A 111,265-nucleotide genomic window follows, 5' to 3' on the forward strand; every position below is an offset into this window, starting at 1 on the left:
ATGCCGGGTGTGCCGATAAGGCTTTCATTGCGCACCTCGGACAATCCGTTCGCAGGCCGCGCGAAGAAAAAGAAATAAGCTGACACACAAAAAGCCCGGAGCGATCCGGGCTTTTTGCTTTTCGATTCTCACGAGACGCTGTTTGCGGCCTCGGCGATCAATCCGGCGACCTCGTCGGGTCTTGATGCAAGCGAGGCATGACTTGCATCCAGTGTGATGGTCTTGCGCGGGTTCATGCGTTCGGCCATTCGCTTCTGGTTTTCCGGCGCGATCATGTGGTCCTGGCTCGATATCTGATACCAGGTTGGCTTCTTCTTCCAGGCCGGTGCTGTGATCGTGTCACCAAATGTATTGGCGATGGGCGCCTTCTGCGTGATTGCCATGACCAGAGCTTCGTCGGCGCTCAAATCCTGGCAGAAGCTTTCGTGAAACTTATCGTATTTGATCCAGAGATATCCATCGCTGTCGGGAGCCAGATTGGGGAATGCCGCAGGTGGATGTTCCTGACTGATGCCGCCGGGGCTTTCGCCTGCATCTGGTGCAAAGGCAGCAATGTAAACCAGCCCCACCACATTTGGCAGATCACCTGCCTGTGTGATGACCGCACCACCATAGGAATGCCCGACCAGAAGTACCGGCCCCTCCTGCTGTACGGTCATCTTGCGCAAACGCTCGGCATCGTCGGCAAGCGACGTCAGAGGCATCTCCACGTCTCTTATCTTGTCATGTCCCATTCGGGAAAGTGCGAGGATGGCCTTGCTCCAATGGGCTGCCCCTCCCCAGAAACCATGCGCAAGTACGATAGTTGGTTTTGTGCTCATGAGACGGTTTCCTAATTGACGTTGATGCCAAGTCCGGCAATCGAGAATTAGGGCGTCAGTCCTGCATGAAAATAAGCTATTACTAATATATTTGGAGGCAGAGATTGCAGACTTCCGGCGTGATGCCGGAAGTTGCGTTTGGTATAGGTTCTGCCCTTAGGTTTTTGGCAGCACAAATTCGACACGCCGGTTCTGTGCCCGTCCGTCGGGATTGTCCTTGCCCTTGATTTCATTGGGTGCGACAGGTTCGCTTTCGCCATGCCCTTCCGGTTTCAGTCGTGCCGATTGAACGCCATTATTGACGAGAAATTTGGTGACCGCATCGGCGCGGCTTTTTGACAGCTTATCGTTGTAGCTGTCGGCCCCTTTGGAATCCGTATGGCCCACCACACGGACTGCGGAATCCGGCATGCTTTCCAATATTTTGGCAATATCGGTCAGCGTCGCCTTGGCCTTGCTGGTCAGTTTGGCGCTGTCGAAATCGAACAGAATATCGCTTGTCACGGAAAGAACGATGCTGTCCTCGGTTTCCCGCATGGTGATATTGCCGCTCTTCTCGACAATTTCCTGTGCCGCACCGGACAGGCCACGCGCCTTGCCATCGGTGCTGCCCGATGCCGAAACCAGATCGCGGATTTCGGGCACAAGATCACGAATATAAGCGCTGTTGTCTGCGCTTGTATTCTGCGCGGTCGCGACGGATGGCAGGCAAAGCACGGCGAGGCCGAGAGCGATGCAGCCTTTGATCTGATTGGTCATGGCCAGCCCCTATTCGGCGGGAACAGCAAAAGGCCCGAGCGGCTCGACCCCCTTGATATAGAGCGTCACCTTCTGGCCCTTCGGTGGCGCGGGAAAGACGCCATGCCAGACGCCCACAACATGGCCATTGCCGAAAAGAGAAACCGATGCCGGAGCAAGCGGCTTGCCTTCGGAGTCTTTCAGAAGAAGATATTTCTTGTCGCCTGCGAGAAGATAATAGTCATTCTCGTAATCTTTGTCCGACAACGCGGTATAAAGCGTTGTCGAAACGCTGCCGCCTTCCTTGGCATTGATGAAACGGACCTTGACGGTCAGCTTGTCGCCATCTGCCACGACGCCGCTCACCTCTGCGGTGGCTTGACCGCTGCTGTGATAGCCACTTGCTATCGGCTGATTGGCTGTCTCCTGAGCATTTGCAGCGTGGGGCAGCGCACTGGTCGAAAGGAGGACCGTGGCAAGAACCGTACGTGAGAGAAACGCCATGAGTATCGCTTTCATTTGTTGGGTAACCTTGAGCATAGCGAAGCCGGATCGAAAACATCCGGGCATTGCGAAGGCGGTGAAAACAAATAAGCGGAGCAATTCAGGGGATATGAGTGAAAGACGAACCACTCCAGATGCGGCGGTGAAACCTAACAGGCAGAAGAAGGAGGTCATGTAAACTTTGGAAACACGCATTAACATTTGCGCGACCGGAAATTTTTCTCATCTGGACCGCGATGATCGCGATCGTGATCATAACCAGCATTTAATTTGGTAATTTCAGGTTGAGCTTGGCTTGCGCGGCTGCTAATTCGCCCGCTCTCCGGTTTTCTCCAAAGAAGGTGTAGTGATGACGAAGGCTGATCAGAGCCGTTTTGACGGCGTGACATTGGGCATCGGCTTCGGCACGACGAACACCGTTCTGTCCGTGGCTGCACCCGATGGAACCACGGTCGTCCTGAGCGTGCCGAAGGATGGCGTGGATATTACCGGCTACCGCTCGATCCTTTGCTTCTGGCAAGATCGCGAAACCGGCGAGCGCACCGTTGAAAGCGGACCTTGGGCGATGGACGCGTTCGTCAACGCGCCGCATTCCACGCGCATGCTGCAATCGTTCAAGACATTCGCGGCATCGAAATCCTTCACCGATACGCCGGTTTTCGGCAAGCGGTTCAAGTTCGAGGATATTCTGGCGACCTTCCTCGAAACGGTCGCCGCGCGGCTTGGCGATCGCCTGCCACCAAAGGGCAATCGCGTGGTTATTGGCAGGCCGGTGATCTTTGCGGGCGCTTCGCCGGATGAAGCGCTGGCCATGCAGCGCTATGAGAAGGCGTTCCGGGCGTTCGGCTTCACCGATATTCACTACGTCTATGAGCCGGTTGCCGCGGCTTATTTCTATGCGCAGGAACTGAATGCAGCATCCACCGTTCTGGTGGCCGACTTCGGCGGCGGTACGAGCGACTTTTCCATCGTGCGCTTCGAAGTGGGCAAGAATGGCCTCAGCTTCACGCCGCTCAGCCAGACAGGTCTGGGCATTGCAGGCGATACATTCGACTATCGCATCATCGACAATGCCGTTTCGCCGCTGCTTGGAAAGGGTACGGAATACCAGTCCTTCGGCAAAAGGCTGACCATACCGAACCATTATTATGCAAATTTTGCGCGCTGGAACACGCTGTTCCTGATGAACTCTCCAGCGACCATTCGCGATCTGGACGAACTGGCCCGGCAAGCGGTCGATCCAAAGCCCCTCGAACATTTCATCAACCTGATCGAGAACGATTACGGCTATGAAATCTATCGCGCCGTTTCAGACCTGAAGGTAAGGCTTTCATCGCAGCGCATGTCGGAACTGCACTTTAAAGCCGACGATTTCGAAATCCGCTCCGACATCACGCGCAACGATTTCGAAAACTGGATCGCTGACGATGTGCGCCAGATTGAACAGTCGGTGCAGCAGGCGGTGGATAAAGCGGAGCTGGAAACCTCGTCTATCGACCGTGTTTTCCTGACCGGCGGCACATCTTTCGTACCGGTCATCCGCACGGTGTTTGAAAACCACTTTCCCGACGCCGTGGTGACGAGCTCGAACCAGTTCGATTCCATCGCCAACGGCCTGGCATTGATCGGGCAGAGCGCGGATATCGAACGCTGGTCAGTAAAATAGTAAGCATTGCCCGAATAGGTTTCCGTTCAAAACATGGAGATCATCGTGTCAATCAGCACTTTTGAAACTTTCTCTGAACGCTTGCGTCAGAACAGCCAGCCATTCTGGTCGCAAGCCGTCGGCCATCGGCTCGTCGGTGAAATCTATACGGGCACGGTCGCACCTGATGTCATGACGCGCTATCTGGTGCAGGATCATCGCTTCATCGACTGCTTTCTGTCACTGCTGGGTGGAACGCTGGTCAATTGCGACAGGATGGAAGCCAAGCTGACATTGGGCCGTTTCATCGGCATGATCAGCAGCGATGAAAACTCCTATTTCGAACGCTCCTTTGCGAAACTCGCAGTCGCTGACGCCGAGCGTTTCGATACACCTGATGCGACGCCAACCGCTGCATTCAAGGAACTGATGCTGGAAGCTGCGCGTTCAGGCTCCTATGCGGTCTGCCTGTCGGTGCTGACCGTTGCCGAATGGCTTTATCTCGACTGGGCTGAAAAAGCGCCAAAGCCTCTGCCTGACGATTTTGTTTTCGCGGAATGGATCGTGCTGCATGACAATCCATACTTCGTGGAATTTGTCGGTTTCCTGCGCTCGGAACTCGATAGAGTCGGCCCGGCAGCGGCAGAACAATGCCAGCAGTTCTTCCGGCGAGCGGTCGAACTGGAAAAGGCATTCTTCGATGCCGCCTATGAGAGCCGGAACTGATCAGTTGCTGGCGGCGGGGAAGGGGCAGTTGCTGTCGCCTTCCTCGCATTTGAGATATTTCTTGAGGTCGCTGACGCGCTCCGCCGTCAGGTCGGACAGGCAGATCGAATAGGCCATGCCGGAAATACTGCCGCCGCCAACCGTCTGCATGTCGCATTCGGCGTCGCGAAAGGCGATCCATGTCCGTTGCGACTGAACCAGTTTTTTCTTCAGGTCCGCATCGTCGGCGCGGCGCTGCAAGGTCTTGAAGATCTTGTTCAGCTCGCCATCCGATTTCTTGTAGGCTTTGCCATAGCATTCATTGAGTGCGGACTGCGAACTGGCGTTCTGGCAGTCGTCGGCTTGCGCTGTGGCAATGATTGCAAAAGCACTGAACGCCACCCCGATAACCCCGATTTTCAAAACCTGCATAAATTTCCTCCCCGAAAATTTGACGATACTATCTTCATCACAAATAGAACGTTTGTCATTAAAGAAAAGATGACGCCAGGAGCATTTCCACTTTAAATAAAATGGAAGTGTCGGGAGTGCTATATTGTATTTGTTTTTCACGCATCTTGGTCTGATCGAAGCAGGATCAGAAATCAATCCACTGGACTGATTTCCCTGTGCAGCCAGGCGTTTCACATTTTTCGGGACGCACTCTAATCCTCGAAGCGGCTAGACCCATCGCGGTCGCGCCCATAACCCTTCATGTCCGGGAATGACGGCAGCCAGGATTCGCGGCGAATGGTCCAGAGTTCATAGGTCGGCTTGAACTGGTCCGGTGCGTCGAGTGAGCCGAGATTGATTTCGACTTCATCCGCGCTGCGCCCGAAAACAGGCGACCCGCAACGCGGACAGAAAAATCGTCCCGCATAGTCACGGGTCTCTCCCTCGACCGTAACCGCAGCTTCGGGAAATATCGCTGAAGCGTGAAACAGGGCTCCATGGTGCTTGCGACAGTCGAGGCAGTGACAGATACCGACCCGATATGGTTGTCCCGTTGCTTCAAAGCGGACATTGCCGCACAGGCATCCACCCGTAACCTTGTCCATGATGCACCTCCTCACTACAGCAATTCGGTTTTCGCAAAGCTGAAACTGCTTAAACCCGGCATTAACCATATTCGTTCATGGTTAACGCGCTGCTGATAATGACTGTATTCGCCAGAGCTGCAAGCGTGTCCTGCACCCAGTGGGCAAGGTTAATACTTCGTTATCACCGCATCAGTTTAGTCAGTGTGAGTGGAGTGTGCGGTGCGTCTTGTATCTTTACGAGCGCTGTTTGGTCGAAGGAAGGCCGTTGCCGAGCCGGTGTGGCATTACCCTGTCACGGGCTATTGCCCGGAAGAGGGGCGCTATTACGCCGTAAGGGCAAAGCCACGCCAGACAGTTCATAAACCGCACCGTCTGGTGCCGCTGGTTCTGGCGGCCATGACTTATCTTTTCAATTCCAATGCGATTGCCTTTCAGGATATGGCGAGCCTGGTGCCGTCGGCCGATCTGGGATCGCATCGCTGGACTGCCTTTGTTGCCAAGGCACCGGTCGGCTCCGTACATCAGGCCGAAATGCCGTTCGTGGATGCAACGACGGTAACGGGCAGCATCGCAACCAACGGCATCGAAGTGCCGGGCATCGGTCGTGTTGCGCTGTCCGGGGGTAAAAAGACGGCCAAGCTCGGCCCGGACGATCCGAACCCGGACGAAAACCGCATCAATCGCTCCGACAAGACGGGCCGCCTCGTCTCGGTGAAGCCTAAGGCGCCCGCCAAGGCCTTCACTGCCGGCAGCATGTTCGACAAGATCAGCATGATCACGCGTCCGCCGGAAAAGACGGACGCGAAAATGGCCTTCTCTAACAAATTGGAGGGCAAGGAAGTCGCCATCACCATGGCGTTCCATGCGGTCAAACCGCCGAAGCCGCGCTCCGAAATGCCGACCCAGCTCGCCAAGCTCATTACCAATGACCAGCCGGATGCGCTGGCCCTTGGTTATGCGCCTGCGACGCCGGACTATGGCAAGACATCGCCCTTTGAAAGCATTTTGAAGCCCCAGCCGGACGAAGGCCGCTTCGTGCCACCGATCGGTGAGAAGGACCACGAATGGGCGGCTACGCCACTGCCGCCTTCTGCTTTCAGCAAGAGCGAACAGAAGTGCCTTGCCGAGGCTGTCTATTATGAAGCGCGCGGCGAAACGGTGAAGGGGCAGGTTGCCGTCGCCCAGGTCGTCCTCAACCGCGTGCGCAACCCGGCCTATCCGGGATCGATCTGCGGTGTGGTCTACCAGAATCGCGACTGGCTCAATGCCTGCCAGTTTTCCTTTGCCTGCGACGGCCAGAAGCACCGCGTGACCGAAATGCCGCAATGGCGCATGGCGCAGCAGGTGGCAAAGACCGTCTCTGCCGGTCAGATATGGCTGCCGGAAGTTGGCTCCGCCACCCATTATCATGCGACCTATGTTCGTCCGTTCTGGGCCCCAACCATGAAGAAGGTCGCCAAGATCGGTCTCCACATCTTCTATCGCACCTATGGCGGCGGATGGAGCTGATTGCTCCTTCTCGCAGCAATAGAGGGATTGGCCGATTTCAAGTCACGTTTTTGTTAGCGGACTAAAAGGTCGAACAGGCGCATAAGGCCGACTTTCCTCCTGTCTTGAATACGGCATGACCATCCGAAATCGATTCCGTTTTTTTAGCCAATAATGTGGCCAATCTGATCCTTTGGTCGGAAAATGAGTCGCACTAATATCTAAGTAATTGAGATTGCTTGATAAAAAACCTTTTGGAGCAATGCCTGCACCGCCTTGACTAGCGGGCGGTGTGTCAATATGTTGCGCGCAACTTGGAAATGGGATTGAAATCCTCGTATTTCTTGAAAAAAGGAGCTGCCAATGGCGCGCGGGACTGAACCCGGAAAGCCATCCGGTGCGATCAAGAATGCGAAGAACGAACCCGGTTCCGGGGAGCTGGATCAGCGTTTGAACCGCCTGGAGGCCGAACTGGCCAAGAAGGGTGTGCTCAAGCAGCCGGCTTCCGAGGATGAGCGATCGGCGACTGCAAGCTCGGTCGCGCAGGCCATGAAGATTTCCAGCGAGTTTATCGCAGGGGTTCTGGTCGGTGCGCTGATTGGCTGGTTCATCGATCGTGTCGCTGGCACGTCGCCCTGGGGATTGATCGTATTTCTCCTTCTGGGCTTCGGTGCGGGCGTCCTCAACGTGCTTCGTTCCGCTGGATATGTTGCCGAACAGGCTAACATTAAATCTAGCGCGGAAAAGAACGACAAGAAATAGGACTTGACGGGCTTCACGGTAAAGTTCGTTCAAGTGTAAGTGAACAAGTGGGCCTTCTGGTCCGAGACTGAAACGCCTTCGGGCAGACCAAATCGCCTTCGGGCAGGCCAAATTGCCTTCGGGCAGGGAAGACAGACGAGGTTAAGGTGGCGAACGATCCGATCCATCAGTTTCAGGTTTCCCGGTGGATTCCCATCGATGTAGGCGGTGTGGACCTTTCGTTCACGAACGTTTCGGCCTTCATGGTCGCAACCGTCGTGGTCGCTTCGGGCTTCCTTTATCTGACGTCTTCGGGCCGCGGCCTGATCCCGACCCGTCTTCAATCGGTGTCGGAAATGGCTTACGAATTCGTGGCCACCAGCCTGCGGGATTCAGCAGGATCGAAGGGCATGAAGTTCTTCCCCTTCGTCTTCTCGCTCTTCATGTTCGTTCTGGTCGCAAATTTCCTCGGTCTCTTCCCGTATTTCTATACGGTTACGAGCCAGATCATCGTGACCTTCGCGCTTGCGGTTCTGGTCATCGGTACGGTCATTGTCTACGGTTTCTTCAAGCACGGTCTCGGCTTCCTCAAGCTGTTCGTGCCGAGCGGTGTTCCCGGCATCATCGTACCGCTGGTTGTCGCCATCGAAATCATCTCGTTCCTGTCGCGTCCGATCAGCCTCTCGGTTCGTCTCTTTGCGAACATGCTTGCTGGCCATATCACGCTCAAGGTTTTTGCGGGCTTCGTTGTCTCGCTGGCCGCACTTGGGCCCATCGGTATCGGCGGCGCTGTCCTGCCGCTGATCATGACGGTGGCGATCACCGCACTCGAATTCCTCGTAGCCTTCCTGCAGGCTTACGTGTTTACCGTTCTCACCTGCATGTACATCAACGACGCAGTACATCCGGGACACTGAGTTCAAGCCGGCGGGCGACCGCCAGAACTGAAATCCGCGCTTATATTCAATCCAGAAGGAGCTTAACATGGAAGCGGAAGCAGCAAAGTACATCGGCGCCGGTCTCGCCTGTTTCGGTATGGCCGGTACGGCTCTCGGCCTCGGCAATATCTTTGGCCAATACCTCTCCGGCGCTCTGCGCAACCCGTCCGCTGCTGACAGCCAGTTCGGCCGTCTGGTGTTCGGTTTCGCCGTTACGGAAGCTCTGGGCATCTTCTCGCTGCTCATCGCGCTTCTGCTCCTCTTCGCCGTCTAATCAACGGTTGCAAGGAACTGGCTGGCCGCGATCTGTATCTTGAAATGCAGCGCGGCTGGCCTTTGCATATGACGTCTGAGTAAGGCATGATCCCTCTCCATCTGGATCAGATCGTGCTGGATTAAAGGGGAAATCTGGATGTTCGTGTCCACGGCGTTTGCCCAAACCGCCACCGAATCGCAACCGGCACCTGCTGCTGGCGAGCACGGCGCAGCCGATGCTGTGCACACCGAAACCGGGGTCGCCAACGATGCCGGACACGGCAGCGGCGTATTCCCGCCGTTTGATTCCACCCATTACGCATCGCAGATCCTTTGGCTCGCGATCACCTTCGGGCTTTTCTATCTGTTCATGTCGCGCGTGGTTCTGCCGCGCATCGGCGGCGTGATCGAAACCCGTCGCGACCGTATCGCTCAGGATCTCGAGCAGGCAGCCCGCCTCAAGCAGGATGCCGACAATGCTATTGCTGCTTACGAGCAGGAACTGACCCAGGCCCGCACCAAGGCTGCTTCGATCGCCGAAGCTGCTCGTGAAAAGGGCAAGGGCGAAGCCGACGCAGAACGCGCTACGGCCGAAGCAGCACTTGAACGCAAGCTCAAGGAAGCTGAAGAACGTATCGCCGCGATCAAGGCGAAGGCCATGAACGACGTCGGCAACATTGCCGAGGAAACCACGGCAGAGATCGTCGAACAGCTTCTGGGCACCAAGGCCGACAAGGCTTCGGTAACAGCAGCCGTCAAGGCTTCGAACGCCTGAGGAGAGGACAATGGACGCTACATTTTGGGCACTGATTGGCCTCATTATCTTTCTGGCAATCCTGGCTTACCTGAAGGTTCCGGGCATGGTCGGTCGTTCGCTCGATGAGCGCGCTGACCGCATCAAAAACGAACTGGAAGAAGCCCGCACGCTTCGTGAAGAGGCCCAGCAGCTGCTGGCCGAATATCATCGCAAGCGCAAGGAAGCCGAAAAGGAAGCAGGCGACATCGTTGCTTCCGCCGAGCGTGAAGCCAAGGCACTTCTCGAAGACGCCAAGCGCGCGACGGAAGAATATGTTGCACGCCGCAACAAGCTTGCCGAGCAGAAGATCGCAACGGCTGAAGTCGATGCCATCAACGCAGTTCGCGCTTCGGCTGTCGATCTGGCAGTTGCTGCAGCTGGCAAGATCGTTGCCGACAAGGTCGACACGAAGGTCGCAGGCAACCTGTTCAAGGATGCTCTGTCGCAGGTCAAGTCGAACCTGAACTAATCCCGGCTTATACAGTTTTCTAGAAAACGCCGCCTCGAAAGGGCGGCGTTTTTGTTTTCCGGGTTGAGAAATCGATTTCGATACAGTCCGATCAGCGGCTGGCTGCCATGCCACCCAATTTGTGAAACAACGGTCGATATTCCTCCAAAGCAAGGTCATCCAGTGCGCAGGCTTCCTCTGGCATGAACCACCGCAGTTCCGTGTGTTCCCGGTCGCGAATGGCAGGGCGACCGTCCCAGGCGCTGACAGTAAAGAGGTGGAATGACGCTGCCGGATTTGCGACCTCTATAGAGGTGAAGAACGAAAACGAGTGAAGCGTTAGTCCGAGCTCCTCTTGGATTTCCCGTTGGAGTGCGCGTTCAAAACTCTCTCCTGCTTCAACATGACCGCCCGGAAAGCTCCAACGGTTTGGATAGGCACGGCGATCCGGACTGCGACGGCCCAGAAGAACGCCCTGAGAGCCGACAAGAACTGCATTGACAATATCCGGCATGATGGTCCTTCGATGGTGCGAGGTGAGGTCAATCCTTGAGGCCCGTGAGATGGGCGAGCGGCAGCTCTCCCTGTGACTTGACCGTCTGGATGGCGAAGTTGCTCCGAATGTCGATCACGCCGGGAAGTCGCAGCAGCGTGCCGGTTAGAAAGCGCTCATAGGCTGCGAGATCAGGCACCACCACCTGTAGCAGAAAGTCGGATTCTCCCGACACGAGATGGCATGAAAAGACCTCCGGCAGATTCTGCACGGAGGTGCGAAACGCCGTCGCGGTTTCCTCGTGATGGCGCTCTACCCGGATGCCCACGAAAACAGTCAATCCAAGCCCGACCGCGTTTCGATCCAGCGCTGCATGATAGCCTTGAATGACGCCTGCCTTTTCGAGCATCTTGACGCGCCGCAGGCACGGAGAGGGCGACAGACCAATTTTCTCCGCCAATTGCACATTGGAGAGCCGCGCATCGTCCTGGAGTGCGGTCAGTATTTTGCGGTCGATAGCGTCCAGTTTCAGTGTTGGCATAATCCGACAATCATAATTGTTATGTTGGCAGAATGTACCACAAAGCCGTAACATTGCGCCACAAATCGCAAGGACATGCGCATCCATCTCCGCATAGTTTCGACCATGCAGCTGCTTCGCATAGCGGACAGGCTGGCACTCTCTTTTTTCGCATTAGCCTACGCAAAACTGCTTCGCGCTTTTGCTGGAAATGCTCTGGTGGACGATATCGATGAGCGAGATGTGGTTATATGCAGGCGCACTGGCTGCTGCATTTCTTATTCCGGGACCGGATATGCTTCTGCTCCTCCAGACTGGTGCAGCACAGGGCAGGACACATGCGCTTGCAGCGGCAGCAGGGCTTGCAATCGCGCGCGCTTGTCACGTCGCTCTTGCCGCACTTGGTGTGGCTGCACTTCTTCATGCATTTCCTGTCGCGTTTCAGTTCGTCCGGATCATTGGTGCCTGCTATCTGGTCTGGATTGCCATCGGCATTCTGCGCAACCCCTTGCCGACAGTGGATGCATCTGGCGGCGTGCGCGAACGCCGGTCCTATCTGGCTTCGGCGCGCAAGGGTCTCCTCACCAATCTGCTCAACCCGAAAGCGTTGCTTTTCTGTTCGGTCCTGCTGCCGCAGTTCGTTCATCCCGAAAATGGCAGCATTACGCTCCAGTTCGCGTTGCTGGGGACCGTGATGACGATCGTGGGATTGTCGTTCGACACAATCTACGCCTTTACAGGTTCGTCGCTCGGAAGCCTGTTTAAACGTTATCCTGCCATACAGTCGGTACAGCGCTGGGGCTTTGCAGCGCTGCTTTTCGGCTTCGCGGCCAAGCTTGCAACTGTTTAAACGCTGTAACGGCCTTTGATGGGCGCGAAAGTATAGCGGTGGATACCGGGAACGGGGCCAGTCGTTTCGATGGCGGCACGATGTTTCACAGTCGCGTAGCCCGCATGGATTTCCAGTCCGTAAGGTGGATGCGCCGCTCCGGCACGGATCATCATACGGTCGCGCGTTACCTTGGCGACGATAGACGCAGCGGCGATGGAGACGGAACGCTGATCGCCTTTGACCAGAGCCGAGCCAGGGCAGGGAAGTCCGGGCGGAACATCGCGTCCGTCAATCAGCGCATGGCATGGCTGCAAGGTCAGGCCGACAGAAGCGCGACGCATGGCTTCAAGCGCGGCTTTCCTGATATCGCTTGCATCGATGCTGCGCGCGCTGAGGCTTGCCACCGAAACGGTGATGGCTTTTTCCAGAATGGTTTCGTAGAGCGCTTCGCGCTTTACAGCCGTGAGACGCTTGGAATCGTCCAGACCGTTTGGAAGGTTGTCGATATCGAGCACCACGGCAGCAGCCACGACAGGACCGGCCAAAGGTCCACGTCCCGCTTCATCTATGCCGACGATGTGTTTCAGTCCGCGCGCAAGCAATCTTTTCTCTTCAGAAAAGTCAGGCGCGAGTGGGATATCAAAGAGAAGCGGAGAATCAGAAGCCGAGCGTTTCATTTGGCGGCGATGCTCGCATTGCTTCCGATTCTCCGCAAGGGCCCTGCTCGAGGATGGTGGCGTGAAAGCAGGTAGCCCCTCCGTCCGAAAAGAGATCAGACGGGAATTGAACTGACGACTGATAGGATATGCAGTTTGAAAAGCGGCACCAGCCCAAGGTGAAGTTCGCCTTTTGGAGCCCCTTTGTGTGCCTCGCCTAAAACAGTGAAAGCTGTTTGCCTCCCTTTTCGACCGGTTCGAACAGATCGGTGCGCAACTGAAGGCGGCGCGCATTGAAACCGAGCTTGCGTGCGGTGATCTCGAAACGACGTCCGATCTGCCATGCATAGGGACCTGTGCCGCGCATGCGCTTGCCCCATTCGGCATCGTAATCCTTGCCGTCGCGCATGGAGCGCACCAGCGACATGACATGACGATAGCGATCCGGGTAATTGCGCAACAGCCAGTCCTTGAACAAAGGGGCTACTTCGAGCGGCAGGCGCAGCAGAACATAACCCGCCTCGCGCGCGCCCTGCGCATAGGCTGCATCCAGAATGCGCTCGATCTCGTGATCGTTGATACCCGGAATGACCGGCCCCATCATGACGGACGCTGGAATACCCGCATCGGCCAGCTTACGGATGGCCTGAAGCCGCAGTGTCGGCGTCGAGGCGCGCGGCTCCATCGTGCGAGACAGATGAGCATCGAGCGTCGTGACTGACAAGGCGACCTTGGCCAGCCCCTTCTCGGCCATGCGGCTTAGAATATCGATGTCACGCACCACCAGGGCGGATTTCGTCACGATGCCGACCGGATGATTGGCAGCCTCCAGCACTTCGAGAATTTCGCGCATGATGCGCCATTTCTTCTCGACCGGCTGATAGGGATCTGTATTGGTGCCGATGGCGATGGTCCTCGGCTGATAATTGGGCTTGGCGAGCTCGCGCTCCAGAAGGCGCGCTGCATCCGGCTTCGCGAACAGGCGGGATTCGAAATCGAGACCGGCAGAAAGCCCCATGTAACTATGGGTCGGACGGGCAAAGCAATAGATGCAACCGTGCTCGCAACCGCGATAGGGATTGATCGAGCGGTCGAAATTGATGTCGGGTGAATCATTGCGGGTGATGATCGTGCGCGGCTTTTCGATCTGCACGTCGGTCTTGAACGGCGGCAGTTCCTCAAGCGTGGTCCAGCCGTCATCGAAATCATGCCGCGTCGTCGGCTCGAAGCGTCCGGTCGGGTTGATGCCCGCGCCGCGTCCGCGCCTGCGAGCATGGTCGATGCGCAGGCCTGCCTCACCGATCATCGCATTGGCGTGATCCGCGCGTCCACTACCGAAGGCAGCCATGTCGGCCTGCTTGATGATATCTGCCTGCTGGATCACTTCCATTTTCGTCTCCCTGAGTGGAAACATCTGGCGTTGTGCAGCCACGACGAAAGCAAACCGGGAACAGGATACCCCTTCAGGGCTGAGAACTGTTCTGTTGCGCGTGCCGTGCTGCCATGCGACTCTGTTCTGATGAATCTATTCCTATCGCAAGATTTAGAACAAAGCAAGAACATATGTACGGCAGCTTTCCGTTCACACGTTCTTGATATATGAAGCGCGCATGTTGTCCGTCGTCATCGAAACCCTGAATTCAGAAAGAGCGCTGGCCCACACGCTTTCGGCTTTGGTGCCGGCTGTTGTGGAGGGGTTGCTGCGCCGTGTTACGGTCATCGACCGGGGGTCATCGGACGAAACCGCTCTCGTCGCGCTCGGTGCCGGCTGTAGCTTTTATGCCGAAATGGATATTGAGGCGGCGCTCGCAGAAATCCGCACGCCGTGGGTACTGTTGCTGAAACCGGGTGCTATTCCGCAGGAAGGGTGGGAGGAAGTCCTCCGCCGCCACATGGATAATGATGGGGGTACCGCGCGCTTTTCACTGCCGGAAGATAGCGGCTTCGGCACGGTCCGTAGAATCTTCGGCCACAAGGCGACGCTCGATGCCGGGCTTCTGGTTCGGTTGGATATTTTGAAGCCGCTGTTGCTCGACGGCGTGGCGTTTGATCTGCTTCCACAGCACTTGCGGCCGGTCCGTCTCAAACACCCCATTCTGCCGCCCGACGAAGACTGAACAAAACAAAAAGGCGAAGCTGGAAGCTTCGCCTTTTTCATCAGACATGCTGACCGGATTAGTTCTGACCGGATTAGTTCTGGCCGGATTAGTTCTGGTAAGAGGAAGGCGAAGCATCGCCAAAGCGATGAGCCGAACCGTCCTGATAGACCGGAGCCTTGATCGAGGCAGGAGCCGTGTAGTCGAGCTTCTGGCTCTGCGTTGCAACCGGCGTACGGTCGTTTGCATAGAGATCGGCAGGTTCGCCGACATGCGGGTTCTCGGCGAAAGCAGCACCGGCGCTAAGGGCAACGGCAACAGCAGCAAGAGCAAACTTTTTCATTTTCGTAATCCTTAAAATCGCCCCTTCGGATGGCATAGAAGCCTTTCCGGGGCTCCCGGGTGGCACCATGCCATCCATCGGGGAGATAACTGGGGAAGCTGAATGATTGGGAGGAATATCCAGCTTAGGAATTCATCGGGGCGTCATCCGCTGGGAGGCTTTTGACGACGCCCTGCGCCTAAGTTTTCGGAAAACTTAGTTCTGGTAGCTCGAAGGCGATGCGTCACCGAAGCGATGAGCCGAACCGTCCTGGAATGAGGACTGGCTGATCGAAGCGGGAGCGGTGTAGTCGACCTTCTGGGAAGCAACCGGGGTGCGGTCGTTTGCATAAAGATCGGCAGGTTCGCCAACGCGTGGGTTTTCAGCAAAGGCAGCACCGGCGCTAAGAGCGAGGGCAGCGGCAGCAAGAACAATCTTTTTCATTTTCCTATCTCTTTGGAAAGTGGAGCGGCGTTTTGTTCGTCGTTCTGATGTAGCTGAAATGGGTGACAGTGGGTAAAAGTTCCAATCACGAAAATGTTTTCTTAATAACACATTCGTGCAGCCAATTTTATGGAATGTAGATAATTTCTGAGAAATAACTAAATATAATCAATAAGTTATACTATATATCAGTATTCACGAAACTGTTGTAAAAGGCATTTTGTTCAAAAAGAGCGAACAGTCTGTCCCAATATATTGTCCAATGAGAGTGAACAATAGGGCGATTTTTCAGACTTTCGGTTGGGAGGCCGCTCAGAAACTACTTTTGGGAGGGAGCCGTTTGGGTTGCGATGACGAACCAGTCGGGTCTTTCGGCCAAGAGAAGTGCTGCTGCCCGCTCTGTGGCGGCCATATCTTTGTAGATCGCATAACAGGTTGCACCTGAGCCTGACATCTGTGCGTAAAGCGATCCGCTTGCGCGAAGCAGGTCAAGTTTATCACCGATCTGGGGGGCAAGTTTTAGGGCCGGAGGCAGAAGATCATTGCGGGTTGTCTGCAGATAGGCGCAAAGGGGGGCGATATCTGCATGGGAGCCAAGGTTCAGCGCTGGATGGTCGCGTTTGTCGAGTGCGCGAAAGACATCCGGCGTTGCAACAGCGGTTCCATCATTGACGAGGAGCATCGGCAGGGCTGGAAATCCGACAACCAGGCTCAGGTCTTCACCGATGCCGCGCGCGGCAAGCGGTGTGCCCTTGGATGCGCCATGCAGGCACATGGGCAGATCGGCGCCAAGGGTAAGCCCCATCGCGGCGAGTTGCTCTAAACCGAGATCGAGCCCCCACAATTCATCGAGCGCGAGCAGCGTTGCTGCGGCATCGCTCGATCCGCCGCCTATACCCGACGCAATCGGAAGGTTCTTTTCCAAATGAACGGCGACGGGCGGCAATGCCCTTTGCGTATGATCACGCAAGGCCTCGCGTGCCTTGAGAACCAGATTGCCACCATCGAGCGGTATGCCTTTTGCGAAAGGGCCGCTGACCGTGAAGCTATCCTTTTCGCCGTGCTCGATACGGATGATGTCGCCATAGCGCGCAAAGACCACCAGCATATCGAGCAGATGATAGCCATCGTCACGACGCCCTGTAACATGCAGTGCGAGATTGATCTTGGCCGGTGCCAGACGCGTCACCGCATGTGCGGCCCCGGCATTCGCGGGCGTTTTGGTTGTCGGAGAAAGGGTCATTTCTGGCTACGGACCGGGAATAGCGCATTTCCAGCAAAAGTGTGAAACGGTTTTGCGTGAGGCAAATGCTATGAAACAAATAGTTGGAGCGGCTCCGACGACATTGTTAAAATTGGAACCGCTCTTGAGAAAACATGGCATCCGGCTGCGGCGAGCAACCGCACCACTTCGTTGGCAACCTCTCTTACAAGACAGGTCAGTCCTTCTTGACGTAATATTCGCCGGTTTTAGGGTCCTGCACCAACGTGCCTTGAGCCCGGTTCTGCGCTTCCTTTTCTGCCTGACGCACACGCTGGGACACGCGCGAGGCTTCACGCTTGAACGAGCGATAGCCGTACCAGGCGGCGGCGATGATCAGCAGCAGAAAGATGAGCTGGGGCATGACCTCAAGTCCTTAAGGGTCGCATTTCGGATCGCCGGATCGCAACGCCGAAATGCCGAATGTTCATGAAGGGGCGGGAAGCAGCCCACCCCGCTTTCTGACACCATATCATGGTGAAACGAGGGAATTCAAAGCTTTGGTTCGAAAATCGACGCTGATTTTCGACTTCGCTTTGTTTTTACAGGCCATAACGGCCCCAAAGTGCCTTTTCTTCGGCTACTGAAAGCAGCCCGTCGCCGAGATGCGCGGCAATGGAAGCCGGTTCAAGATTACCGAGTGCCATATCAATGCCGGGCATCTTGCGCCCCAGAAGGCCGCGTTTCTGTTCCACGAGCTTGAGCTTAACCTTGTCGCCGTAGGTTTTGCGCAGGAAGCTGCGCATATCGCCAAGCCCGTCAATCAGGCCAAGCTCATGCCCCTTGATGCCGGTCCAGAACAGCCCGGTAAACAGGTCCTTGTCTTCTGCAAGTTTCGTACCGCGCCGTTCCTTCACCATGTCGATGAAGGTCTCGTGGATTTCGAGCTGCAGTGATTTCAGCCGCTCGATGTCGGCCTTCTTCTCCGGCTGGAACGGGTCGAGCGTCACCTTGTTGGAGCCTGCCGTATAGACGCGGCGCTCCACACCGATCTTTTTCAGAAGTTCGGGGAAGCCGAACGAGGCCGACACCACGCCGATAGAACCCACGATGGATGACGGATCGGCGATGATTTCGTCACCAGCCAGCGCGATCATGTAGCCACCCGAGGCGGCAACATCTTCGACGAAGATAAAAACCTTCTTCTGGTGTTCGGCGGCAAGGTCGCGGATACGCCGGTAGATCAGTCGGGACTGAACCGGTGATCCGCCGGGCGAGTTGAGCGAAATGGCGACGGCGGGCGTCTCCTTGTCGGTGAACGCCTTTTCAAGGACTGCTGCGGTCGACGCCAGTGAAAGCATCGGACGGAATGCAGATCCACCGGACATGATGGCACCATGCAGCCGCACGACAGGTATCTCGATGGAAACCGGGCGGAAGCGGCGTGGAACAAGGCGCGTCAATAAACCGGGCAAGGCAAACTCCTGCTAACTGAAATCATTCAGGCTCTCAGCCGGAATGTAGGAAGCCATTTGGGAAACACAAAGAAAACCGCCCGGAAATTTTGTTTTCCGGGCGGTGATGTCGTTTCTGTCAGGTGTTTTTCGGCTTTGTGACCAACCGCAGCAGGATATAGCCGCAAATGGCCGACAGGCCCGAACCGGCCAGAACACCGATCTTCGTTTCCGCCTGCATGAGATCGGACGGGAAGGAGAGGAGGCCGATGAAGATGCTCATTGTAAAGCCGATCCCGCACAGGACCGCCACGCCGTAAAGCTGGATCCACGTGGCCCCGAGCGGCTTTTGTGCGAGACCTGTCTTGATCGCAAGCCAGGCGGCTCCGAAAACGCCGAGCTGTTTGCCGATGAAGAGGCCAAGCATAATGCCAAGCGTGAGTGTATCCCGCATCACCGAGGCATCGAGACCGGCAAACGATATGCCCGCATTGGCGAAGCCGAAAATCGGCACGATGATGAAGGCAACAGGCTTGGCCAGCGCGTGTTCCAGCACATGCAGCGGCGAGGTCATGTCGTCAGGCCTGCCGGGCGCGGCCTTCAGCGGAATCATAAGTGCTGTCACCACGCCTGCAACCGTTGCATGAACACCGGAATTCAACACGAAGAACCAGAGCGCTGCTCCGCCGATCAGGTAGGGCAGGAGCTTCATCACGCCCATCCGGTTCATGACGAAAAGAACGATAGCGGCGGCGAAAGCTCCGCCAAGATATGGCATGGAGATTTCAGCCGTATAGAAAATGGCGATGATGACGACGGCTGCGAGATCGTCCAGGATAGCAAGTGTCGCCAGAAACACCTTGAGGCTGGAAGGAACCCGTGAACCCAGAAGCGACAGAACGCCGAGCGCGAAGGCGATGTCGGTGGCAGATGGCACAGCCCAGCCGCGTACCTTGGCAGGGTCGTGCCAGTTGAAAGCGGTGAAGATGATGGCTGGCAGGATGACGCCGCCCGCAGCGGCGATACCGGGCAGCATTCGGTTTGGCCAGCTTGCCAGTTGACCGTCGAGAAATTCGCGTTTGATCTCCAGCCCCACAAGCAGGAAGAACACCGCCATCAAGGCATCGTTGATCCAGTCTGTCAGACTCAGCGGACCGATATGAGTGTGCAGTATATCGAAATAGGCCTGCGAGAACGGAGAATTCGCCACGATCAGCGCAAGCGCTGCCGCCACCATGAGGCTTACACCCCCTGCAGATTCGCTATCCAGAAAGCGCCGCATGATGGATACGGGGCGGCTTTGGTTTGGGCTATGGTTCATTGGTTCCCGTTGCCTGTTCTTGTCGTTTTGCTGTTTGCGCTTTTTCGGAAAAGGGCGGCGGGGAGCCGCAGAACGAAAATTGCGGTTTTAGGAATATTGGCTCGAATATAGGGTTTCAACCAAAATCACCCGCTCGGACCGAAATCGGCAGGTCTGGACTATCGGAACTTCCGGAATGCTACCGTGTTATCCGATCCGGGAGGACACCACGATGGTGCTCACTGCTATTTTCGCCCAGCTCAATTGCTCCGACCTCGAACGCAGCACGGAATGGTTTGCCACGATCTTCGATCGCAATCCCGATGCGCGACCGATGCAGGGACTGGCTGAATGGCATCACGGGTTGAGTGCGGGCTTCCAGCTTTACCAGAACCCGGCGGAAGCAGGGCACGGCACACTGACACTCATCGTCCACGACGTACGAGCCGAACATGCGCGTCTTTCATTCGATGGGATTCGCCCCGGAAATGTCGAGATAGCTGACTATACGACGATTCTGAGATTGCACGACCCGGACCGCAATCTGGTCGTGCTGGCACAGCCGCGTTTCTAGATCAGAGCGTCGAGCCCGTTATTGATGCCGTTGGCGCGTGGGGTGAAGCCGTGGCCGTCGCTGCCGTGGAGAACAAGCGCCGGCATCAGCGAAAGACCGGCGCGGCTCCCGCGTGTGCCTGTCACGACAATACGGATCGCCGCCGCTTCGGGGCGGGGCTGAACGGGAATGATTCTCAGCCCGCCAAATCGTCCCGACAGTGCTTCGAGGATGGAAGAAATCGAACCGGGTCGGGCAATAATGGCAATGCCTCCGCCAGGCTTCACAATGGCCGCCGCAGTGCGCACCCATTGCTCGAACATACCTTCGGGCATGACATGCGCTTCCGCCTTCAGCGGATCGGGTGTGCTGCGATCGCGCGCTTCGTTGAAGGGCGGATTCATGATGACGAAGTCGAAACTGTTGTCGACAAGCCCTGCGGCGATGCGCGCCTTGCCTCTCAGGCCGACGTCGGCTTCGATCACACTGATACGGCCTGCAAGAGCGGCGTTCAGCGGATGCGCAACACTTCTGCGGGCAAAGCCCGCCATGAAAGCGGAACGTTCGACGAGGGTGATATTGGCGTCAGGGCAGCGCGACGCAACAGCAAGCCCTGCAGCGCCCGCACCGCTGCCAAGATCGGCAACGCGCCCGGCAAAGCCGTTTGGAACGGAGCTTGCCAGAATCATCGCATCCACACCGGAACGATGGCCTTTCAATGCGGGCTGGATGAGGTGAAACGCCCCACGATGAAACACATCGAGCGTTTCTCCAGCCTCATCTTCAGTTTCAAAACTTGCTTCCGAAGTCATCGATCGCGCAGTTCGTGTTCAATCTCGGCATCGATCAGAATCTGCCTTGCTTCTTCAAGCTGCTCTTCGCTGACCAGAAGGCGGCGCGGCAATACGCCCAAAGAGCCTTCGATGATGCTCATATTCGTGTCGGCAATGAAATAGGCGATCCCGGCCTCTTTCATCAAGGCCTCGGCAAAGGACAGCAGAACGGAATCATTCGTACGGATAAGTTCGATCATTTGAACAGTTTGTAGCGAATGCACCGCATTGACAACAGCTTCCTTCAATGGTGAACAGGCGCTGGAATAGTATCGCTTTGAGGGCGCTTTGGGGGCAGTTGCGTCTTGAGCAATCCGGTCCGTTTCAATAATGTGGCCGGGCAGCTAGGAGAAATGGCATTGGGTGTGGTTCTAAATCTGGACGGTAAAAAGAAACAGGAAGGATCGGTTCAACCGCTTGTCGATCTGACAAAGGCCGATATGGCGCGGGTGAACGAGATGATCCTTTCCCGGGCCGGGTCCGATGTTGAAATGATACCGGAAGTCGCCAATCATCTGATTTCCTCAGGCGGCAAGCGCCTGCGTCCCATGATGACGCTCGCGGCAGCTCGCATGTTCGGCTACGAAGGCGACGGTCATGTGCGTCTCGCGACTGCTGTGGAATTCATGCACACTGCGACGCTTCTGCACGACGATGTGGTTGATGAAAGCGATCTGCGGCGCGGAAAAAGCACGGCGCGCATGATCTGGGGCAACCAGGCCAGCGTTCTCGTTGGCGATTTCCTTCTGGGGCAGGCCTTCAAGATGATGGTTGATGTCGGTTCGCTCGACGCGCTCGACGTTCTGGCGACCTCGGCTTCGGTGATCGCCGAAGGCGAAGTAATGCAGCTTGCCGCTGCCAAGAACATGGAAACCACCGAAGACGAATATCTGGCGGTCATCAAGGCCAAGACTGCGGCGCTGTTCTCGGCTGCCGGTGAAGTCGGCCCGATCATCGCCGGCGCGCAGCGTTCGGATCGTGCGGCGCTGCGCGATTATGGCCTCAATCTCGGTCTTGCCTTCCAGCTGGTCGATGACGCGCTCGATTATGGCGGCTCGGCAGCCGATCTCGGCAAGAATACCGGTGACGATTTCCGCGAAGGCAAGATCACGCTCCCGGTGATTCTGAGCTATCGCCGCGGCACCGACGATGAGCGCGCTTTCTGGAAACACGCAATCGAAGACGGTGCGAGCGATGACGCCTCGCTTGAAAAGGCCATCGGCCTGATGACGAAGCACGGCGCGATTGCCGACACGGTGCAGCGCGCGCGGCATTTCGGCGAAATTGCCCGAGATGCTCTGGCACCTCTGAAAGCGACGCCTCAAAAGGACGCGCTGATCGAAGTCATTGATTTCTGCATCAGCCGCGTGAACTGACAGGCAACAGCTGCAAGCTACCGCCAGCATTTCTTGCGGGTGAAGAATACTCAGGAAAAGCGTCCCATCACGGATGCTTTTCTTGCCCCGCCATCCCAAAAAGGCCATGCTTGGGGTGCCTTTTCCGGCAAAGAGACAGCGTGCCCCGGCTTTTGAGCCACTTGAGGGTTTGCTTGCCGGTATCTGTCACAGGGATTTGAGAAGAGGATAGGGCTTTATGCGGCAAGGATCGAAATACCGCCCGCTTTATGGTTTGCTGCTCTCGCTTCTGGCGGGAATCGCGATCCCGACAAGCGGCGCTTTGGCCAAGGCGACAAATGATCCTGCACCGCCTCCTGTCCGCGCCGGTTCGTTTGCCGGGGCCTATCTTGCCGGACGTACCGCCGAATCCGACAATAATCTCGCGACCGCCGTCGATTTCTATCGTCAGGCTATGGCCTTCGATCCGGGCAATGCGCAGATCAAGCAGGATCTGCTACTGGTTTTGCTGACGGAGGGCCGTTTCAAGGATGCGCTGCCTCTGGCGGAAGAACTGAAGAACGTCCCGGACATCGAGCGTTTTTCGCGCGTGGCGCTGGCCATCGACGCCATTGACCGCAAGCAATATCGCAAGGTCGGGCCGCTTCTGATGCTGTCGCTGCAATCCGATATGGATCGCCTTGCGACCGGCTTCATGAGCGCGTGGGTGAAGGTCGGGCAGGGCAACCCCAAACAGGCGCTCGCCGATATCCAGAAAATGCAGGGACCGGAATGGTATGGTCTGTTCCGCACCTATAATTCCGCACTGATAGCCGATCTCGCCGGCCAGAAGCAGGAAGCGCGTGATTTCTACCAGCAGGCCATCGACGACCGGCCCGGCGGGAGCGCTGCCCCTGACACTTACGAACGCATCGTGATGGCCTATGCCTCCTTCAAGCTTCGTCAGGGTGACAAGGAAGGTGCTATCAAGACGTTGAATGATGCAGCCGAGCTTTTGAACGGTCGCATGACGATCACCGAAATGCGTGAAAAGATCGAGGCTGGCGAGAAATATGGCCGCCTGATCAAAACCGCTCAGGAAGGGACTGCCGAAGCGCTCTATACTCTTGGCACTGCGATCAACCGCAGCGGCGCGGAAGCCTTTGCAAAGCTTTATCTGCAGATGTCGTTGCCGCTGCGTCCGGACAATGACGCAACGCTTTATCAGCTGGGCGATATTTCCGCCAAGTTGCGCCAGCCGGAAAAGGCCATCGACTACTATGGTCGCGTGCCGGAGAAGTCGCCTTATCGTCGTGATGCGGAAATGCAGCGTGCACTCAATCTGGCGGAAAACGACCAGTCTGCCGACGCCGTCAAGCAGCTGAGAGTTCTGCTCGACCGTGACAAGACCGACATGCGCACTTATCTGGCGCTCGGTGGTGTCTATGCACAGGACAAGAATTTCGCCGATGCGGCGAAGATTTATGATGCTGCGGTGGAACAGATCAAGACGCCGGAACGCAAGGACTGGCCGGTCTTCTACCAGCGCGGCATCGCCTATGAACGCCTGAAGCAATGGGACAAGGCGGAGCCCAATTTCCGCAAGGCGCTGGAGCTTTATCCCGATCAGCCACAGGTGCTGAACTATCTTGGTTATTCATGGGTCGACCGGGGTGAAAATCTCGATGAAGCGCTGGGCATGATCAAGAAGGCGGTCGAGCTGCGTCCGCAGGACGGCTATATCGTCGACTCGCTGGGCTGGGCCTATTACATGCTGGGCCGGTATGACGAGGCGGTGGTCGAACTGGAAAAGGCGGTCAAGCTTCGTCCGGAAGACCCGACGATCAACGACCATATGGGCGATGCCTACTGGCGTGTCGGGCGTCTTCTGGAAGCGACATTCCAGTGGAACCATGCCATTGCAGGCAAGCCCGAGCCGGAAGATCTGGTGAAGATCGAGGCGAAGCTGAAGAAGGGTTTGCCGGATATCCCGGGGCAATCTTCTGCCGATGCTGCAAAGCCCGACGAGAAAAAGCCTGTCGAGCAGAAGCCGGAAGCTCCTGCACAATCGCCTGCGCCTGCCGCACCGTCCGACAAGGCTCCAGAAAAACCGGCAACTGACTAAGAGCTTCAGGCTGCCGGTTTCAAGATGGTGTGACACCGAAACTGGCAGCCTGTGCTTGACCCTGCGTTACGGACAAATTAGACCGGGCCATCATTTCAATTACAAGGCCCGACCCCGTGTCCAGTACGTTGCCAGCACATATGCATCCCACCCGTTCCTTTCAGGGTCTGATCCTGACGCTCCATAACTATTGGGCGGAGCACGGTTGCGCTATCTTGCAGCCCTATGACATGGAAGTGGGTGCGGGTACGTTCCACCCGGCAACGACGCTGCGTTCGCTGGGGCCGAAGCCGTGGAAGGCTGCCTATGTGCAGCCATCGCGTCGTCCAAAGGATGGCCGTTACGGTGAAAACCCGAACCGTCTCCAGCACTATTACCAGTATCAGGTGATCATCAAGCCATCGCCACCGAACCTTCAGGATCTCTATCTCGGTTCGCTGCGCGCCATCGGTCTCGATCCGACGCTGCATGACGTGCGCTTCGTGGAAGATGACTGGGAAAGCCCGACGCTCGGCGCATGGGGTCTCGGCTGGGAATGCTGGTGCGACGGCATGGAAGTGTCGCAGTTCACCTATTTCCAGCAGGTCTGCGGCATCGAATGCTCGCCGGTTTCCGGTGAGCTGACCTATGGTCTCGAACGCCTCGCCATGTATGTGCAGGGTGTGGACAATGTTTACGACCTCAACTTCAACGGTCTCGAAGGTGATGAAAAGGTCACCTATGGCGAGGTGTTCCTGCAGGCTGAGCAGGAGTATTCTCGCTACAACTTTGAAATGGCCAATACCGAGGCTTTGCATCAGCATTTCATCGATGCCGAGCGCGAGTGCGAGGCCATTCTGAAGGCTGGTGCGCCTGGTCCGAACGCCAATCATCAAATGCATAAGAGTGTCTTCCCGGCCTATGACCAGTGCATCAAGGCATCCCACGTGTTCAATCTGATGGATGCGCGCGGCGTGATCTCGGTTACCGAGCGTCAGAGCTATATTCTGCGCGTGCGCAATCTTGCGCGTCAGTGCGGCGAGGCATTCCTTTTGACGGATGCCGGTGGTTTCAATTTCAAGCGTGAGGGCGAGTAAAGAACATGCCTGATTTGTTGCTCGAACTCTTTTCCGAAGAAATCCCCGCCCGCATGCAACGCAAGGCTGCTGGTGATCTGAAGAAGATGATTACCGATGGTCTGGTGGAAGCCGGTCTTACCTATGAAGCTGCGACCCCTTATTGGACGCCACGTCGTCTGACGCTCGATATTCGCGGCCTCACCGTGCGTTCCAAGGACGTGCACGAAGACATTAAGGGCCCGTCGGTCACAGCACCGGAACAGGCCATTCAGGGTTTTCTGCGCAAGGCCGGTCTGACGGATGTCGCCCAAGCCCATGTCCACTCCGATCCGAAGAAGGGTGATTTCTATGTCGCCCATCTGACGAAGCCGGGCCGCGCAGCGGAAGAGATCGTCGCCGAACTGGTGCCGCAGACGATCCGCAATTTCCCATGGCCGAAATCCATGCGCTGGGGTGCGGCTTCGGCCAGGCCGGGTTCGCTTCGTTGGGTGCGTCCGCTGCAGTCGATCCTCTGCACCTTCGGTCCCGAAACCGAGGAAACCGTGGTCATCGATTTCGATGTCGATGGCATCAAGTCGGGTAATGTCACCTATGGCCATCGTTTCCTGAGCGACGGTCAGCCAATCAAGGTACGTCGCTTCGAGGATTATGTCGAAAAACTCGAAAAGGCTTTCGTGGTTCTCGACGCCGAGCGCCGCAAGGAAATCATTTCGCAGGACGCGCATAATCTCGCCTTCGCTTCCGGTCTTGAGCTGGTCGAAGACGATGGGCTTCTGGAAGAAGTGTCCGGTCTGGTCGAATGGCCGGTCGTGCTGATGGGCGAATTCGAGGAAGAATTCCTGGCCATTCCGCCGGAAGTCATCCGCCTCACCATCCGCGCCAACCAGAAGTGCTTCGTCACTCGCAAGCAGGGCGAAGCCGAAGCGCTTTCCAACAAGTTCATTCTGGTGTCGAACATCGCTGCCCGCGATGGCGGCACGGAAATCGCTTACGGTAACGGCAAGGTCGTGCGCGCACGCCTGTCGGATGCACTCTATTTCTGGCACACAGATCAGCATGATCTGCCCGACCTCGACAAGCTGGCCGCTTCGGCGGAAAAGTTCGGTCTTGATCTGAAGAAGCCGCTCGATCAGCGCATGGCGCGTCTGGATGCATTGAATGTGACCTTCCATGCCAAGCTTGGCACGCAAGGCGCACGCGTTGAACGCATTCGCGAACTGGCTGCGCAGATTGCGCCGCTGGTGGGTGCCGATCCGAAACTTGCAGCGCGTGCGGCAGTTCTGGCAAAGGCTGACCTCACCACGGAAGTTGTCGGCGAATTCCCTGAACTTCAGGGCGCAATGGGTCGCAAATATGCGTTGCTTCAGGGCGAAGATGAAGCCGTCGCTGCTGCGATTGAAGAACACTACAAGCCGCAAGGCCCGTCCGATGTTGTGCCGAAGAACCCGGTTTCGGTTGCCGTCGCGCTTGCCGACAAGCTCGACACGTTGGTCGGATTCTGGGCGATCGATGAAAAGCCGACCGGCTCGAAGGACCCGTTTGCTCTGCGTCGTGCGGCATTGGGTGTGATCCGTCTCCTGCTGTCGCAGGAATGGAAGTTCCCGCTGCTGCCGCTCTTCCGCTCGGCCTTTGCCGCGCTGAAAGAAGGTCAGGTCCAGCGCAAGTTGCGCGAGTTTGAAACCAAGCTTGCTGGGGAAAACTCCGGTGATATCGACGGCGAACAGGACGTTGACAACGCATTGGCCAGCTATGAAAAGCAGGTTCGCGCCGAGGCGGAAGCATCGTCCGAGCCGGTGCTGGCTGATCTCTTGTCGTTCCTCCATGACCGTTTCAAGGTGCATCTGAAAGAAGAAGGTGCACGCTACGACGCCATTGATGCCGTGTTGTCGCCGGAAGCCGACAATCTGCTGCTGGTCGCGCGTCGACTGGAAGCGCTGATCGTCTTCATCAACGAAGAAGACGGCAAGAACCTTCTGGCTGGCACCAAGCGCGCCGCCAACATTCTCGCTGCCGAAGAGAAGAAGGGTACGAAGGTTGCAGACAGCGTAAGCGCGTCTCTTCTCCACGAAGCGGAAGAAAAGGCGCTGTTCGAAGCCGTCACTCTGGCTTCGCAAGATGCCGAGGCTGCCATTGCCCGTGAAGATTTCAACGGTGCGATGCTGGCGCTCGCCAAGCTGCGTGGTCCGGTCGATACGTTCTTCGAAAAGGTGCTGGTGAACGACGAGGACGAGAATGTCCGCGCCAATCGTCTGGCCTTGCTCGACCAGATTCGTGCGGCAACTGGAAAAGTGGCGGATTTCTCGAAAATCGCGGGCTGACTATTGGCAGTACGATAAAAAATATGGCGCTTTCGGGCGCCATTTTTGTTTATTTCAGGCTGGGTCTGAGTTCGAGCGAACTGAGATCGATTTCTTCCGATGCGCCGGCCCAGGGATCGCCAACGACGCGCACCGGCTTTGTGGGGTCAAAGTCTTCTGCTGGTGCGGCGGCTGGCTCAAGCAGATCGTCCGGAACGGGCTGACCCTGCATGCGCGCCATATAGGCACGGGCGCGCTTGCGGCGGGCCTCGATTTCCTTCTGTGCGTCCAGTTCGGCTGCCTGCTTTTGCGCACAGGTGCCGCAAACCGGCAGGCCGTTGGCACCGATCTTGTCATAGCCGATATAATCGATGGAGCCGACCTGATAGGTCAATGCCGCGCGCTCGCCTCCGTTTGCGGAAGCGATTGCGGGCAGTCCGATGGCCGTCAGCGAAATAGCGATAAATCGGGATAACATTATTCACCTCACGCATGAATAATATCACCATACCCTGAAAAACCTAACAAAACGCAATTTTTCATGCGCAATCATGATCGTCTTGCCGTGATTGTGCCCGGATAGAGTCCGAGCTTGCTTGCACATCACTTGCACCGGGGCCAGAGCTTGTGTAGGCAGAACGGGCTTGGAGCGCATTTCGATCTGATAGTGTCAGACCGGCGCTCTAACTGTCTGTTTTGATGCGCATCTTATCCGAAAACCGTTTCACATTTTTCGGGATGCGCTCCAACTTGGGACGCTCGAGAGGCGGAAAACCAGTGTCCGATATAGTCAAATTCGATGATGAGGCAGTCCAGCGCGCGGTGGAAGTGCTGCGGCGCGGCGGTCTCGTCGCCATTCCGACCGAAACCGTTTATGGCCTTGCCGCCGACGCTGCGAACGGCGAGGGTGTGGCGGGTATTTTCGCGGCCAAAGGGCGGCCTCAGTTCAATCCGCTGATCGCGCATGTGAGCGGTATTGCGATGGCCGAGCGCTATGTCACTTTCGACGCTCTTTCGCGCAAGCTTGCCGAGATGTTCTGGCCCGGCCCGCTGACCATCGTGCTGCCGCTGAAGGACAGGCAGGATACGGATCGCCCGATCCATCCGCTTGTAACCGCCGGGCTTTCGACCCTTGCCATCCGCATGCCGCTTGGCCGCGTGCGCGATATCATCGAGGGGCTCGACAGTCCGGTTGCAGCGCCAAGCGCCAACACGTCAGGCCGCATCAGCCCAACAAGCGCTCGTGCCGTTGCCGACGACCTCGGCAACAAGCTTGATCTGATCCTCGATGCCGGTCCCTGCGGCGTTGGGGTTGAATCCACCATCGTCAAGGTTGACGGTAATAAAGTGCATCTGCTCCGGCCGGGCGGACTGGCTGCGGAAGAAATCGAAGCCGTGATTGGTGAGAAGCTCGTGCGCGCCGACCACACATCGGCAATTCAGGCGCCGGGCATGATGGCCTCGCATTATGCGCCTGATGCTGCGATGCGGCTCGGTGTCGGCTCGGTGCAGCCGGGCGAAGCCCTGCTTGCCTTTGGCCCGCAGCGCGTGGCCGGGGCCGATACGGCAAAGGTGATCATGAACTTGAGCGCTGATGGCAATTTGCGCGAAGCCGCGGCCAATCTGTTCGATTTCATGCGCAGGCTGGACGCGACAGGTGCCACCACCATTGCCGTCGAGCCTATCCCCTTTGAAGGCCTCGGCGAGGCCATCAACGACCGTTTGAAACGCGCGGCGGCCCCGCGTTAACATCCTCCTATGTAAGAGGCAGACTATGCTGGACACCGCTCTGATCGAACGTTTCTCCGCCATCGTGGGCGAAAAGAATGCGCTCACCGCGCCGGAAGATCTCGCCGCTTATCTCGTCGAGCAGCGCGATCTCTATCACGGTCGCACACCTCTCGTCCTTCGTCCGGGTTCGACGGAAGAAGTCGCGGCGATCATGAAACTTGCCAGCGAGACGAAAACGCCGGTGGTGCCGCAGGGTGGCAATACGGGCCTCGTTGGTGGCCAGCAGCCCGATGAAAGCGGCGCAGCCATCATTCTGTCGCTCGGTCGTATGAACCGTATCCGTAACCTCGATACGGTCGGCAATCTGGTAACGCTTGAAGCCGGTGTCATCCTGAAGAACCTTCAGGAAGCTGCTGAAAAAGCCGGTCGCCTGTTTCCGCTGTCGCTGGGTGCCGAAGGTTCATGCCAGATCGGTGGCAATCTTGGTTCCAACGCTGGCGGCACGGCAGTGCTTGCCTATGGCAACATGCGCGAGCTTTGCCTCGGCCTTGAGGTTGTGCTGCCGACCGGCGAGATTCTCAACGATCTTCGCTATGTGAAGAAGGACAATACTGGTTACGACCTGAAAGACCTTTTCATCGGTTCGGAAGGCACGCTTGGTGTCATCACGGCTGCGGTGCTGAAAATCTTCCCGCAGCCGAAGGGCAAGGGCGTGGCTTATGCAGGACTGCGCAATCCGGAAGACGTGCTGCGCCTGTTCCAGCTTGCAACGGAACATGCAGGCCCGTCGCTGACCGGCTTCGAATTGATGCCGCGCGTGGGGGTTGAGTTTACGGTGCGCCATGTCGATGGCGTGCGCGATCCGCTCGAAAGCCCGCATGACTGGTATGTACTGATCGATATTTCTTCTACCCGCTCAGAAGAAGATGCGCGCACGACGCTGGAAACGATCCTGACCGAAGCCTTCGAGAACGATATTATTCAGGATGCGGCCATCGGCGAAAGCGTTGCGCAGGCGCAGTCCTTCTGGAAAATGCGCGAGGAAATGTCCTGGGCGCAGAAGCCGGAAGGTGGCTCGATCAAGCACGATATATCTGTGCCGGTCGCATCCATCCCCGCCTTCATCCACGAAGCCAATGCCGCGACGCTGGAAATGATTCCCGGTGCGCGCATCGTTTGCTTCGGCCATATCGGCGACGGCAACCTGCATTACAACGTTTCGCAGCCGGTAGGCGCTGACAAGGAAGCCTTTCTTGCGCGTTGGCACGAGCTGAACCACCGTATCCACACGATCGTCGCGAGCTATACGGGTTCGATTTCGGCAGAACACGGCATTGGTCAGCTCAAGCGCGAAGAACTGGCTTTCTTCAAGCAGGATGTCGCGCTTGACCTGATGCGCCGCATCAAGTCAGCTTTCGATCCGGCGGGCATTATGAACCCCGGCAAGGTTCTATAAAGTATCACTATTTAATCGAGTAAGGCGGGCGGTATTAACCGCCCGCTTGTTTTAGTAAACACTTCTTCAGAAGAATTTCCGAATTCTTACACCTGGTTGCAATCTGCTAACCAAAGGAAAAGGCAGGAAAAAGTTAACTTAACTCATTAAGCCCGTCGGTAATAAACCGCGCCTATTCTCCATCTCAACGAAGAGCAAAAAGCTCGACAAAGGGAAGTCGGAATAACCGGCTCTCAAAAATAAAAAACAGAGAGACAGAGGCGTCGAAAATGATGAGCAAGGGACTGAAGCCCGACTGGGCAGGACGGGAATTGCGGCTCGATCCGTTTCACTTTCCGCAGGTTGTGAGCTATGCGACCCATGACGGGAGCAGCGACGTTACCTTCACCATCAACGAGCGCGGTGCAGTGATCCGGCAGGTTCTGCCTTCAAGCGGCCTGCCGATGTCGATCGCTCTCCCGGCCAACGCATTTGTCGGCGTTGCCGCCCGTGCGGTGGAAGACGAGTTCGGCGAAATCACGGTGACGCTGGAGCTGATGCATGAAGACCCGCAACTCTCCGTTCCCTTGCTTGTCGCACATGATCTGACTGACGTTGCCGCCGACTGGCGCGCCTGGGCGGCAAGCTTCAATCTGCCGATGATGCTGGTCGAGGAAGACGGCGTCGCCCGCCCGCTTTATGAAAGCACCGGTGCGGTCCGCACCAGCCAGCCGCAGGCTCGCCGTCAGGGGCAGGAGCCGCGCCGTCGCCGTCCGCGTTTTCTCGCTCGCCGCAAGACCGGTACGCTTGGCGTCCGTCTGGTGATCTCCGGCAAGGAAATCATTGCTCGAAATTGAATTGGAACGCATCCCGAAAAGTGTGAAGCGGTTTTCGGACGAGATGCGCTCTAGAAAGGGTAAAGGGTCGCCTGAGATAAGGCGACCCCTTCAAAAAAACCTTGGCTGACCTCCAAAAAGCCCCCGAACGTTCACAACGTTCGGGTTTATTTTTTTCGGCTGAGAAATGCCATGACGGCCTCGCGGGCTTCATCCGAGGTAAGCCGTTCAGCAAAATGTTTGGCCTCACGTGCAATACGTTCGGAAACTTTTTCAGCTGGCATGCGCATCAGCGCACGGGCGATCTGCATGGCCTGCGGAGGCTTGACAGCGATTTCTTCTGCGGCCTTCATCACTTCCGTTTCCAGCGCATCTTCGGCAACGATCTGATAGACGATCCCGGCTTCCTGTGCGGCTTCCGCGGTAAATCCATGACCGAGCGCCAGCAGGGCAAATGCCTTCTGATGTCCCATCAGCGGTGGTGCCAGCAGACTGGAAGCTGCTTCCGGCACAAGGCCAAGATCGACGAAAGGCGTGCGGAACAAGGCCCGCGATGTTGCAAATGTCAGGTCGCAATGCAGGTGGATGGTCGTGCCGATGCCGATGGCAAGGCCATCGACACCGGAAACGATCGGCTTTTTTGCGCTGGAAAGAGCACCCAGAAAATCCAGAATGTCGTTGCCGAGATCGCCGCCCATCGCAGCCGCCATGAAATCCTGCATGTCGTTGCCGGATGAGAATGCACCTGGAACCCCGAGAAACACATGCACACGCACCGCGTCATCGGCATCGCCGTCCTTGAGCGCCTTTGCCATGGTGGCATACATGGCGCGGGTAATGGCGTTTTTCTTGTCGGTCCGGTTAAGACGGATGATCTGGATCGCGCCTTTGCGCTCGATCAGGATGTGTTCGCTCATGCTTATGCCTCCAGCGCGGATTTGGCGGCGGCAAGGCTGGCAGCGCCGGTGATGACTGTGTCTTTCAGGGACGATACTTCGGCAAGCATATTTTCCGCAAAGAAGCGGCTCAGCACTGCGCGGCCGCTATCGTCATCCGCGAGCGCCGCACGCGCGAGATAGGCGCCGCCGGAAACGAGCGACAAAAGCCGCTGATAAGGCGTGGCTCCGGCAAGTGCTGCCTCAAGCTGTCCTTCGGCAACTGCCTTTTGCAGCCAGTCCGTGGCTTCGCGGGCCTCATTGATGGCCTTGGAAAGGCGAGCGCCGGTTTCGCCGAGTTCCGGACGATTGGATGCGGCGGCCTTGTCGGCGTCGTCCTGCAATTCTGCAAGGAAGCCCTTGATATGCTCGCCATGTCCAAGCGGCAGCTTGCGCGCCACGAGGTCGATGGCCTGAATGCCGTTGGTGCCTTCGTAGATCGGGGTGATCCGGGCATCGCGCAGCAATTGCGCTGCACCTGTCTCTTCGATGAAGCCCATACCGCCGTGAATCTGGATGCCCAGCGAAGCGACATCCACGCCTGCATCGGTCGCAAAGCTCTTGGCGAGCGGCGTCAGCAGACCGGCGCGATCTGACCAGAACTGCTGGTCCGTGCCCTCCGTTGCATGGCTCATGTCGATGGCATGTGCGCAGGAATAGGTGATCGAACGGGCAACCTGCGTTAGCGCCTTCATGGTCAGCAACATGCGCTGTACATCGGGATGCTCGATAATCGGGCTCATGCCTTGCTTAGGATCAGCACCGATGGCGCGGCCCTGCTTGCGCTCCTTGGCATAGGCAAGGGCCTGTTGATAAGCGGCCTCGGCAACGCCGACACCCTGAATGCCGACCAGAAGACGCGCATTGTTCATCATGGTGAACATGCAGGCCAGCCCACGATTTTCCTCGCCGATCAGGTAGCCGACGGCGCCCTGTTCTTCACCCTTCACGAAACCATCACCATAGATCATGGTGCAGGTTGGCGAGGCATGGATGCCCATCTTGTGCTCAAGGCCGGAGCAGAACAGATCGTTCCTGCGGCCAAGCGAGCCATCATCGTTGACGAGGAATTTGGGTACGAGGAAAAGCGAAATGCCCTTCGTCCCGGCCGGGGCATCGGGCAGGCGCGCCAGCACCAGATGCACGATATTGTCGGTCAGGTCATGCTCGCCATAGGTGATGAAAATCTTCTGGCCGAAGATGCGGTAGCTGCCGTCACCGGCGCGTTCCGCACGGGTACGCAGTACACCAAGATCGGAACCGGCGTGCGGTTCAGTCAGATTCATCGTGCCCATCCACTCGCCGCTGATGAGCTTTTCGAGATAGATGTCCTTCAACTCCTTGGAGGCGTGCTTTTCGACCGCTTCGACTGCGCCCATGGTCAGTGTCGGCGCGATGGCGAAGGCAAGCGTCCCGGAGTTCCACATTTCGCTCACTGCCACCGACATCATCGTGGGCAGGCCCTGACCGCCATATTCCGGCGTGCCGGTCAGCGAGTTCCAGCCGCCTTCGATCCAGTCGCGATATAGCTCTTTCCAGCCCGGCGCGGTGGTGACAACGCCGTCCTTGACGGTCGCGCCATGCTTGTCGCCGGTGATGCGCAGAGGCTCGACGCGCTCTGAGGCAAACTTGCCGGCTTCTTCCAGAATGGCAGCGGCAAGATCGGCGGAAAAATCGGGGAAGCGGTTGTCATCGAGGGCTTTCTCCAGCCCTGCAACCTTCATCAGCGTATGGGAAATTTCAGAAACCGGCGCGCGATACATCTTTCCTCCGAGTATGTTTGGCGGACTTCTCCTCGGAAGCCCGCCCTGCGCCGGTGCTTCATGCAATCCGGCAGGAGCCATTTTGGCTGTTCAATACAAGAGCTATCGGCTTATTACGTAAACGTCAATATTGTGCTGCGGCTTCACAGCCATTTGTACGGAGGTGAACAATCTCGTGGATTTTTCGAATTTGACGTTTGAAACGGGATTAATATCGGACGGATATCAAACGTCAAATGCAATCCACTAGGCATTGTCCGCCTGTGAGGCCGAAACTCGGCGGTTACAGATAATGCTGTCGAGGCTATTTCTTGTCGGCTTGGGTTTCCCGCTCGACAGCGCGCCAGCCGATATCGGAGCGATAGAAGCCTTCCGGCCAGTCGATGAGCTTTACGGCTTCATAGGCGCGCGCCTGTGCTTCGGCGACCGTGTCGGCAATGGCAGTGATGTTGAGCACGCGGCCTCCGCTGGCAACGATGCTGCCGTCCTTCTCCGCCGTTCCCGCGTGGAAGAGTTTGACGCCATCAATGCCTTCGAGCTTGTCGAGATCGCGGATGACGCTGCCCTTCTTCACATTGGACGGATAGCCCTCCGCAGCCATCACAACCGTCAGCGCAGGCTGGTTTTTCCAGTCGAGCGAGACTTCATCAAGTTTGCCGTCCACGGCAGCATTGATGAGCGCGAGCAGGTCGCTGTTGAGGCGCATCATAAGCACCTGGCATTCCGGGTCACCGAAACGGGTGTTGTATTCGATGAGCTTCGGGCCGTCCTTGCCGATCATCAGGCCGAGGAACAAAATGCCGGAGAAGGGCGCGCCGATTTCCGCCATGCCGCGCATGGTCGGTTCGATCAGTTCGCGCATGGTGCGTTCGACGATTTCCGGCGTCATGACCGGAGCTGGAGCATAGGCACCCATGCCGCCTGTATTCGGGCCGGTGTCGCCGTCGCCGACACGCTTGTGATCTTGCGCCGAGCCGAGCGGCAAGGCGGTCTTGCCATCGCATATGCAGAAGAAGCTTGCTTCTTCGCCGTCCAGAAATTCCTCAACCACCACTTCGGCACCGGCGGAACCGAATGCACCTTCGAAACAGGCATCCACGGCGCCGAGCGCTTCATCGAGCGTCATCGCAACGATCACGCCCTTGCCTGCTGCAAGCCCGTCGGCCTTGACGACGATGGGCGCACCCTGCTGGCGGATATAGGCCTTGGCCTTGGGCGCATTGTTGAAGCGGCCATAAGCGCCTGTCGGAATATCGAAGCGCGCGCAGAGATCCTTGGTGAAACCCTTCGACCCTTCAAGCTGTGCCGCAGCCTTGGAGGGGCCGAACACACGGATACCCTCGGCACGCATTTCATCGGAAAGGCCAGCCACCAGTGGTGCTTCAGGCCCGACCACCACGAGATCGATCTTCTTGTCCTTGGCGAAAGCAATCAGAGCCTGATGGTCATCGACACCGATGTCGACGAGTTCCGCGATCGTCGCAATGCCCGGATTGCCGGGAGCGCAATAGAGTTTTGTCAGTGACGGAGAAGCGGACAGTTTCCAGGCCAGAGCATGTTCACGACCGCCAGAACCGATTAAAAGAACTCTCATTGCTTGCTCCGTCTTCGTCGGGGTTATAGTGATGGCTGCATATATCAAGGATTTCGCCATGTCACAGCCCGAACTACACGGATCGATTCAGTCACGCAATGCGCAAGGGCGTGTAAAGGATGCTCCATCGGGCCATTGGGTCTATAAGCTGCTGCCGCACTGGCTCTGGCCCTATGCGCAGCTCGCCCGCTGGGATCGTCCCATCGGATGGCAGCTCCTGCTCTGGCCATGCTGGTGGTCGGCAGCGTTGGTGGCAGGCGCGGGCGCCAAGCCGGGCGATGGCGCCTGGGCCGTCATGCCTTCGATCTGGCATCTCGTTCTGTTCCTGATCGGCGCCATTGCCATGCGTGGCTCCGGCTGCACCTATAACGATCTTGTCGATCAGGATATTGACGACAAGGTGGATCGCACGCGTTCAAGGCCACTGCCGTCGGGGCAGGTGACACGTGGTCAGGCCAAGATTTTTCTGGTTCTGCAGGCGCTGGTTGGTCTTGTGGTGGTGCTGCAGTTCAACTGGTTCTCGATCGGGCTTGGCATTTTCTCGCTTCTGATCGTCGCCGCTTATCCTTTCATGAAGCGCATTACCAACTGGCCGCAATTCGTGCTTGGTCTTGCGTTCTCATGGGGCGCATTCATGGGCTGGGCTGCGGTGGAGGGTTCACTCAGCCTTGCGCCGGTGCTTCTCTATATCGGCGCGATCCTGTGGACGATCGGCTATGACACGATCTACGCGCATCAGGACAAGGAAGACGACGCGCTGGTGGGCGTGCGCTCCACGGCGCGTCTGTTCGGCAAGCACACCAAGACGGCGCTGATGATCCTGTATGGTGGTGCTATCGGCTTCTTTGCCGCCGCTTTTGCCGTGGCACAGGTGCCGATGCCAGCACTGGCCGGATTGCTCGCAGCAGGCGTGCATCTCTATCGCCAGATCATCGTGCTCGATATCGACAATCCCGACCAGTGCCTGAAACTGTTCAAATCCAACAATATTGTTGGCTGGCTGATTTTCCTCGGGCTCGTTCTCGGAAGTCTCTGGGTGGCGGTCAAGCCGCTGGTATAAATAAGAAGGCCACCGTGTCCCGTGGCCTTCTTATTATGGGATCATGGATAAAGCCGTTCCTTGTTCCAGTCGCCCTCAGGTGCGGGACGTGTGAACAGAACGCGGTCATGCAGGCGGAAGGCCCTGTCATGCCAGAATTCAATCGAGACCGGACGAATACGGAAACCCGACCAGTAGGACGGGCGTGGAATGTCGCCGATGGCATATTTTGCGGTATATTCCGCAACGGCCTTTTCCAGCGCGAAACGGCTTTCCAGCGGGCGTGACTGCTTGGATGCCCAGGCGCCGATGCGGCTGCCGCGCGGGCGTGAAGCGTAATAGGCATCGGCCTCGGCATCGCTGACTTTCTCCACCGCGCCGCGCACGCGCACCTGACGGCGCAGCGTCTTCCAATGGAAGCACATCGCAGCCTTTTCCGCTGACAGGATTTCCTTGCCCTTGGTGCTTTCATAATTGGTGTAGAAGACGAATCCCTGTTCGTCGAAATCCTTCAACAGCACCATGCGCACATTGGGCAGGCCGTCGGGATCGACTGTTGCCAGCGCGACCGCATTCGGATCGTTCGGTTCGCTCGCTTTGGCGTCGGTCAGCCAGTCTGCAAAAAGTTTGAACGGCTGGGAGGATTCGGTGAAGTCGTCGCTTGCGTTTGTCATTTTGGATATTTCAAAAGCCTGTCGGAATTTGCGGATCATCCTGCAAGGGAATCCCCGCCAAAGAAACCCCAATGGGGCGGGTCGGGAGGGAGCTTCTTCCATAACCGGCATTTTGTCCATAGTCTTGCCGGGATGTGTCGTCGCAGGGTTCGACATGGCTTTACTTAGCGGGCAACTTCTTGTAGGGCGCCGGTCAAGGTGGGGGCTATGCCAAAACTCGACTTTTTGACGCTTTATATTGTAATTCTCTTAAATTCGCTGACGGTCTGCATCATCTGGACCGCTATCGCCTTCTCTTATCGCAAATTCCGGCCTGCCAGAATCTGGCTTCTTTCGACGACGCTTCTGTTGGTCGGAGGCTTCGTGCTTTCGCTGCAGGGTAATGAGGGCGCGTTCTGGCCTGCGGTCACCGGTAATACCATCATCATTTACGGTTTCTGCCTTGCCTGGGTCGGTGCGCGTTATTTCTATGGCCACAAAGGCGGCTGGCGGCTGGCGATGGGAATATCGCTCGCAAGTTTCGCCGTCATGGCGGCGTTTCATTCGAGCTGGCAGGGGCGCAACATAGCTTATGCCGTGGGGCAGTCAGTGCCCATGGGGATGACGGTTTTCTATCTGGCCCGGCAGAAGGGCATCGGTCTCGGCGGTCAGATTGCGATCATGGCCTTTTTGCTCGGTATCATTGGGCACGCCATTGAGACCTCGCTGAACATCGCCGCATGGGTGGGTGAGTTCGATCAGTCGCTCTATTTTACCATCGAAAGCTATGCGCTTGTCTGTGTGATCTATAGCGGCATGATCTGGAATTTCGGCTTTATCGTCATGGCGATGAACCGCTTGCATGGCGATATGGCCAAGGTAGCAGAAACGGACGAGCTGACCGGGCTTCCGAACCGCCGTCATTTCATGAAAAGACTCGCAAGGGCGGAGTTGGCGTTCAGCGAGGACGGTACAGCCTATAGCGTCATGCTGATCGACATCGATAATTTCAAACAATGGAACGACACCTATGGTCATGGGCTGGGCGATCAGGCGCTCGTGCATTTTGCCGATGTGGCGGTCGACGTCCTTAATCGGCGCGGTGTGCTGGCACGTCTCGGCGGTGATGAGTTTTCCATTCTGCTGACAAAGATGGACGAGCAGGAAGCGACGGAAATCGCACGCGACATCGTCAGGGCGATCAACGATGCCCCGCTTGCCTTCAATGGACAGAAACTCGCCATGACTGTCAGTATCGGCATTGCCAGTGAGGAACGCGACAACGAAACGAGTGACCTTGACGTTTTTGCCCGGGCCGATCTTGCGCTTTACAAGGTAAAGCAGGCTGGCCGGAACGGCTACGCAACACGCACGGCGACGGTGAACGCGCCGTGCTCTTCATTTTCGGACGGGCAACGAGCTGCCGGTTGATTGACCTTTCTCGAACCGGATGCAGAAAGCCGGGCACATCGTTTGATGGCTGAATAAAGTGCGGAGTTGGGCGTTGTGCTCCGATTCCGATTTGTTTACCTTTCCGGCACACTGCTTGTTAACTCAAGTTCACTCATAATCCCTGCATCTTTAGCGTGTAAAAATAAGGGAATAGCGTTGGCTGTCGAGACGCTTCGCCACAAGGACAATCTCTGGAGCCTGAGCTGCCGCGCAAATGCGCTGCGCAAGGCCGTGATTGGCATATGCATTCTCTCGCTTGCCGGTTGCGCCATGGGTGGCGTGAGCATTGAAAAGGCCGTTCCCGATTCTTCCACGATCACCGGATCGGTGAAACAGCCGCAGCCGGTTGAGACCGATACTGGCAAGCTTTCCGACCAATCCGCGATCAGGAACGTTGTTTCAGCGCTCAATTTCACGGAATGGGGCAAGAAGCCCGTACCGTGGGCCAATCCCGATACGGGCAGCCAGGGCACGATCACCACCATTGCCGAGAACAGCAAGAACAACCAGCTTTGCCGCGAATTCGAAACCTCGCGTGAAGCTTTTGACGGTGTTTCCATCTATCGCGGCGAAACCTGCATGCAGCGTGGTGGTCAATGGACGGTGACTTCGTTCGCGCCCATTTGAAAAGAAAAGCCCGGCCTGACTGGAACTTTTCCGACCATATGCGCATATTATGGGCAACGAGTCTTACTCATCTCATAGTTATTTTCCTGAAAGAGGAACTATATGCGCGATCCCTATAGCGTGCTGGGCGTCGCCAAAACGGCGAAGCCCGAGGAAATAAAATCGGCTTTTCGCAAACTGGCCAAAAAGCACCATCCGGATCAGAACAAGGATGATCCGAAAGCGCAGGAGCGCTTTGCAGAACTGAACCAGGCCTATGAAATTGTGGGCGACAAGGACAAGCGTGGTCAGTTTGACCGGGGCGAGATAGATGCCGAAGGCAAGCCTGCCTTTCAGGGTTTCACCGGCGGACAGGGCTTCGGCGGCGCTCATGGCGACCCGTTTGCCGGTTTCCGGCAAGGTGGCGACGGCAACAGTCACTTTGAATTCCGTTCTGGTCCCGGCGGCTTTCAGCAAGGCGGCGGTTTCGGCGGCGCGGATGATATTCTGAACGACCTTTTCGGCGGCGCTTTCGGTGGAGGCGCCCGTGCTGGTGGTGGTGCGCGTCAGCGCGGCCCGGCCAAGGGAGCTGACCTTTCCGCGTCTATTAATATTACGCTGGAGCAGGCGGCCGGTGCGGAGAAGGTCGAGGCGATCTTCCCGAATGGCAAGCACCTGAAGATCAAGTTGCCGAGATTCGTTGAAGACGGTCAGACCATTCGCCTGAAAGGGCAGGGCGAGCCGTTGATGGGCGGAACGGCAGGCGATGCGCTGGTCACGATACACTTCAAGGCACATCCGCGGTTTCGCCTCGAAGGACGTGATGTCCATGTAGATATGCCGGTCGAGCTTGCCGATGCGGTTCTGGGCGGCAAGCAGGAAGTCGAAACGCTGGATGGGCGTATCGCAGTCAAAATTCCGGCCTGGTCGAGTTCCGATCGCGTGCTGCGCCTGAAAGAAAAAGGCCTCCCGTTGAAAGCTGATGGGCGCGGCGATCTCTACGTTCATGTGCGGATCATGCTGCCGGAAGGCGGCGACAAGGAACTGGAAGAATTCCTGCAAAAGCGCAGAGTCGCCTGATACCAGGACGCTGAGACGCTAGCGCATCACGCCCTGAAAATGCTCAATCGTTGCACAGGCTTAACCAAAACTCGACTTCAATCGTTTAAAGCCGGGTGTTGTCTCTTTGCGGCAGTAAAGTGACAATGCCCGGCTTTTTCACTGCAATTGCTTGAAGGAGAGCCGAGCCTGTGCGATAGGGCAACAAGTTAATTGTTTTCAATGAGGACCCCTAATGACCGCACAGTCAGGTTTGTTGCAGGGCAAGCGTGGATTGATTCTGGGCGTCGCCAACAACCGCTCCATCGCATGGGGTATTGCCAAGGCCGCTCGTGATGCAGGCGCAGAGCTCGCATTCACCTATCAGGGCGATGCATTGAAGAAGCGTGTCGAACCGCTGGCTGAAGAGCTCGGCGCATTCGTGGCAGGACATTGCGATGTGGCTGATGCTGCCAGCATGGATGCTGTTTTCGAGACGCTTGAAAAGAAGTGGGGCAAGCTCGATTTCGTGGTGCATGCCATCGGCTTTTCCGACAAGGATGAGCTGACGGGTCGTTATGTCGATACGTCGGAAGCCAACTTCACCAACACGATGCTGATCTCGGTCTATTCGCTGACGGCTATTTCGCGTCGCGCGGAAAAGCTGATGGCGGACGGCGGATCTATCCTGACGCTGACCTATTACGGCGCCGAAAAGGTCATGCCGAACTATAACGTCATGGGTGTTGCCAAGGCTGCTCTCGAAGCAAGCGTGAAGTATCTGGCCGTCGATCTCGGCCCCCAGAACATCCGCGTCAATGCAATCTCGGCTGGCCCGATCAAGACGCTTGCCGCTTCGGGCATCGGTGACTTCCGCTATATCCTCAAGTGGAACGAATACAATGCGCCGCTGCGCCGTACCGTCACCATCGAGGAAGTGGGCGATGTCGGCCTCTATTTCCTTTCCGACCTGTCCCGTTCGGTGACTGGCGAAGTTCACCACGCGGATAGCGGCTATCATGTCATCGGCATGAAAGCGGTTGACGCTCCGGATATTTCGGTCGTGAAAGACTGAAGCAGCGAATACCAAAATCCCGAAAGGCTGACCGGCTTTTCGGGATTTTTCTTTGTCTTTCCCGCTGCGGGGAAGTTATCCAGATTATTCATTGGCGGCAGATAGGGGTAGGGCTGTGGCTCGGGAGATCATCTACTTTTCGCGTCACGGCGAGACAGACTGGAATGTTTCGCAGCGTATTCAGGGGCAGCTTGATATCGATATCAACGATAATGGGCGCAGCCAGGCCGACCGCAACGGCGATATGCTGAGATCGCTGATTGGCGAGGGTGCAGGCTTCGACTTCGTTGCAAGCCCGCTGCGACGCACGCGCGAGACGATGGAACGTATCCGTTTGCGCATGGGTCTTGATCCGTATGAATACCGCACCGATCCACAACTGATGGAAGTCAATTTCGGCGACTGGCAGGGCTTCATGATGGAAGACATTGCCAGGGAGCGTGAAGACCTTCTGGAAGCGCGCGCCCGCGACAAGTGGAATTTCGTGCCGCCGGGCACAACCGCCGAGAGCTACATGGGCCTGTCGCGCCGCATCGGGCGCTGGGTGGAAGCCGTGGAATGGCCGACTATCTGCGTGACGCATGGTGGCTGCATCCGCACGCTGTTTTACCTCTACGGGGACATGGACGGCCACGCCGCTGCCAATCTCTCCATCCCGCAGGACAAGATTCTGAAGTTTGCAAACGGCAAGCTGGAGTGGGTTTGATCCCGCAAATCAGTCTATAGTGACCGTAAACATAATTTTGCCAGCGGTGGAGGCGTTTTATGCCCTTCGAACGTTTCGCGGTCATATCGGATATTCACGGTAACAATGACGCCTTGGCTGCAGTGCTGGCCGATATCGATGCTTTGCAAATCCAGACGATTATCAATCTCGGCGATCATCTAAGTGGTCCTTTGGCCGCGCGTGAGACAGCAGATATGCTGATGGCGCGAGAAATGATCTGCATTCGTGGCAATCATGATCGCTGGCTTGTCGAAAAGCCGCTCGCAGATATGGGGCCGTCGGATCGGGTCGCGCGCCAGCAGCTTGATGACCGACACATCGAATGGCTGCTTGCAATGCCGGCATCGCAGTCTCTGGTCGATGGACGGATATTCATCTGCCACGGGACACCGTCAAGCGATACCACCTACTGGATGGAGAAAGTGACCGCGAACGGCGAAGTCGTTCTGCGAACCCGAGATGAGATCGAGGCCGAAGCTGAAGATATAGCTGCATCGCTGATCTTTTGCGGGCATACGCACACGCCGAGGATCGTTCGCCTGGGAGATGGGCGAATGCTGGTCAATCCGGGAAGCGTGGGTTGCCCCGGTTACGACGACGATCATCCGGTTCCGCACGTCGTCCAGACCGGCAATCCCAATGCATCCTACGCTGTCATCGAACAGACCGGGTCTGGCTGGCAGATAACCCTGCGCAATATTCCCTACGATACGGCGCGGATGGTCCGGATGGCGGAGAACAACGGTCGCGCCGATTGGGCGCGTATTGTCAGAAGTGGCTGGTTTCAGCCCACATGAAAAGAGCGACTTATGAGCCGCTCATTCTCTTTCTGGGGGCGTGCTTACGGCGCTTCCTGAATGTCGGTGATGAAGCGCGTGCTGTCGACCATGTCATAAATGATAAGGACCTTCATGCCCTTGTTGATCGCGCTGTAATCGAACTCACCGGGCAGCTTGTATGTCTGGCCGTCATCGAGTGTTATGGTTTCGCTGTCCTTGTTGATACCGGTGATCTTGCCTTCGGCATCGTCTGCCATCGCTACCGTCGAGAAAAGCGACGCCACGATGAGAATTAATCCGACCAGATAATGCATGACTTTCCGTTCCTTTGGTTGTGCCTCGGGTTGGGTTGTCGCCTGACCGATTCGACACGATTGTCGTGATTGCGATTTTCAGCGCGTTGCGCCGGATATCCCACAGTGTAGCGTGCGGAATGTGTCAAAAAAAATGCCGGATATCGAACTTCAGAAGGAAATTTTACGTCCTCAAGGAGCTTGATTTGACCGGCGTCAAAAAGCTCAATAAAACCGGGCCGTAAAGTAGCTGCTCTCTCCTTGACCCGCTCCGGACAAGGACAATTTATTCAGGCGTCGCGCATGTCTCACAATAGTTTCGGTCATCTGTTCCGCGTAACCACCTGGGGCGAAAGCCACGGTCTGGCGCTCGGTTGCGTTGTTGACGGCTGCCCGCCCGGCATTACGTTCACGGAAGCCGAAATTCAGGCCTATCTCGACAAGCGCAAGCCCGGCCAGTCCAAATATACGACGCAGCGCCGCGAACCGGATCAGGTTCGCGTGCTTTCCGGTGTTCTTCTGGGCGACGACGGCGTGACCATGACGACGACTGGCACACCGATCTCGATGATGATCGAGAACACCGATCAGCGCTCGAAGGATTATGGCGAGATTGCCCGTCAGTATCGTCCCGGTCATGCCGATTATACCTATGACGTCAAATACGGCATTCGCGACTATCGCGGCGGCGGACGTTCGTCGGCGCGCGAAACGGCAGCTCGTGTGGCAGCAGGCGCCATAGCGCGCAAGGTCGTGCCGGGGCTTGAGGTCAAGGGCGCGCTGGTGGCCATGGGCGTGCACGGTATCGACCGCCGTCGCTGGAACTGGTCGGAAGTGGACAACAACCCTTTCTTCTCGCCGGATGCCGGTTCGGTCGAGTTGTTCGCAGACTATCTTGATGGCATTCGCAAGAGCGGATCGTCGGTCGGCGCAGTCATCGAGATTATCGCTGAAGGTGTGCCTGCTGGTATCGGGGCGCCGATCTACGGCAAGCTCGATCAGGATATTGCCAGCCTGCTGATGTCGATCAACGCCGTGAAGGGTGTGGAAATCGGCAACGGTTTCGAGGCTGCCCGTCTTACCGGCGAAGAGAACGCCGACGAAATGCGCATGGGCAATGACGGCAAGCCGCTGTTCCTGTCCAATCATGCTGGCGGGATTCTCGGTGGCATTGCGACTGGTGCGCCGGTTGTGGCGCGTTTCGCCGTCAAGCCGACCTCGTCGATCCTGACCCCGCGCCGCTCCATCGACAAGGACGGCAAGGAAGTGGATGTGATGACCAAGGGTCGTCACGATCCGTGTGTGGGTATTCGTGCCGTACCGATCGGCGAGGCGATGGTGGCCTGTGCGATTGCAGATCATTATCTGCGTCACCGCGGCCAGACTGGCCGCGTCTGACTAACTTGGGGCCAGACTGGCCGCATGTGATTGAATTCGGCCATATTGGCCATATCTGACCGACGATAGGGCCCGTTGGTTGCCTGACACATAGAGGTCGAAATGAGCTATAACCAGAAACAGGTCGTGGATGCGCTTCGCGCTTTCGAACGCGGCGAAATCGTTGTGGTCATGGATGATGACGGGCGCGAGAACGAAGGCGACCTGATTGTTGCCGCCGTGCATTGCACGCCGGAAAAGATGGCCTTCATCGTCCGCCATACGTCCGGCATCGTCTGTACGCCGATGACTCGCGACGAAGCCAAGCGTCTCAACCTCGCGCCGATGGTTGCCGAAAACGAATCCGCTCACACAACAGCGTTCACTGTGACGGTCGATTACCGCCATGGCACGACGACCGGCATTTCGGCAGAAGACCGCACGCTGACCGTGCGCAATCTGGCGAACCCGAATGCCGGTGCTTCGGATTTTGTGCGTCCCGGCCATATTTTTCCGCTGGTTGCCCGCGAAGGCGGCGTCTTGATGCGCTCCGGCCATACGGAAGCCGCTGTCGACCTCTGCAAGCTCGCAAACCTGCCGCCCATCGGCGTTATCTGCGAACTGGTCAATGATGACGGTTCCGTCATGCGTGGTCCGGACGTGAAGGCCTTTGCTGAAAAGCACACGCTGCATCGGGTTACGGTCGCCGACCTCATCGCCTATCGCCAGCGCAAGGAAACGCTGGTCAAGCGCGTTGGTGATGCACCGGTCAAGACCTGTGCAGGTGCGGCCCATGCCTACACCTACGAACTGCCATGGGAACCCATGCAGCACGTAGCCGTCGTGTTCGGCGATATTCGTGACGGCGAGGAAGTGCCGGTCCGCCTGCATCGCGAAGATGTGCTGAACGATGTCTTTGGCAAAGGTGGCAGCAATCTCGATGCCATCATGGAAAAGATGGGCAAGGAAGGTCGCGGCGTACTGGTCTATCTGCGCGAAGGTTCTGTTGGCGTGCGTTCCGATCACCACGACACCCGCGCCCGTGACGCGATCCAGAGCGAGCATGAAAGCCATGCCGAAGCGGTTGCCCGCGAGGAGGAATGGCGTCAGATCGGCCTTGGTGCGCAGATATTGAAGGATCTCGGAATCACGTCGATTGTGCTTTTGGCATCGCGTGAGCGTCACTATGTTGGCCTTGAAGGTTTCGGCATCCACATCGCCCGTACGGAAATCATCTAGTCTCCTTCAGACAAAGCTGGCGCATGGCCGTCATGGTCATGTGCCGGTGAGATGCTATAGTGAATCGATGACGACACGGCTTTACTGGCATCCGATCTATCTCGAACATCTGACCCCGCCCGGCCATCCCGAGCGCCCGGATCGTATCCGTGCCTTGATGAGCGAATTGGAGGGGCCGGATTTCTATCGGCTCGACCGGGTGGAAGCGCCGCGCGGCGACGAGGCGTCAGTGTTGCTTGCCCATCCGGAAAAGCATCTGGAAGCCATACGCGCCGAAATACCGGAGCCTGCTTCGGACGAGGCAGCGCCAGCGCCCGTGGTGAAGCTTGACGGCGACACCTATGTCAGCCCGAAAAGTCTGGATGCAGCGCTGACGGCGATTGGTGCGGCGACAGCGGCGGTCGATGATGTCTTTTCCGGTGCTGCAAACAACGTGTTCGTTGCAGCCCGCCCGCCGGGACATCATGCTGAGCGTTCCACTGCGATGGGCTTTTGCCTTTTCAACAATATTGCGATTGCCGCCCGTCATGCACAGCAGCGTCATGGCGCGGAACGTGTCGCTATCGTCGATTGGGATGTCCATCACGGCAACGGAACGCAGGATATTTTCAAGGACGATCCAAGCGTCCTGTTCTGTTCGACGCATCAGTTTCCCTTGTATCCCGGAACGGGGTCGAAGGACGAAACCGGCGTCGGCAACATCTTCAATGCACCGCTTTCCCCCGATACGGGAAGCCGCGAATTCCGCGAGGCATTTAATAGTCGTGTATTGCCCGCTTTGGACAATTTCCGGCCAGATTTGATCCTTATTTCGGCGGGCTTCGATGCTCATTTTCGCGATCCGCTGGCCGAGCTCAATCTTGACGAAGCGGATTTTGACTGGGCGACGGGCAAACTCATGGAGCGGGCAGAAAGGTTCTGCGATCACCGGCTAGTGAGTGTGCTTGAAGGTGGATATGATCTAGAGGGCTTGTCGCAGTCCGCGTCTACGCATATTACGCGGCTGTTGAAAGGATGAATCATGGTAACCGAACCGTCCAACGCCGACATTGCAGTAATGAGCTTCGAGGATGCGTTGAAGCAGCTTGAGAAGATCGTCGACGATCTGGAGCGGGGCGACGTGCCGCTGGAAGAGTCCATTCGCATCTATGAGCGTGGCGAGGCTCTGAAAAAGCATTGCGATACGCTTCTGAAGTCTGCCGAGGACAAGGTGGAGAAGATTCGCATTGGCCGCGACGGCCAGCCGGTCGGAACCGAACCGCTCGATCCGGAATAAACTGGTCCAATAATTCTGCTCAGAACAGCGTTTTGAGCTGGGTGACATAAGGCGCGAGAATCCCGCTCAGCATGTAGGGACCTAGGCCCCAGACCAGTGTCCATCCTGCAGCTGCGACGATATTGGCCGCCAGAAAATGCAGCGGGTTCATTTTCATCGAACCCGCAACGATGCCGTTGAGCTGTCGCAGGAGCACGACGAAACGAGCCGTCGCGACCACGTAAATTCCCTTGCTGTCGAAAAGTTTCTCGAACTGTTCCAGCCGTTCAGGCGTCAGCTTGACGAGGTGCCCGTATCGCAGGATCAGGCGGCGGCCACCGAAACGGCCGATCAGGTATCCGGTGCAATCGCCAAGTACGGCGCCGATGAATACGGCAATCAGTACGGCTTCGATATTGAGCGTTCCATGCAAGGCAAGCAGCGAGCTTGCTATAAGGGCGCTCTCACCGGGCAATGGTGCACCGAAAGATTCGAAATATACGATTACGAAAAGCGCGAGCGCGCCATAGGCTGCAATATATGGTTCCAGAAAGCTCATGGATTGGCAGGTCTTTCGGCCGACAGAACTAAAAAGGCTCCGGACGAGCCGGAGCCTGAAATCTGTAACTATCACATCAGCCGATGGAACGCTTGCCGGTAATTGCGTGGTATACCCACAACACGATTATTGAGCCGATGATCGCGATAACAAGGCTGATCGGATCGAATGCGCCAGTGACGCCACGTCCAAAAAGCTGAGACGAGATCACACCGCCGACAATGGCGCCGACAATGCCGAGAGCAATATCCAGGAACAGGCCCTGGCCACTTTTATTAACGATCTTGCTGCCGATGAAGCCGGCAATCAAGCCTAGTATTATCCAGCTTATAACAGACATCTAATATCTCCCGATGCGTAAATACACTTTTGCATCACGCACTTAGGAAATTTTCACACTGCTATAAAATTTGCAAGGTATAATGCTTGTCAAATCGGGAAACCCATTTAACTTTAACTTACCGAATGCACAGTTGGCATCGGATAACAGGGAGTATCGTGTGATGGGAAGTTATGACGACAACTCAGGCAATTCGCCCATTCCCGGCGGAAGCCTCGCGAAACCGGTTCTGATTGCGCTCGGCGCCCTGCTGATCGGCAAGATGCTGAAGGGTAATAGCGAAGAGACGGAGGCCACTCAGGCGCAGCCCGTACCAGTACCGGATCAGTCGCAAGCAGGCGGCGGCCTGCTTGGCGGTATCCTTGGCGGGCTTGGTGGTCTGCTTGGCGGTGCGGCTGCCGGAAATGCCTCAGCAGCTCCCTCGGCTCCGGGTTCACTGGGCGGCGGTCTTGGCGGCCTCCTTGATCAGTTGAAACAGGCTGGCCTCGGTGAAAAGGTGGATTCCTGGGTCGGCCAGGGAACCAATCATTCAATCGAGCCGGGCCAGCTTGGCGACGCAATCGGCCAGAAAACACTGAGCGAAATTGCTCAGCACGCCGGTATCGACCAGCAGGAACTTCTGGATCAGCTGTCGCAGGTTCTGCCGGGATTGGTGGACAAGCTGACGACAAACGGACAGGTACCTGACGCCAGCTCGCTTTCCAAGCTGTTGCAGGGACGCTGACAGAATTTGCATCCTGATCGAACCGCACCGCTTGTCGGTGCGGTTTTGTTTTGGGGCTACATTCGATAAAATGACGGCGCCGCTTATATAAGCGTTGTAGAGCAATAGCTGGAGTTGCGTTGCATGAGTTTCTTTCCGTGTCCTGATCCGGTTCTTGGCGACAAGACGTCGGTAGACAGCATTGAAACGCTGGTCATTCCACGCACAAGCGACATCGGTGGACTGGAAGTGCGGCGAGCCTTGCCGACCGTGCGCCGCCGTCTGGTCGGGCCGTTCATTTTCTTTGATCGCATGGGACCCGCCGTTCTGAGGGATGGTGATGCGCTGGATGTGCGCCCGCACCCGCATATCGGACTTTCGACCGTGACCTATCTGTTTGACGGACATATCCGCCACAGAGACAGTCTCGGCACCGAAATGGTTATTCGTCCCGGTGACGCGAACCTCATGACCGCCGGTCGTGGCATCGTGCATTCCGAACGATCGCCAGAAGAGGAGCGCAACGGGCCACTGTCCATTTCCGGCATTCAGACCTGGCTCGCGCTGCCCGATGCGCTGGAAGAAATCAGCCCGGAATTTTTTCACACCAATGCGCCAGAACTGCCGGTGATGGAGGATCGCGATTTCTCCGGTCGGCTGATCATGGGCTCCATGCTGGGGCTGAAGTCTCCAGTGATCCAGCACGCCGATACGCTTTGTGCGGATATTCGTATAGAACCGAACGGGCGCTTTCCGATTCCGCCCGTGGCCGAAGAATGCGCCATCTATACGCTGCAGGGCAATGTCGGCATTGGCGGTGAGGTCTTCCCGCCGGACCGTTTGCTGGCATTCCGCCCTGGCGACGATATTGTCGTGCAGGCCGGGCCGGAAGGTGCTCATATTATGCTTTTTGGCGGTGCAACTCTCGGCTCGAAGCGCTATGTATGGTGGAACTTCGTATCCTCATCTCGAGAGAGGATAGAGCAGGCCAAGGAAGAATGGCGCAGCGGGCGTTTCGACATCGTGCCCGGTGACGAGAAGGATTTCATACCTCTGCCTGAATAATGTGGATTGCCTCCCGCTGTAGGACACGATGTCCCGCCCTGCTTGATCCTGTCGCGTTGCTGCTATACCGACAACAAAACCGAACCAGAAACAGGTTGTTTTAATGTCCCGACCCACGACCCCATTGCTTGACAAGGCGCCGATCCCGGAAGCCCTGCGCGCATTGCCGGAATCTGATCTGCCGCAGCTCGCGCAGGAATTGCGTGCAGAGCTGATCGACGTGGTTTCAACCACCGGCGGGCATCTGGGAGCGGGACTGGGAGTGGTGGAGCTGACAGTGGCATTGCACCATGTCTTCGACACACCGCACGACCGTATCATCTGGGACGTTGGTCATCAGGCTTATCCGCACAAGATTTTGACCGGGCGCCGCGACCGTATCCGCACATTGCGCCAGACCGGCGGTCTTTCGGGTTTCACCAAGCGTACTGAAAGTGAATATGATCCTTTCGGTGCTGCACATTCATCGACATCGATTTCCGCTGGCCTCGGCATGGCGGTCGCATCCGATCTTTCGGGCGAAAAGCGCAATGTTATTGCCGTCATTGGCGATGGCTCCATGTCGGCAGGCATGGCCTATGAGGCTATGAATAATGCTGGTGCGCTCGACGCGCGCCTCATTGTCATCCTCAACGATAATGATATGTCGATTGCGCCGCCGACCGGTGCGATGAGCGCCTATCTGGCGCGTCTTGTCTCCGGCAAGACCTATCGCAGCGTTCGCGAGGCCGCCAAGCAGGTCGCCAAGAAACTGCCGAAGTTTTTGCAGGACAAGGCCCGCAAATCAGAAGAATATGCGCGTGCCTTCTTTACAGGCGGCACCCTGTTCGAGGAACTTGGTTTTTACTATGTCGGTCCTATCGACGGCCATAATCTGGATCATCTGCTGCCGATCCTGAAAAACGTACGCGATACGCAGGAAGGCCCGGTGCTCATTCATGTGGTGACGCAGAAGGGCAAGGGCTATGCGCCTGCAGAAGCTGCTGCCGATAAATATCACGGCGTCAACAAGTTCGACGTCATCACCGGCAAGCAGTCGAAGCCGCCTGCAAATGCACCGAGCTACACCAAGATTTTCGGCACCAGCCTGATCGAAGAAGCCCGTCACGACGACAGAATAGTGGCAATCACCGCCGCCATGCCATCGGGCACCGGGCTTGATCTTTTTGGCGAAGTGTTTCCTCAGCGCACATTCGATGTCGGTATTGCCGAGCAACATGCGGTAACCTTCGCCGCCGGTCTGGCCAGCGAGGGCTATAAGCCCTTCTGCGCGATCTATTCCACCTTCCTGCAGCGTGGTTACGACCAGGTCGTGCATGACGTGTCGATCCAGAATCTGCCGGTGCGCTTCCCCATTGATCGCGCCGGACTGGTTGGTGCCGATGGCCCGACCCATGCAGGCTCCTTCGATACGGGCTTTCTCGCAGCTCTTCCCGGTTTTGTAGTGATGGCTGCATCGGATGAAGCCGAACTGCGCCATATGGTGCGCACGGCTGCCGAATATGATGAAGGCCCGATCTCTTTCCGCTATCCGCGTGGCGACGGTGTCGGTGTTGACCTGCCAGAGCGTGGACAACTGCTCGAAATCGGCAAGGGCCGCATCGTGCGTGAGGGTACAAAGGTCGCGCTCCTGTCCTTCGGGACGCGTTTGCAGGAATGTCTTGCCGCCGCCGATGAGCTGGGTGCTGCCGGTCTTTCGACCACGGTTGCCGATGCGCGTTTTGCCAAGCCGCTCGATCAGGATCTGATCCGTCGTCTGGCACACGAACATGAAGTACTGGTGATGGTGGAAGAAGGGGCTGTTGGCGGGTTTGCTTCCCATGTACTGCAATTCCTTGCAACCGACGGCCTTCTAGATCGTGGCCTCAAGGTGCGGGCTTTGACATTGCCGGATAGCTATCAGGACCACGGCAAGCCGGACGCTATGTATGCTGAGGCCGGTCTTGACCGGGCAGGCATCGTGCATGCGGTGTTTGCAGCTCTTGGCCGCGAGGCGGTTGCAGCGCCATTCAGCGCCTGACCGATGAGCGGAGAAACGAGCGACAAGAACCTGCGGCTCGATCAACTGCTGGTGGAGCTTGGACTGTTTGCAACGCGTTCGCGGGCGCGTGATGCAATCCAGCGCGGCACGGTCAAGGTGGACGGCAAGCCCGTCACCAAGCCGGGCCAGACGGTTTTGCGCACCGCAAAGATCGCCGTGGATGATCCGGCGAGTGCTTATGTTTCTCGCGCTGCCTTGAAGCTTATCGCGGCGCTTGACCATTTCGAGCTTGATGTGAAGGGGCGCACCGCGCTCGACATAGGCGCATCGACAGGCGGTTTCACGCAAGTTTTGCTGGAGCGCGGCGCAAGTCATGTTCTTGCCATCGATGTCGGCCACGACCAGTTGCACGAGACCCTGCGCGCCGATCCACGCGTCACCAACAAGGAAGGGCTCAACGCTCGTGCGCTGGAACTTTCCCATCTCGATGGACGCGAAATCGATTGCGTGGTTTCGGACGTGAGTTTTATTTCGCTGAAACTCGCCTTGCCTCCGGCATTGGCCTTTGCGCAAAAAGGTGCTATCTGCGCGCTTCTCGTAAAGCCGCAATTTGAAGCGGGCCGCGAGGCTATCGGCAAGGGCGGCATTTTGCGCGATCCGAAAGATGGCGAACGCATAGCAGAAGAACTGAAATCATGGCTTGAGACGCTGCCCGGCTGGCGCGCGCTCGGCCTCTGCCCGTCGCCCATCGAAGGCGGCGATGGCAATCGTGAATATCTCCTGGCAGGAAAGAAGGACCAATGACGACGCAATTAACAATCCGCTCGATTGGTGCGGGCGGCGATGGCGTCGCCAACCTTCCTGATGGCCAGATTTATGTGCCTTTCACACTGCCGGGCGAAGTGGCCAATGTTGCGCGCGACAAGAACCGCGCGACGGTTATGGCGCTTCTCGAAACATCGCCTGAACGGCAGGCGCCTGCCTGCCAGCATTTCGAGGATTGCGGCGGCTGCGCGCTGCAGCATTGGCAGGATGAACCCTATCGCCTGTGGAAGCGAGAACTGGTTGTCTCCGCGCTGAAGGGCAGGGGGATCGACACGGAGGTTGCGCCTCTGGTGGCTTGCCAGCCGCGCACACGCCGCCGTGCTGTTTTTGCGGCGCGCAAGACGGAGAAGGGCGTGTTGCTCGGCTTCAACCGTCACCTCAGCCATGAAATCATCGATATCGTCGAATGCGCGGTAACCGTTCCGGAAATCATTGCGCGGCTTGACGATCTGCGTGAAGTCGGGGCCTTGATTGCACCCGGCTCCAAACCGTTCAAGCTGGCAGCGACGCAGACGGAATCCGGCCTCGATCTTGCGGCAAGCGGTTGCGGTAAGCTGAGCGATGAGCAACGGCGCGCGCTGACCGCGCTTGTCATGAAAAAGGGCTTTGCGCGCCTTTCGCATGAAGGCGAGATCATCGTGGAGCCGAAGAAGCCGCTCATCCATTTCGGCAAGGTTCCGGTTCCGGTTCCGCCGGGTTGCTTCTTGCAGGCAACTGCCGATGCCGAGGAAGCAATGGTTTCGCTCGTCCTTTCGCATCTTGGCAAAGCAAAACGCGTTGCAGATCTCTTCTGCGGTGTCGGCACATTTGCGCTGCGGATTGCAGAAAAAAGTGCAGTTCATGCCGTTGAAAACGACGCGCTGGCCCTTGCAGCTCTCGACCGTGGCGTGCGCCATGTGCAGGGATTGAAGCCCGTTTCAGTCGAACGTCGCGACCTGTTTCGCCGTCCGCTGATGCCGAAGGAGTTGCTGCCTTATAACGCCGTGGTTTTCGATCCTCCGCGCGCAGGTGCGGAAGAACAGGCGCTTGAACTGGCAAAATCCAAGGTGGAGAAGGTTGTCGCGGTTTCGTGCAATCCGGTGACGCTCGCCCGCGATCTGGCCATTCTGGTGAAGGGCGGCTATCGCGTCACGCGCGTCACGCCGATTGACCAGTTCCTCTGGTCGCCACATGTTGAGGCCGTGGCGACACTGGTGAAGAAGTGAGCGTTTAAATCAACGCCCAATCCACCGCCGCTTCTGCATGTAGGCGCGTCGTATCGAATACCGGCACGGGGCTATCCTGCTGACCGATGAGCAACATGATTTCGGTGCAGCCGAGAATGATGGCTCTAGCCCCGCGCTCAACCAGACGATTGATGACGGCGCGGTATTTTTCGCGTGACGCATCGCGTATTTCGCCGACGACCAGTTCCTGATAGATGATGTCATGCACGGTTTTGCGGTCGGCATCGTCGGGCGTCAGAACCTCAAGCCCATGTTTGGCTACGAGGCGGCCTTTGTAGAAATCCTGCTCCATCGTGAAGGCGGTGCCTAGGAGCCCGACTTTGGACAAGCCTGCGGCCTTGATCTTCTCCGCCGTCGGGTCAGCAATATGCACAAGGGGGATCGATGTGGCGTTTTCAACGTCAGCGGCCATTTTATGCATGGTGTTGGTGCAGATCAGGATGAAATCCGCGCCACCCTTTTCAAGGTTCTGCGCGGCCTCGATCATAAGTCTGGTCAGCTCTTCCCATTTGCCTTGATGCTGAAGCTGCTCGATTTCACCAAAATCCATCGACCACATCAGGCTCTTGGCGGAGTGCGTGCCGCCGAGCCGTGCGCGGATTTCCTGATTGATGATGCGATAATATTCCTGCGAGCTTTCCCAGCTCATCCCGCCTATAAGCCCGATCGTCTTCATCACCCCCTCCCGGATAAAATTAAGGGCGGATCACTCCGCCCTTGTTACTCGGTTTTGTGTTTTGGGCGAAAGCCGCAATCACATCTTTTCGATGATCTTCTGGTCGCCTTCATGCGCCTTGCCGTTGGCAGCGATAATGGCGGGAACGATGTCCTCCGCCTTGTTGATGACCAGCGGCTTTACCTGATGTGCGGTGTGCAGGAAGCCTTCGGTCGTCATGTGCTCAAGAAGCGAAAGCATAGGCTGCCAGAAATTGTTGATGTTAGCGAACACCATCGGCTTGCGATGCTTGCCGAGCTGCGCCCAGGTCATCATTTCCACGATTTCCTCAACCGTGCCGATGCCGCCGGGAAGGGTGACGAACGCATCCGACTTCTGGAACATGAGGTGTTTGCGCTCATGCATGTCACCCACGACGATAAGTTCGGTGAGCTGTTCGGCCTTTTCAAGGCTCGCTTCCTTGTCGAGCAGGAAGGTCGGAATGATGCCGGTGACTTCGCCGCCGGCCTCCATCACGCCTTGCGCAACCGCGCCCATGATGCCGCGCGTGCCGCCGCCATAAACTAGGCGCAGACCATGTTCGGCGATGGACCGGCCGAGCGTGACGCCCGCTTCGCGATAGATGGGATTCAGGCCCGTAGACGAGCCGCAATAAACACAGATGGATCGAATCTCAGACATGATTTTCTTGTGCGCTTTTGACCTTTCAGCGTCAAGCGTCTGCGATTTCATTTTGCAGTGAAGATTGCCGTCAGTGAGCCGTTTACGTCAGGTTCCGGGTGGACATTCACAGTGATTGTTATATCTCAATCCGTATGTACTCCAGATTGAGAAGTGGATTGGATATGAAGAACTGGGTTGTGTTTCTCGGGCTCACCTTTGCCGCATCATCCGCATCGGCTGGCGAGATCAACATCAAACTGCCGGACGATACCGAAGTAACGACCAACTCCGTTCTGTATAAATGTGGCGAGAAGAATGTCTCGGTAACCTACTACAATGCTGGTGATATTTCGCTTGCTGAACTGGAGCTTGAAGACGAGACTATTGTCGCTTCCAACGTCATTTCAGGGTCTGGAGCCAAATATGCCGGTGGCGTCTATATCTGGTGGACCAAGGGCGAAACGGCCGATCTCTATAACCTTATGGACGATCCGGACCAATCAAAGCCGACAAACTGTGTAGAACAGTAACCTAGCTAATAAAAAGCCTCGTACCTTTTGCTGTTTCGGTGCAGATTCCTTGTAGGGGGAAGCCAAAAGCTATAAACCCGCTATTATAGTCTCTGGCGTGGATTTCGAAACGAAATGCAAAAGAACAGTTTAGGATTGCTCGGTATCGGGCTCGTCGCAATCGTCGTCGGGCTCGGCCTCTATTGGAATGCAACACGATCCCGCGTTGAAGCCCCGCAACCTAATGCCACTGCACCAGCTTCGAGCAATGCGCCAGCGCAGCCAGAAGCAACGCCATCCGAGACGAAGACGCCAGACGCCGCCAAGCCTGCGGGCGATGTTGCGGCAAACGATGCGAAGCCGCAAGGCGTGCAATCCGAAGAGCCAGCCAAGCAGGCTGATGCCGCTCCCGCAGAGCAGGCCAGCAAAACGCCGGTTTTCGACCTCCTTCGTGTCGAGCCTGACGGTTCGGTCGTGATCGCAGGCAAGTCCCTTCCCAACGCTGATGTCGAGGTTGTCGCAGGTGCCACCGTTGTGGGCAAAGCCAAGGCCGGAGCCAGTGGGGATTTTGCCATTGTTCTGGATGATCCTTTGAAGGCAGGTGATCATCAGCTGGTCTTGCGTTCAACTGGTGCTGACAACAATGTCGCTACTTCCGCGCAGACCGCCATCGTGTCGGTGCCTGAAACCAAATCGGGGCAGGTGCTGGCGCTGGTTGAGGAGCCGGGGCAGGCGAGCCGCCTGATTACCAAGCCAGAAACGGCAGAGAAGCCACAGGACAATGCGGAAGCTAACCCTGCAGCTGCGACCAAGGCAGACAAGCCGGAAGCCAAACCTGCACAGGATTTGCCGATTGCAATCGAGGCTGTGGAGATTGAAGGTCAGGCTGTTTTCGTGGCGGGTAAAGCCAAGGGCGGCAATCGCGTGATCGTCCACGCCAATGATGCATTGCTTGGCGCAAGCCTCATTTCGCCTGATGGCCGTTTCCTCGTGCAGAGCAAACAACCGCTCAGCGTTGGTGATTACATCATTCGCGCCGACCTGCTCGACAATGCCAATCAGGTTCTGGCCACAGCCCGCGTCCCGTTCCGTCGCGAAGCTGGCGAGAATATCTCGGCTGTTGCTTCCGACACGGACGGTCAGACGGCGGCTGCATCGGAAGCGATTGGTGATAAGGCCGCTTCGTCGGCAACTCCACTGCAGAAAGTCGATGGCTCCGTCATCATTCGGCGTGGGGATAATCTCTGGACGATTTCCAAGCGCGCCTATGGCAAGGGTACGCGATATACGACGATCTATCTCGCCAACCGCGACCAGATCCGCAATCCAGATCTCATCTGGCCGGGTCAGGTATTCAACATGCCAAAGGAACCCTTGGGCGATGGCGAAGCCAAGCGCCAGTTGGAAGATCGCGCTAACTGACGGAGAGTTCATGGAACTGAAGCGCGGCTCCCAACGCAGGGAGGTGCGCTTCAGCAATAAACGTCAGTCACGATAGTGTGTTTCCGCTTTGGCGGTCTTTTCTGGAATGAACGTCTCCAAATCTTGAACTTCTGAGCATAATCGTATATCGTCGATATACGATGAAGATAGTTCTGGACAAAAGCTCGACCGAAACTGTCGCCGATCTGGCGCAGCTCGGCATTGACGATGAAGCGGCAGCGCGCATTTGCGCCGCGCTGGGCCATCCTGTCCGCATTCGCATTATCCGCCAGTTGATGATGGAGGACGCCTGCTGCTGCAAGGATATTGTCGGCAAGCTCGACCTTGCGCAATCGACGGTTTCCCAACACCTCAAGGTCCTCGTGCAGGCTGGTCTTATCGACTATCGGCCTGAGCGCCAGTCCTCGCGTTACAGCGTCAACTGGCAGCAACTAAACGCTGTCCGCACGCATTTTGCTTCCTTTAAGAGCAGATGCTGCGGCTAGAGCATGTCTCCCGAAAGTGTGAACCGGTTTCGGGAGAAAGACATGCTTGAAAACAAAGAGATAGAGCGCATCTCGAAAAGCTCGAAGTGGCTTTCGGAAGCGATGCGTCAATACAAATAGATAGAGCGATGACGGAGTTTCATCTCGTACGAAATCGCTTGAGCCCACCGACTTGAAAGAACGCACCATGAGTTCCCCCAAAACGGTTTCCGCCGACTCCGGCGAAACGTTCAAGACACTGCGAAATCTCTGGCCCTATATGTGGCCGTCCGACAGGCCCGATCTGCGTATGCGCGTCGTCTGGGCCACGTTCTATCTGGTGATTTCCAAGATCGTGCTCATCCTCGTGCCCTATTTCTTCAAATGGGTGACGAATGCCTTGACCGGTCAATTGAACCCGCCGGATTATATCCCGCTGTTTCTGGTCGGCGCAGTGATGCTTGTGCTGGCTTATAACGGCGCCAAGATCGTACAGGCCGGCCTCAACCAGCTTCGCGATGCATTGTTTGCAAGCGTCGGGCAATATGCGGTGCGCCAGCTGGCCTACCGAACCTTCGTGCACATGCACCAGCTGTCGCTCAGGTTCCATCTAGAACGGCGTACGGGCGGGCTTTCGCGGGTTATCGAGCGCGGCACCAAGGGCATCGAAACGATTGTTCGTTTCACGATCCTCAACACCCTGCCCACCATTCTCGAATTTGCACTGACGGCGGTGATTTTCGCTTTCGCTTACGGCATTTCCTATCTGCTCGTGGTCGCGGCGACGGTCTGGCTCTATACCTGGTTTACGATCAAGGCGAGCGACTGGCGCATCAATATTCGCCGCGAAATGAACGACTCCGATACGGATGCCAACACCAAGGCAATCGACTCGCTGCTCAACTTCGAAACGGTCAAATATTTCGGCAACGAGAACATGGAAGCAAAGCGCTTCGATGCTTCGATGGCTCGCTATGAAAAGGCTGCAACCCAGACCTGGACGTCGCTTGGCTGGCTGAACTTCGGTCAGGCCGTTATCTTTGGTGTCGGCATGGCGGTGGTCATGGTCATGTCGGCGTTGGAAGTCCGGGCCGGAACGCAATCCATCGGCGATTTCGTTTTCATCAATGCCATGCTGATGCAGCTATCCATCCCGCTCAATTTCATCGGTTTCATCTATCGCGAAATCCGTCAGGGTTTGACCGATATCGAGCAGATGTTCGATCTCCTCGATGTGAAGCAGGAAGTCGTCGACAAGCCCAATGCACCAGCATTGAAAATCGATCACGGCGCAATCCGTTTCGATGATGTGCATTTTGCCTATGATGCGAACCGCCCGATCCTCAAGGGCATCAGTTTTGAAGTTCCGGCAGGAAAGACGGTAGCGATAGTCGGACCGTCGGGTGCCGGTAAATCCACGATCTCGCGACTGCTGTTTCGCTTCTATGATGTCCAGTCGGGATCGGTTTCCATCGACGGGCAGGACGTTCGCGACGTCACGCAGGAAAGCCTGCGCAAGGTCATCGGCATGGTGCCGCAGGACACTGTGCTGTTCAACGATACGATCGCTTACAACATTCGTTATGGCCGTCCTGATGCCACGACCGAAGAAGTGGAAAAGGCGGCTGAGCTGGCGCAGATTTCCGGCTTCATCAAGCATCTGCCGGAAGGCTATCAGGCCATGGTTGGCGAACGCGGCCTCAAGCTTTCGGGCGGTGAGAAACAGCGTGTCGCGATTGCCCGCACGATCCTGAAAGCGCCTCCAATCCTGATACTCGATGAGGCGACCTCCGCGCTCGATACCGCGACCGAGCAGGAAATCCAGTCTGCACTCGACATCGTTAGCCGTGGGCGTACCACGCTTGTCATCGCGCACCGTCTGTCGACCGTCATCAGTGCGGATGAGATCATCGTTCTGAAGGACGGTCTGATTGCCGAGCGCGGCACTCACCGCATGCTTCTCAAGCATAAGGGGCTTTACGCGTCCATGTGGGCTCGTCAGCGCGAGGCGGATGAGGCGGAAGAGCGTCTGCGTCAGGTTCGCGAAAGCGACGAATTGGGTATCGTCACACGTGGTGTTCCGGCGGCGGAATAGGCAGTTTATCGGCAGCTAGTTATATTAGGGCGCGATCACGTGCCCTAACAGCCGTGAATAATTTGCGAAATGGATTTCGATTCTGAACAGGATGAGGTAAATAACGGCCAAACTCAAAGGAAGAGCGATGAGCCTTACTGACACCATCCGCAATACTTTCGTGCCGATCCATCGGGAAGGCTATCCGTTTATCGCGGGCTTTTTCGTGGTTTCGCTAATTCTGGGCTGGCTTTGGGACCCGTTGTTCTGGATCGGCATGGTGCTGACCGTCTGGTGCATCTACTTCTATCGTGATCCGGAGCGCGTGACGCCGATGGACGACGATCTGGTCATCAGCCCCGCTGACGGCAAGGTTTCCTTCGTCGGTCCGGCTGTGCCACCAGCCGAGCTGGATCTTGGCGCTGAACCACGCATGCGCGTGTCGGTTTTCATGAATGTGTTCTCGGTTCACATCAACCGGTCTCCGGTGCGTGGCAAGATCGAGAAGGTCGTGCATCGTCCGGGCAAGTTCCTCAACGCGGAACTGGACAAGGCCAGCACGGAAAATGAACGCAACAGCGTCCTTATCGAAAGCCCGCATGGCAAGATCGGTGTTGTCCAGATTGCCGGTCTGGTCGCGCGGCGCATCGTTTGCTGGTCGAACGAGGATGATGATTTGTCCGTGGGCGAGCGGTTCGGCCTGATCCGTTTCGGATCGCGCGTCGATGTGTATCTTCCTGCCGATGCGACCGTTCGTGTTGCAGTTGGCCAGACGGCAGTCGCAGGCGAAACCGTGCTCGCCGATTATGGCAGCGTGCGCGGCGAGCCCGTGGTGCGGATCGGCTGAGCCGATGGAAACGCCTTTTCCGCCTTTTGAGCCCAATGGCCGCGTGGATTTATCGCGCGGCCCAAAGCTGTCGCAGATACCGCTGCGTATCGTCATTCCCAATGTCATAACAGTTCTCGCCATCTGTGCTGGTCTTACCGGCATCCGTCTGGCTTTCGAGAACCGCTTCGAGCTTGCCGTCGTGATGGTGCTCGTCGCAGCCTTTCTCGATGGCATTGATGGGCGCGTTGCTCGCATGATGAAGGGATCATCGAAGTTCGGCGCGCAGATGGATTCGCTCGCCGATATCGTCAATTTCGGTGTCGCGCCCGCTCTGGTGCTCTATGCCTTCATGCTCGATCAGGCGCGCTCGTTCGGCTGGATTGCTGCACTTCTTTATGCCATCGCCTGCTGCCTGCGGCTTGCGCGTTTCAATGTCATGCTCGAAGACCCGAACCGTCCGGCATGGCAGAGCAACTATTTCATCGGTGTGCCTGCACCGGCAGGCGCCATGCTTGTCCTGTTGCCGGTCTACCTCGGCTTTCTTGGTCTGACACCAACGCGGGCGCTCGCTTTCGGTGTGGCGATCTATACCGTCGCAATCGCGTTTCTGCTTGTAAGCCGCTTGCCGGTCTATAACGGTAAGTCCGCCGGAAGCCTTGTCCGGCGCGATATCGTCATGCCGCTCATCCTGTTCGTGGTGGTTTACGTCGCGTTCCTGATGAGCTTTACCTGGCAGACATTGAGCCTCACGGCGCTCGCCTATCTCGTGTTTCTTCCGTTCAGTCTGGCTGCCTGGAACAAGCGCGAAGCTGCTGACCGAAAAGCGGAGGAAGAAGCCGGAACCGAAGAGGATACACCGTCAGAGGAAAACTGATGGCAATGCCTGTTTGATGAAACCAACGCGCTCCTCGACCGATGATTTTGGCAGGAGCGCGATTTCATATCCAAGCCGTTTGTAGGTTTTATCCATCGCCTCGAATGTGCGTGCGGCTTCCTCGAAATCCTGCTTCCGCTCGGCATCCTGACCAAAGATTTCCGCCCATGGCGGAGCAAGAAACACTGTTCTGTTGTACTGAAACTGCCGTGCGGCTTCTTCCATATGCTGCGGAACGGGCAGGTTACACAACATCAGATAGCCGATTACGTCAGGAACACCGCGGTCGAAGAGGACCGTCCCACGCTGTTGTTCCGCCATCGTGTGCGAGCGCATTTCCCATGAAAGCATAAGCTCCGCAAAAAGCGCGCGATCACTCCAGGGCAGCGCATTTCCGCCGATGGCGACCTGATCCTGAATGATGGCACGTCCAGCCTCCACAGTGCGGGGAAAGCCCTGCCTTTCGAGTGCATCGATCAGTGTGCTTTTGCCTGATCCGGGCCCGCCGCTGATAATAATGAAACGCTGGTGATCTTTGATCATAAGTTCTCCAATAGCAAAGGGAACGCGCACCAAATTTGGCAGCACGTGACAAAGGGGTCTGAGAGGGGGAGAAATGCCCGCTGAAAAAAGAGCCAACAGATGGCCAGGCGGGAAACATTAATAAGTAAATACATAGAACCGGCCTTGCATATAGGCAAGGCCGGAGGACCGAAATCAGCTCGGCAGATGATAGTCGAGGAAGCGATCCTGTCGCACATCAAAAAGCTTGCCGCTGACTTCAAGGTTCGGATCGGCGAGCTTGACGATCTTTTCAGCGACCGACTGCGGCGTTGGCAGGGTTTCCGGATCTTCGCCCGGCATGGCTTGCGCGCGCATTGCCGTGCGGGTGGCGCCCGGATTGACCGAGTTGATCTTGAGCTTCATCTGCTTCGTTTCTTCTGCCCAGCTGCGCGCCATGACTTCGACAGCAGCTTTCGAGGCAGCATACGGCCCCCAGAACGCGCGGCAGGTATGCGCCACACCGGAAGAGAGCAGAATGGCACGTCCGGCATCGGAAGCGCGCAGAAGTGGATCAGTGGACCGAATGAGGCGCCAGACGCTGGTAACATTGACGTTCATGAGCTTCTCGAACGTCTTGGCCTCGACATGGCCAATCGGTGAGATCGTGCCGAGGACACCCGCATTGGCAACCATGATATCGAGCTTGCCCCAGCGCTCATGAATGGAACCGCCGAGGCGGTCGATCGCTTCCATATCGGTAATATCGAGAGGCACCAGCGTCGCATTGCCACCCAGTTTACGGATATCGTCGTCCAGCTCTTCAAGCCCGCCGACGGTGCGAGCGACTGCGATTACATGTGCGCCGCGTTTTGCCAGTTCAAGCGAAAGAAAATAGCCAATACCGCGCGATGCGCCTGTCACCAGTGCGATGCGGCCCGTAAGGTCGATGCTCATCTAGTCCCCATATGATGCAAAAACATGAAACAGGCGGCCTTTTGGGCCGCCTGCGTGAAGAATTGGGCGATCAGCCGTTGCTTGCGAGCAGCGACAGCGTGTGCACATTGCTCTCGCCTTCCTGATCGAGGAGGCGGGTCGGATATTCGCCTGTGAAATAGTGATCGGTGAAAGCCGGTGCTTTCGGATTACGTGGCTTCCCGCCAACGGCCTTGTAGAGCCCGTCGATGGAAAGAAATGCCAGAGAATCCGCGCCGATATAGCGGCACATGGATTCCAGGTCTTTGTGCTGGTTGGCCAGCAGCTTATCGGCATGGGGGGTGTCGATACCGTAGAAATCCGGATGGTAAATCATTGGACTTGCCACGCGGATATGCACTTCCTTTGCGCCCGCATCGCGGATCATCTGAACGATCTTGACCGATGTGGTGCCGCGCACAATGGAATCATCCACCAGCACCACGCGCTTGCCTTCGATCATGGCGCGATTGGCTGAATGCTTCAGCTTGACGCCCAGTGCACGAATTTGCTGCGTCGGCTCGATAAAGGTGCGGCCCACATAATGATTGCGGATGATGCCATATTCGAACGGAATGCCGCTTGCCTGCGCGAAGCCGAGAGCGGCAGGCGTGCCGCCATCAGGCACCGGCACGACAACATCAGCTTCGATACCGGCTTCCTTGGCAAGCTCCATGCCCATATTCTTGCGCGCGACATAGACGCTGCGACCGCCGACGACGGAGTCGGGGCGGGCGAAATAGACATACTCGAACAGGCAGAGCCGTTCCGGCTGTGGGTTTTCAGCCTTGATGGATTCGATGGTGATGGAGCCGTCTTTCTGGATCTCGCAGATGATCACTTCGCCATTTTCGACGTCGCGAACATACTTCGCGCCGATAATGTCGAGGGCACAGGTCTCTGAGCAGAAGATAGGCTTGCCGTCGAGCTCACCCATGACAAGCGGGCGGATGCCGATTACGTCACGCGCGGCAATCAGCTTGGTGCGGGTCAGCGCCAGCATGGCGTAACCGCCTTCGACCTGACGAATGGCATCGACGAAACGGTCGGACGAGGATGCATGGCGCGAACGGGCGATCATGTGCAGCACGACTTCGGTATCGGACGTCGCCTGGAAGATTGCGCCGGAAGCAATCAGTTGTTTGCGCAGCGTTATGCCGTTGGTGAAATTGCCGTTATGGGCAATGGCAATGCCGCCGACTTCCAGTTCCGCGAACAATGGCTGCACATTGCGCAGGATCGTCTCGCCGGTGGTGGAATAGCGCACATGACCGATGGCGCGGTCACCGGGCAGGCGGTTCAGCGTTGCTGCATCGGTGAAATGATCGCCGACGAGGCCCATATGGCGTTCGGAATGAAAACGGCGATTGTGATAGGAAACGATACCGGCGGCTTCCTGCCCGCGATGCTGGAGGGCATGCAGGCCCAATGCGGTCAGCGCGGCTGCGTCTTCATGGCCAAGTATGCCAAATACGCCGCACTCTTCATGCAGGGTGTCATCGTCCAGCATAAAGGAGGCATTTTCAGAAGAATGGCTGGTCATTGCCGCAAGGCCTTTCGATTGCAGAGGCAACTAAAGCATGTCGCGGAAAAGTGGAGACCGGTTTTCCGATAACGACATGCGTAAAGACTTCAAGCGCCTCTCTATCACAAGATAGCTTTTTGTTAAAAGCGAAGAGTTCACCGCTGCGTCGATATAGTCTCATGAACATTAGTATCGCACGATGCCGGCGAATAATCTCGCAAATTCCCGCCTGAAATATGATCGCGGAACCGAAATGACAATGTGTAAGCGTCATTTTGGCTATTTCACATCTGTCGGCTTTTGCCTCCAGAATTGAAAAAGCCGCCAGCAGGGCTGGCGGCTTCTCGATTTCTTGGAACAGCTTATTGCTGTGCAGGTGTATCGTCCGGAACAGGCGCTTCTTCCTGCTCGCCAGAGGCCGGAACATTATGCTGTGGCTTGAACTTGTCGATCATCTGGTCGGGATTAGCCGGCAGAAGGTCGATCAGCTGCTGGCCGAACGAATCGAGCATTGGCTTCGATTTCGCGTTCGTCACCCAGGCTGGCTGGTTCGTCGGGACGAGCCAATTGAAGAACAGCATGGCAACGACAACGAGAAGCACACCGCGCACGCCGCCGAACAGGAAGCCGAGCGTGCGGTCAAGCGCGCCGATACGGCTGTCGATGATGAAATCGGCGATCTTCATGGTGATCAGCGAAACGACGATCAGCACGACGAGGAAGACGGCGCCAGCGGCGGCAATCTTCGCGATGGTTTCGTTGTTAATATAGGGCTGCACGAAAGGCAGAACCGGCTGGTAGAAAAGGTAGGCCGCAGCGGCCGCTGCCGCCCACGATACCAGCGACAGCACCTCGCGGGAAAAACCGCGCACCATCGCCAAAACGGCTGAAACCAGCGTTATCCCGAGTAGAATTCCATCAAGCATGGTTATCGGCATTCTGCCTGTCCTCAGTTATTATGCGCAATCACTTTAATACGCAGGGCAGTCAAAGATGCTGGAGCTTATCACCGGAAGGTTGACAGATTCTTCCAGTCATAAAACTCCAGATTTATTGCTTCTTTCCGGAGCCTGAAGCCGCGATGCGCGCAACAAGGTCGGGCAGAGCCGAAGTTTCCATAAGCCGGAAGTTGCGATCTTTCCAAAGTTCGCCGCTGCCGCCGGGCACTTCTGCCTGCCGGAAACCGAGCTTCTCGGCTTCCTTGAGCCTCTGTACTGCATGCGTTACCGCACGAACAGCACCGGAAAGGCTGATTTCGCCGAAATAAACACAATCTGGCGGAAGGGCAATACCGGCCATGGATGAAACCAGTGCAGCAGCCACAGCTATATCGGCGGCAGGCTCGCTGATACGATAACCGCCCGCGACATTCAGGTAGACATCATGCTGGCCGAAACGAACGCCGCAATGCGATTCGAGCACGGCGAGGATCATGGCAAGTCGTCCGCCATCCCAGCCGACGACCGCACGACGCGGGGTGCCGAGCGAGGAGGGGGCGACAAGCGCCTGTATCTCCACCAGCACCGGGCGCGTGCCTTCCATGCCGGCAAAGACAGCTGCACCTGGAGCCTTGGCGTTACGCTCGCCGAGGAAAAGCTCGGACGGGTTGGAAACCTCACGCAGCCCACCATCGGACATCTCGAAGACACCGATCTCGTCGGTCGGGCCAAAACGGTTCTTCACCGTGCGCAGGATGCGATAGTGATGTCCGCCTTCACCTTCGAAATAGAGGACACCATCGACCATATGTTCGACCACACGAGGGCCTGCAATCTGGCCGTCTTTGGTAACATGTCCCACCAGTACGACTGCGGAACCAGTCTGCTTGGCATAGCGGATCATGGCTTGTGCCGACGAGCGCACCTGCGTGACCGTGCCGGGAGCAGAATCCGCCATATCGGTCCAGAGCGTCTGGATCGAATCTATGATGACGAGATCGGGTCGCTTGGTATCAGAAATGGTGGCAATGATGTCTTCGACATTGGTCTCTGCGGCGAGCTCAACCGCTGACGATGCCACGCCGAGACGCTGCGCGCGTAGACGTATCTGCGCGACGGCTTCTTCGCCCGAAACATAGACAATGCGATGGCCACGATTGGAAAGGGCGGCTGCAGCCTGCGTCAAAAGCGTGGATTTGCCGATGCCGGGATCACCGCCGATCAGAAGGGCTGAACCGCGCACGAATCCGCCGCCGGTAACCCGGTCAAGCTCGCTGATACCGGAAATGATCCGCGGCGCATCTTCAATATCGCCAGACAGGGAGGTGAGGGCGACGGCGCGACCTTTGCGCTTGGACAACATGGCGCCGGGCCCAGACCCGATGCCGCTATTGGTGCCTTCCTCGACAAGCGTGTTCCACTCGCCGCAGGAATCGCACTTGCCCGCCCAGCGCGAATGAACCGCGCCGCAATTCTGGCAGATGAATTGAACGCGCGCCTTGGCCATCAGACGCGCTCCGTCTTGATCGTGATCTTCTTATTCATACTGTTCCGGGAGATAGGAACCTTCGGCCAGATCTGCAAATCGCGTGAATTCAGACTGGAAGGCGAGCTTGACGGTGCCGGTAGGCCCGTGACGCTGCTTGGCGATGATGACGTCAGCAGTGCCGCGCACTTTTTCAAAGTGCTGCTTCCATTCTTCATATTTCGGATCGAATTCGTCACGCGGTTCGAGGTTCTTGACGTAATATTCCTCGCGGAACACGAAAAGCACCACGTCGGCGTCCTGCTCGATAGAGCCCGATTCACGAAGATCGGAGAGCTGTGGTCGCTTGTCATCGCGGCTTTCCACCTGACGGGAGAGCTGTGAGAGCGCGATAATGGGAACGTTCAGTTCCTTGCCGAGCGCCTTGAGGCCGGTAGTGATTTCGGTGATTTCCTGCACGCGGTTCTGTGCCGAAGCTTTCGACGAACCGGTCATCAGCTGCACGTAGTCGATCACCAGAACGTCGAGACCGCGCTGGCGCTTCAGGCGGCGTGCACGTGCTGCAAGCTGCGCAATCGAGATACCACCGGTCTGGTCGATATAGAGCGGGATTTTCTGCATCACCTGCGAGCAGGCGACAAGCTTCTCGAAATCGGTTTCGGTGATGTCACCACGACGGATTTTTGAAGAGGAGACTTCCGTCTGCTCGGAAATGATACGGGTTGCAAGCTGTTCCGCCGACATTTCGAGCGAGAAGAAGCCGACGACGCCACCATTTATGGCTTTTACGCTACCATCGGCCTGCTGTTCGCCTTCGTAGGCGTTGGCGATGTTGAATGCGATGTTGGTGGCAAGCGAGGTCTTGCCCATACCCGGACGGCCTGCAAGGATGATCAAGTCGGAAGGCTGTAGACCGCCCATCTTGCCATCGAGCGTATGGATTCCGGTGGAAACACCCGAAAGATGGCCATCACGCATAAAGGCGGCGTTGGCCATGTCAACTGCTGTGGTCACTGCATCCTTGAAGGGCAGGAAACCGCCATCATAACGCCCTGTTTCGGCAAGCTCGAACAAGCGGCGTTCGGCGTCTTCAATCTGCTCCTGCGGTGCCATGTCGACAGGCGCATCATAGGCAACGTTCACCATGTCCTCGCCAATGCCAATCAGCGCGCGACGCGTCGCCAGATCGTAAATCGCGCGGCCGTAATCTTCGGCATTGATAATGGTGACGGCTTCGGTTGCGAGGCGAGTCACATATTGGAAGATCGTGAGATCACCCACCTTGCCTTCGGTAGGCAGGAAGGTCTTCATCGTTACGGGATTGGCCATCTTGCCGACGCGAATGAGGTCAGTCGTGATCTCATAGATGCGACGATGCAGCGGCTCGAAGAAATGGGTTGGCTTGAGGAAGTCCGATACCCGGTAAAAGGCATCGTTATTGATCAGGATCGCGCCCAGCAGCGCCTGTTCCGCTTCAATATTATGGGGTGCTTCCCGATAAAGCGCGTCTTTCTGATCCCGCGCATCGTCGAGTTTGCGTACCGCCGCTTCCGCCATGATTCTTAATCCTGTCCCTGATGCACCCAGCTAGCCCTCAAGCGATGCCAAACGCAACGCAGCTTCGGATGATTCCTGCTGGAAGAGAAAACCTATACCATGATTCACACTGATCCACAGTTCAGGCGTTGCCTTTATGCACTTCCTATTGACGGAGATTGCGGGGAGCAATCGGCAATATTAATCTTCTCCCAACCCAAAGCTCCCTGATTTGTGCGGGCATTCAAAGCAAAGCCCGGCTTACATTCACGAGGAATATTCATGCGACACCGCACCATTGCAGCCTGGCTTCTGACAGCATTGGCTCTCTTTTCTTCGTCAACGGCTTCGTTGGCAGCCTCGGAACCGATCAAGGTCAAAGTGTTTATCGCCGCCATGTTCGAGATCGGTCAGAACAGTGGCGACCGGGCCGGTGAGTTTCAACGGTGGTACGAGCATTACTGGAAGGATGCGAGGCCCATCGAAGTCAAAGGGGCGCTGAAACCCGTTTATTGCAACGTTGACGGTGTATGCGGCTCAGTTCTCGGCATGGGTAAGGTGAACTCCTCGGCCAGCATGCAGGCAATCATGCTCGACCCAGCCTTCGACTTCTCTAAAACTTATTACATCCTGTCCGGTGTGGCAGGCACGCCACCTTCACGCGGAACGATAGGTGATGTCAGCTGGGCGACGTGGCTCGTCGATTACGATTTGGGCCATCGCTGGGCACCGGAAGAAGGCAAGCCGGGCGAACCGGTCTTCATCCCACGAAAGGGATATGAAGAGTATCGTGTTTTCAAGCTTGATCCTGATTTGGTCGCAGCGGCAATGCGTTTGGGCTCCAATGCGGAGCTTCGCGATTCGCCGGAGGCCCAGGCGTATCGCATGCGTTATCCCGACAAGGCTGCGCAGGCGAAACCGGCATTGAAGACGGGCACGCATATGACCGGAGATACATTTTTCCATGGTCCCGGATTGTCGAAAGAGGCTCAGTATATAGCCAAGCTCTATGGTGCCGACGACTATCTCGCCACCGAGATGGAAGCCGCAGCGCTTGCGCTCGTTATCAAGCGGCAGCACGGTACAGACCGCATCCTCAGCCTGCGTGGTTCGGTAAACTTCGATCAGGGAAATCCGAAAGAAACCACGCTGCAGCATCTGGATCCAGCGCCGGGCGAAACGGCAGGGGGGGTTGCGGAAACGGTCGAAAACATCTACCTCGTCGGCGCTCCGGTCGTGAGCGACATCGTCACCCACTGGGACAAATGGGAAGCAGGCGTGCCAAAGCCGGAATAAGATCAGAGAAAGCGGGCTGCTCCAACGGAACGGCCCGCCTTATTTATAGCAGATCGGCTTCACCTCAGGCGTTCATGCTTTTCTTGACGGCCCGCCCCTCGCTGTTGGCGCCTTTGGGCGCGCTGTCGAGGCGCTTGAGACGCTTTTCCTCGGCCTCAATATAGTTGCGGGTTAGCGGAACGGATTCCTGTTTGTGGGCGATCTGAATGTGGAACACCATCATGTTCTGCCAGCGGAAAGCGCTTTCAGACGCAGCCAGATAAAACTCCCACATGCGGCAGAAACGCTCGTCATAAAGCGCCTTGGCCTTGTCGCGATTGGCCATGAACGCTTCCCGCCAAGCCTTGAGCGTTTCCGCATAATGAAGCCGCAGGATTTCTATGTCGGTGACATAGAGCCCGGCCTTTTCGATATGCGGTAGAACCTCAGAAAGTGCCGGAATATACCCGCCCGGAAAGATATATTTGCGGATGAACGGATTGGTCGCTCCCGGCCCATCGGCACGTCCGATGGCATGCAGAAGGAAAACGCCATCCTGCTTCATCAGGCGAGCGACGTGCTGGAAATACTCGGCGAAATGCCCGACACCAACATGCTCGAACATGCCAACCGATACCAGCCGGTCAAACTTGTCGTCGATGTTGCGATAGTCGGTCAATTCGAACTTCGCACGGTCAGCCAGTCCTTCATCCTGCGCTCGCTGATTAGCAATGGCATGCTGCTCTTCGGATAAGGTTACGCCGGTGACATTGGCCTTGAGATAACGAGCCAAATAGAGCCCCATACCACCCCAGCCGCAGCCAATGTCGAGCACCTTGTCGCCCTCCTTCACCAATAATTTCGCCGCGATATGGCGCTTTTTGGCAAGCTGCGCCTCGGCGAGTGTAGCGTTTGGTGGATCGAAATAGGCGCAGGAATACTGCTTGTCCGGATCGAGAAACAGGTCGTAGAGTTCACCGGAAAGATCATAATGACTTTTGATATTGTTTGAAGACCGCGAAATCGTGTTCATCTGCTGGAAGCGGCGGAAAAAAATACGCAGCTTCGCCAGAGCTTTCATCCACGGTTCGGTCGCCGCAGTCGGTCCGGTATTCTCGAACACAACCTGAAGCAGCGTGTAGATGTTGCCGTTTAGAAAATCGATCTCGCCATCCATGAAACACTCGGCGAGTTTCAACTCCGGATCGAGGGCTACGGCCCGCTCGGCGTGCTTTGTCTTGAAGTGTATATGAACTGGTTCGCCAGTCCTGTCGCCGTACCGGGTAAGCGCACCACTAGAATCGGTGACCGTTAGGTCGCCGGTTTTAATCATATGCGAAATAACAGTACGCATCATTCCATACATCGGCCCCATCTCCTCTTGGGGATCGAAGCAGGCGTACGTCCATGCGTTTGCATGGCAGGCGGCGGTGCATAAGTATCAGAGCCGCTCTGTCATCAGATTTTCAGGCAATATCCCCTCGGTCAATCGGCCTCGGGAGTAATGCCCAAGCAACGCGGACGTTTCCGTCAGCACCTCTCCAATCCAATACTAATATGTAGAATAAGGAGTTTTGCCGATCTGAAAAGAGAAAATGCCCGGCGGAGGCCGCCGGGCACGATCATATAAAGTTTACCACGATGGGAATGCGGACTGTCTGGCTTTGCATTCCCATAGATAATAGGTGGCTAAATTAAGCCTGATCTTCAGCTTCGTCCTCTTCGTCGAAAACTTCTTCCGACAGAGGCTGCTCTTCGATGCCGTAGATGGCTTCGATCGAGGTCAGGTCTTCACCCTTTGCCTGACGTTCGGCTTCTTCGGTCGAACGTGCGATGTTGACCGTAACCTGAACCTGAACTTCCGGATGCAGCGAAATCGAGACTTCGTGCAGGCCGATCGCCTTGATCGGATGGTTCAGTTCAACCTGGTTGCGGTGCAGGGTGAAGCCATTGGCTGAGATGATGTCGGCGATGTCACGGGTCGAAACGGAGCCGTAGAGCTGGCCGGTTTCACCAGCCGAACGCACAACGATGAAGCTTTCGCCATTGAGCTTTTCAGCGACGGCCTGAGCTTCGTTCTTGCGCTCCAGGTTCTGGGCTTCGAGCTGAGCGCGCTGGCCTTCGAACTTCTTCTTGTTGGCTTCGTTGGCACGAAGAGCCTTGCCCTGCGGGAGCAGGAAGTTACGAGCATAGCCGTCCTTGACCTTGACGGTTTCGCCCATCTGGCCGAGGCGGCCAATGCGTTCCAGAAGAATGACTTCCATTGGAGTTTCCTTTCGAGTTTCTGATTCGGTTACTGACTGTCAGCGCCCGGCATTTTCGAGACCGGCGCGCCGCGCGAAGTGTCGAAAAGTCCGAGAACCATGAAGATGAAAAGCAGGAATGCGAAGAGTATGATCGCAAAGTAAGCGAGCCACAGCGCTACCGGGCGCCACACCTTGCCGCGTGTGCGGAAATGCATGATGGCAAGACCTGACATCATGAAACCAGCGCTAAGCGCGCCTGCAACGACGGTTGCGATCAATCCGGCGCCGCCGGGAACAAATGCAACCGCAAGAGCGACCGCGAAGACGAGCAAGGCCGGGCGCGGCATACGCAGTGTTGCGGGCCAGTCATCACGCGGACGGCGCAGGCGACCCGACATGGAGATCAGGCGCTGTGCCAGATAAAGATTGCCAACGAGAATTGCGAGGCAGGTTGCCGGCTGGATTGCAGGCAAGGCGACCATCAGAAGCGACGTTACATTGCTGCGAATGTCATCGCTGGCCGTGAACTGCGGATCGGCTTCGGCAACCCGGTCGATAAGCGTATTTGCGAGTTCGCGCGCCATGTCCGGGCCAAAGCCCAGGATCGCACCGATGACGATGAAGCTGAGCGCCACCATCATGGCAAGCCGAAACACAATGTCTGAAAGCGGATACCAGACCAGAACATCCTGCGGTCCGCCGAGTTCTTCGGCTGGCCGCGCGAGTCCGGACAGATAGGCGCCGGTTGCTGCGGGAATGAAGCTGGTCAATGCCATCAGAAGTGCTGCAAGCGGGACGGCGACAACGCCGACGGCAACCGTAGCTGTGGCGGCGGCAACGATACCGGCGCTCGAACCCCAGCCAAGGGCAACAACGAAGATGGGAAGTGGTGTCAGGAAGTAGAGAACCATGGCCATAGCAGCCATCGCACCACCCTGGGCGATGACGCCGGACGACATCAAGGCCGAGGCAAGCCCCGCCAATATGCCGATACCGATAATGGTTCCATTGAATTTCATCAGTTTCGCTGTCCTGCTCCGGTCTTGCCGGTTCGCGCAGTTAGAGGCCGCTGCCCCAACTTGGGTTTTTATTACGCTTCATTGCGCCCATCGCAATGAAGGAAGGGGTTGGGAGGCAATCTCTGCGAGAACGCCTCCCAGAATCTTGTTCTTACTTCACAACGTAAGGCAGCAGGCCGAGGAAACGAGCGCGCTTGATCGCCTTGGCGAGTTCACGCTGCTTCTTCTGGCTGACAGCGGTAATACGGGAAGGAACGATTTTGCCGCGTTCGGAAATGTAACGCTGCAGAAGCTTGATGTCCTTGTAGTCGATCTTCGGTGCGTTTGCGCCGGAGAACGGGCACGTCTTGCGACGGCGATGGAAAGGACGACGGGTCGGGATCTGATTGATATCAACCATGATTATGCTCCTTCACCAGCTTCGTTGTCGCGTGGGCGACGTGGGCCGCGATCACCACGGTCACCGCGATCACCACGGTCGAAACCGCCTTCACGACGACGCGGACGATCATCACCATCGCGTTCGCGACGGTCGTCACGGCGGGTGAGCATGGCCGACTGGCCTTCTTCGTGTTCTTCAACGCGAACGGTGAGGAAACGAAGAACGTCTTCGTTGATGCGCATCTGGCGTTCCATTTCGGCAACGGCTGCAGCCGGAGCGTCAATGTTTACGAGCGTGTAATACGCCTTGCGATTCTTCTTGATACGGTAGGTGAGGGGACGCAGACCCCAGCTTTCGACCTTACCGACCTTGCCGCCATTAGCTTCGAGGACACCCTTGTACTGTTCGACGAGAGCGTCGACCTGCTGCTGGGAAATGTCCTGGCGGGCAAGAAGCACATGTTCATAAAGAGCCATTGGCTTTGCCTTTCTTCTGTTACAACATGCCGACACCAACGGCTAAGCCTCTGCGACTTCTCTTTTGCCGGAAAACCGGTGAAGAAAGGACGCTCACTGAGACGATCGAGAGCGGAGACACGGGAGGCAGAAGCGCTTGTGACTTCTACGGATGTTCGTGAATTTAACTGCACAAACAACCGGCCCTCCGTTCAGCCCCCAGCTGGTGCCGAGCAATGAACGGGCGGCTATTACGTGTTTTTCCCCGGCTTTGCAAGGCGCAAACCGCACAAAAACCGGGAAATACTTGACTTTGCTGCCCTCACTGAGGCACATCCCGCCAAATTGTGCATTTAATTGCAGGGCATGTTGGCGAAAACGGATATCGGTTTCGACGTTATCATATGCTTAAAACCAGAACGAGGCATCAATGGCGGTAGCATTTACTTTCCCCGGACAAGGCAGCCAGGCTGTGGGTATGGGCAAGGCTCTGGCCGAACAGTTCGCTGAAGCGCGCGCCGTTTTCGATGAAGTCGACGCGGCACTGGGCGAAAAGCTTTCCGCTACCATGTTCGAAGGGCCGGAAGACGTGCTGACGCTGACCGCCAATGCCCAGCCTGCGCTGATGGCCGTCTCGATGGCTGTGTTGCGTGTTATGGAAGCGCGCGGTTTTTCGTTGAAAGACAGGGTTTCCTACGTTGCCGGACATTCGCTTGGTGAATATTCAGCACTTTGCGCAGCCAGAACATTCTCGCTTGCCGATACGGCGCGTCTCCTGCGCATTCGCGGCAATGCGATGCAGAAGGCTGTTCCCGCTGGCGAAGGCGCGATGGCTGCGATCATCGGCCTTGAGCATGGCGACGTAGAAGCTGTCTGCACTGAAGCCAAGGCATCCGGCTCGGTTCAGATCGCCAATGATAATGGTGGTGGACAGCTCGTTATTTCCGGTTCAAAGGCTGCGGTCGAACTGGCTGCCAGGCTTGCATCCGAAAAGGGTGCCAAGCGGGCCATCATGCTGCCCGTATCCGCTCCCTTCCATTCGACCTTGATGGGCCCTGCTGGTGAGGCAATGCGTGAAGCGCTTGCTTCGGTTGAAAAGCACAATCCGATTGTGCCGCTCATCGCTAATGTGCGTGCAGCGCCGGTTACCGACGCCAACGAGATTGCGGATCTGCTGGTTGAGCAGGTTACAGGTCAGGTGCGCTGGCGCGAAACGGTCGAATGGTTTGCGGCCAATGGCGTCACCACGCTTTATGAAGTAGGTTCAGGCAAGGTTCTGACTGGTCTGGCGCGCCGCATCTCGAAGGATGTGACTGGCGCCGCCGTTGGTTCGGCTGAAGAGATCGAAGCAGCGCTTGCTGTTCTCGGCGCTTGATCCCGAAAAGTTGCAGACTTTTCGGATAAGATTATGCGATGGAAGTTGAGAAGCTAAAAGGGATTTCGCATGTTTGATCTGACTGGCCGCAAGGCTCTGGTAACCGGCGCAACCGGCGGTCTTGGCGAAGCGATTGCCCGCGCTCTTCATGCGCAGGGCGCAATCGTCGGCCTGCACGGCACACGCGAAGAAAAGCTGAAAGAGCTTGCCGCTGAACTTGGTGATCGCACCTTCATCTTCCCGGCTAATCTTTCTGATCGTGAAGCTGTGAAGGCTCTCGGTCAGAAGGCAGAAGAGGAAATGGGCGGCGTCGACATTCTCGTCAACAATGCCGGCATTACCCGCGACGGTCTGTTCGTGCGCATGAGCGACGAAGACTGGGATGCGGTTCTCAACGTCAACCTGACGTCGGTATTCAATCTGACGCGTGAGCTGACCCATCCGATGATGCGTCGCCGCAAGGGTCGTATCATTAACATCACGTCGATTGTTGGCGTGACCGGCAATCCGGGTCAGGCAAACTATTGCGCGTCGAAGGCGGGCCTCATTGGTTTCTCCAAGTCATTGGCGCAGGAAATCGCCAGCCGCAATGTAACGGTTAACTGCATCGCTCCGGGCTTCATCGAATCGGCCATGACCGACAAGCTGAACGAAAAGCAGAAGGAAGCGATTATGAGCAATATCCCCATGAAGCGCATGGGCGTTGGTGGTGATATTGCAGCGGCGGTTGTCTATCTGGCAAGCGACCAGGCTGCCTATGTGACGGGCCAGACCCTGCACATCAATGGCGGCATGGCCATGATCTAACCCTCCTTCTTCTCCCTATTATGGTATAAAATGCCTTAATACGGGGGCTGAAGAAGGAAAAGGCGCTTTGCCTTGCTCAAGAAGCATGGTAATGCGCCCATCGAGAATTGCGGCATTCTGAGTAGAAGTGCCGCGATCCTGTTCCGAAAGGAATATCCACAGGATGACTGTCCGGGCGGCTTCGCTCGAAACTTGGCAGACATCTTATAACTTGATTACAATCCTGCATGCCGCTAACCAAGGCAGAGCAACAAACACACAGGTCGAGGTTCCGACATGAGCGATACCGCAGAGCGCGTCAAGAAAATCGTTGTTGAACATCTGGGCGTAGATGCCGACAAGGTCACGGAAGGCGCAAGCTTCATCGATGACCTCGGCGCAGACAGCCTCGACACGGTCGAGCTGGTCATGGCTTTCGAAGAAGAATTCGGCGTTGAAATTCCTGACGACGCCGCCGAAACGATCCTTACGGTCGGCGACGCTGTGAAGTTCATCGACAAGGCTGCCGCCTAATCTGAACTTGGGCATCGGGCTGGGGTTCTCACGAATCCCAGCCCTGCTTGTTTTTGGTCGTTTCTTTCGTGGTCACGATCAGAACGAATATGCACAAAGGCCGTTCAGCGGCCTGTTTGTGAAACTGCCGGAACAATGATCGAAGATCGTGTTCGACATGGCAGGCTCCGGTTTCAACAATTGGAGCACCATCCCTTCCAGTCAGGCCCGGACATATGTTCTGCCGGTTAAAGCCTGCGGGGCGGTGTTCGTGACATAACAAAGTTTTAAGGGGTGGATATGAGGCGTGTCGTCATCACCGGTCTTGGTCTGGTGTCGCCGCTTGCCAGCGGTGTCGAAGAGACCTGGAAGCGTCTTATTGCCGGTGAAAGCGGTGCTCGCCGCATCACGGAATTTGAAGTTGACGATCTGGCCTGCCAGATAGCCTGCCGCATTCCGGTTGGCGATGGCACCAATGGCACCTTCAACGCCGACCTCCATATGGAGCCCAAGGAACAGCGTAAGGTTGATCCTTTCATCGTTTATGCTGTCGGCGCTGCCGATCAGGCGCTGGACGATGCCGACTGGCATCCTGAAAGCGACGAGGATCAGGTCCGTACTGGTGTTCTCATCGGTTCCGGCATCGGCGGTATCGAAGGTATTGTCGAGGCCGGCTACACGCTGCGCGACAAAGGCCCGCGCCGCATTTCTCCGTTCTTTATTCCTGGCCGCCTGATCAATCTGGCTTCCGGCCATGTTTCGATCAAGCACGGGCTGCGCGGCCCAAACCATTCGGTTGTAACGGCTTGTGCAACCGGCACACATGCTATCGGCGATGCAGCCCGTCTGATCGCTTTCGGCGATGCGGACGTCATGGTTGCTGGTGGAACGGAATCGCCGGTTAGTCGCATTTCGCTGGCAGGCTTTGCCGCTTGCAAGGCGCTGTCCACCAAGCGTAACGACGATCCGACCGCAGCTTCCCGTCCTTATGACGAAGACCGTGACGGTTTCGTGATGGGCGAAGGTGCGGGCGTTGTGGTTCTCGAAGAGCTGGAACACGCACTGGCGCGTGGCGCGAAAATCTATGCGGAAGTTATCGGCTACGGTCTTTCGGGCGATGCTTACCACATTACTGCTCCGACCGAGAGCGGCGAGGGTGCCGAACGTTGCATGGTCGCTGCTCTGAAGCGCGCTGAAATCACGCCGGACCAGATCGACTACATCAACGCCCATGGCACGTCGACCATGGCTGACACCATCGAACTCGGCGCTGTAGAGCGCGTGGTTGGCGATGCTGCATCGAAGATTTCGATGTCCTCGACCAAGTCGGCTATCGGCCATCTGCTTGGTGCTGCCGGTGCAGCCGAAGCGATTTTCTCGACGCTTGCCATCCGCGACAATATTGCGCCGGCGACGCTCAATCTCGATAATCCGGCTGTCTCGACGAAGATCGATCTGGTTCCGCACAAGGCGCGTGAACGCAAGATCGATGTGGCTCTGTCGAACTCCTTCGGATTTGGCGGAACCAACGCTTCGCTGGTCCTGCGCCGATACTCCTGATCGGTATCGCTGAAAATAGAATATCGAATTTAAAAAAAACGCGGGGATTTCTCCGCGTTTTTGCCAAAATAAAACCGGATGCGATGTTTAAAATCGCGAACAGCGGTTAGTGTGGTTACGACTCCGAAGAGTTTCAGCCACTCTGACGAAAATAAGTGCAAAAAGCCGTTCTGGGCGGGCATTCGGCACAATGTGTCGGGAGGTTCGCCAAAATAGATAGACAGAGCCTTTCTCGTGGTTTGGTTCAAACTAACGAAATACTCTGGACCGAGGTGATTGAGTGAATTCAGAGGCGCCATCCGGAACACCCCCTGCAGACGAACTGCCCAAGGGCGTGACGCAGGAAACGAACGCGACTTCAAAGCCGTTCGTGCCGAAATCCGCGTCTGAAGCTCTGCGTCCCGAGCCGGGAACGCCGCCGCCGAGCAAGCGTTCGCGCCATGCCCGCAGCCAGATCGTGGTTTTCATGAATTTCATGCTGTCGCTGGTCGTGCTTGTTCTGCTCGGCGCGTCGGCCTTGTTCTATTTCGGCAAGATGCAGTTTGACGGACAAGGTCCGCTTACTGCCGAAACGACGTTTCTCGTCAAGCGCGGCGCTGGTATCGCCGAAGTTTCCAACAGCCTGGAAAATCGTGAAATCGTCAGTGACGCGCGTATTTTCCGCTATGGGATGCGGACGCTCGGTCATGAAAATGATCTGAAGGCGGGCGAATACGCCATCCCGGCGGGCGCTTCGATGCGCGATGTGATGAATATCCTCATCAGCGGCAAATCCATCATGTATCCGCTGACCATTCCAGAAGGTCTGACGGTCAAGCAGATTTTCGATCGTATCTCGGCTGATCCGACACTGGTTGGTGACATGCCGAAGGACATGCCGCCGGAAGGTTCGCTCTTCACCGATACGCTGAATTTCACGCGTGGCACGACGCGTTCGGAAATCATCGATCGTATGGTCGCCTCCCAGAAGAAGCTCGTGGACGACGCCTGGGCAAAGCGTGGTTCCGACCTGCCGATCAAGGACAAGAACGAATTTGTGACGCTGGCTTCCATCGTTGAAAAGGAAACCGGTATCGCGTCGGAACGCCCGCATGTGGCGTCGGTCTTCGTCAATCGCTTGAAGAAGGGCATGCGCATCCAGTCCGATCCGACCATTATTTATGGCCTGTTCGGCGGAGCTGGCAAACCTTCTGATCGGCCGATCTTCAAGTCGGACATCGAAAAGCCGACACCTTACAATACCTATGTGATCAACGGTCTTCCGCCGACGCCGATTGCCAATCCGGGCAAGGCTGCGCTGGAAGCTGTCGCCAATCCGCTGGATACGGAAGACCTCTATTTCGTTGCCGATGGCACGGGTGGCCATGTGTTCTCGAAGACGCTGCAGGAACACAACGCCAACGTCCGTAAATGGCGCTCCGTGGAGCAGCAAAAGAATATCGAGCAACAGAACAATAGCGGCAGCAATACAAACCAAAGCGCGGGGCAGTAGCTTTTCGCTACGGCTTTGGTGAGTTTGAGAATGTGTAACCGAAGCCGGTGTTCGCCACCGGCTTCGGATTGGTTTTTAGAGTAAGTCCGCACTGTCGCGGGCGTGAGTTGAGGGGATGGAACGCATGGCGCTCCAAAGCATGACCGGTTTTGCACGCCATGCCGTGCAACATGCCATGGAAGGCGGAGAAGCGCGCATCATCTGGGAAGTGCGTTCCGTCAATGGTAAGGGGCTCGACCTTCGGCTGCGTCTGCCGCAAGGCCTTGAAGCCGCCGAACATCCTGTACGCTCCATGCTGGCGCGTCATTTTTCGCGTGGCAATTTTCAGGCAAGCCTCAGTGTGGAGCGCAGCGAGGCACAGGCTGGTTTCAGCATCAATCAGGCCATGCTCGCCGAGATCCTGAAGCTCGGTGCGGATTTGCAGGCAACGCACGGACTGGCCCCCGCCAGCGTAGACGGCATTCTTTCGTTGCGCGGTATCATCGATCAGGCACAGATGGCTGATGACGAAGACGAGCGCGGCGGACTGGAAGCTGCCGTCGTCTCAGGTTTTGAGGAAACGCTGAAAGCAATCGCCGATGCCCGCAAGCAGGAGGGCAAGGCTCTTTTCACTATTCTGTCCGCGCATGTTGACAGTATCGAGCGCCTGACCGTGAATGCCCGCCGCGACCCGTCGCGGAGCACAGACGCGATCAAGGCCCGTCTCGCTGGACAGGTGGCGCTGCTGATGGATTCCGCACGCGAGCTTGATGAGACGCGGCTCTATCAGGAAGCGGCGTTTCTGGCGACCAAGGCCGATATTCAGGAAGAGCTTGACCGGTTGGAGACCCATGTGGCATCCGCCCGCAAGCTTCTGGCGGATGGTGGCCCCGTCGGGCGCAAGCTCGATTTTCTTTCACAGGAATTTAATCGTGAAGCTAATACACTGTGTTCCAAATCGAATGCAGCGTCGATCACAGCCATCGGTCTGGAACTGAAGGCAGTCGTGGACCAGTTTCGCGAACAAGTACAAAATCTGGAGTAACAGGTATCATGGCCATCTCTTCGGTTGAAAATGGCGTCGCACGTAGAGGCTTGATGGTGGTGATCTCGTCGCCATCCGGAGCCGGTAAGTCCACCATTGCCCGGCTGTTGCTGGAAGACAAGAAGATGAACCTCTCGCTGTCGATCAGTGTGACGACGCGCCAGCGCCGCCCGAGCGAGATCGAAGGGGTTCACTACCATTTCAAGACGATCCGCGAGTTTGAACGCCTTCGTGACAATGATGAGCTGATCGAATGGGCCGAGGTCCATGGCAATTTCTATGGCACGCTGCGCGAAACGGCTGAGATCGCGCTGGCTGACGGTCAGGATATGCTGTTTGACATTGACTGGCAGGGTGCAGACCAGTTGCAAGCAAAGATGCCAGCCGATGTGGTGTCGATCTTTATTCTTCCGCCCACCATGCGCGAATTGCAGCAGCGCCTGAACCGTCGCGCGGAAGATACGGCGGATGTCATCGAGACCCGTTTGCAGAATGCGCGTTTTGAAATCCAGAAATGGGTGAAGTACGATTATATCGTCATCAATGAAGATCTTGATCGCTCCTTTGCGGCCATCAAGTCGATCATTGAAGCTGAACGTCTTCGCCGTGACCGCCGCCCGGGTCTGTTCGATTTCGTGACCGGTTTGCTGGAAGAAAATCCGGGTACTTAATTATTTAATAGGGTAGTTCGTAATTGCGATTTTCCTGAAGCATAGTTACTACGCAGTCGGCAAGTAATGTCACGTGATAATGCGCGCGAATAAGCCCTTCGATGTTCACTGTCACTTCTGGAAAGACGTTGCCGTTTAGCGCCGCGGGATAACGGAAGTGTTCTCCTTTGGGATCGGCGCTGTGTATGTGAGTGAGAATTCGCCGACAATGATTGCTCCACCGCCCATCGTCGTTGACGCCGTTATCTTTGAGTATTTTTTGAAGGTCATCATATAGCTTTAGGAGATCATGCTCGTCTGTTCGCGCGTCATCAACTCCAATATGAGCAATTTCGCGCAATGCTTCTTTGAGCGCTAACTCCATACTATGTCTCGCTAAATAGAAAAGTGGGATAGTAAGGCTTTGATTATTAATGGGATATTCAAGTGTATGGCGAGCCATTATTTCAAATGCTCTATCATAAGAGTAAGCATAGTAACTCCATGATTGACTTCCGTAGTCTTGGTTATCTCTGCATTTGAGCAAGGGTTTTAAGCGCCAAGGGAATTGAAGATCTTCTTCTTTCAAGATTTCATCGTAAGTCATTGTCAAAACTCCAGTTTAATCTGGATTCTATCTGTTTCGCTCACGAGGCGTTTGAACGCTTCTAGAAACGGCTTGCCGCCGCGTGTTTTCAATTTGCCCAGAGCTTCGGAGTTCCTGAAAACGAGTTCGCATTCACCGGGCCAGCCTGGACCTTGCCATTGCACAGCGTCCCAGAATGAGTCGAGTGTGTAACCGAAGGATTCCGGGTCTTGGGCTGGAACAGCGGAAAGATACCGTCGCCAAAGATCGTCAGGGTTTTCTATCCCGGCACAATCGATTTCGTAAATCGGCAGCATATCAGCCTAGCAGGATCAGCAGGCCGTCCACCATGCCGAGGACAAGAATGAGTGCGCCCATCGTGATGGCTGTCACGACCAGCATACGCTTTTGCCGGTCACGTTTTTCCGTTCGCTTGCCCGTCCAGTCGTAAGGCGATTCAGGCATTCCTCTCTCCAGATCGGCCTGACATCGAATATCGCTATGCAGGCTGTTACCCTGATAGCCTGCACTTTACCGGTGATATCTGCAAGTTAGATGACACTAAAAAGCAGGCATCTGAGCGAAAGCGCGGAAGACGGCAGGGCTCTTATACAGCCGTGCCTCCCACTGTTACCTGATCCATGCGCAGATGCGGCTGGCCGACGCCGACAGGTACCCACTGACCACCCTTGCCGCAATTGCCGCTACCCGTATCAAGCTTCATATCGTTGCCGATCATCGAAATCCGCTGCATCGCATCCGGACCATTGCCAATCAGCATCGCTCCCTTGATCGGCGCGCCGACCTTGCCGTCCTCGATCATGTAGGCTTCCGTACAGCCGAACACGAACTTGCCGGAGGTGATATCGACCTGACCACCGCCAAAGGAAACGGCATAGATGCCCTTTTTCATGGAGGCGATGATCTCTTCCGGCGTCTTGTCGCCGGAAAGCATGTAGGTGTTCGTCATGCGCGGCATAGGTGCGTGAGCATAGGATTCGCGGCGTCCATTGCCGGTAGCTTCCATGCCCATCAGGCGGGCGTTCTGGCGATCCTGCATATAATTGACGAGTTTGCCGTCTTCGATCAGCACGGTGCGATTGGTCGGGGTGCCTTCGTCATCAATGGTCAGCGAACCCCGGCGCTCGGCAATCGTGCCGTCATCGACGACCGTGACACCCTTGGAGGCAACCTGCTGTCCAAGCAGACCGGCAAAGGCAGAGGTCTTTTTTCGATTGAAGTCGCCTTCCAACCCGTGCCCGACGGCTTCATGCAGCATCACACCCGGCCAGCCATTGGCCAGAACGATGTCGAATGTGCCTGCCGGGGCAGGGATAGCTTCCAGATTGACGAGGGCCTGACGCAATGCCTCATCGGCGGCATGCTGCCAGCTTTCAGCGGTGATGAACTCGCCAAAGCCCTTGCGTCCGCCAACCGTATGCGAACCTGATTCCTGACGGTCGCCATCGCCTGCCACTACCGCAACGCTCAGGCGCACCATGGGTCGTATATCGCGTACGAAATGACCGTCGGCGCGCAGAATTTCGACCTGCTGCCACGAGCCTGCGAGCGAAACGGAAACCTGACGTACTTTCGGGTCCTTGGCACGCAGATAGGCGTCTATTTGCTGCAAAAGCTGCACCTTGGAATCGAATGTCGGCGAACCGATGGGGTTTTCATCCGTGTAAAGGTGACGGTTGGTGCCGGCAGGTGCCGCCGAATAGTTTCCGCCGTAGCCCTTAAGGGTTGCAGAAACCGCATCGGAAGCGCGCTTCAAGGCGGCAAGCGAAAGATCGCCCGCGTGGGCATAGCCGATTGCTTCGCCTGCGACCGAGCGCAGGCCGAATCCCTGATCCTGATTGAAGGAGCCGGTCTTGAGACGACCATTGTCGAAAACAAGCGCCTCCGCCTCGCGATATTCCACGAAGAGCTCTCCGTCGTCGCTGCCCTTCAGGCTTTGGGCGATAAGACGCTCGATATCGTCGCGGCTGGCGTCGAAACTGTCGATCAGGCTTTTCATAAAATAAATCCTGCAGCATGTGTTTGCTGCAGGATGTAAGCCTTAAATCGGTTGAGAACAACCGGTCATCTCAGTTGTGATCAAGGCAACGCGTCGAAGCCTTCACCGAACCCCTTGAGATCGACAGGAATGCCCACGCCTTCTTCCGGCGTCTGGAAGACGATGAAGGTCGCAGCCTTGCCGGAACGCAATGTCTTGAGAAGTTCATCCTCTAGGATCACTTCGGCGTAGCAGCCGTCTTCGAAGCAGCGGACGAAATAGGCGCGACCGATATCCTTGCCGTCGACATTGAGGCCAAGACCGTTGGGCAACAGAACGCCTAGCGGCGCCAGAACGCGAAGGATGCGCGCCTTGTTGTCTGCTGTCTTGAGAACGACGACCGAAAGACCCAGTTCAGGGCGCTTTGCGGCGACCACATTCTGGATCAGCGCGCATTGCTCAGTCTTGGCGCCCGCAGGCGTATCACACAGAACGGACCATGCGCCATGCTGCGACTTGAGCTTGCCGCTCTGCTGCGGGCTGCTCGGAGCCGCCTGCGACTGGGCAGCAGGGGCCTCTTGTGGGGTTTGTAACTGCGCCGGTGTTTCCTGAGCAGCCGAAGGAAGCGTTGCAACGGCAAGCGTCAAGCTGACGCCTGTTGCAAGAGTTGCGAGGCGCTGGCTGATCGTGCGGCGGGCAAGCATGCGAAAAGTCATGAAATCTCCAGATCGAATCACCGGGACGTTAACGCGCTGCATTGGCCATGAAAAGCGCCGTGATTGGCGATTATCAGTCCTGGCCATCATAGCAACGGTGATACCGTCTGTTGCGTCGATTGTCACGCGGCACGTTAAAGGAAACGTCTTGTCAAATCATGGCTTCATTATGGGTTTCGTACGGTTTTCCCAAGTTTTCACGGTGAAAACGAGCAGCTCCGGCGCATTGATTAAACTCGGACATTCGCTCTTTCCCACATGGACTGCGCGCAAAAATGCCGCACAGGAACATATTCGCCTTCCTTGCGGTGTGCGCTAAGGTGTGGTTTGAACGCCGACGGGGGATGCGGCCGTCTTTAGCGTCCGGCGTCCAGCTCGAAAGGGCGAAAAGGGAGAGAGTTCTGGTGGATAAGATTGTTGCCACAACGAAGAGCGCCTTCGGCGGCGCTCTTGCAGTGCTGTGGACGACTGGTGCCGCTTTTGCGGACCAGCCCCGTCCCTGGGAATGGAGATTTCAGGACGCAGCGACTGGAATTGCCGAACAGATTCATTGGTTTGAGCGCTATACGCTCTGGTTTATCATTCCAATTACCTTGCTGGTTCTGTTCTTGTTGCTTTGGGTGGTGTTTCGCTTTCGTGCGAGCGCGAACCCGGAGCCATCCAAAACCAGCCACAATACCGCTATTGAAGTGGTCTGGACCATCGGGCCTGTGATCATTCTTCTGTTTTTGGCGGTTCCGTCTTTCCAGCTTCTGACGGCGCAGTATTCGCCGGAAGATCCGACGCTGACGGTCAAGGCGACAGGTTATCAGTGGTATTGGGGTTACGAATATCAGGTCGATAATCCGGTCAGCTTTGATGCCCTTCTTCTGAAGGATGGCGATCGCGCCGCTGCCGGCAAGGAAGACCGCGCGCGTTATCCGCGTCTTCTGGCCGTCGACAATGAAGTCGTGGTTCCGGTCGGCGAAACGGTTCGTCTTCTCGTCACTGCTGCCGATGTGATCCATTCGTGGACCATTCCGGCTTTCGGCGTGAAGATGGACGCTGTTCCGGGTCGTATCAACGAAGCCTGGTTCAAAGCGGACAAGGAAGGCCTCTACTACGGTCAGTGCTCTGAGCTTTGCGGCAAGGATCATGGCTTCATGCCGATCGCCGTGCGCGTTGTCTCGAAAGAGCAATATCAGACCTGGATCGCCGCTGCGGGATCGGATCTGAACGGCGCGAACAAGGCGCTTCAGGCCGCTGTTGAAGGTGGCGCAAACGATAAAGTGGCTGCGGCGGGTCTCTGATCCCGAACGCCAAGACTGTTGAAAAACGGGAGCGAATTCCATGGCTGGCACAGCAGCTCACGAGCATGGTGCTCACGACGACCACAAGCCGCACGGCTGGGTTCGTTGGGTATACTCGACCAATCATAAAGACATCGGTACCCTGTACCTGATTTTTGCAATCATCGCCGGTATTATCGGCGGCGCCCTGTCGATCGCGATGCGCGCTGAACTCCAGGAACCGGGCATCCAGATTTTCCATGGCTTGGCGTCCATGGTTTACGGTGTTGAGGGCGATGCCGCGCTTGATGCCGGCAAGCAGATGTTCAATGTGTTCACCTCCGCGCATGCTCTGGTCATGATCTTCTTCATGGTCATGCCCGCGCTGATCGGTGGTTTTGCCAACTGGATGGTGCCGCTGATGATCGGCGCGCCGGACATGGCTTTCCCGCGCATGAACAACATCTCGTTCTGGCTTCTGCCGCCTGCGCTGTTGCTGCTGATGATCTCGCTGTTCATGCCTTCGGCACCCGGTGGTTGGGGCCCCGGTGGCGGCTGGACACTGTATCCGCCGCTATCGACGACCGGCCAGCCTGGTCCGGCAATCGATTTCGCCATTCTGGCGCTGCACATTTCCGGTGCTTCGTCGATTCTCGGCGCGATCAATTTCATCACCACGATCCTGAACATGCGCGCTCCGGGCATGACGCTGCACAAGATGCCGCTCTTCGCCTGGGCTGTTCTGGTGACGGCATTCCTGCTGCTGCTTTCGCTGCCGGTTCTGGCAGGTGGCATCACCATGCTGCTGACCGATCGCAATTTCGGAACGACCTTCTTCACGCCGGATGGTGGTGGTGATCCGATCCTTTACCAGCATCTGTTCTGGTTCTTCGGGCATCCGGAAGTGTACATTCTGATCCTGCCGGGCTTCGGCATTGTCAGCCACATCGTGTCGACCTTCTCGCGCAAGCCGATCTTCGGTTACCTCGGCATGGCTTACGCCATGGTGGCAATCGGTGTCGTGGGCTTCGTCGTCTGGGCTCACCACATGTATACGGTTGGCCTGTCACTCGACACGCAGCGTTACTTCGTGTTCGCCACGATGGTCATCGCTGTTCCGACGGGTATCAAGATCTTCTCGTGGATCGCGACGATGTGGGGCGGTTCGATCACGTTCCGCGCACCGATGCTGTGGGCAATCGGCTTTATCTTCCTGTTCACGGTCGGTGGTGTGACGGGTGTTCAGCTCGCCAATGCCGGTCTCGACCGCGCACTGCACGACACCTACTACGTTGTGGCGCACTTCCACTACGTTCTGTCGCTGGGTGCGGTGTTTGCGATCTTCGCGGGCTGGTACTACTGGTTCCCGAAGATGAGCGGCTACATGTACAATGAGTTTACGGCGAAGCTGCATTTCTGGGTCACCTTCGTTGGCGTGAACCTGGTCTTCTTCCCGCAGCACTTCCTCGGTCTTGCTGGCATGCCGCGCCGTTACATCGACTATCCGGATGCCTATGCAGGCTGGAACATGGTGTCGTCCTACGGCTCCTATATTTCGGGCTTCGCAGTCCTGATCTTCCTCTACAATGTCTTCGAGGCATTTGCGAAGAAACGTGAAGCCGGTGCAAACCCATGGGGTGAAGGCGCAACCACGCTGGAATGGCAGCTCTCGTCGCCACCGCCGTTCCACCAGTGGGAACAGCTGCCGCGCATCAAGTAATCGTGCGATGGGCGGAGTCCGGAAAAGACTTCGCCCTTCTTTACAAAATGTGCTATGGGCGGGCGGCATTCTGTTCCGCCCGTCGCCGGTAGACGAAAAAGTCGGCCATCAAGCACGGCATTTCCGGCGGGAACAGAACGGTTTCCGGGAGGACATTGTTGTGATTGTGCCGATCCGTGCTGTAGGGGCGCGGTGTTCGGACCGGTGAATTTGAGGTTTTTAAAGTCAAAATGTCTCTGGTGGAAAAAAACGCAGGTACCGACGATGCGCTCGCTCTCTCCGAAGCGACTGCGCGGGATTACCTTGTTCTTTTGAAGCCCCGGGTGATGTCCCTTGTGGTCTTCACCGGGCTGGTCGGTCTCGTGGTCGCACCGGGACATATGAATCCTGTGCTCGCTGCCATCAGCATCTTGTGCGTAGCGGTCGGCGCTGGCGCGTCTGGTGCGCTGAACATGTGGTATGATGCTGATATTGACGCAGTGATGAAGCGCACGCGCAACCGGCCTATTCCAGCTGGCATTATTGCGCCCAATCAAGTTCTGGCCTTCGGCCTGACACTTTCAGCCTTTTCAGTCGTCACGCTTGGCCTGATGGTCAACTGGCTGTCGGCCGCACTGCTTGCCTTTACGATTTTCTTTTATGCCGTCGTTTATACGATGTGGCTGAAGCGCTCGACGGCACAGAACATCGTCATCGGCGGTGCGGCAGGTGCATTCCCTCCGATGATTGGCTGGGCGGCTGCAACAGGCGAAATCACCTGGGACAGCGTCGTTCTGTTCATGATTATCTTCCTGTGGACCCCTCCGCATTTCTGGGCGTTGTCGCTCTTTTCAGCCAATGATTATGAAGCGGCGCGTATTCCGATGATGCCGAACGTCAAGGGCGAGCTTTCGACCCGGCGTCAGGCACTCTTCTACTCGATCATCATGGCGCCGGTTGGCGTTCTGCCGTGGGTGCTTGGCTTTGCGGGTCCGGTCTATGGCGCGATTTCCACGCTGCTTGGACTGGCCTTCGTTTACTATGCATGGCGCATGTGGGTTGCCGGATCACAGCCTGAAATGCTGGCCGCCGCCCGCAAGTTGTTCCGTTTCTCGCTGCTATACCTGTCGGGATTGTTTGCGGTGCTGCTTGTCGAGGCACTGGTAATGAAGGCGTTGATCGCCTTTGGAGGGTTCTAATGGATAAAACCGTACAGAAGCCGACGGACAACGAGCTGGAGCTGATTGTTCCGACGGAACAGCAGAAGCGAGCCCAGCGCAATCGCTCTTGGGGATTGGCAATCGCTCTGGCGCTGTTCGTGCTGCTTGTTTACATCGGCACAATTGCGAAACTGGGTGTGAACGTTTTGGTGCGGCCGATCTAGCTTGTCTCCCAAACACGGGAGCCGATTTTGGGATAAAGACTGCATACATACAACGGTTTAAAGCCTGTCGTATGAAGTAGATAATACGCGATACGCTTTAAACTTAATCTGGGAGGAGAAAATGGCGGATCAGCAGGAAAAGGATCAAAAGCTGAAGAAGCAACAGCGCTCCAATGCGACGATTGCTTTTGCGTGCCTGTCTTTCTTTGTCTGCATGATCGGTGCAGCCTATGCTTCCGTTCCGCTCTACCGCATTTTCTGTCAGGTGACGGGCTATGGCGGCACGACGCAGCGGGTGGAGCAATATTCGGATACTATCCTCGACAAGACCATCAAGGTGCGTTTCGACGCGAATACGGCCAATGGACTGGCATGGGATTTCAAGCCCGTACAGCGCGAGGTCACGGTTCGCATCGGCGAAACGACGATGATCAAGTATGAAGCGCGTAACCTGTTCGATCAGCCGACCTATGGTCGCGCGAGCTTCAACGTCGCGCCAGGTCGGGCAGGAGCTTACTTCAACAAGGTTGAATGCTTCTGTTTTACGGATACGACCCTGCAGCCGGGCGAAGACATGGAAATGCCGGTGGTGTTCTTTGTTGATCCGGAGATCGTCAACGATCCCGATCTGAAGGACGTCAAGACGATCACACTGTCCTATACATTCTTTCCGATTGAAAAGCCGAAGCCGGTCGCAAATGCCAAGGCCGAGACGCCAACCAACGGAAGCTGATGCCTAGCGCATGTCTCCCAAAAGTGGGAACCGGTTTCAGGAGACATGCGTAAAAACAAAAGATCGAGCATTTCCAGCAAAAGTGCGGAGCGGTTTTGCGTAGGATAATGCACATAAAACAAGAAGATTGAGCATTTCCAATGATCCAGGGAATCACGAAATGTTCTAGCGGCGCATAATGCCGCAAAGACAAAACAATGAAGCGGTTTTATTCTGACAAGAAATACCGCTTGTTACAGACAGACTTGCTTGGCACCGCGTTAGGGGTTTAAGCAGGAAGGTACGAGAGAGGAGCCCCTAAGGGGATTTACGGGGAGAGACATGGCCGACGTTCATCAGAAAAATCACGACTATCATATTATCGCGCCCAGTCCTTGGCCGTTCCTGAGCTCGGTGGGTGCATTCGTGCTTGCCGTCGGCGGTATTGCCTGGATGCGTTACATCAATGCCGGTGAGCTGCCGTTCTTCGGCCTCAACATTGTGACGCCGTGGATATTCTTCATCGGCCTCGCGATCGTGCTTTACTGCATGTATGGCTGGTGGGCTGATACGATCAAGGAAGGGCATGAGGGCCACCATACCCGCGTCGTGTCGCTGCATCTGCGCTACGGCATGATCATGTTCATCGCCTCGGAAGTTATGTTCTTCGTGGCGTGGTTCTGGGCGTTCTTCGATGCAAGCCTCTTCCCGAATGAAGTGCATCAGGTAGCGCGCGCCACGTTCACAGGCGGCGTCTGGCCTCCGAAGGGCATCGAGGTTCTCGATCCGCTGCACCTGCCGCTCTACAACACCGTGATCCTGCTTCTGTCGGGCACGACGCTGACCTGGGCGCACCACGCGCTGCTGCACAATGACCGCAAGGGCATGATCACCGGTCTCGCAATCACCGTGGCGCTGGGTGTTCTGTTCTCCTTTGTGCAGGCATACGAATACATCCACGCACCGTTTGCGTTCAAGGATTCGATCTACGGCGCGACCTTCTTCATGGCGACCGGTTTCCATGGTTTCCACGTTATCGTCGGCACGATCTTCCTTCTGGTCTGCCTCTTCCGCGCAATCGGCGGTGACTTCACGCCAAAGCAGCATTTCGGTTTCGAAGCCGCTGCCTGGTATTGGCACTTCGTTGACGTGGTCTGGCTGTTCCTTTTCTTCGCCATCTATGTATGGGGTGGATGGGGCGCACCGATGCACGCCGGCTGATCATTAGCGGGTAAAAATTCCGAGGCGGCCCTGGCAACATGGCCGCCTTTTGTTTGTGAAAAGATATTGAGAAGGGAAGCGTAATGCCGGATCAGAACATTTATCCGCCGGTCGATCCCATAAAGAGTGGCATTGCCGGACACTGCCCGCGTTGCGGCGAGGGGAAGCTGTTCGACGGCTTCCTGAAAGTCGCTCCACGCTGCTCGGCTTGCGGACTGGATTACGCGTTTGCTGATTCCGGCGATGGTCCGGCGGCGTTTGTCATTTTGATTATCGGCTTCATCGTCGTTGGTCTAGCGCTCTGGATGGAAGTGAATGTGGGGCCGCCGCTCTGGGTACATTTCATTCTCTGGGTGCCGCTCGCCATTATCCTCAGCCTCGTCGCCATGCGATGGGCCAAAGGCATCCTTATCAATATGCAATATCGCAACAAGGCAGCGCCGGGGCGGATAGACAGCCGACAGGATGACAGTAAATGACGACAGCACAGCAGTCGCATCGCTTTCCGTGGGGTGTGGTGATCGCATCCGCCATAGCGCTCGTCATTTTGCTGGCGCTTGGCACCTGGCAGGTGGAGCGTCTGCAATTGAAGGAAGCGCTGATCGCATCGACCGAACAGCGCGTTCATGAAGCGCCTTTGCCGCTTTCCGAAATGGAAAAAATCTACAAGCAGGAGGGATCGGTCGAATATCGCCCGGTGACGGTCTCGGGCACTTTCATGCATCAGGGAGAGCGGCATTTTCTGGCCACCTATGAAGGAGCCGCCGGATATAATGTCTATACGCCATTGATGCTTGAAGATGGGCGTTTCGTGCTGGTTAATCGCGGCTTCGTTCCCTACGAAAAAAAAGATCCTTCAACACGTGTTGAAGGACAGGTCGATGGCCTGGTGAGTGTGACCGGTCTGGCACGCGACCCCTTGCCGGCAAAGCCCGGGTTTTTCCTTCCAGACAACGATATCGCCAAGAATATTTTCTATTGGAAAGACTGGACGGCGATGGCCGAAAGCGCCGATCTGCCAAATCTGGATGAGGTCGTGCCGTTCTTCGTCGATGCAGATAACAAACCCAATCCAGGTGGTCTGCCTATCGGTGGCGTGACGATTATCGATTTTCCCAACAACCATTTGCAGTATGCAATGACATGGTACGGCCTCGCTCTGGCCCTGATAGGGGTTGTCGGGACGTGGTTGTGGCGCTATCGCTGTCTTAGGAAAAGTGGAGACCGGTTTTCCGTCCGAGACAGCGAGAATAAAGACGAAGAGGGGTGAGGGGTTGACAACGGCCTCGTTGCAGCCCAACTCCCAGACGAGTGCATGTTTCCCAAAAGAGCGCACCAGTTTTGGGGACAAAGACATGTGTGAAACAAAAACTTAAACGCGTTATGCGCTTAAAGTTTCAAGCCACGCCGAACCTTGCGAGCACGCTTCATGACCGATCAGCGACCATCACTGGAAATTCGTCTTTGCGGGCCGCGCGGCTTTTGTGCCGGAGTGGACCGGGCGATCCAGATTGTTGTGCTGGCGCTGAAGAAATATGGCGCGCCGGTTTATGTTCGTCATGAGATCGTACACAACCGATATGTAGTCGAGGGTCTGCAGTCGCGTGGCGCGATCTTTGTCGAGGAACTGCACGAAATACCTGCGGAGCACCGCGATCAGCCGGTAGTATTCTCCGCCCACGGTGTGCCGAAATCGGTGCCTGCCGATGCGGAAGCCAAGAACCTGTTCTATCTCGATGCAACCTGTCCGCTGGTTTCCAAGGTTCATAAGCAGGCCATGCGTCATCAGCGCCTCGGTCGCCATGTCATTCTGATAGGCCATTCCGGTCATCCGGAAGTGATTGGCACGATGGGGCAATTGCCGGACGGTGCGGTGACATTGATCGAAACGGTTGAGGATGCGCGCAGCTGCCATTTCGATGATGAGAACAATCTCGGCTTCGTGACGCAGACGACGCTTTCGGTGGACGACACAGCAGGCATTATCGAAGAATTACAAGCACGCTTTCCAAACCTTTCCGCGCCTGCTGCGGAATCGATCTGCTATGCCACGACCAACCGGCAGGATGCAGTGCGTTCCGCCGCTCCCGGATGCGATCTTTTTCTGATCGTCGGTGCGCCCAATTCCTCCAACTCCAAGCGACTGGTTGAAGTGGCGGAGAAGGCGGGCGCACGGATGTCGATGCTGGTTCAACGCGCGGCTGATATCGAGTGGGACCGCATCGGTGATATATCGGTTGTGGGGTTATCGGCAGGTGCTTCCGCGCCTGAAATCATCGTCGATGAAATCATCGATGCCTTCAAGGCACGCTTCAACGTGAAGATTGAACTGGCCGAAACTACGGTCGAAACCGAGAATTTCCTTGTGAATCGCGAGATTCGCGATGTGGAACTGACGGTGCAGGATATGGCATTCGTCAACGGGGAACACCGGGTGGTCGGTATTCCGAAATTGATGCCCAAGATCATACAAGGGAAATAAGCGGCATGGCCGTCTATACGGATATCAATGAAATCGAACTTGGCGCTTTCCTGCAGCAGTACGATATCGGCACACTGACATCTTACAAAGGTATCGCGGAGGGAGTGGAGAACTCCAACTATCTTCTGCATACGACTTCTGGTTCGTTTATCCTGACGCTTTACGAAAAGCGCACCAATCGCGAAGATCTGCCGTTCTTTCTCGGCCTGATGCAGCATCTGGCTAGCCGTGGGCTCGAGTGCCCGCAGCCTGTGGTTCGTCGTGATGGCACGACAATTGGCGAGCTTGCCGGACGGCCTGCTGCAATCGTCACTTTCCTTGAAGGCATGTGGATGCGTCGCCCGACGGTGGAGCATTGCGAAGCGGTCGGCGAAGGGCTGGCACATATGCATCTGGCAGGCGCCGATTTTTCGTTGCGCCGTCGTAATGGCCTGACGCTTGCCGACTGGCGCCCGTTGTGGAACCTGTCGCGTGAGCGCGCGGATACGGTGGAACCGGGCCTCGTCCGCGAGGCGGAAGCTGATCTTGCTTTTCTGGAAAAGAACTGGCCTGCCGACCTGCCGCAGGGCGTGATCCATGCTGATCTTTTTCCGGATAATGTCTTCTTCCTTGGTGACAGGCTTTCGGGCTTCATCGATTTCTATTTCGCTTGCACGGACACTCTGGCCTACGACGTTGCCGTCTGCCTGAACGCATGGTGCTTTGAGAAAGACTTCTCCTACAATCGCACCAAAGGTGCAGCACTGCTGCGCGGCTATACTTCGGTTCGTCCGCTTTCCGCGGCGGAAGCCGATGCACTGCCGGTTCTGGCGCGTGGGGCCGCCATCCGCTTCATGCTCACCCGGCTTTATGACTGGCTGAATGTTCCCGAAGGCAGTTTCGTGGTCAAGAAAGACCCGATGGAGTATGTGCGCAAGATCCGCTTCCATCGCCAGATCGAAACTGCTGCCGAATATGGTCTTGAGCAGCAGGGAGCAGCTGCGTGAAGCGGATTGAGGCTTATACGGACGGTGCCTGCTCGGGCAATCCCGGCCCCGGCGGCTGGGGCGCAATCCTGCGCTGGAATGATAATGTCAAGGAACTGAAGGGCGGCGAAGCCGACACGACCAACAACCGCATGGAGTTGATGGCGGCTATTTCGGCGCTTTCGGCACTCAAAGAACCGTGCGAAGTCGATCTTTATACGGATTCGGTCTATGTGCGTGACGGCATTTCCGGCTGGATCGAAGGCTGGAAACGCAATGGCTGGAAGACTGCAGCCAAAAAGCCGGTCAAGAATGCTGAGCTTTGGCAGGCGCTTGATGAAGCGCGCAAGCCGCACAAGGTCAACTGGCATTGGGTCAAGGGCCATGCCGGACATCCGGAAAATGAACGCGCCGACGAACTTGCCCGGGAGGGCATGGAGCCATTCAAGTATGGTGGGCGTAAGTCACTGAAAGTGCAATAAACTTGCATGAAAAAGGGCGGCATTGCCGCCCTTTTTTGTTAGAGCGCCGATCTGATCCAGTCAGATCGAAACGCGCTCTAATGAAATCGTTGGAAATGCTCTAGATCAAAGCTGTTCGAGAATGCCCGACGCAGCCGATGTAACCGCTTGTCCGGCCTGCTCTTCGATGTTGAGCGTCGTGACCACACCGTCTTCCACGATTGCCGAATAACGCTTGGAACGAATGCCAAGGCCGCCAGCCGTTGCGTCGAGCTCAAGGCCTGCCGCTTTTGTGAACACTGCCGAACCATCGGCCAGATAGAGGATCTTGCCTTCGCCGCCCGTGCTCTGTGCCCAAGCGCCCATGACAAAAGCATCATTCACCGCAACAACCGCGATCTGGTCGACACCCTTGGCAAGGATCGCATCGCGATTATCGAGATAGCCCGGCAGGTGATTGAGGCTGCAGGTCGGCGTAAAGGCGCCTGGAACGGCAAAGAGAACGACTTTCTTGCCCTTGAAGACTTCGTCGGTCGTCATTTCCTTGACGCCGTCTGCGGTCTTCACCTTGAAAGTCGCTGCAGGCAACTTGTCGCCAACTTTGATCGTCATCTAATTTCTCCTCGGGGCAGGGGGCCGTCTGCTCCGCTGCCTACTGTCAAACTCTAATCGCACCGCGAAGCGCGGGCGGCACAGTTAAACCGATAACAGGTCGCTGGACAATTTTAAAACAAGGATAGAAGCAGGAAAAACTAATCCAGCGTCACTTGACCGGAAACGGCTTTCCCGCCCTGCACGATGGTATAGTCAACGACGGCATTATCTGCCTCCCCGTGCACCTATGCAGTGAAACGGTGGCCGGGCTGACTACTTTCAATTGCGACGGCATCGGAAATCCTGATCTTGTCGCTGGCGACAAACAACTCCACAGGGGCGGCGGGGTCGGGAACAGCAAGGTCGAAGACGGCTTGGTCTCCATCCCGCTTCACATCGCTTATGCCGAACGTTGAGGTTGCCGCCGTCGGTAGCCGGTCGAACGCAGTCTCAATGATCGTGCGGGCCGCTATCGCTTGTGGCGAATCCTGTTGTCCGTCTTCATTGAGTGGGAAATCGAACGTAGCCTGCACCGGAATGCATATTTTTTCACAGACACCAAGGAAAACATGGCCTTTCAGCCGCGTGTCGGCGGCTGTGAGGTGAAAGACTATCGGCAGTGAAACGGGCTGTTTATATCCAATCCCGCCTTCATCTTCTCCGCCAAACCGGACGGGTGCAGGAAAATCGATCTGTGCTTTCGCCTCACCTTCGATGTTGATCTGCGGCGGAACTCCCGCATCGCCGGGATTACGCCAATAGGTTTTCCAGCCTGGCTGCAACTCAACTTGCAAGGCACCGCGCCGTTCGTTGCTGGTCGCGTTGTTCGGGCTGTTGTCTTCAATGATGACGCGAACACGCCCGCCGGGCATCTCGGTCCAGTCAGAGGTCGAGGCCAATGCCGGAAGTACCAGCGAGGCCAACAGAAACGGTGCTAGTGCAAGAGTTCGGATGTTCATGGGCAAAAGATGGAATGAAAAGATGGTCGCTTCAAGTCCAATATTGTCGAGCTGCGACGTCCATCGGTTGCTTGTGCGGAGGAAGCCTAGTTGGTTATCCGAACGAGTTTTCACGTCGAATCCGAGGCGGGAAATAAATGACCATTGTTATTTTGCGTAGTCTTGCTACCTTCATATTCATGACCATTCTCAAGGCGCCAAACAAGGAGCAGGGTTTTCTGAACGGGCAGTTCCTGCTTGCCATGCCCGGAATGAGCGACGAGCGTTTTGCCCGGTCGGTGGTCTATATTTGTGCGCATTCCGATGAAGGCGCGATGGGCTTCATCATCAATCAGCTTCAGCCGGTCGAATTTCCAGACCTCCTGCGTCAGATCGGGGTCATCGATGAGGATGAACTGATTATTCTGCCGGATCGCGCGCAGCATATGATGGTACGCAATGGCGGGCCTGTGGACCGTACGCGTGGCTTCGTGTTGCATTCCGATGATTACATGGTTGATTCCACAATGCCGGTTTCGGAGGAAGTCTGCCTCACAGCAACGGTCGATATTCTGCGCGCCATTTACGGGGGCAGGGGGCCGTCACGCGCGCTGATGGCGCTAGGCTATTCCGGCTGGGCGCCGGGCCAGATCGAGGTGGAACTTGCCGAGAATGGCTGGCTAACCTGCGACGCGCCGCTCGACATGCTGTTCGACAGCGATATAGAGGGCAAATATTCGCGCCTGATGCTCCATATGGGCATCGATATGTCCCGGCTTGTTTCCGATGCAGGGCATGCTTGAGAGCAGGATTAAGGCAATAGGGCAGTAAGGCAATATGTTTAAATTGCGTACGGCCGAAACGGCCATATTTTCCTACTGCCCTAATCAGGCCGCTGCAGCGTTGAGCTGTTCACGGATCATGCGGGTTGCTTCGTCGCGGCTCGTCGGCTGGCCGAACATGAAGCTCTGCACATATTCGCAACCCATCTGACGAAGCTGAAGCGCATCGCTTTCGCTCTCCACACCTTCGGTCACGACAGCAAGACCAAGATCATGCGCCATGCTCACAATTGAACGCAGCAGGGTGGCTTTCTGCGGCTGGTCGCCCTTCACGAACGACCGGTCGATCTTGATGATGTCGAACGGGAAGCGCGTGAGATATGCCAGTGAGGAATAGCCGGTTCCGAAATCGTCAAGCGACAAGCCGATGCCCATCGCTTTAAGGCGGGCCAGAACGTGCGTGGACTGTTCCGGATTTTCCATGAGGACGGATTCAGTCAGTTCAAGCTTGAGGCTGCCCGGATTGAGATGAATGCGCGAAAGCACCGAGCGGACATCGTTGATGAGGTCCTGACGGATGAGCTGTGTAGATGACAGATTGACCGAAACGAAAAGGTCGAGCTTCGGGAATTGTTCCTGCCATGCGAACAGATCTTCTGCAGCCCGTTGCATCGCAAACAGGCCAAGCTGGATGATAAGGCCGGAATTCTCGGCAATCGGAATGAATTCCGAGGGCGAAATGGCGCCGCGCCGTGGGTGTTCCCAGCGCATGAGCGCTTCGAAACCGGCAATCGTGCCCTCGTCGAGCTTGACGATGGGCTGATAGACAAGGCTGATCTCGTCACGTTCCAGCGCGCGTCGCAGATCGGATTCAAGCTGGAGCTTGTCGCTGCCGATAGCCCTGAAGGCAGGACGGAATGGCTCGATGCGGTCACCGCCGAAGCGCTTTGCCTGATACATGGCAAGTTCGGCGTCTTTCACGAAGTCTTCGGCGGTTGTTGCTGTCTTCGTCCAGGTAATCAGGCCGACGGACGCTGTCAGAACAATTTCGCGCTTTGCATAGGCAATTGGTGCACGGACGGCCTGACGCAGAGCCTCGGCAAAGGAGGCGATGCGTCCCGGATCGCTTTCAGAGGCGAGCAGCAGCCCGAACTGGTCGGAAGACAGGCGCGAGAGTGTATCCTGCGGCTTCATGAGGCGCGCCAGACGGCGCGAAATCGTCAGGAGGATCGTATCGCCCGCTGACATACCAAGGCTGTCGTTGACCTGTTTGAAGCGGTCTATGTCGATGATGAATACCGTCGGATGCAGATTGCTTTCACCACGCGCCATGTTCATGACATTGCTGAGACGGTCGAGGAACAGTTCGCGGTTTGGAAGGCCGGTCAGATTGTCGTGCACCGCATCGTGCAACAGGCGTTCTTCGGCCTTTTTCTGTTCCGTTACATTGACCAGCGTGCCGACACAACGCACCACTTCGCCATCTGAACCAATGACGGGGCGTGCACGAAGCGCATACCAGTGATAGTGGCCATCATTGGCACGGAGCCGGAAAATCTGACCGATACGTCCACGCCGGTTTTCCAAAATGGCATCAAGCGTCGAGCGGAAGCGGTCGCGGTCATCGGCGTGCATGGCGGGAAGCCAGTTGCGCACCGGGCCTTGCAGGCTGTTGGCCGTATTGCCAAGATAATTGGCGATGTCGGGCGTCGTCACCACGCGGTCGCGCGGTACGTCCCAATCCCATACGATATCCCCCGCACCGATGACGGCGAGAGCCTGTCGCTCCATGTCGGACAGAAGGCCCTGTTGCAGCGCTCCGCCAGCGAAGGCATGCTGCATGACTGTAAAGCCGATCAGAAGAACGATCAGGACAAGACCACCACCAAGGGCAGGTTGCACGATATCATTATCGAGCCTGCCGGAAACCGTCATCCAGGCACCTAGAAGCCATATGAGGGTAAGAAGCCAGGCTGGTATCAGCATGACGGCGCGATCATACCCTTTGACCGCCAGATAGCCGATAATAGCGACACCGGACACAACGGTAAGTGCCAGCGAAATACGCGCAATACCGGAAGCCACGGGCGGATCGAAGACGGCAACCCCTGCAAGTGCCAGCAGACCCAGAACCCATGTTACCGCGCCATAGCTGAAATGATCGTGCCAGCGGTTGAGATTGAGATAGGTGAACAGGAAAATCACAAGCGAGGCGGCAAGTGCCACCTCGGTGCCCGCGCGCCAGATTTGCTCATTGCCCGGCGTTATCTCCATCAGCTTGTTCCAGAAGCCGAAATCGACGCAGATATAGGCCAGAACCGCCCATGCAAGCGCGGCGGTGGCTGGAAAGAGCGAGGTGCCCTTGACGACGAAAAGGATAGTCAGAAACAGCGCCAGCAGGCCGGAAATGCCGAGCAGAATACCGCGATAGAGCGTGTAGGAATTGACCGCATCCTTGTAGGCTTCCGGCTCCCAGAGATAGAGCTGGGGCAGGTTGTGCGAAGACAGTTCGGCCACGAAGGTAACAACGCTGCCCGGATTGAGCGTGATGCGGAAGACGTCTGCATCGGCACTTGGCTGGCGGTCGAGCGCGAAGCCCTCGCTGGGCGTGATCGATGCAATGCGCGGAGAGCCAAGATCAGGCCAGATGACGCCGGAGCCGACAAGACGGAAATGCGGAGCCACAATCAGGCGGTCAATCTGCTCGTCGGTGGGGTTTGCAATCGAGAAAGCGGCCCAGTCGCCGGATGCCTTGCTGTTCTGATCGGCCTGCACTTCGATACGGCGCACAATGCCGTCAGGACCCGGTGCAGTCGATACCTGCACGCTCTCGCCCTTGTTGCGCAGAAGTTCGACAGCGCGAGACAGGTCGAGGGCAGTATCTTCCTTGGAAATCTTGATCGGTTCAATGGCCGATGCCTGGACGACCGAAACGGTCAGAAAAACCATGAGCGCGAGAAATCGCGCACCAGCAACAAACCACTTATCCGCAAAACCCGTCACGAGCGTCCAACCTTGCCATTGATCATGCGGCTATCCGTCATACGTTTGTCGCTTTCTATAAGGGCAAAAAGCAGGTGATCCTGCCAGAAGCCGTTTATCTTGAGATAGGAACGCAGCAGTCCTTCTCTCTCAAATCCGGCTTTTTCGAGAAGCCGTATCGAACGCTCGTTATGAGGGATACAGGCTGCTTCAATCCGGTGCAACCGGAGTTGGTCGAATGCGAAGGGGATAACCAGCGATAGGGCCTCGGTCATATAACCCTTGCCGGCGTAAGGTTCGCCGCTCCAGTAGCCGATCATGCCGTTCTGGCCGACGCCACGCCGGATATTGCCGAGCGTAATGCCGCCGACGAGCTTGTTGTCGCTATTGCGGAACACGAAAAACGGGTAGCCGGTTCCAGCCGATATTTCATCTTGAAAACGCCGCATCCGATGGCGGAAGGCGCTCTTGGTGAGGTCGTCGTCGGGCCATGTTGGCTCCCACGGGGCGAGAAAGGCACGGCTCTGCTCCCGCAGGCTGGCCCAGCTCGCAAAATCGCTCATCATCGGCTCACGCAGATAAATGCGCTGGCCACGCAAGACGGTCGGATTGCTTCTACGGAAGGGCAGGCCGATCATGACGGGATAAGGCAATATGGCAGTAAGTCAGTAAGGCAATAGGGAAGGGTGGACGTATTCGCCGAGCTAAACATACTGCCCTACTCCCCTAATGCCCTATTGCCTCAATTATACAGCGATCTTCCTCGCATGCGCGCTGGTCGAAAGTGCATCCGATAGCCCGTCGAAGCTCATCAGTCGCCCAACCGGGCCGACACCGGCGATGGTGGGCTTGCTGTCGAGGAACAGGCGTCCTGCCAGATCGGTCAACCGTTCTGGCGTAATCAGCGAAAGACGATCCATCAGCTCGCTGTTCTCGACAGGGCGACCATAGAGCAGGAACTGGCGCGCGACCTGTCCTGCTCGGCTTGCAGCGCTCTCCTGTGACATGAGAAGGCTTGCACGATACTGTGCGCGGGCGCGGTCCACTTCTTCGAGGCTGATGGAGCCAGCTGCCTTATGCAGTTCATCGATGAGGACGGGAACCAGTTCGACCAGCTCATCGCGACCCGTTGCAGCGTGGATGCCGAACAAACCGGTATCCGAGAAGCCCCAATGGAAGGCATAGACCGAATAGCAGAGGCCGCGTTTCTCGCGCACTTCCTGGAAGAGGCGTGAGGACATGCCGCCGCCGAGGACCATGGAGAGAAGCTGCGAGGCATAGAAATCGCGCACATGGTAGGCACGGCCTTCGAAGCCGATCAGAACCTGTGCATCCATGAGTTCGCGATTTTCACGGAAATCACCGCCAACATAGTGAGCAAGGTCAAGGGTCGGCGCTGTATTGTGGGCGCGGAAACCGCCGAGGCGTTTTTCGACTTCCTTCACGAATGCATCGTGATCGACACCGCCCGCAGCCGTCACGACCATGCGGTCGGCGCTATACTGCTCGTCCATATACTGGCGCAGATCGGCGGAGGTAAAAGACATCACTGTCTCAGGTTCGCCGAGAATGGCGCGTCCGATCGGTTGATGGCGGTAGGCTGTTTCCGTGAAACGGTCGAAAACAATATCGTCGGGCGTGTCGTGTGCCGCGCCGATCTCCTGCATGATGACCTGTTTCTCGCGTTCGAGCTCAGCTTCGTCGAACTTGGACGCGGTCAGGATATCGGAGAGAATGTCGATAGCCAGCGGCACGTCATTGCGCAGAACACGCGCATAATAGGATGTGGTTTCGACGCTGGTGGCGGCATTGATCTCGCCGCCGACATTTTCAATATCCGATGCTATTTGCCAGGCAGTGCGGTTTTCGGTGCCCTTGAATGCCATATGCTCAAGAAGATGAGCAATGCCATGCCTGTCGGCAGCTTCGTTTCGCGCACCGGCCTTGACCCAAATTCCAAGCGCCACGCTTTCCACGTGGGACATCGTATCGGTGGCTATCGTCAATCCATTGGAAAGACGCGTTACTTCAACACCCATAAGCAAACTGCTCCCTGCATTCCCGCTCTGGTTCTCGTCTCGGAGCCGGTCTTTTTAAGCTCTCGAATGGCGGCGAACGTATTCTTCCACGATTTTCAGGTCGTTGTGAAGAACTGTGAAGCTTTCTTTTCGTTCCATCAAGTCTGAAAGCCATGCCGGAAGCTGCGGTTCGACACCGCTTGCAGCCGTTACAGCATCAGGGAATTTGGCCGGATGTGCGGTTGCTAGAACAACCATCGGCGCTGCATTGGACACATTTTCGCGAGCGACCTTCAGGCCAATTGCCGAATGCGGATCAAGCAGATAGCCGTCCGCCTCAAGCACGGATTTGATCGTTTCCGCGGTCTCATCGACCGTCGAGCGGCCCGCAGAAAATTCGCTGCGGATCGCCGAGAGCGGCTTTTCGGAGATCGAGAAGCCGCCCGACTGTTTCAGGCTGTCCATCAGGCCGCGCAGTGCTGCTGCATCGCGTCCATGTGCTTCGAACAGGAGGCGCTCGAAGTTCGAGGAAATCTGGATGTCCATCGAAGGCGATGTCGTCTGTGCAACGCCGCGCATTTCATACGCGCCGGTTTCCAGCGTGCGTGAGAGAATGTCGTTATCGTTGGTGGCGATAATCAGCTGGTCGATGGGGAGACCCATGCGCTTGGCGACGTAGCCCGCGAAAATATCGCCGAAATTGCCCGTTGGTACGGTGAAAGATACCGCGCGATCCGGCGCGCCGAGGCTCAGCGCCGCCGTAAAGTAATAGACGACCTGCGGCATGATGCGCGCCCAGTTGATCGAGTTTACACCCGAAAGCGACAGCGCATCGCGAAACTGTAGGTCGTTGAACATGCCTTTCACAAGGTTCTGGCAGTCGTCGAAATTGCCTTCGATGGAAAGGGCATGAACGTTGGAGAAGCCGGACGATGTCATCTGACGCTGCTGCACCGGCGATACGCGACCGTTTGGGAACAGGATAAAGATGTCGGTATTGTCGCGACCGCCGAAGGCTTCAATGGCTGCACCACCCGTGTCGCCCGATGTGGCGCCGACGATAGTTGCGCGTTCGCCGCGTTGTGCCAGCACATAGTCCATCATGCGAGCGAGAAGCTGCATGGCGACGTCCTTGAAGGCAAGCGTCGGGCCGTGGAAAAGCTCAAGCACGAATTCATTAGCGCCGGTTTGAACCAGTGGGCAGACCGCATCGTGACGGAAAGTACCGTAAGCTTCATGCACCATACGGCGGAAATCCGAATGCGGAATTTCGCCATCGACAAATGGAGTGAGCACGGCCAGCGCGATATCCACATAGGATTTTCCGCGCAGGTCGCGGATCTGTTCTGGTGAAAACTGAGGATAATCCTGTGGCAGATAGAGACCGCCATCCCGGGCTAGACCGGCGAGCAATGCATCGCTGAACCCCAGGACCGGCGCTTCCCCACGCGTGCTTACATATTTCATTTCTTGGGCCTTCATTTCAGATCGGCGCGGTTTTGAGCCGGGTAATGCAATAGAGCCTCCCTAAAAAAGCCGCAAGGTTTTAAAGCATGTTGACGTGTATGGGGTTGCTCTCTGGAGCAAAAAACGGGAAAACGTCATCGTGCTACACACATGCGTGATGTAGAAGACAGGTCGATCAGTGCAGGGAAGCCCGGTTTATGCAAACAGCACCACAGAATCGTTCATCGTTGTTTCCAGTCTTTGCAACGGTTTTGCTCGCAGCCCTCGCAGGCTGCACAACCAGTGGCACCGACAAGGCTGCCGACGGAGGCTCAGGTTCTTCCTTGACCACTCCCGCCGCTACCGGCGACCAGCGCATCAAGGAATCCGAGCTGCGCGCTTTCTGCCCTTCGGTTTCGCTGCGTGACGGCACAGCCTTCTTCAATACGTATGAGAAGGGCGGTGACAAGGATCCCGCGCGTGTGATCTATCAAGCCGCCCTGACAGATACGACCCGCGCCTGTCAGCATGGCGCAGGGACCATGACGATTGACGTCGCTGCTGCCGGCAAGGTCGTACCTGGACCAAAATACAAGAGCGGCACCATCACCATGCCAATCCGTGTTGCCGTCCGCCAGGGCGATCAGGTTATCTATTCCAAGCTGCACAAGCAGGCGGTTACGATAGCCAATGGAGATACCGCTACACAGTTCGTCTTCAATGACAAGACGATCACCGTGCCGATGGCGGACAAGAACAATATCCAGATTTTCGTAGGGTTCGATGAAGGTCCTTACAACACGAAATAATGAATTGCCGTCAGGCGCATGATCATGAAATCGTTCTTTTAGTTATAATGCGCGGAAAGATATTTCCGCGCATTATTTAATTTTGGTTTTTCCATTTAATAGTATTCGGCTTGAAGTTTTGCTCAGTGGGCCGACAAAAACTTACAGAGTGCATGCTTGGCACGTTGAATGCCATGGTCATTAGAGACTGTTAGAAACGCAACCTTTTACGATATCAATATAACAGGTATGATTTTCTTGATCCTGGCTTCGAATAATTTTGCGGTTAAGTATCGATGAACAAGGGTGCTGCATTTTCAAAAACGTTTCGTGGCAGTGCACGTAGCTCGGACGCCTCATATGGAAGATGTTTAAAGTAAGTGGTCGTCAATTGGGCAACGGTTTCTGCCTGCGCACGATCACGTTGACGCTTAACTGGTTCACGATCTCCCCTTTGGGAGATCCAGAATTTATGAGCGGCAAAAATACGTGGGTCCGGAGCGACTATACGCAAAGGCTCGCCCTTTTCATCAATCGCAATTGCCTCGAAGGGTGGCGAATTTTCGAGCCAATCAAGCCCTTCGATCGCAGCAGCAACAAGTTCATCTTCACCGTTACCAATGCTTTCACGGCTTTCCCTCCAAATGGGTTTGGCTGGAGGTTTGATTAAGTTAACCAAATATCCCTCTCGGTTTGCGGCGCGATAGCTGGAACGTGTACGTTCAAAAGATTTATCGACTTTCTTCAGGAGGCCGAGGAGTGAGTTATTCTTTATGTCGTCATCTACGACCATTTTGAGAGAACGACGCGCATCCATGAGCAGATCGATATCGTCAGTGGCAGTGATGCCTGGATCCACAAACACACCGGCGATTGCTTCGTAAGCAAATATCGCATTAGTACCAACGATCCGAATCCCGGCACCAAGCAAACCAGCATTGTCGACGGCTCGAATAATCCGAGCCGTAAGATGAGGTACGCGGCCAAGCCGTAGTGCGCGATTAACAGCTGTCTGGCGTTCCATTTGAGATTTGCGCGCGCTCAAGACCTCTTGCGCGGCTTGACGAGCTGCATCCCATTTGACTTTTATCGCCTCAGTTTCTGGTGAGCGGCGACCTTCCACCTTTTGACGTCTGACTCCGGCAGAATTATAATAGCTGCGCATCAAATGTTCGGTTCCGCCAACACTATGCCAAACTAATGAACCACGGAAGCTTTTGACCGTTGCAGATGCTTGCTGAAAGGCTTCATAGCGTTGATCGGAGTTAACCTTTTCACGCCTCTGATCATTATTTAGTTCTATAAAATCAATCATATCAACATAACCGACATAATTTACAACAAACTGTTGCAGACGCAGACTATGCAAATTTAATCAACGTTGCAACAGTTTCGATTGATAATATTATTATGTGTTGATCATATTGAAATTAATGTTCTTTTTTAGATTAAACGACTATCTGCCGTCAGATGAACGAGTGGTTCAGCCGCAAGCACGAAGATGTATGGCGCCGGTAGCGATCCGTTTGCGGAAAACAAGACAGAAGTGCAGCAAAACCGTCGCTGAAAAGTTTGATTGCGCCAATGCTTGTGAATAAATGCAGATCGATAAAATTCGAATTAAATGCGACTGCCTGCGTGAAATGAATGGCAACAGGTTTGCGCTAGTGTGGTCTCATGAAACAGAAATATGAACGCATTCTTGAACCGACGGACACCTGGGCGATCTTCGATACGTCTACTGGCGAGCCCGTCATCATGGGAACCCGTATGCTGATCGGCCTCTCTGAGAGCGAAGCCGAAGAGCTTCTGGCCATTCTCAATGCTCCGCCCAAGGGGCGCAACAAGCAATCCGCGGCCTGACAAAAGCCAGGCGTCGGATTATCTCGTTCAGGCAGCAGTCCAGATGGACAGGGCTTCGATAACGCTCGGCAAATCTTTGTGGCGATGGATGACGGTTTCCGCACCGGCATCGGTCAGCTTGTCGGCATGGCCGGGATAGGTGTGAGCACCGCCCGTAAAGCCGATCACACGCATTCCAGCGGCGCGAGCGCCCTGAATGCCATGCGCGGAATCTTCAATCACGATGACATCTTTCGGATCGACGCCGAATTGCTTGGCTGCATAAAGGAACACGTCTGGAGCAGGCTTGGTCTTTTTGGTGCCGACTTCCTTCGCTGAGAAGATATTGGGCGCGAACAATTCATAAAGACCGACACGCTTCAGCATGCTTTCCAATCGATGGCTGGTCGAATTGGAACAGATGCACTTCGGCAGCTTCAGCGCCGATACAACTTCCACGATGTCCTCAACCGCCTGAACTTCGTTCTTGAGCTTCTCGTCCAGAATCTTTTCGGATTTGTCGAGAAGCGATGCCGAAAGCGGAATCCCTGCTTCGCGCTCCACGGTGAGGAGAATATCCTGCCACGTCAGACCGGCAAAACGTTCAGCCATTTCATCTGCGGCGATCTGATAACCGGCTTCGGTTAGAAGCGTGGATTCGACTTCCGCTGCGATAATTTCGGAATCCACCAAAACGCCATCGCAATCGAAAATAATGAGGGACGGTGCCGCCATGATCATAGCCTTTTATTGGGAGGAGTGGGCACCGGCAGCAGCCGGAAACACCGCGATTGAGCTACACCTTTATGGCGAAGTCGTCAAATCGCGGCTGGTTCGGGTTCAGACCTCACCGGAAACTTCACGCCGCCGTCGGTCCAGCTCCTCGCTGTAGCGACGCAGGGTGTGCGCTTCACTGAGAAGACCGAGCACCTTACGCTCCTGTGCGTTGTTTACCACGGCCAGAGCTTCGCTTTCTGCCCGGTCGAAACGGGCGACGGCTTCCTTGGCGTTCATCTGGGGCAGCAGGAACTCGTCCTGATATTTGAGAAGCTCGCTGATGCTGTGTTCGCCGTCGGATGTGTCGAAGCTGTCGGCATAGACCTCTGGAACCGGGATCATGCCGACATAGCGTCCATCGGCATCGACCGCGATGACGCGCTGGGTCGAGCCAAGAGGGAAATCGTGCCGGAAGGTTTCTATATCGGTATCGATCAGCACGGTTCGCACATCGTGACGCATCATCCGGTTTACGGTCAGATTGCGTATCCAGCCAATGTCGTGCGCGGACCGGATAGCCTCGCCGCGCAGGTGAAAGCGCCACGTTGCGAAGGAGTAACCGAAGGTCTTCCGCACCATCAGCGAGGACGAGACGACGGCTCCAAGAACGAGCATCGCGATAGGAAAGTCACCGGTCATTTCCAGCGCAAGAAAGGTCATGGTCATCGGGCCGCCGACAACCGCCACGGCAAGAGAGCTCATGCCGATAACGGCATAGACCTCAGGTGCAAGTGCCAGGCCGGCAGGCAGCACCGCTCCGGCCACGGCGGCAAACAGCTTGCCCGTCAGCGCGCCGAGAAATAGCGATGCGAAGAACAGACCGCCGCGAAAACCTGCGCCAATGGAGACGGCAGAGGCAAGCGACTTGCTGAGGATCAGGAGCAGGAGCGCCGGAATAGTGATATTTGCATTGAGATCGAGATGCAGCGCCCCATGTCCTGAGGCCAGAACCTGAGGCGAAATGAAAGCGATCATGCCGACGACGGCCCCACCGATTGCTGGCGCCATAACATTCGGCACCACGCTGCGTCGAGCGACCTTCTCAACAAAGGTAACCCCGCGCATGATGAGGATGGCAATACCTGCCGAAAAGAAGCCGAGAACGAGCGCTGGCACGTAGTCGCGCGGGGTGATGTCGTTGATCTGACCGATATCGATGACAAAGGGCGCTCCGCCAATTGCCTGCGTCACCAGCGCACCGACGATCGCCGCCACGACGACAGGCGCCAGCGTGGCAATCGAATAGACGCCGATGATGAGTTCGAATGCATAGAATGCCCCAGTCAGCGGAGCATTGAAGGCGCTGGCAATAGCTGCCGCAGCGCCGCAGCCGACCAGTGTTCGCAAATCTGCACGACGAAGCTTGAGTGCCCGACCGATACGGGATGCGAAACCGCTCGCAAGCTGCGTATAAGCGGCTTCAAGCCCGACCGATGCGCCGAAACCGTTCGAAATCAGGTTCTGTCCGACGAGGATGAAGCTGTCCGTCAGCGACAGGCGTCCGCCATGAAGTGCATTTGCTTCGATAGGGTCGACGATGGGCCGCTTGCGCCAGCGCGCGAGAACCCAGATCACGATCCCCATCAAGATGCCGCCCGCGAGCGGCGCGATATAAGCGCTGGGTTGCAATGATGCCGCCGAGCTCAGTTTTTCGCCGGGTTCAAGAGCGAAGATTGCCTGATGCATCCATTGGGAAATGCTGCCAATCGCGGCAACCATCAGCCCTGAAATGATGCCGATGACAGTGCCGGCGATAACGAGGCCTATTTCGCTGCCGCGAACCAGTGCACGCATGCGAAAGGGTACAAAGAGAACCCGCAAATACCGGTTATGCCGCAGTTCAGCGATATTCATCATAAAATACACCGGACAAGCGGGGCGGCGCGCATGCCCGCCACGCAAATTCAGAAGTTGACTGCCGATTATAGGCAAAAAGGGATAACCAAGCCTTATCAAGGGCAAGAAGTTAAAGTTACAATTGCATAGCGATCGCGGCGTTAAGATGACAGGTGGCAAAATGTCGAGGGTCAATTGACCATGAAAAGCCCGGAACTGCGGACTTTCCACCTCGTTTAAGAAAAGATTTACGATTTCAATCACTTGGCGTTAACTGCATATTTACCCTACCCGGTAACCATAAGGACAAGTTTTTTGCGTCCACAGGTAATCGAGTATCCCATGTCTCTTGTACGTCTTGCACATGAGTTGCCCATTGAGGCTCCGCGTACCGCCTGGCTTGACTCCATCATCAAAGGTGATTGCGTCGCGGCTCTGGAACGCCTGCCGGATCATTCCGTGGACGTCATTTTTGCCGATCCTCCCTATAATCTCCAGCTTGGCGGCGATTTGCATCGCCCTGACCAGTCGATGGTCAGCGCAGTTGACGATCACTGGGATCAGTTCGAGAGCTTTCAGGCCTATGATGCCTTCACGCGTGCATGGCTTATGGCCTGCCGTCGTGTCCTGAAGCCGAATGGCACCATCTGGGTCATCGGCTCCTACCACAATATTTTCCGGGTCGGTTCGCAATTGCAGGATCTCGGCTTCTGGCTCCTGAATGATGTCATCTGGCGCAAGACGAACCCGATGCCGAATTTCCGCGGTCGTCGTTTCCAGAATGCTCATGAAACGCTGATCTGGGCTTCGCGTGATCAGAAGGGCAAAGGCTATACCTTCAATTATGAAGCGATGAAGGCCGCCAATGACGACGTACAGATGCGCTCGGACTGGCTGTTCCCTATCTGCACGGGTTCTGAACGCCTGAAAGACGAAAATGGCGACAAGGTTCATCCAACCCAGAAGCCGGAAGCATTACTTGCTCGCATCATGATGGCCTCCAGCAAGCCGGGTGACGTCATTCTTGATCCGTTCTTCGGTTCTGGAACGACGGGTGCGGTTGCCAAGCGCCTCGGACGCCACTTCGTCGGTATCGAGCGCGAACAGAGCTATATCGATGCAGCGACGGCCCGTATCGACGCTGTTGAACCGCTCGGCAAAGCCGAACTGACGGTGATGACGGGCAAACGGGCCGAACCGCGTGTCGCGTTCACCAGCGTCCTCGAAGCGGGGCTTCTTCGTCCCGGCACGGTGCTTTGTGATGAACGTCGCCGTTTTGCTGCCATTGTTCGCGCGGATGGTACGCTGGCTGCCAACGGTGAAGCGGGTTCGATCCATCGTATCGGTGCAAAGGTTCAGGGCTTTGATGCCTGCAATGGATGGACTTTCTGGCACTACGAGGAAAACGGCGCGCTGAAGCCAATTGACGCCTTGCGCAAGGTCATTCGCGACCAGATGGCAGTTGCAGGCGCTTAAAGCGCATCCTGAAAAGTGCGAAGCGGTTTTCGGATAAGATGCGCAAACGATTAGTTATCGGACGGCCTCCAGCATAGTCTGATAGTGAGGCGCTCGAAGCATTGGCTTCGGGCGCCTTCGCTATTTTAGATCTGGAGCATTTCCTGTTTTGATTGAATTATTGGAAGTGTTCTATTCGTTTGTTTTTACACGTATCTTTATCCCGAAACCGGTCCCATTTTCGGGAGACAGGCTCTAGAAGGTGAGGCTCAGGGCTTTCAAATCGGAGCTCAGCTTGTCCGCATCTGTAAAATGCACGGCCTGCCAGCCAGCCTGTCTGGCGCCATCCACATTGTGCATCGTGTCATCGATGAAAAGCGTTGCCGCGGGATCAAGGTCGAACGATGCAACATGATGATCGTAGATTTCGCGGTCGGGTTTCAGCATATGGATGTCGCCCGATACGGTGACGCCCCGACTTTCGGTTAGAAAGGGAAAGCGAACCTGTGCTTCGCGGAAAGTGTCTGAAGCGAAATTCGTCAGCATGGTGACGTCATTGCCATGGCCTATCAGGCCGCGCAGAATTTCGACGCTGTCCTCGTACGCATGGGGAACCATGCGGTTCCAGTTTTGCCGGAACGCACGAATATGATCGCGTTTCTCGGGATATGTATCGATCAGGAGTGCTTCTGCTTCCTGCCAGCTTCTGCCGCGATCCTGCTCGATATTCCATGCGCTGGTGCAGATGTTTTCCAGAAACCACCGCCGTTCCGAAGCATCGGGAATGACGTCGAGATAAGCAAGTTCAGGATCATAGTGGATCAGAACTCGGCCAATATCGAAGACTACATGCTTGACGGGACTGCTCAATGGTTTCTCCT

At 56.5% G+C, this 111,265-nt stretch carries 117 protein-coding genes and 1 pseudogene (2 of these 118 only partly in view); 64 read left to right on the plus strand and 54 right to left on the minus strand.

The genetic code is table 11. The features are described from left to right. On the plus strand, positions 1-78 hold the 3' end of the coding sequence (gene der / locus ABDF71_RS03735) for a ribosome biogenesis GTPase Der (RefSeq protein WP_010658311.1). 1,374 nt of this gene lie to the left of the window's left edge; only the last 78 of its 1,452 coding nucleotides appear in the window; its start codon lies beyond the left edge, outside the window; the stop codon is at positions 76-78. Between the two features lie 50 nt (positions 79-128). Here der and ABDF71_RS03740 read toward each other — a convergent pair whose 3' ends face one another. The 3 genes from ABDF71_RS03740 to ABDF71_RS03750 form a co-directional block, all read right to left on the minus strand. Then, positions 129-821 (minus strand): alpha/beta hydrolase, encoded by a 693-nt coding sequence (locus ABDF71_RS03740; RefSeq protein ID WP_125303307.1) that lies wholly within the window; start codon positions 819-821, stop codon positions 129-131. 156 nt (positions 822-977) lie between these two features. Next, positions 978-1,580: an OmpA family protein gene (locus ABDF71_RS03745; protein WP_040129838.1), complete on the minus strand. Its 603-nt coding sequence runs from the start codon at positions 1,578-1,580 to the stop codon at positions 978-980. A gap of 9 nt (positions 1,581-1,589) precedes the next feature. Then, the gene (locus ABDF71_RS03750) at positions 1,590-2,078 is read right to left on the minus strand and encodes a hypothetical protein (RefSeq protein WP_012090775.1); all 489 of its coding nucleotides are present in this window, start codon (positions 2,076-2,078) and stop codon (positions 1,590-1,592) included. A 334-nt stretch (positions 2,079-2,412) separates the two neighbouring features. Between ABDF71_RS03750 and ABDF71_RS03755 the strand changes: the two genes are divergently transcribed. Together ABDF71_RS03755 and ABDF71_RS03760 are read left to right on the plus strand one after the other, a co-directional pair. Beyond that, positions 2,413-3,729: an Hsp70 family protein gene (locus ABDF71_RS03755; protein WP_500061082.1), complete on the plus strand. Its 1,317-nt coding sequence runs from the start codon at positions 2,413-2,415 to the stop codon at positions 3,727-3,729. A gap of 33 nt (positions 3,730-3,762) precedes the next feature. Beyond that, complete coding sequence (locus tag ABDF71_RS03760; RefSeq protein WP_125303304.1) at positions 3,763-4,434, plus strand: TenA family protein; 672 nt, start codon at positions 3,763-3,765, stop codon at positions 4,432-4,434. Here the strand turns inward: ABDF71_RS03760 and ABDF71_RS03765 are convergent, their stop codons facing one another. Together ABDF71_RS03765 and ABDF71_RS03770 are read right to left on the minus strand one after the other, a co-directional pair. Then, on the minus strand, positions 4,435-4,845 hold the full coding sequence (locus ABDF71_RS03765) for a lysozyme inhibitor LprI family protein (protein WP_010658317.1): 411 nt from the start codon (positions 4,843-4,845) through the stop codon (positions 4,435-4,437). Positions 4,846-5,078: 233 nt separating this feature from the next. Next, positions 5,079-5,471 carry a GFA family protein gene (locus tag ABDF71_RS03770; protein ID WP_151615827.1) on the minus strand — a complete coding sequence of 131 codons (393 nt, stop codon included), beginning with the start codon at positions 5,469-5,471 and terminating at the stop codon, positions 5,079-5,081. A 201-nt stretch (positions 5,472-5,672) separates the two neighbouring features. Between ABDF71_RS03770 and ABDF71_RS03775 the strand changes: the two genes are divergently transcribed. From ABDF71_RS03775 to ABDF71_RS03800, 6 genes are all read left to right on the plus strand, one after another. Next, positions 5,673-6,962, plus strand: coding sequence for a cell wall hydrolase (locus ABDF71_RS03775; protein ID WP_010658319.1), 1,290 nt, complete (start codon positions 5,673-5,675; stop codon positions 6,960-6,962). 342 nt (positions 6,963-7,304) lie between these two features. Continuing rightward, a complete protein-coding gene (locus ABDF71_RS03780) occupies positions 7,305-7,703 on the plus strand; it encodes an AtpZ/AtpI family protein (protein WP_010658320.1) in 399 nt (132 codons plus the stop codon). 146 nt (positions 7,704-7,849) lie between these two features. Further along, positions 7,850-8,599, plus strand: a complete 750-nt coding sequence (locus tag ABDF71_RS03785) for a F0F1 ATP synthase subunit A (protein WP_010658321.1) — start codon at positions 7,850-7,852, stop codon at positions 8,597-8,599. Positions 8,600-8,666: 67 nt separating this feature from the next. Further along, positions 8,667-8,894 (plus strand): F0F1 ATP synthase subunit C, encoded by a 228-nt coding sequence (locus ABDF71_RS03790; RefSeq protein WP_002963544.1) that lies wholly within the window; start codon positions 8,667-8,669, stop codon positions 8,892-8,894. Positions 8,895-9,032: 138 nt separating this feature from the next. Then, the gene (locus tag ABDF71_RS03795; RefSeq protein ID WP_012090783.1) at positions 9,033-9,650 is read left to right on the plus strand and encodes a F0F1 ATP synthase subunit B; all 618 of its coding nucleotides are present in this window, start codon (positions 9,033-9,035) and stop codon (positions 9,648-9,650) included. Between the two features lie 10 nt (positions 9,651-9,660). Beyond that, positions 9,661-10,140 (plus strand): F0F1 ATP synthase subunit B, encoded by a 480-nt coding sequence (locus ABDF71_RS03800; RefSeq protein ID WP_010658323.1) that lies wholly within the window; start codon positions 9,661-9,663, stop codon positions 10,138-10,140. 91 nt (positions 10,141-10,231) lie between these two features. Here ABDF71_RS03800 and ABDF71_RS03805 read toward each other — a convergent pair whose 3' ends face one another. Both ABDF71_RS03805 and ABDF71_RS03810 read right to left on the minus strand, forming a co-directional pair. Next, positions 10,232-10,633 carry an NUDIX domain-containing protein gene (locus tag ABDF71_RS03805; RefSeq protein ID WP_151615826.1) on the minus strand — a complete coding sequence of 134 codons (402 nt, stop codon included), beginning with the start codon at positions 10,631-10,633 and terminating at the stop codon, positions 10,232-10,234. Between the two features lie 28 nt (positions 10,634-10,661). Next, positions 10,662-11,153 (minus strand): Lrp/AsnC family transcriptional regulator, encoded by a 492-nt coding sequence (locus tag ABDF71_RS03810; protein ID WP_029925618.1) that lies wholly within the window; start codon positions 11,151-11,153, stop codon positions 10,662-10,664. Positions 11,154-11,364: 211 nt separating this feature from the next. Between ABDF71_RS03810 and ABDF71_RS03815 the strand changes: the two genes are divergently transcribed. Then, entirely contained in the window at positions 11,365-11,982 is a 618-nt protein-coding gene (locus tag ABDF71_RS03815) for a LysE family translocator (protein WP_151615824.1), read from the plus strand. On the opposite strand, the gene rnhB is transcribed toward ABDF71_RS03815, so the two are convergent. Further along, the gene (gene rnhB / locus ABDF71_RS03820) at positions 11,979-12,641 is read right to left on the minus strand and encodes a ribonuclease HII (protein ID WP_012090787.1); all 663 of its coding nucleotides are present in this window, start codon (positions 12,639-12,641) and stop codon (positions 11,979-11,981) included. The two genes, ABDF71_RS03815 and rnhB, sit on opposite strands and share 4 nt — an antisense overlap. A gap of 196 nt (positions 12,642-12,837) precedes the next feature. Next, positions 12,838-14,010 carry a PA0069 family radical SAM protein gene (locus ABDF71_RS03825; RefSeq protein ID WP_010658328.1) on the minus strand — a complete coding sequence of 391 codons (1,173 nt, stop codon included), beginning with the start codon at positions 14,008-14,010 and terminating at the stop codon, positions 12,838-12,840. Between the two features lie 220 nt (positions 14,011-14,230). On the opposite strand from ABDF71_RS03825, the gene ABDF71_RS03830 reads away from it, so the two are divergent. After that, positions 14,231-14,737 carry a glycosyltransferase family protein gene (locus tag ABDF71_RS03830; protein WP_151615823.1) on the plus strand — a complete coding sequence of 169 codons (507 nt, stop codon included), beginning with the start codon at positions 14,231-14,233 and terminating at the stop codon, positions 14,735-14,737. A gap of 88 nt (positions 14,738-14,825) precedes the next feature. On the opposite strand, the gene ABDF71_RS03835 is transcribed toward ABDF71_RS03830, so the two are convergent. The 6 genes from ABDF71_RS03835 to nhaA all read right to left on the minus strand — a co-directional run bounded on the left by ABDF71_RS03835 (position 14,826) and on the right by nhaA (position 19,458). Continuing rightward, positions 14,826-15,059: a hypothetical protein gene (locus tag ABDF71_RS03835; protein ID WP_010658330.1), complete on the minus strand. Its 234-nt coding sequence runs from the start codon at positions 15,057-15,059 to the stop codon at positions 14,826-14,828. 195 nt (positions 15,060-15,254) lie between these two features. Continuing rightward, positions 15,255-15,482 (minus strand): hypothetical protein, encoded by a 228-nt coding sequence (locus ABDF71_RS03840; protein WP_012090790.1) that lies wholly within the window; start codon positions 15,480-15,482, stop codon positions 15,255-15,257. A gap of 319 nt (positions 15,483-15,801) precedes the next feature. Then, a complete protein-coding gene (locus ABDF71_RS03845; RefSeq protein ID WP_151615822.1) occupies positions 15,802-16,725 on the minus strand; it encodes a 4-(cytidine 5'-diphospho)-2-C-methyl-D-erythritol kinase in 924 nt (307 codons plus the stop codon). A gap of 196 nt (positions 16,726-16,921) precedes the next feature. Continuing rightward, entirely contained in the window at positions 16,922-17,107 is a 186-nt protein-coding gene (locus tag ABDF71_RS03850; RefSeq protein ID WP_010658334.1) for a membrane protein, read from the minus strand. Between the two features lie 178 nt (positions 17,108-17,285). Continuing rightward, positions 17,286-18,158: a S49 family peptidase gene (locus ABDF71_RS03855; protein ID WP_043062699.1), complete on the minus strand. Its 873-nt coding sequence runs from the start codon at positions 18,156-18,158 to the stop codon at positions 17,286-17,288. A gap of 118 nt (positions 18,159-18,276) precedes the next feature. Continuing rightward, positions 18,277-19,458, minus strand: a complete 1,182-nt coding sequence (gene nhaA / locus ABDF71_RS03860; RefSeq protein WP_012090793.1) for a Na+/H+ antiporter NhaA — start codon at positions 19,456-19,458, stop codon at positions 18,277-18,279. 211 nt (positions 19,459-19,669) lie between these two features. On the opposite strand from nhaA, the gene ABDF71_RS03865 reads away from it, so the two are divergent. Next, a complete protein-coding gene (locus tag ABDF71_RS03865) occupies positions 19,670-20,011 on the plus strand; it encodes a VOC family protein (protein ID WP_012090794.1) in 342 nt (113 codons plus the stop codon). Here ABDF71_RS03865 and ABDF71_RS03870 read toward each other — a convergent pair. Continuing rightward, positions 20,008-20,802, minus strand: coding sequence for a tRNA1(Val) (adenine(37)-N6)-methyltransferase (locus ABDF71_RS03870; RefSeq protein WP_012090795.1), 795 nt, complete (start codon positions 20,800-20,802; stop codon positions 20,008-20,010). The two genes, ABDF71_RS03865 and ABDF71_RS03870, sit on opposite strands and share 4 nt — an antisense overlap. After that, positions 20,799-21,023 (minus strand): putative signal transducing protein, encoded by a 225-nt coding sequence (locus ABDF71_RS03875; protein WP_010658339.1) that lies wholly within the window; start codon positions 21,021-21,023, stop codon positions 20,799-20,801. Before ABDF71_RS03875 ends, ABDF71_RS03870 begins: the two co-directional genes overlap by 4 nt. 159 nt (positions 21,024-21,182) lie before the next feature. On the opposite strand from ABDF71_RS03875, the gene ABDF71_RS03880 reads away from it, so the two are divergent. The 4 genes from ABDF71_RS03880 to glyS all read left to right on the plus strand — a co-directional run bounded on the left by ABDF71_RS03880 (position 21,183) and on the right by glyS (position 27,658). Continuing rightward, positions 21,183-22,199 carry a polyprenyl synthetase family protein gene (locus ABDF71_RS03880; RefSeq protein WP_010658340.1) on the plus strand — a complete coding sequence of 339 codons (1,017 nt, stop codon included), beginning with the start codon at positions 21,183-21,185 and terminating at the stop codon, positions 22,197-22,199. Between the two features lie 217 nt (positions 22,200-22,416). Beyond that, entirely contained in the window at positions 22,417-24,282 is a 1,866-nt protein-coding gene (locus ABDF71_RS03885; protein ID WP_010658341.1) for a tetratricopeptide repeat protein, read from the plus strand. A gap of 140 nt (positions 24,283-24,422) precedes the next feature. Beyond that, positions 24,423-25,358 (plus strand): glycine--tRNA ligase subunit alpha, encoded by a 936-nt coding sequence (locus tag ABDF71_RS03890; RefSeq protein ID WP_010658342.1) that lies wholly within the window; start codon positions 24,423-24,425, stop codon positions 25,356-25,358. 5 nt (positions 25,359-25,363) lie between these two features. Further along, positions 25,364-27,658 (plus strand): glycine--tRNA ligase subunit beta, encoded by a 2,295-nt coding sequence (glyS, locus tag ABDF71_RS03895; RefSeq protein WP_151615821.1) that lies wholly within the window; start codon positions 25,364-25,366, stop codon positions 27,656-27,658. Positions 27,659-27,707: 49 nt separating this feature from the next. Here glyS and ABDF71_RS03900 read toward each other — a convergent pair whose 3' ends face one another. Then, a complete protein-coding gene (locus tag ABDF71_RS03900) occupies positions 27,708-28,115 on the minus strand; it encodes a hypothetical protein (RefSeq protein WP_125301879.1) in 408 nt (135 codons plus the stop codon). Positions 28,116-28,375: 260 nt separating this feature from the next. Between ABDF71_RS03900 and ABDF71_RS03905 the strand changes: the two genes are divergently transcribed. The 3 genes from ABDF71_RS03905 to ABDF71_RS03915 all read left to right on the plus strand — a co-directional run bounded on the left by ABDF71_RS03905 (position 28,376) and on the right by ABDF71_RS03915 (position 31,660). After that, a complete protein-coding gene (locus ABDF71_RS03905; RefSeq protein ID WP_210341993.1) occupies positions 28,376-29,386 on the plus strand; it encodes an L-threonylcarbamoyladenylate synthase in 1,011 nt (336 codons plus the stop codon). Positions 29,387-29,411: 25 nt separating this feature from the next. Further along, complete coding sequence (locus tag ABDF71_RS03910; protein ID WP_125301874.1) at positions 29,412-30,824, plus strand: FAD-binding oxidoreductase; 1,413 nt, start codon at positions 29,412-29,414, stop codon at positions 30,822-30,824. 269 nt (positions 30,825-31,093) lie between these two features. Next, positions 31,094-31,660, plus strand: coding sequence for a DUF6101 family protein (locus ABDF71_RS03915; RefSeq protein WP_010658347.1), 567 nt, complete (start codon positions 31,094-31,096; stop codon positions 31,658-31,660). A gap of 146 nt (positions 31,661-31,806) precedes the next feature. On the opposite strand, the gene ABDF71_RS03920 is transcribed toward ABDF71_RS03915, so the two are convergent. From ABDF71_RS03920 to purD, 3 genes are all read right to left on the minus strand, one after another. After that, positions 31,807-32,556, minus strand: a complete 750-nt coding sequence (locus ABDF71_RS03920) for a crotonase/enoyl-CoA hydratase family protein (RefSeq protein ID WP_040129809.1) — start codon at positions 32,554-32,556, stop codon at positions 31,807-31,809. A 2-nt stretch (positions 32,557-32,558) separates the two neighbouring features. After that, positions 32,559-34,337, minus strand: a complete 1,779-nt coding sequence (locus ABDF71_RS03925) for an acyl-CoA dehydrogenase family protein (protein WP_040129807.1) — start codon at positions 34,335-34,337, stop codon at positions 32,559-32,561. Between the two features lie 304 nt (positions 34,338-34,641). Further along, on the minus strand, positions 34,642-35,931 hold the full coding sequence (gene purD, locus ABDF71_RS03930; RefSeq protein ID WP_151609748.1) for a phosphoribosylamine--glycine ligase: 1,290 nt from the start codon (positions 35,929-35,931) through the stop codon (positions 34,642-34,644). Positions 35,932-35,989: 58 nt separating this feature from the next. Here purD and ubiA point away from each other — a divergent pair, with 58 nt between their 5' ends. Then, positions 35,990-36,991: a 4-hydroxybenzoate octaprenyltransferase gene (gene ubiA, locus ABDF71_RS03935; protein WP_151615843.1), complete on the plus strand. Its 1,002-nt coding sequence runs from the start codon at positions 35,990-35,992 to the stop codon at positions 36,989-36,991. A gap of 41 nt (positions 36,992-37,032) precedes the next feature. On the opposite strand, the gene pdxH is transcribed toward ubiA, so the two are convergent. Then, complete coding sequence (pdxH, locus tag ABDF71_RS03940; RefSeq protein WP_029375899.1) at positions 37,033-37,644, minus strand: pyridoxamine 5'-phosphate oxidase; 612 nt, start codon at positions 37,642-37,644, stop codon at positions 37,033-37,035. Between the two features lie 207 nt (positions 37,645-37,851). Here pdxH and ABDF71_RS03945 point away from each other — a divergent pair, with 207 nt between their 5' ends. From ABDF71_RS03945 to ABDF71_RS03970, 6 genes are all read left to right on the plus strand, one after another. Then, a complete protein-coding gene (locus ABDF71_RS03945; RefSeq protein ID WP_151615820.1) occupies positions 37,852-39,054 on the plus strand; it encodes a GGDEF domain-containing protein in 1,203 nt (400 codons plus the stop codon). 219 nt (positions 39,055-39,273) lie between these two features. After that, entirely contained in the window at positions 39,274-39,702 is a 429-nt protein-coding gene (locus ABDF71_RS03950) for an RT0821/Lpp0805 family surface protein (RefSeq protein ID WP_236020272.1), read from the plus strand. A gap of 102 nt (positions 39,703-39,804) precedes the next feature. After that, positions 39,805-40,761, plus strand: a complete 957-nt coding sequence (locus ABDF71_RS03955) for a DnaJ C-terminal domain-containing protein (protein ID WP_036581419.1) — start codon at positions 39,805-39,807, stop codon at positions 40,759-40,761. A gap of 214 nt (positions 40,762-40,975) precedes the next feature. Next, positions 40,976-41,794: an enoyl-ACP reductase FabI gene (fabI, locus tag ABDF71_RS03960; protein ID WP_010658356.1), complete on the plus strand. Its 819-nt coding sequence runs from the start codon at positions 40,976-40,978 to the stop codon at positions 41,792-41,794. 115 nt (positions 41,795-41,909) lie between these two features. Further along, positions 41,910-42,500, plus strand: coding sequence for a histidine phosphatase family protein (locus tag ABDF71_RS03965; protein ID WP_012090810.1), 591 nt, complete (start codon positions 41,910-41,912; stop codon positions 42,498-42,500). Between the two features lie 59 nt (positions 42,501-42,559). Next, positions 42,560-43,318 (plus strand): metallophosphoesterase family protein, encoded by a 759-nt coding sequence (locus ABDF71_RS03970; protein WP_151615819.1) that lies wholly within the window; start codon positions 42,560-42,562, stop codon positions 43,316-43,318. A 44-nt stretch (positions 43,319-43,362) separates the two neighbouring features. Here the strand turns inward: ABDF71_RS03970 and ABDF71_RS03975 are convergent, their stop codons facing one another. Then, on the minus strand, positions 43,363-43,614 hold the full coding sequence (locus ABDF71_RS03975; protein ID WP_010658359.1) for a DUF1344 domain-containing protein: 252 nt from the start codon (positions 43,612-43,614) through the stop codon (positions 43,363-43,365). A 282-nt stretch (positions 43,615-43,896) separates the two neighbouring features. Between ABDF71_RS03975 and aroC the strand changes: the two genes are divergently transcribed. The 4 genes from aroC to ABDF71_RS03995 all read left to right on the plus strand — a co-directional run bounded on the left by aroC (position 43,897) and on the right by ABDF71_RS03995 (position 47,485). Further along, entirely contained in the window at positions 43,897-44,991 is a 1,095-nt protein-coding gene (aroC, locus tag ABDF71_RS03980; protein WP_010658360.1) for a chorismate synthase, read from the plus strand. A gap of 102 nt (positions 44,992-45,093) precedes the next feature. Continuing rightward, the gene (gene ribB, locus ABDF71_RS03985) at positions 45,094-46,209 is read left to right on the plus strand and encodes a 3,4-dihydroxy-2-butanone-4-phosphate synthase (protein WP_012090813.1); all 1,116 of its coding nucleotides are present in this window, start codon (positions 45,094-45,096) and stop codon (positions 46,207-46,209) included. A gap of 67 nt (positions 46,210-46,276) precedes the next feature. Beyond that, positions 46,277-47,227, plus strand: coding sequence for a histone deacetylase family protein (locus ABDF71_RS03990; RefSeq protein WP_040129795.1), 951 nt, complete (start codon positions 46,277-46,279; stop codon positions 47,225-47,227). A 3-nt stretch (positions 47,228-47,230) separates the two neighbouring features. Continuing rightward, positions 47,231-47,485, plus strand: a complete 255-nt coding sequence (locus ABDF71_RS03995; RefSeq protein ID WP_002963588.1) for an exodeoxyribonuclease VII small subunit — start codon at positions 47,231-47,233, stop codon at positions 47,483-47,485. A gap of 19 nt (positions 47,486-47,504) precedes the next feature. On the opposite strand, the gene ABDF71_RS04000 is transcribed toward ABDF71_RS03995, so the two are convergent. Together ABDF71_RS04000 and ABDF71_RS04005 are read right to left on the minus strand one after the other, a co-directional pair. Further along, entirely contained in the window at positions 47,505-48,023 is a 519-nt protein-coding gene (locus ABDF71_RS04000) for a DedA family protein (protein WP_012090815.1), read from the minus strand. A 76-nt stretch (positions 48,024-48,099) separates the two neighbouring features. Next, entirely contained in the window at positions 48,100-48,363 is a 264-nt protein-coding gene (locus ABDF71_RS04005) for a GlsB/YeaQ/YmgE family stress response membrane protein (protein ID WP_006466196.1), read from the minus strand. A gap of 163 nt (positions 48,364-48,526) precedes the next feature. On the opposite strand from ABDF71_RS04005, the gene ABDF71_RS04010 reads away from it, so the two are divergent. The 5 genes from ABDF71_RS04010 (at position 48,527) to ABDF71_RS04030 (ending at position 54,142) form a co-directional block, all read left to right on the plus strand. Then, a complete protein-coding gene (locus tag ABDF71_RS04010) occupies positions 48,527-49,087 on the plus strand; it encodes a YidB family protein (protein WP_012090816.1) in 561 nt (186 codons plus the stop codon). A 123-nt stretch (positions 49,088-49,210) separates the two neighbouring features. Next, complete coding sequence (locus ABDF71_RS04015; RefSeq protein ID WP_151615818.1) at positions 49,211-50,131, plus strand: pirin family protein; 921 nt, start codon at positions 49,211-49,213, stop codon at positions 50,129-50,131. A 103-nt stretch (positions 50,132-50,234) separates the two neighbouring features. Next, positions 50,235-52,151, plus strand: a complete 1,917-nt coding sequence (gene dxs, locus ABDF71_RS04020) for a 1-deoxy-D-xylulose-5-phosphate synthase (RefSeq protein ID WP_151615817.1) — start codon at positions 50,235-50,237, stop codon at positions 52,149-52,151. A 3-nt stretch (positions 52,152-52,154) separates the two neighbouring features. Further along, positions 52,155-52,916 carry a TlyA family RNA methyltransferase gene (locus tag ABDF71_RS04025; RefSeq protein WP_012090819.1) on the plus strand — a complete coding sequence of 254 codons (762 nt, stop codon included), beginning with the start codon at positions 52,155-52,157 and terminating at the stop codon, positions 52,914-52,916. After that, positions 52,913-54,142: a class I SAM-dependent RNA methyltransferase gene (locus ABDF71_RS04030; protein ID WP_151615816.1), complete on the plus strand. Its 1,230-nt coding sequence runs from the start codon at positions 52,913-52,915 to the stop codon at positions 54,140-54,142. The genes ABDF71_RS04025 and ABDF71_RS04030 overlap by 4 nt, the downstream gene beginning before the upstream one ends. Before the next feature lie 4 nt (positions 54,143-54,146). Here ABDF71_RS04030 and ABDF71_RS04035 read toward each other — a convergent pair whose 3' ends face one another. After that, on the minus strand, positions 54,147-54,839 hold the full coding sequence (locus ABDF71_RS04035; RefSeq protein WP_012090821.1) for an aspartate/glutamate racemase family protein: 693 nt from the start codon (positions 54,837-54,839) through the stop codon (positions 54,147-54,149). A gap of 78 nt (positions 54,840-54,917) precedes the next feature. Continuing rightward, complete coding sequence (locus ABDF71_RS04040) at positions 54,918-55,520, minus strand: LOG family protein (protein ID WP_041545285.1); 603 nt, start codon at positions 55,518-55,520, stop codon at positions 54,918-54,920. A 164-nt stretch (positions 55,521-55,684) separates the two neighbouring features. Between ABDF71_RS04040 and ABDF71_RS04045 the strand changes: the two genes are divergently transcribed. The 6 genes from ABDF71_RS04045 to pssA all read left to right on the plus strand — a co-directional run bounded on the left by ABDF71_RS04045 (position 55,685) and on the right by pssA (position 61,695). Then, on the plus strand, positions 55,685-56,032 hold the full coding sequence (locus tag ABDF71_RS04045) for an MliC family protein (protein ID WP_029925558.1): 348 nt from the start codon (positions 55,685-55,687) through the stop codon (positions 56,030-56,032). A 114-nt stretch (positions 56,033-56,146) separates the two neighbouring features. Continuing rightward, positions 56,147-57,433: an Ig-like domain-containing protein gene (locus ABDF71_RS04050; RefSeq protein ID WP_151615814.1), complete on the plus strand. Its 1,287-nt coding sequence runs from the start codon at positions 56,147-56,149 to the stop codon at positions 57,431-57,433. Positions 57,434-57,594: 161 nt separating this feature from the next. Next, entirely contained in the window at positions 57,595-57,939 is a 345-nt protein-coding gene (locus tag ABDF71_RS04055) for an ArsR/SmtB family transcription factor (protein WP_010658373.1), read from the plus strand. A 187-nt stretch (positions 57,940-58,126) separates the two neighbouring features. Beyond that, entirely contained in the window at positions 58,127-60,013 is a 1,887-nt protein-coding gene (locus tag ABDF71_RS04060; RefSeq protein WP_029925553.1) for an ABCB family ABC transporter ATP-binding protein/permease, read from the plus strand. A gap of 127 nt (positions 60,014-60,140) precedes the next feature. After that, on the plus strand, positions 60,141-60,839 hold the full coding sequence (locus tag ABDF71_RS04065; RefSeq protein ID WP_012090826.1) for a phosphatidylserine decarboxylase: 699 nt from the start codon (positions 60,141-60,143) through the stop codon (positions 60,837-60,839). A gap of 4 nt (positions 60,840-60,843) precedes the next feature. Further along, the gene (pssA, locus tag ABDF71_RS04070; protein WP_012090827.1) at positions 60,844-61,695 is read left to right on the plus strand and encodes a CDP-diacylglycerol--serine O-phosphatidyltransferase; all 852 of its coding nucleotides are present in this window, start codon (positions 60,844-60,846) and stop codon (positions 61,693-61,695) included. Here the strand turns inward: pssA and ABDF71_RS04075 are convergent. From ABDF71_RS04075 to ABDF71_RS04100, 6 genes are all read right to left on the minus strand, one after another. Next, on the minus strand, positions 61,681-62,238 hold the full coding sequence (locus ABDF71_RS04075) for an AAA family ATPase (protein ID WP_012090828.1): 558 nt from the start codon (positions 62,236-62,238) through the stop codon (positions 61,681-61,683). The genes pssA and ABDF71_RS04075 overlap by 15 nt on opposite strands. A gap of 174 nt (positions 62,239-62,412) precedes the next feature. Continuing rightward, entirely contained in the window at positions 62,413-63,153 is a 741-nt protein-coding gene (locus ABDF71_RS04080) for an SDR family NAD(P)-dependent oxidoreductase (RefSeq protein WP_012090829.1), read from the minus strand. Positions 63,154-63,223: 70 nt separating this feature from the next. Next, positions 63,224-64,714, minus strand: a complete 1,491-nt coding sequence (purF, locus tag ABDF71_RS04085) for an amidophosphoribosyltransferase (RefSeq protein ID WP_012090830.1) — start codon at positions 64,712-64,714, stop codon at positions 63,224-63,226. Between the two features lie 344 nt (positions 64,715-65,058). After that, positions 65,059-65,634: a CvpA family protein gene (locus ABDF71_RS04090; protein ID WP_012090831.1), complete on the minus strand. Its 576-nt coding sequence runs from the start codon at positions 65,632-65,634 to the stop codon at positions 65,059-65,061. Between the two features lie 112 nt (positions 65,635-65,746). Then, positions 65,747-67,141 carry a DNA repair protein RadA gene (gene radA / locus ABDF71_RS04095; RefSeq protein WP_012090832.1) on the minus strand — a complete coding sequence of 465 codons (1,395 nt, stop codon included), beginning with the start codon at positions 67,139-67,141 and terminating at the stop codon, positions 65,747-65,749. 30 nt (positions 67,142-67,171) lie between these two features. Then, the gene (locus ABDF71_RS04100) at positions 67,172-68,677 is read right to left on the minus strand and encodes a replicative DNA helicase (RefSeq protein WP_012090833.1); all 1,506 of its coding nucleotides are present in this window, start codon (positions 68,675-68,677) and stop codon (positions 67,172-67,174) included. A 261-nt stretch (positions 68,678-68,938) separates the two neighbouring features. On the opposite strand from ABDF71_RS04100, the gene ABDF71_RS04105 reads away from it, so the two are divergent. Next, positions 68,939-69,952: a purine-nucleoside phosphorylase gene (locus ABDF71_RS04105; RefSeq protein WP_151615812.1), complete on the plus strand. Its 1,014-nt coding sequence runs from the start codon at positions 68,939-68,941 to the stop codon at positions 69,950-69,952. A 64-nt stretch (positions 69,953-70,016) separates the two neighbouring features. Here the strand turns inward: ABDF71_RS04105 and ABDF71_RS04110 are convergent, their stop codons facing one another. The 5 genes from ABDF71_RS04110 to rpsF all read right to left on the minus strand — a co-directional run bounded on the left by ABDF71_RS04110 (position 70,017) and on the right by rpsF (position 74,054). After that, positions 70,017-71,297, minus strand: a complete 1,281-nt coding sequence (locus ABDF71_RS04110; RefSeq protein ID WP_012090835.1) for a cyclopropane fatty acid synthase — start codon at positions 71,295-71,297, stop codon at positions 70,017-70,019. A gap of 328 nt (positions 71,298-71,625) precedes the next feature. Then, positions 71,626-72,195: a 50S ribosomal protein L9 gene (rplI, locus tag ABDF71_RS04115; protein WP_012090836.1), complete on the minus strand. Its 570-nt coding sequence runs from the start codon at positions 72,193-72,195 to the stop codon at positions 71,626-71,628. A 29-nt stretch (positions 72,196-72,224) separates the two neighbouring features. Next, positions 72,225-73,196: a DUF2232 domain-containing protein gene (locus tag ABDF71_RS04120; protein ID WP_012090837.1), complete on the minus strand. Its 972-nt coding sequence runs from the start codon at positions 73,194-73,196 to the stop codon at positions 72,225-72,227. 151 nt (positions 73,197-73,347) lie between these two features. Beyond that, positions 73,348-73,596, minus strand: coding sequence for a 30S ribosomal protein S18 (rpsR, locus tag ABDF71_RS04125; protein ID WP_006466219.1), 249 nt, complete (start codon positions 73,594-73,596; stop codon positions 73,348-73,350). Between the two features lie 2 nt (positions 73,597-73,598). Beyond that, a complete protein-coding gene (gene rpsF, locus ABDF71_RS04130) occupies positions 73,599-74,054 on the minus strand; it encodes a 30S ribosomal protein S6 (protein ID WP_010658387.1) in 456 nt (151 codons plus the stop codon). A gap of 409 nt (positions 74,055-74,463) precedes the next feature. Between rpsF and fabD the strand changes: the two genes are divergently transcribed. The 7 genes from fabD (at position 74,464) to gmk (ending at position 81,454) form a co-directional block, all read left to right on the plus strand. Further along, complete coding sequence (gene fabD / locus ABDF71_RS04135) at positions 74,464-75,408, plus strand: ACP S-malonyltransferase (RefSeq protein WP_012090838.1); 945 nt, start codon at positions 74,464-74,466, stop codon at positions 75,406-75,408. 69 nt (positions 75,409-75,477) lie between these two features. Next, on the plus strand, positions 75,478-76,215 hold the full coding sequence (fabG, locus tag ABDF71_RS04140; protein WP_012090839.1) for a 3-oxoacyl-[acyl-carrier-protein] reductase: 738 nt from the start codon (positions 75,478-75,480) through the stop codon (positions 76,213-76,215). A 276-nt stretch (positions 76,216-76,491) separates the two neighbouring features. Next, positions 76,492-76,728: an acyl carrier protein gene (locus ABDF71_RS04145; protein ID WP_040129773.1), complete on the plus strand. Its 237-nt coding sequence runs from the start codon at positions 76,492-76,494 to the stop codon at positions 76,726-76,728. Positions 76,729-77,007: 279 nt separating this feature from the next. After that, positions 77,008-78,267: a beta-ketoacyl-ACP synthase II gene (gene fabF / locus ABDF71_RS04150; protein ID WP_010658390.1), complete on the plus strand. Its 1,260-nt coding sequence runs from the start codon at positions 77,008-77,010 to the stop codon at positions 78,265-78,267. A gap of 280 nt (positions 78,268-78,547) precedes the next feature. Further along, positions 78,548-79,759 carry an endolytic transglycosylase MltG gene (mltG, locus tag ABDF71_RS04155; RefSeq protein ID WP_012090840.1) on the plus strand — a complete coding sequence of 404 codons (1,212 nt, stop codon included), beginning with the start codon at positions 78,548-78,550 and terminating at the stop codon, positions 79,757-79,759. Between the two features lie 124 nt (positions 79,760-79,883). Continuing rightward, entirely contained in the window at positions 79,884-80,783 is a 900-nt protein-coding gene (locus ABDF71_RS04160; RefSeq protein ID WP_012090841.1) for a YicC/YloC family endoribonuclease, read from the plus strand. A gap of 8 nt (positions 80,784-80,791) precedes the next feature. Continuing rightward, positions 80,792-81,454: a guanylate kinase gene (gene gmk, locus ABDF71_RS04165; protein ID WP_012090842.1), complete on the plus strand. Its 663-nt coding sequence runs from the start codon at positions 80,792-80,794 to the stop codon at positions 81,452-81,454. Positions 81,455-81,458: 4 nt separating this feature from the next. Here the strand turns inward: gmk and ABDF71_RS04170 are convergent, their stop codons facing one another. The 5 genes from ABDF71_RS04170 to ABDF71_RS04190 all read right to left on the minus strand — a co-directional run bounded on the left by ABDF71_RS04170 (position 81,459) and on the right by ABDF71_RS04190 (position 84,734). After that, positions 81,459-82,040, minus strand: coding sequence for a hypothetical protein (locus tag ABDF71_RS04170; protein ID WP_151615810.1), 582 nt, complete (start codon positions 82,038-82,040; stop codon positions 81,459-81,461). A gap of 2 nt (positions 82,041-82,042) precedes the next feature. Further along, on the minus strand, positions 82,043-82,336 hold the full coding sequence (locus ABDF71_RS04175; RefSeq protein WP_040129769.1) for a barstar family protein: 294 nt from the start codon (positions 82,334-82,336) through the stop codon (positions 82,043-82,045). A gap of 1 nt (position 82,337) precedes the next feature. Continuing rightward, positions 82,338-82,484, minus strand: coding sequence for a hypothetical protein (locus ABDF71_RS04180; protein WP_158304317.1), 147 nt, complete (start codon positions 82,482-82,484; stop codon positions 82,338-82,340). A 142-nt stretch (positions 82,485-82,626) separates the two neighbouring features. Further along, positions 82,627-84,039: a metalloprotease TldD gene (gene tldD, locus ABDF71_RS04185; protein ID WP_151615809.1), complete on the minus strand. Its 1,413-nt coding sequence runs from the start codon at positions 84,037-84,039 to the stop codon at positions 82,627-82,629. Between the two features lie 80 nt (positions 84,040-84,119). Next, a complete protein-coding gene (locus ABDF71_RS04190) occupies positions 84,120-84,734 on the minus strand; it encodes an invasion associated locus B family protein (RefSeq protein ID WP_151615808.1) in 615 nt (204 codons plus the stop codon). A gap of 404 nt (positions 84,735-85,138) precedes the next feature. On the opposite strand from ABDF71_RS04190, the gene coxB reads away from it, so the two are divergent. From coxB to rnhA, 11 genes are all read left to right on the plus strand, one after another. Then, complete coding sequence (gene coxB, locus ABDF71_RS04195) at positions 85,139-86,023, plus strand: cytochrome c oxidase subunit II (RefSeq protein WP_012090847.1); 885 nt, start codon at positions 85,139-85,141, stop codon at positions 86,021-86,023. Between the two features lie 40 nt (positions 86,024-86,063). Continuing rightward, entirely contained in the window at positions 86,064-87,722 is a 1,659-nt protein-coding gene (gene ctaD / locus ABDF71_RS04200) for a cytochrome c oxidase subunit I (protein ID WP_010658398.1), read from the plus strand. 230 nt (positions 87,723-87,952) lie between these two features. Next, positions 87,953-88,900 (plus strand): heme o synthase, encoded by a 948-nt coding sequence (locus ABDF71_RS04205; RefSeq protein WP_151615807.1) that lies wholly within the window; start codon positions 87,953-87,955, stop codon positions 88,898-88,900. Further along, positions 88,900-89,085, plus strand: a complete 186-nt coding sequence (locus tag ABDF71_RS04210; protein ID WP_010658400.1) for a cytochrome c oxidase system small membrane protein — start codon at positions 88,900-88,902, stop codon at positions 89,083-89,085. Before ABDF71_RS04205 ends, ABDF71_RS04210 begins: the two co-directional genes overlap by 1 nt. 121 nt (positions 89,086-89,206) lie before the next feature. After that, positions 89,207-89,818 carry a cytochrome c oxidase assembly protein gene (locus ABDF71_RS04215; protein WP_036585944.1) on the plus strand — a complete coding sequence of 204 codons (612 nt, stop codon included), beginning with the start codon at positions 89,207-89,209 and terminating at the stop codon, positions 89,816-89,818. 321 nt (positions 89,819-90,139) lie between these two features. Further along, positions 90,140-91,018: a cytochrome c oxidase subunit 3 gene (locus ABDF71_RS04220; protein ID WP_012090850.1), complete on the plus strand. Its 879-nt coding sequence runs from the start codon at positions 90,140-90,142 to the stop codon at positions 91,016-91,018. A gap of 83 nt (positions 91,019-91,101) precedes the next feature. Next, a complete protein-coding gene (locus tag ABDF71_RS04225; protein ID WP_010658403.1) occupies positions 91,102-91,497 on the plus strand; it encodes a DUF983 domain-containing protein in 396 nt (131 codons plus the stop codon). Continuing rightward, a complete protein-coding gene (locus ABDF71_RS04230) occupies positions 91,494-92,288 on the plus strand; it encodes an SURF1 family protein (protein WP_040129766.1) in 795 nt (264 codons plus the stop codon). Before ABDF71_RS04225 ends, ABDF71_RS04230 begins: the two co-directional genes overlap by 4 nt. A 159-nt stretch (positions 92,289-92,447) precedes the next feature. Further along, entirely contained in the window at positions 92,448-93,500 is a 1,053-nt protein-coding gene (ispH, locus tag ABDF71_RS04235; RefSeq protein ID WP_012090852.1) for a 4-hydroxy-3-methylbut-2-enyl diphosphate reductase, read from the plus strand. Between the two features lie 5 nt (positions 93,501-93,505). Further along, on the plus strand, positions 93,506-94,486 hold the full coding sequence (locus ABDF71_RS04240) for a homoserine kinase (RefSeq protein WP_040129764.1): 981 nt from the start codon (positions 93,506-93,508) through the stop codon (positions 94,484-94,486). Continuing rightward, a complete protein-coding gene (gene rnhA / locus ABDF71_RS04245; protein ID WP_012090854.1) occupies positions 94,483-94,947 on the plus strand; it encodes a ribonuclease HI in 465 nt (154 codons plus the stop codon). Before ABDF71_RS04240 ends, rnhA begins: the two co-directional genes overlap by 4 nt. Before the next feature lie 105 nt (positions 94,948-95,052). Here the strand turns inward: rnhA and ABDF71_RS04250 are convergent, their stop codons facing one another. Together ABDF71_RS04250 and ABDF71_RS04255 are read right to left on the minus strand one after the other, a co-directional pair. Next, positions 95,053-95,538, minus strand: a complete 486-nt coding sequence (locus tag ABDF71_RS04250; RefSeq protein ID WP_010658408.1) for a peroxiredoxin — start codon at positions 95,536-95,538, stop codon at positions 95,053-95,055. Between the two features lie 140 nt (positions 95,539-95,678). Beyond that, a pseudogene (locus ABDF71_RS04255) lies at positions 95,679-96,479 on the minus strand (protein-disulfide reductase DsbD domain-containing protein). A gap of 179 nt (positions 96,480-96,658) precedes the next feature. Here ABDF71_RS04255 and ABDF71_RS04260 point away from each other — a divergent pair. Further along, positions 96,659-97,261 (plus strand): YqgE/AlgH family protein, encoded by a 603-nt coding sequence (locus ABDF71_RS04260; RefSeq protein ID WP_029925498.1) that lies wholly within the window; start codon positions 96,659-96,661, stop codon positions 97,259-97,261. Positions 97,262-97,345: 84 nt separating this feature from the next. Here ABDF71_RS04260 and pdeA read toward each other — a convergent pair whose 3' ends face one another. From pdeA to thrC, 4 genes are all read right to left on the minus strand, one after another. After that, positions 97,346-100,189, minus strand: a complete 2,844-nt coding sequence (pdeA, locus tag ABDF71_RS04265; RefSeq protein WP_049768413.1) for a phosphodiesterase PdeA — start codon at positions 100,187-100,189, stop codon at positions 97,346-97,348. A 50-nt stretch (positions 100,190-100,239) separates the two neighbouring features. Beyond that, complete coding sequence (locus ABDF71_RS04270) at positions 100,240-100,860, minus strand: GNAT family N-acetyltransferase (RefSeq protein WP_012090858.1); 621 nt, start codon at positions 100,858-100,860, stop codon at positions 100,240-100,242. 108 nt (positions 100,861-100,968) lie between these two features. Beyond that, on the minus strand, positions 100,969-102,261 hold the full coding sequence (locus tag ABDF71_RS04275; protein WP_151615806.1) for a M16 family metallopeptidase: 1,293 nt from the start codon (positions 102,259-102,261) through the stop codon (positions 100,969-100,971). 54 nt (positions 102,262-102,315) lie between these two features. Further along, the gene (gene thrC / locus ABDF71_RS04280) at positions 102,316-103,707 is read right to left on the minus strand and encodes a threonine synthase (RefSeq protein WP_151615805.1); all 1,392 of its coding nucleotides are present in this window, start codon (positions 103,705-103,707) and stop codon (positions 102,316-102,318) included. A 197-nt stretch (positions 103,708-103,904) separates the two neighbouring features. Between thrC and ABDF71_RS04285 the strand changes: the two genes are divergently transcribed. Beyond that, a complete protein-coding gene (locus ABDF71_RS04285) occupies positions 103,905-104,495 on the plus strand; it encodes a hypothetical protein (RefSeq protein ID WP_012090861.1) in 591 nt (196 codons plus the stop codon). Positions 104,496-104,760: 265 nt separating this feature from the next. On the opposite strand, the gene ABDF71_RS04290 is transcribed toward ABDF71_RS04285, so the two are convergent. Continuing rightward, complete coding sequence (locus ABDF71_RS04290; protein ID WP_235916965.1) at positions 104,761-105,843, minus strand: nucleotidyltransferase family protein; 1,083 nt, start codon at positions 105,841-105,843, stop codon at positions 104,761-104,763. A gap of 308 nt (positions 105,844-106,151) precedes the next feature. Between ABDF71_RS04290 and ABDF71_RS04295 the strand changes: the two genes are divergently transcribed. After that, complete coding sequence (locus ABDF71_RS04295) at positions 106,152-106,337, plus strand: hypothetical protein (RefSeq protein ID WP_012090863.1); 186 nt, start codon at positions 106,152-106,154, stop codon at positions 106,335-106,337. A gap of 27 nt (positions 106,338-106,364) precedes the next feature. Here ABDF71_RS04295 and ABDF71_RS04300 read toward each other — a convergent pair whose 3' ends face one another. Together ABDF71_RS04300 and ABDF71_RS04305 are read right to left on the minus strand one after the other, a co-directional pair. Then, the gene (locus ABDF71_RS04300) at positions 106,365-107,051 is read right to left on the minus strand and encodes an HAD family hydrolase (RefSeq protein ID WP_151615804.1); all 687 of its coding nucleotides are present in this window, start codon (positions 107,049-107,051) and stop codon (positions 106,365-106,367) included. A 105-nt stretch (positions 107,052-107,156) separates the two neighbouring features. After that, on the minus strand, positions 107,157-108,947 hold the full coding sequence (locus ABDF71_RS04305; RefSeq protein WP_040130233.1) for a chloride channel protein: 1,791 nt from the start codon (positions 108,945-108,947) through the stop codon (positions 107,157-107,159). A 324-nt stretch (positions 108,948-109,271) separates the two neighbouring features. On the opposite strand from ABDF71_RS04305, the gene ABDF71_RS04310 reads away from it, so the two are divergent. Further along, the gene (locus ABDF71_RS04310; RefSeq protein WP_012090866.1) at positions 109,272-110,405 is read left to right on the plus strand and encodes a site-specific DNA-methyltransferase; all 1,134 of its coding nucleotides are present in this window, start codon (positions 109,272-109,274) and stop codon (positions 110,403-110,405) included. 234 nt (positions 110,406-110,639) lie between these two features. Here the strand turns inward: ABDF71_RS04310 and ABDF71_RS04315 are convergent, their stop codons facing one another. Together ABDF71_RS04315 and mutY are read right to left on the minus strand one after the other, a co-directional pair. Then, positions 110,640-111,254, minus strand: coding sequence for an HAD family hydrolase (locus ABDF71_RS04315; protein ID WP_012090867.1), 615 nt, complete (start codon positions 111,252-111,254; stop codon positions 110,640-110,642). Then, positions 111,251-111,265, minus strand: partial view of an A/G-specific adenine glycosylase gene (mutY, locus tag ABDF71_RS04320; RefSeq protein WP_151615803.1) — the 3' end only. The gene runs 1,080 nt beyond the window's last position; 15 of the gene's 1,095 nt are visible here — the last part of the coding sequence; its start codon lies off the right edge, out of view; its stop codon occupies positions 111,251-111,253. Before mutY ends, ABDF71_RS04315 begins: the two co-directional genes overlap by 4 nt.

The organism is Ochrobactrum sp. WV_118_8 (assembly GCF_039631535.1).
GTDB lineage: Bacteria > Pseudomonadota > Alphaproteobacteria > Rhizobiales > Rhizobiaceae > Brucella > Brucella anthropi.

What these genes read in the sequence shown, in the direction of transcription:
- ABDF71_RS03955 (WP_036581419.1), top strand. Translation starts at nt 39,805, where the DNA reads ATGCGCGATCCCTATAGCGTGCTGGGCGTCGCCAAAACGGCGAAGCCC.
- ABDF71_RS04160 (WP_012090841.1), top strand. Translation starts at nt 79,884, where the DNA reads ATGGCGCTCCAAAGCATGACCGGTTTTGCACGCCATGCCGTGCAACAT.
- ABDF71_RS03845 (WP_151615822.1), bottom strand. Translation starts at nt 16,725, where the DNA reads ATGACCCTTTCTCCGACAACCAAAACGCCCGCGAATGCCGGGGCCGCA.
- radA (WP_012090832.1), bottom strand. Translation starts at nt 67,141, where the DNA reads ATGGCCAAGGCGCGCGTTCAATTCATCTGCCAGAATTGCGGCGCGGTT.
- ABDF71_RS04300 (WP_151615804.1), bottom strand. Translation starts at nt 107,051, where the DNA reads ATGGCGGCACCGTCCCTCATTATTTTCGATTGCGATGGCGTTTTGGTG.
- ABDF71_RS03790 (WP_002963544.1), top strand. Translation starts at nt 8,667, where the DNA reads ATGGAAGCGGAAGCAGCAAAGTACATCGGCGCCGGTCTCGCCTGTTTC.
- dxs (WP_151615817.1), top strand. Translation starts at nt 50,235, where the DNA reads ATGTCCCGACCCACGACCCCATTGCTTGACAAGGCGCCGATCCCGGAA.
- ABDF71_RS03745 (WP_040129838.1), bottom strand. Translation starts at nt 1,580, where the DNA reads ATGACCAATCAGATCAAAGGCTGCATCGCTCTCGGCCTCGCCGTGCTT.
- ABDF71_RS03890 (WP_010658342.1), top strand. Translation starts at nt 24,423, where the DNA reads ATGCATCCCACCCGTTCCTTTCAGGGTCTGATCCTGACGCTCCATAAC.
- ABDF71_RS03970 (WP_151615819.1), top strand. Translation starts at nt 42,560, where the DNA reads ATGCCCTTCGAACGTTTCGCGGTCATATCGGATATTCACGGTAACAAT.
- ubiA (WP_151615843.1), top strand. Translation starts at nt 35,990, where the DNA reads ATGTCACAGCCCGAACTACACGGATCGATTCAGTCACGCAATGCGCAA.
- ABDF71_RS03780 (WP_010658320.1), top strand. Translation starts at nt 7,305, where the DNA reads ATGGCGCGCGGGACTGAACCCGGAAAGCCATCCGGTGCGATCAAGAAT.
- ABDF71_RS04035 (WP_012090821.1), bottom strand. Translation starts at nt 54,839, where the DNA reads ATGAAGACGATCGGGCTTATAGGCGGGATGAGCTGGGAAAGCTCGCAG.
- ABDF71_RS03760 (WP_125303304.1), top strand. Translation starts at nt 3,763, where the DNA reads ATGGAGATCATCGTGTCAATCAGCACTTTTGAAACTTTCTCTGAACGC.
- ABDF71_RS04205 (WP_151615807.1), top strand. Translation starts at nt 87,953, where the DNA reads ATGTCTCTGGTGGAAAAAAACGCAGGTACCGACGATGCGCTCGCTCTC.
- ABDF71_RS03995 (WP_002963588.1), top strand. Translation starts at nt 47,231, where the DNA reads ATGGTAACCGAACCGTCCAACGCCGACATTGCAGTAATGAGCTTCGAG.
- rnhB (WP_012090787.1), bottom strand. Translation starts at nt 12,641, where the DNA reads ATGAAACGCTCGGCTTCTGATTCTCCGCTTCTCTTTGATATCCCACTC.
- ABDF71_RS04190 (WP_151615808.1), bottom strand. Translation starts at nt 84,734, where the DNA reads ATGACTTTTCGCATGCTTGCCCGCCGCACGATCAGCCAGCGCCTCGCA.
- ABDF71_RS03750 (WP_012090775.1), bottom strand. Translation starts at nt 2,078, where the DNA reads ATGAAAGCGATACTCATGGCGTTTCTCTCACGTACGGTTCTTGCCACG.
- pdeA (WP_049768413.1), bottom strand. Translation starts at nt 100,189, where the DNA reads ATGGTTTTTCTGACCGTTTCGGTCGTCCAGGCATCGGCCATTGAACCG.
- gmk (WP_012090842.1), top strand. Translation starts at nt 80,792, where the DNA reads ATGGCCATCTCTTCGGTTGAAAATGGCGTCGCACGTAGAGGCTTGATG.
- ABDF71_RS04240 (WP_040129764.1), top strand. Translation starts at nt 93,506, where the DNA reads ATGGCCGTCTATACGGATATCAATGAAATCGAACTTGGCGCTTTCCTG.
- ABDF71_RS03765 (WP_010658317.1), bottom strand. Translation starts at nt 4,845, where the DNA reads ATGCAGGTTTTGAAAATCGGGGTTATCGGGGTGGCGTTCAGTGCTTTT.
- ABDF71_RS04105 (WP_151615812.1), top strand. Translation starts at nt 68,939, where the DNA reads ATGCGACACCGCACCATTGCAGCCTGGCTTCTGACAGCATTGGCTCTC.
- rpsR (WP_006466219.1), bottom strand. Translation starts at nt 73,596, where the DNA reads ATGGTTGATATCAATCAGATCCCGACCCGTCGTCCTTTCCATCGCCGT.
- aroC (WP_010658360.1), top strand. Translation starts at nt 43,897, where the DNA reads ATGTCTCACAATAGTTTCGGTCATCTGTTCCGCGTAACCACCTGGGGC.
- ispH (WP_012090852.1), top strand. Translation starts at nt 92,448, where the DNA reads ATGACCGATCAGCGACCATCACTGGAAATTCGTCTTTGCGGGCCGCGC.
- ABDF71_RS04005 (WP_006466196.1), bottom strand. Translation starts at nt 48,363, where the DNA reads ATGTCTGTTATAAGCTGGATAATACTAGGCTTGATTGCCGGCTTCATC.
- ctaD (WP_010658398.1), top strand. Translation starts at nt 86,064, where the DNA reads ATGGCTGGCACAGCAGCTCACGAGCATGGTGCTCACGACGACCACAAG.
- ABDF71_RS04100 (WP_012090833.1), bottom strand. Translation starts at nt 68,677, where the DNA reads ATGGCGGAAGCGGCGGTACGCAAACTCGACGATGCGCGGGATCAGAAA.
- thrC (WP_151615805.1), bottom strand. Translation starts at nt 103,707, where the DNA reads ATGAAATATGTAAGCACGCGTGGGGAAGCGCCGGTCCTGGGGTTCAGC.
- fabD (WP_012090838.1), top strand. Translation starts at nt 74,464, where the DNA reads ATGGCGGTAGCATTTACTTTCCCCGGACAAGGCAGCCAGGCTGTGGGT.
- ABDF71_RS03900 (WP_125301879.1), bottom strand. Translation starts at nt 28,115, where the DNA reads ATGTTATCCCGATTTATCGCTATTTCGCTGACGGCCATCGGACTGCCC.
- ABDF71_RS04215 (WP_036585944.1), top strand. Translation starts at nt 89,207, where the DNA reads ATGGCGGATCAGCAGGAAAAGGATCAAAAGCTGAAGAAGCAACAGCGC.
- purF (WP_012090830.1), bottom strand. Translation starts at nt 64,714, where the DNA reads ATGACCAGCCATTCTTCTGAAAATGCCTCCTTTATGCTGGACGATGAC.
- ABDF71_RS03770 (WP_151615827.1), bottom strand. Translation starts at nt 5,471, where the DNA reads ATGGACAAGGTTACGGGTGGATGCCTGTGCGGCAATGTCCGCTTTGAA.
- tldD (WP_151615809.1), bottom strand. Translation starts at nt 84,039, where the DNA reads ATGAAAAGCCTGATCGACAGTTTCGACGCCAGCCGCGACGATATCGAG.
- ABDF71_RS04080 (WP_012090829.1), bottom strand. Translation starts at nt 63,153, where the DNA reads ATGAGCATCGACCTTACGGGCCGCATCGCACTGGTGACAGGCGCATCG.
- ABDF71_RS04040 (WP_041545285.1), bottom strand. Translation starts at nt 55,520, where the DNA reads ATGTCTGAGATTCGATCCATCTGTGTTTATTGCGGCTCGTCTACGGGC.
- ABDF71_RS04175 (WP_040129769.1), bottom strand. Translation starts at nt 82,336, where the DNA reads ATGCTGCCGATTTACGAAATCGATTGTGCCGGGATAGAAAACCCTGAC.
- ABDF71_RS04270 (WP_012090858.1), bottom strand. Translation starts at nt 100,860, where the DNA reads ATGATCGGCCTGCCCTTCCGTAGAAGCAATCCGACCGTCTTGCGTGGC.
- ABDF71_RS03800 (WP_010658323.1), top strand. Translation starts at nt 9,661, where the DNA reads ATGGACGCTACATTTTGGGCACTGATTGGCCTCATTATCTTTCTGGCA.
- ABDF71_RS04180 (WP_158304317.1), bottom strand. Translation starts at nt 82,484, where the DNA reads ATGCCTGAATCGCCTTACGACTGGACGGGCAAGCGAACGGAAAAACGT.
- fabF (WP_010658390.1), top strand. Translation starts at nt 77,008, where the DNA reads ATGAGGCGTGTCGTCATCACCGGTCTTGGTCTGGTGTCGCCGCTTGCC.
- ABDF71_RS03825 (WP_010658328.1), bottom strand. Translation starts at nt 14,010, where the DNA reads ATGGAAGTGATCCAGCAGGCAGATATCATCAAGCAGGCCGACATGGCT.
- fabG (WP_012090839.1), top strand. Translation starts at nt 75,478, where the DNA reads ATGTTTGATCTGACTGGCCGCAAGGCTCTGGTAACCGGCGCAACCGGC.
- ABDF71_RS03920 (WP_040129809.1), bottom strand. Translation starts at nt 32,556, where the DNA reads ATGAGCGAACACATCCTGATCGAGCGCAAAGGCGCGATCCAGATCATC.
- ABDF71_RS03885 (WP_010658341.1), top strand. Translation starts at nt 22,417, where the DNA reads ATGCGGCAAGGATCGAAATACCGCCCGCTTTATGGTTTGCTGCTCTCG.
- ABDF71_RS03795 (WP_012090783.1), top strand. Translation starts at nt 9,033, where the DNA reads ATGTTCGTGTCCACGGCGTTTGCCCAAACCGCCACCGAATCGCAACCG.
- ABDF71_RS04260 (WP_029925498.1), top strand. Translation starts at nt 96,659, where the DNA reads ATGACCATTCTCAAGGCGCCAAACAAGGAGCAGGGTTTTCTGAACGGG.
- ABDF71_RS04045 (WP_029925558.1), top strand. Translation starts at nt 55,685, where the DNA reads ATGAAGAACTGGGTTGTGTTTCTCGGGCTCACCTTTGCCGCATCATCC.
- ABDF71_RS03945 (WP_151615820.1), top strand. Translation starts at nt 37,852, where the DNA reads ATGCCAAAACTCGACTTTTTGACGCTTTATATTGTAATTCTCTTAAAT.
- ABDF71_RS03905 (WP_210341993.1), top strand. Translation starts at nt 28,376, where the DNA reads ATGCGCTCCAACTTGGGACGCTCGAGAGGCGGAAAACCAGTGTCCGAT.
- ABDF71_RS04090 (WP_012090831.1), bottom strand. Translation starts at nt 65,634, where the DNA reads ATGCCGATAACCATGCTTGATGGAATTCTACTCGGGATAACGCTGGTT.
- ABDF71_RS03740 (WP_125303307.1), bottom strand. Translation starts at nt 821, where the DNA reads ATGAGCACAAAACCAACTATCGTACTTGCGCATGGTTTCTGGGGAGGG.
- ABDF71_RS03835 (WP_010658330.1), bottom strand. Translation starts at nt 15,059, where the DNA reads ATGAAAAAGTTTGCTCTTGCTGCTGTTGCCGTTGCCCTTAGCGCCGGT.
- ABDF71_RS04010 (WP_012090816.1), top strand. Translation starts at nt 48,527, where the DNA reads ATGGGAAGTTATGACGACAACTCAGGCAATTCGCCCATTCCCGGCGGA.
- ABDF71_RS04170 (WP_151615810.1), bottom strand. Translation starts at nt 82,040, where the DNA reads ATGACTTACGATGAAATCTTGAAAGAAGAAGATCTTCAATTCCCTTGG.
- ABDF71_RS04250 (WP_010658408.1), bottom strand. Translation starts at nt 95,538, where the DNA reads ATGACGATCAAAGTTGGCGACAAGTTGCCTGCAGCGACTTTCAAGGTG.
- purD (WP_151609748.1), bottom strand. Translation starts at nt 35,931, where the DNA reads ATGAGAGTTCTTTTAATCGGTTCTGGCGGTCGTGAACATGCTCTGGCC.
- ABDF71_RS03875 (WP_010658339.1), bottom strand. Translation starts at nt 21,023, where the DNA reads ATGATCGAACTTATCCGTACGAATGATTCCGTTCTGCTGTCCTTTGCC.
- ABDF71_RS03990 (WP_040129795.1), top strand. Translation starts at nt 46,277, where the DNA reads ATGACGACACGGCTTTACTGGCATCCGATCTATCTCGAACATCTGACC.
- rplI (WP_012090836.1), bottom strand. Translation starts at nt 72,195, where the DNA reads ATGGAAGTCATTCTTCTGGAACGCATTGGCCGCCTCGGCCAGATGGGC.
- ribB (WP_012090813.1), top strand. Translation starts at nt 45,094, where the DNA reads ATGAGCTATAACCAGAAACAGGTCGTGGATGCGCTTCGCGCTTTCGAA.
- ABDF71_RS04075 (WP_012090828.1), bottom strand. Translation starts at nt 62,238, where the DNA reads ATGATCAAAGATCACCAGCGTTTCATTATTATCAGCGGCGGGCCCGGA.
- ABDF71_RS04065 (WP_012090826.1), top strand. Translation starts at nt 60,141, where the DNA reads ATGAGCCTTACTGACACCATCCGCAATACTTTCGTGCCGATCCATCGG.
- ABDF71_RS04000 (WP_012090815.1), bottom strand. Translation starts at nt 48,023, where the DNA reads ATGAGCTTTCTGGAACCATATATTGCAGCCTATGGCGCGCTCGCGCTT.
- ABDF71_RS04310 (WP_012090866.1), top strand. Translation starts at nt 109,272, where the DNA reads ATGTCTCTTGTACGTCTTGCACATGAGTTGCCCATTGAGGCTCCGCGT.
- ABDF71_RS04050 (WP_151615814.1), top strand. Translation starts at nt 56,147, where the DNA reads ATGCAAAAGAACAGTTTAGGATTGCTCGGTATCGGGCTCGTCGCAATC.
- glyS (WP_151615821.1), top strand. Translation starts at nt 25,364, where the DNA reads ATGCCTGATTTGTTGCTCGAACTCTTTTCCGAAGAAATCCCCGCCCGC.
- ABDF71_RS04030 (WP_151615816.1), top strand. Translation starts at nt 52,913, where the DNA reads ATGACGACGCAATTAACAATCCGCTCGATTGGTGCGGGCGGCGATGGC.
- ABDF71_RS04225 (WP_010658403.1), top strand. Translation starts at nt 91,102, where the DNA reads ATGCCGGATCAGAACATTTATCCGCCGGTCGATCCCATAAAGAGTGGC.
- ABDF71_RS03850 (WP_010658334.1), bottom strand. Translation starts at nt 17,107, where the DNA reads ATGCCCCAGCTCATCTTTCTGCTGCTGATCATCGCCGCCGCCTGGTAC.
- ABDF71_RS03815 (WP_151615824.1), top strand. Translation starts at nt 11,365, where the DNA reads ATGAGCGAGATGTGGTTATATGCAGGCGCACTGGCTGCTGCATTTCTT.
- pdxH (WP_029375899.1), bottom strand. Translation starts at nt 37,644, where the DNA reads ATGACAAACGCAAGCGACGACTTCACCGAATCCTCCCAGCCGTTCAAA.
- ABDF71_RS03830 (WP_151615823.1), top strand. Translation starts at nt 14,231, where the DNA reads ATGTTGTCCGTCGTCATCGAAACCCTGAATTCAGAAAGAGCGCTGGCC.
- ABDF71_RS04025 (WP_012090819.1), top strand. Translation starts at nt 52,155, where the DNA reads ATGAGCGGAGAAACGAGCGACAAGAACCTGCGGCTCGATCAACTGCTG.
- rpsF (WP_010658387.1), bottom strand. Translation starts at nt 74,054, where the DNA reads ATGGCTCTTTATGAACATGTGCTTCTTGCCCGCCAGGACATTTCCCAG.
- ABDF71_RS04055 (WP_010658373.1), top strand. Translation starts at nt 57,595, where the DNA reads ATGAAGATAGTTCTGGACAAAAGCTCGACCGAAACTGTCGCCGATCTG.
- ABDF71_RS04110 (WP_012090835.1), bottom strand. Translation starts at nt 71,297, where the DNA reads ATGTATGGAATGATGCGTACTGTTATTTCGCATATGATTAAAACCGGC.
- ABDF71_RS04120 (WP_012090837.1), bottom strand. Translation starts at nt 73,196, where the DNA reads ATGAAATTCAATGGAACCATTATCGGTATCGGCATATTGGCGGGGCTT.
- ABDF71_RS04210 (WP_010658400.1), top strand. Translation starts at nt 88,900, where the DNA reads ATGGATAAAACCGTACAGAAGCCGACGGACAACGAGCTGGAGCTGATT.
- ABDF71_RS03810 (WP_029925618.1), bottom strand. Translation starts at nt 11,153, where the DNA reads ATGCCAACACTGAAACTGGACGCTATCGACCGCAAAATACTGACCGCA.
- ABDF71_RS04145 (WP_040129773.1), top strand. Translation starts at nt 76,492, where the DNA reads ATGAGCGATACCGCAGAGCGCGTCAAGAAAATCGTTGTTGAACATCTG.
- ABDF71_RS04220 (WP_012090850.1), top strand. Translation starts at nt 90,140, where the DNA reads ATGGCCGACGTTCATCAGAAAAATCACGACTATCATATTATCGCGCCC.
- ABDF71_RS03805 (WP_151615826.1), bottom strand. Translation starts at nt 10,633, where the DNA reads ATGCCGGATATTGTCAATGCAGTTCTTGTCGGCTCTCAGGGCGTTCTT.
- ABDF71_RS03865 (WP_012090794.1), top strand. Translation starts at nt 19,670, where the DNA reads ATGGTGCTCACTGCTATTTTCGCCCAGCTCAATTGCTCCGACCTCGAA.
- ABDF71_RS03840 (WP_012090790.1), bottom strand. Translation starts at nt 15,482, where the DNA reads ATGAAAAAGATTGTTCTTGCTGCCGCTGCCCTCGCTCTTAGCGCCGGT.
- ABDF71_RS03755 (WP_500061082.1), top strand. Translation starts at nt 2,413, where the DNA reads ATGACGAAGGCTGATCAGAGCCGTTTTGACGGCGTGACATTGGGCATC.
- ABDF71_RS04015 (WP_151615818.1), top strand. Translation starts at nt 49,211, where the DNA reads ATGAGTTTCTTTCCGTGTCCTGATCCGGTTCTTGGCGACAAGACGTCG.
- ABDF71_RS04295 (WP_012090863.1), top strand. Translation starts at nt 106,152, where the DNA reads ATGAAACAGAAATATGAACGCATTCTTGAACCGACGGACACCTGGGCG.
- pssA (WP_012090827.1), top strand. Translation starts at nt 60,844, where the DNA reads ATGGAAACGCCTTTTCCGCCTTTTGAGCCCAATGGCCGCGTGGATTTA.
- ABDF71_RS04285 (WP_012090861.1), top strand. Translation starts at nt 103,905, where the DNA reads ATGCAAACAGCACCACAGAATCGTTCATCGTTGTTTCCAGTCTTTGCA.
- ABDF71_RS04305 (WP_040130233.1), bottom strand. Translation starts at nt 108,947, where the DNA reads ATGAATATCGCTGAACTGCGGCATAACCGGTATTTGCGGGTTCTCTTT.
- ABDF71_RS03915 (WP_010658347.1), top strand. Translation starts at nt 31,094, where the DNA reads ATGATGAGCAAGGGACTGAAGCCCGACTGGGCAGGACGGGAATTGCGG.
- nhaA (WP_012090793.1), bottom strand. Translation starts at nt 19,458, where the DNA reads ATGAACCATAGCCCAAACCAAAGCCGCCCCGTATCCATCATGCGGCGC.
- ABDF71_RS04275 (WP_151615806.1), bottom strand. Translation starts at nt 102,261, where the DNA reads ATGGGTGTTGAAGTAACGCGTCTTTCCAATGGATTGACGATAGCCACC.
- ABDF71_RS03910 (WP_125301874.1), top strand. Translation starts at nt 29,412, where the DNA reads ATGCTGGACACCGCTCTGATCGAACGTTTCTCCGCCATCGTGGGCGAA.
- ABDF71_RS04230 (WP_040129766.1), top strand. Translation starts at nt 91,494, where the DNA reads ATGACGACAGCACAGCAGTCGCATCGCTTTCCGTGGGGTGTGGTGATC.
- fabI (WP_010658356.1), top strand. Translation starts at nt 40,976, where the DNA reads ATGACCGCACAGTCAGGTTTGTTGCAGGGCAAGCGTGGATTGATTCTG.
- ABDF71_RS03975 (WP_010658359.1), bottom strand. Translation starts at nt 43,614, where the DNA reads ATGCATTATCTGGTCGGATTAATTCTCATCGTGGCGTCGCTTTTCTCG.
- ABDF71_RS04060 (WP_029925553.1), top strand. Translation starts at nt 58,127, where the DNA reads ATGAGTTCCCCCAAAACGGTTTCCGCCGACTCCGGCGAAACGTTCAAG.
- ABDF71_RS03925 (WP_040129807.1), bottom strand. Translation starts at nt 34,337, where the DNA reads ATGTATCGCGCGCCGGTTTCTGAAATTTCCCATACGCTGATGAAGGTT.
- ABDF71_RS03870 (WP_012090795.1), bottom strand. Translation starts at nt 20,802, where the DNA reads ATGACTTCGGAAGCAAGTTTTGAAACTGAAGATGAGGCTGGAGAAACG.